The organism is Streptomyces meridianus (genome assembly GCF_023703325.1).
Taxonomy (GTDB): domain Bacteria; phylum Actinomycetota; class Actinomycetes; order Streptomycetales; family Streptomycetaceae; genus Streptomyces; species Streptomyces meridianus.
In genome coordinates this window covers 1-93883 of record NZ_JAMQGM010000046.1, presented here as the reverse complement: position 1 = coordinate 93883, position 93883 = coordinate 1, and the positions used below count along the sequence as shown (strand labels likewise).

The following is a 93883-nucleotide window of genomic DNA, read 5'->3' as shown; positions in this document are numbered from 1 at the left end:
CACTCCAGCGGACGTGACCCGGAAGCGTTTGTTGTTGCTGTGTTTCTCGCGGGTCTTGTCGGCGGCGAAGTCCAGGTTCTCGATCCCGATCGCGTGCGCTCCGGTCTGTTTCGTCCAGTGCAGCAGCCGGGTGAGGGCGTGCCGGATCTGGGCGTCGCGGTGGTCCGCGTTGCCGGACAGGTCGTAGGAGAAGCGCTTGGGGTTGCCGACCGGGTTGCCGTGCCGGTCGAGCCGGTAGGCGGCGAAGTGGTCCGCGTTCGTGTCGACGCCGACCATGCCCTGGGCACGGGCGGTCTCCAGTGGCACTGTCTTGAGGGTCGGCCTGGTCCACGATGCGGTGAGGTACCAGCGGCCACGCTGCACGTCGAGGTGGATGCGGTAGGCCACGGCACGGTTGCCGTCCACACGGTCGGCCCATTCCTGACCCCGGTGCGCGAACGCGACCCTGGAGGCGAGGACGTACCGGCCGTGCCGGGCATTGGCCAGATCGGTGAGCGGGGCCGGGAGCTTGATGGAGACTTCGCCGTCGCAGGTGATACGGATCGTCTCGTTCCCTAAGCGTTTTCCCGACTCGCCGTCGGCGGCCAGGAACCAGCGCGAGGCTTCCCACCGCCGGCGCCACTGGAGTTCGGTGAGCTGCGCGGCGGCGAGGTTGTGACGGTTCTTGAGGAGTTTACGGCCACCGCGCACGACCCGGACACGACCCGACCGCCAGTCCTCACGGGCGCGTTCCAGCCGGTCTTCCAGGCAGGCCAGGCGGCGGGACTTGTGGAACCACTCGCCCCGCGATCGGTATCCGCCCGGCGCCCGCCTGCTGCCCTTGTCCCCGATGGGGAGCGAAAGGCGGTGCCGCAGCGTGCGGATCCCGGCTTCGAGATCTCGGATGTGGGCGAGCAGGCAGCGTCGGGCCAGGCCGTACCGGTCGTGCGTGGCCTTGGTGATCGCACCCACGATACGCGAAGACGACTTCTCGGTCAGTTCCCGCTTGCGGGTCGCCCAGGCGTCGTTGCCGTGATCCTGACCGGCCTCGCAGCGGGCCTTGAGATCGGCCGACGCCAGGCGGCCCTGGTGCTCTCCGACCAGGCGCAACACCTTCTCGTCCTTGGGCGACAGGTGCTTGAGGCGGTCGCGTATCGCCACACCGGAAGGGCCGAGAGCGACGAACGGCGGGGCGATGGTGCGCAGCTGCTTGTTCTTCGGCTCAGCCATCGGCGGCAGCCGCCTCAAGGGCTTTGCGCGCCCGGTTCTTCGCCGAACGGCGGCCGTACAGGCGGGCGCAGAACGAGGTCAGCACCTCCACCATGTCCCGCACCAGGTCGTCTTCGACCTCACCGTGATCGAGGACAACAAGGCGGACCGGTCGCAGACAGGGCGGCTTCGACCAGTTCGACGTTCATGCGGCCGACGCGGTCCTTGTGCTCCACCACCACGGTGGTCACAGCCGGATCGGCCAGCAGCCGACGGGCCTTCGTGCGAGCCCCGTTCATGCCCGAAGCGACCTCGGACTCGACCCGCACCACCTTGTGACCGGCCTTCGCGGCCCAGGCCGACAGGCGGGCGGTCTGCCGCTCCAGGTCGCACTTCTGGTCATGGGAGGCGACGCGGGCATACAGACCCACACCTGCGGTCACGGACGGTGAAGCGCTCGCATCGACGTTCACCAGGATCGTGCGCGGCCCCACTCGCTCCGCAGGGACCGGCAACATGCCCTCGCGGAACCAACGGTACGCAGCACGCGGGGCAACCCCCTGCAAGCGTGCCCATTCCGTCAGGTTCATACACGAGACCATACAGAACTCGCGACACCTCAACGAAACTCATAGACACTTACCTGACAGCAGTTTCAACCCTCAGCTGCAGGTCGAGGTCCGACCCGGCGGCTCCGACGCGGGAGCTGCCGGATGGCCGAAGGGCGGGATCGCATGAGCGCACGACGTTTCGAGGAGATCGACTGGCGCCCGACGCCGCTCGGGCCGATCAGTCTCCGGCGCCGACGTGATCCTGCCTCGGGCGCGGACGTCCACGAGGTCAAGCTCGGCGACGAGTTCTTGATGTCCAGCCTGTTCACGGCCGGGGAGATCGCGCTCGCCCGGCTCGGCCTGGCCGAACTGGCGGACGGGCAACTGGACGTCGTGGTGGGTGGCTTGGGCCTGGGCTACACGGCCGAAGCGGTGCTGGCCGACAGCCGCGTGCGCTCACTCGTCGTGGTCGAAGCGCTGGCCGAGGTCATCGACTGGCATGAGCGAGGGCTGGTGCCGTTGGGCCACCGCCTGACATCCGACCCCCGGTGCCGTCTGCTCCGCGGCGACTTCTTCGCCCTGGCCGGTGACCTCACCGGCTTCGACCCCGAGACGCCCGGTCGGCGCTTTCACGCCGTCCTGCTCGACATCGACCACTCCCCGGACCATGTGCTGGATCCGCGCCACGCGTGCTTCTACGAGCCGGACGGGTTGCGCGCACTGAAGGACCGTCTGGAGCCCGGCGGCGTCTTCGCCCTGTGGTCGAACGACCCCCCGAGCGACTCCTTCCTCGCCGCGCTGGGCGAGGTCTTCGCGGATCCGGAGGCCCACGTCGTCCCGTTCGAAAACCCCCTGCAGGGCGGAACGGCCACCAACACGGTCTATGTGGGGCAGGCGCAGCACACGGCCGGCTGAAATCCGCGAGCCGCGGCGCCGACCCTCCTGCACGCGAGGTGACGGGCCTCCCGGGCTCGGCAGCGGACCTCGACGATCGCGTCGAGCAGGAGGCCGTCTGGGCTGCCGCGGCGGAGCGGACGCCGATGAGGAGGGGGAGTCCCTCGGCGAGTGCGAGGCGTACCGGCGGGCGCCGCGCTGGGCTGAGCGATGCCGCTGCCGGGCCTGGCTCTGCTCGACCTCCCCGATGGACGCGGCCGTCGGCGCCGTCCGGCCCAACTGCGAGCGAGCGGCCTGACCAGGGTGCGGCGGTGCGGGGCTTCCCGTTCCGCCGCACCCACCGCCGGTCCGGCGGCTCCGGCATCAGGCCCCCGGACGTCGCCCCAGGAAGACCGCGAACGAAGGACGGGACGGCGGCCACTGTGGCCACCGCCCCGTCCTTCGTGCAGTTCTGCGACCTCAGCGCACCGGCTGGCCCTGCGCCGACGGCAGGGTCAGGCCCAGCACCGCCGCGTACTGCGAGACTACGAGCCGGCCGATCGCCGGGTAGGCGCCGAGTGCGTCGGCCGCGGAACAGTCGGCTTCGGCGGCGGCGGCCTCCAGCAGTCCCTCGGCGACCTCCGGACCGACCAGGTGCGGGGCGAGGGCGAGCTGGGCCGAACCGGAACCGCGCAGCTGCTCGGCGGCGTTGGCGATCGAACCGTCCACGTCCAGGGCGGCGGCGAGCACCGGCACCGCGAGGCGGGCGGCCAGCAGCATCCCGGTGATGCCGGCGGCCTGCACCGCCTCGTCGCCCCCGACCGTGGCCAGCACGATGCCGTCCGCAGCAGTGGCCACGGTGAACAGCCGGGCACGGTCCGCCCGGGCCAGCCCGGCCTCGGACAGCCGGACGTGCAGCCCCTCCGCGAGCAGTGGGTGCGGGCCGAGCACGTCGGTCAGTTCAGCGGTGACCCGGCTGTCCATGACGGCCTGCCGTATCTGGCGGATCAGCGCGTTGTCCGGGCCTGCCAGCAGGGGGACGACGACCGCGACCGGACCCTCCGGATCCATGGCCTGGCCGCCTTCACCCGCACCGGCGGCCGCCTTGGCGGCGTGTTCCACAGCGGACCGGGCCAGCACGGAGGACAGCGCGGGGTACTCGGCGTCGTCGCCCTCGACGAAGCCGATCTGCGCGTCCAGTCCGGGGAGCTCCGAGCGGGCGATGCTCAGGATCTCCCCGGCGAGACTGTGCGTTGCGGCACTCGGGGTGCCGGGAACAGCGAGAACAAGCGCCGGCGCACCCTCGGGCGCCGCCAGCGGCTCGGGTCGGCGGTGCCGTCCCGATGGGCGTGGACGCGGCATTCGTACGGGCAGGCCGGACTCGGGCCCTGTGGGGGTGCTCATGGCCCGGCATGCTAATGCCTTACCTGCAGCGGCGGTTCGGGGAGGGGGTGGCTGCACGCTGTTCCTCCGCACTTGTCCCATCGGTCTCCTGGGCGCTATGGCGATCGACGCTCGGAAATGTGCAGCATGAGACCGTCGACCGGGAAGCGTAGATTGTCCGCCGCCAGGGCGCGGGCGATGCGCAGCGCCCCGTCGAGCGGGTCGCCCTCCGCCTCGGTGCACCGGGCCCGGGGAGCCTGTGCTGTCAACTCGGCCAGCAGCGGCTGCATCAGCGGCGGACCGAGGCGCAGCAGCCCGCCGGTGAAGGCCACGAAGCAGTCCCCTTCCCGGGGGCACACGGCGGTCGCGGCCTCCGCGATGTTCCGGGCGGCCTCGCTCAGGATTCTTGCAGCCACCCGATCGTGTGGAGCGCAGCGTGCGACTTCGGGGGCGAACGAGGCCAGTACGGCCGGCCGGTCGGTACGCGGATACAACTTCCCGGGGAGTTCCGCGGGCGGACCGAACTTTTCACGGACCCGTTCCAGCAGCGCGGTCGAGCCCCGTCCCCGTCCGTCGTGGGCGCGCAGCGCGGCTTCCAGACCGGCCCGCCCGATCCATGCTCCGCCACCGCAGTCGCCGAGGAGATGGCCCCAGCCGTCGGCGCGCCGCCAGATGCCGGACGGGCCGAGGTCCGTGCCGAGGGCGATCAGGCCGGTACCCGCGGCCACCACTGCGCCGGGACGCTGGCCGAGAGCACCGGCGTAGGCGGCCACCGCGTCGGCAGCGAGTGCGAGCCGCCGCACGCCGAGTTCGTCGGCCAGTGTGTCGGGCAGCCTCGCCCTCAGGTCGTCGCCGAGCGATGCCATCCCGGCTGCGCCGACGGCGGCTGCTGCGACGTGCCGGGTTCCGGCGGCCTCGAGCAACGCCCGTACCGCGGGCAGCACTTGTCCGAGCAGGTGCCCGGCATCGATACCGGACGGACCGGTCCGTACCGGCTCGGCGGAACACACGACGCCGGACGGCCGTTCCTCGCTGCCCGCGCGGGCCAGGGCGATGCGCAGGCCGGATCCGCCCGAATCGACGCCGAGGACCCACTCCGCTCCGCCCGTCACGGCATCCGCCGGGTGCCGCCGCACGATGGGGCAGCCTCCGGACCGTCCGGTCGGGGGAGGGACGGTGCCAATCGCCGGCGCGGCACGCCCGGACCGCATCCGGCGCGCCCGGGCGTTGGATGACGAGGAGGTCCGCCGTTCCCGGTGCGGTTGTCCGATGCGTACGAGCGGGACCTCATGGGCCGTCTCCCGGGGGCAGATGAACGGGGCGCCCGCAGCCTACTGGCGTCCGTATGCCTCCCGCGGTCTGCCCGCCCGCGGCTTCCGGACGCCCGTTCCGCCGGTGACGGCGACCGCGGCGGGTGGGCGCGTTCGGTGCGTCAGTAGAGTGACGCGGTGTGGCAGCACGACCGTTGAGTGAACTCGTCGAACCCGGCTGGGCCCGGGCACTGGCCCCGGTGGCCGGCCGCATCGCAGACATGGGCGGCTTCCTGCGGGCGGAGATCGCCGCGGGGCGAACCTATCTGCCCGCCGGCCAGCACGTCCTGCGCGCGTTCCAGCAGCCCTTCGACGACGTGCGGGTGCTGATCGTGGGCCAGGACCCCTATCCGACTCCGGGCATGGCCATCGGGCTCAGCTTCGCCGTCGCTCCGGAGGTGCGCCGGCTGCCCGGCAGCCTGGAGAACATCTTTCGCGAGCTGCACACGGACCTGGGTCTGCCCCGGCCGTCGAGCGGCGATCTGACTCCCTGGGCCCGTCAGGGAGTTCTGTTGCTGAACAGGGCGCTCACCACGGCACCGCGGAAGCCCGGAGCCCATCGCGGCAAGGGGTGGGAGGAAATCACGGAGCAGGCCATCCGGGCACTCGCCGCCCGCGGCAAACCGTTGGTGTCCGTGTTGTGGGGGCGCGACGCCCGGAACATGCGGCCCTTCCTCGAGGATTTTCCGGCCGTCGAGTCCGCTCATCCGTCGCCGATGTCCGCGGACCGCGGTTTCTTCGGGTCCCGGCCGTTCAGCCGCGCCAACGACCTGCTGGTCCGCCAAGGGGCGCAGCCGGTGGACTGGCAACTGCCGTAGAGCGGTTGGCGGGACGCGCCGCACCGTAGGGCACACGCCGTCACGCCGCCGCAGGGAGAGGCTGCTCCGTCCAGATCACTTTGCCGCGTGCTGCGTAACGCGTCCCCCAGTGATCCGCGAGCTGGGCGACGAGGAACAGCCCGCGGCCGCCCTCGTCCGTGCTCCGTGCCCGGCGCAGCCGCGGTGAGGTGTTGCTGCCGTCGGAGACCTCGCAGACGAGTGTCCGGTCACGCAGCAGCCGCACCTGGATGGGCTCTCCGCCGTAGCGTATGGCGTTGGTGACCAGCTCGCTGACGACCAGTTCGGTGGAGAAGCCGAGGTCCGCCAGGCCCCATTGGTCCAGCTGGTCGAGCACTGCCGCACGCACGGTGGAGACCATGGCGGGATCGCAGGGCAGATCCCAGCGGGCGATGTGCCGGGCGTCGAGGGTGTGGGTGCGGGCGACGAGCAGTGCGACGTCGTCCGTCGTGTGATCGGGCAGCAGGGAGGTCAGCACCCGGTCGCAGATCTCGTCCGGCGAACGGCCGGTGCCGGTCAGGGTGTCGCGCAGCCGCCCCAGCCCGCTGTCGACGTCGCGCCGGCGGTCCTCGACGAGACCGTCCGTGTAGAGGACCAGCTGGCTGCCCTCGGGCAACTGTACGTCCACCGTCTCGAAGGGGAATCCGCCGAGACCGAGCGGGGGACCGGGGGGAAGGTCCATCAACTCGACGGAACCGTCCGGCAGTACCAGCGCGGGGGGTGGGTGCCCGGCCCGGGCCATGGTGCAGACGCCGTCCGTCGGGTCGTAGACGGCATACAGGCAGGTGGCGCCCACGATCCCTTCTCCCTGCACGGTCTCGCCGGGCTGATCCCCGCGGCTGAGCCGTACCACCAGGTCGTCCAGTTGCGACAGCAGCTCCTCGGTGGGCAGGTCGAGGGCGGAGAAGTTGTGGACCGCCGTGCGCAGCAGTCCCATCGTGGCCGCCGCGTGGACGCCGTGGCCGACGACGTCGCCCACCACCAGGGCCACTCTGGCTCCGGACAGCGGGATGACGTCGTACCAGTCGCCGCTGACCCGGGTCTGAGCGGGCAGGTACCGGTGGGCGACGTCGACTGCGCACTGTTGGGGCAGATCGCGGGGGAGGAGACTGCGCTGGAGAGCCAGAGCCACGGTGTGCTCGCGGGTGTAGCGGCGTGCGTTGTCGATGCAGACAGCGGCGCGGCGGACCAGATCGGCCACCAGGGAGAGGTCGTCCTCCGCGAACGCCCCGCGCTCCTGCACCCGGTAGAGCGTGACGACACCGAGCACGACGCCGCGTGCCTGCAGGGGGACGCAATACATCGAGGTGATGCCCTCGTCCAGGATCTGCTCGGTCCGCTCGACGTCCTGGGCGATCCACCCGGGGGCATTGCTCAGATCCTGCTCGAGCACCGGCTCCAGGGTCGTCAGGCAGCGCGCCTGTGGAGCGTAGGGGGCGAACCGGATGTGCCGGCCGACCGGGTAGAGGTGCGAATCCGTGCGTACCCCGCTGAGGGTCACCCGGCGAAGATCGACGGGCATGCCCCGCCCGGGCGCCGGCTCGTCGCCGCGCAGCACCGACTCCGGAAGGTCCACGGCGGCGAAGTCGGCGAAGCGGGGCACCGCCGTGTCGGCGAGTTCGTGCGCCGTGCGGGGCACGTCCAGCGTGGTGCCGATGCTGATGCTGGCCTCGTACAGCAGTTCCAGACGCTGCCGGGCGAGGAGCGCGACCCGGCCGATTCCCGGCTCCCCGATGAGCAGCAGTCGCTCGTCGGATCCGGCCGTGCCACCGGAGGGCGCGGCGGCGGCCGCGGGCCGCCCGCCCTCCCCGGTGCCGGGATGTGCCGCACGCGACCGCTGCGGTGCGGCGAGGCCCTCGCCCACTCGGATGGTGAGGGCCTCGGAGGCCGATGCCGCCGGCGGAGTGACGTCGATGGAGTGTTCCCGCGGGCTGCCCTCGAGGGACGCGAGGACGGCGACCCCGCGCTCGCCCGAAGCACCGGTCACCGGTCGGCAGCGCAGGATCGCCACCCGGCCGTGCTCCAGCGGTACCCGGACGGGAGCGGCCTCGGGCGAGGCGAGCAGCTCGCCGGCCCTGGCTTGCAGAGTGACCAGGTCCCGTAGGCCGACGACTTCGTCGGTCCGCGCCGTGCCCGGCTGTGTCCGGCCCGCTGCGGCGGAGACGCCGTTCGTCCTGGCGGCGCACAGGAACGCATCCAGCAGTTCCTGCTCACGCCGGCCGGCGTCCTCGAGCAGACGCTGCTGGATGGCGGCGCCTGCCCGCTGGACCAGCGGCAGCATGCGGGAGTTCACGTCGTCCCGGAAGCAGGTGAGGTCGAGGATGCCTTCGACCTCACCGCTGAGGGGGTTGCGGATCGGGGTTCCGGCGCAGGCGAAGGCATGCAGCCGGTCGGCGAAGTGTTCGTTGCCCACGACCAGGCGTGGCCTGCGGTCCTGAAGAGTCGTGCCGATGCCGTTGGTGCCCGCCACCTGTTCGGAGAAGGGGAGGCCGGGGGCCAGGTGAACCCGGTCGAGGTGGCTGTGGAGTGCCGACGAGCCGGCGGTCCGGCGCAGAACGCGTGCCCGTGCGTCGGTGAGGATGATGCTCACCGGCTCGGCGATCAGCTGGTTGCCCAGCCAGTCGAGGACCGGAGCGGCGGCGTGCATGAGCCTGCCCTCCACGTCCACCTCCTGCTCGGGGAGGTCGGGGAGCACGCTCGTCTCCAGTCCCAGCAGCGCGCAGCGCTGCCAGGAGGCGATGATCTGGCTCCTGGCGCCGGCCCGGATGGCCTCGCCCGCCAGGACCCGCTCACGTGCGGCATCGATGCCGCGTTTCTCGTCCGGCACGACCACGGTGGACCACTCCCGGCCCGAGTGCGTGTCTCGCGCCGTTCCGCTCCTCGCTGAACGGCGCCAGACCTTGCCCAGCCCAGTGTAGAACACACTGTTCATAACACTATGTGGCTTTTTGTGCACCTCTGTGTGGTGCGGGACTCGGTGGACGACGGGGCTCCGATGCGGTGCGGACCGGTCCCCCGGCACTCCCGGGACCCTGGCGCCACCGCCTCCGCACACTCACGATGACGCGTCGCAGCCGGGGTGCTCCTGCCGACGGGCGGGAGGTTTCAGCCCACCACGGCGGCCCGGACGCAGAGGACGTCCGGAAGGTGGGACCCGATGAGCTCCCAGCTCTCCCCCTCGTCGGGGCTCGCGTACAACTCGCCGTTGCGGTTGCCGAAGTACACGCCGGCCGGATCCCCGTCGTCCACGCACAGGGCGTCCCTGAGGACCGTGCCGTAATGCCGCCCCTCCGGGAGTCCCGAGCCCAGCTCCCGCCACTTGCCGCCCGCGTCGTCGGTCCGGTAGACGCGGCATCGGTGGCCTGCCGGGACCCGGTCCGCGTCGGCCTGGATCGGGAAGAGATAGGCCGTGTCCGGACGGCGCGGGTGCGCTGCGACCGCGAAGCCGAAGTCCGAGGGCAGCGCGTCCCCGATGGAGGTCCAGGTGTCGCCGGCGTCGTCGCTGCGGTACACCCCCCAGTGGTTCTGGAGGTAGAGGCGGTCCGGGTTCACGGGGTCCTGGGCGATCTTGTGCACGCACTGCCCGAACTCGGGGTAGCGGTCGGGCAGGAAGACTGCCTGGATGCCGGTGTTGGACGGCGACCAGCTCGCACCGCCGTCGAGTGAGCGGTAGACGCCGCCCGTGGACACGGCCACCGTCACGGCGTCCGCGCTGCGCGGGTCCGTGATCACCGTGTGCACCGCCTGCCCGCCGAATCCCGCGGCCCACTGCTCCCGTGTGGGGTGGTCCCACAGAGCCCGGACGAGTTCGAAGCTCCGGCCGCCGTCCTCCGACCGGAACAGCGCGCCGGGCTGTGTGCCGGCGTAGACCACGTCGGGGGCCGCGGGCCCGGCCGGGTGCAGTTGCCAGACCCGTTCGAGCGAGGCTCCGGTCCCCGGCGGGAACTTGACCGCGGGCTGTTTCGGCTCGTGCCAGTTCGCTCCGAGGTCGTCGGAGTGGAACACCGAGGGGCCCCAGTGCGAACTGTCGGCACCTACGAGCAGCCGGGGCGTGGAGCGCCGGGTGTCGATGCCGATCGAGTAGACCGCCTGTGCGGTGAAGTGAGGTCCCTCGAACTCCCAGCCGCCGCCGCGCCGTCTGCCGACGAACAGGCCCTTGCGCGTGCCCACCGCGAGAAGTACTCCGGTCATGACTGCCACCTCCGAAACGCCGTTGTCCCAAGGAGGTGTCAGTCTGCACCCGGCCACCGACAAAGCCGTGTGCATCCTGCCCCCGGCGGGTCAGACGGCCCGCAGGTACTGGGGCGGAACGCTGACTTCTGCGCCGAGCTCGCGCGCCGCCCGCCGTGCGAAGTAGGGGTCGCGGAGCAGCTCGCGGCCGAGCAGGACGGCATCAGCCCGGCCTTCGGTGACGATCTTCTCGGCCTGCTGCGGATCGGTGATCTCGCCGACCGCCGCCACCGCCAACCCGGCTTCGCTGCGCACCCGTTCGGCGAAGGGCACCTGATAGCCGGGGCCGGTGGGAATGCGCACGCCCGGCGCCAGTCCGCCGGAGGAGACGTCGAGCAGATCCACCCCGTGGGCGTGCAGGTCCCGGGCGAAGCGGACCGTGTCGTCGGCCGTCCATCCCTCGCGGGCGTCCTGGAGGTCCTCGGAGAGCCAGTCGGTCGCCGAGATGCGGAACAGTACGGGCAGTTCCGCCGGCCACACGGCGCGGACGGCGTCCACCACCTCCAGTGCGAGCCGGGTCCGGTTCTCGAACGATCCGCCGTACTCGTCCGTGCGGTGGTTGCTGTGAGGTGACAGGAACTGGCCGATCAGGTAGCCGTGGGCACCGTGGACCTCGGCCACGTCGAACCCCGCGGCCCGGGCGCGTACGGCGGCGTCGGCGAACTGCTCGACGACCTTTCCGATCTGCTCGGTCGTCAGCTCGTCGGGCACGGGGTGCCCGTCGGCGAAGGGCAGCGGACTGGGCGCCACCGGCTGCCAGCCGTCGGCGTCCGCACCGACCGGTCCGCCGCCGAGCCAGGGCAGTCCGGTGGAGGCCTTGCGCCCGGCATGAGCGAGCTGGATGCCCGGCACCGTGCCGTGCTGCCGCAGGAAGGACGTGATGCGGCGGAACCCTTCCACCTGCCGGTTGTTCCAGATCCCGAGGTCACCGGGGCTGATCCGGCCCTCGGGGGAGACGGCCGTGGCCTCGGCCAGGATCAGGCCGGTGCCGCCCGTCGCCCGCGCGGTGTAGTGGGAGTAGTGCCAGTCGTTCGGCATGCCCACTCCGGGGCCGGTGGGCTCCGCGGAGTACTGGCACATCGGGGCCATCCAGATGCGGTTCGGGACGGTCAGCGACCGCAGGGGGTAGGGCTCGAACAGGGCGCTCACAGCGATCTCCGTTTCGCGGGCGGGGCAGGGCTTGTACGGTACACATCGTAGTACGACAGATGTCAAACTACGAGGCTTCTCGTACAATGGAACTCCCGCAGCCCGAGGAGCACCTGTGACGATCCGGACGCCGACCCGTGACCTGGACCACCCGACGCGCGACGGCATCCGGCTCGAAGGTGTTCTGCACGCACTGTCGGACCCGGTGCGGCTCCACGTCGTACGCCGTCTCGCCGACGCGGACGGGGAGCTCTCGTGCTCCGACTTCGACCTCCCGGTGAGCAAGTCCACCACCACGCACCACTTCCGCGTGCTGCGGGAGAGCGGTGTCATCAGCCAGCTCTACCGTGGTACCGCGAAGCTGAACACGTTGCGCCGATCCGACCTGGACGCGCTCTTCCCCGGATTGCTGGACAGCGTGCTCGCAGGCGCGCGCAGTGAGACGGACCGCAGCTCAGGGGCGTGAACGTGTGCCGTCCCGCCGGGTTCTCGCCGCCGGGACGCGGGCGTCCGGCCGGATACGGGCGGACGGTTCCCCGGCCCCGCCGTCGGCGCCGGCAGCGGGAGAACTCCCGTTGCACCGGCAATTTCCCGGGTGCTTCAGGCCAGCAGTGAACGCATCCGGGAGATCTCGCTCGTCTGCTGTGCGATCACGTCGTTCGCCATCTCCTCGACCAGGACGTTGTTGCCCTGGGAGAGGACGTCCGTGGCCATGGTGACGGCGCCCTGGTGATGGGTGATCATCAGCTTCAGGAAGAGCGAGTCGAACTTTGCGCCCCGCGCGTCGGACAGCGCCTCCAGCTGCCGTGGCGTCGCCATGCCCGGCATCGCCCCGTGGTCGTGTTCCTTCGGTCCGCCGCCCAGCTTCCCGTGCCTCTTGAGCCAGCCCTCCATGGCCTTGATCTCCGGCCCCTGGGCAGCGGCGATCCGGCGGGCCAGCCCCGACACCCGGTCGGACTCTGCGTGTTTCGCAGCGAGGTCCGTCATCACCAGCGCCTGGCGGTGGTGCACGATCATCATCCGCACGTAGCCGACGTCCGCCGAGTTGGGTGTGTCGTCCCCGACGGCCTTGCGTGCCTCGTCGGCCGACAGGGTACGGGCGTCCTCGCCCGGCTTGCCCGGGGCGACAACAGAGGGTCCCCCCTCGGCCGCCGAGTCGCCGGAGTCGCCGGAGCACCCGCCCAGGACCAGGGCTGCGAGTGCGGCGGCCGTCGCAACGGTGACTGCGCGGACGCGCGACCTCGTCCGGCGGTGGAACACGGTGCCTCCAGGAAGACGGCGGTGGGGGCCATCTCAACACGATCGGGGCGGAGTTGGGGAGGGGAATTCCCGAATCCGGCCCGTTGTCATCTGTTGAGATGTACATGAGAGGGGCGATACTTCGAGCGTCGACTCGACTCTCGGATCGAACATCCCACAAAGGAGGCCGTAGTGACCTCGTGGCACATCTCTCGCGTGCGGCGCAGACGCTGGGGGGTGGCAGCAGCGGCCTTCGGGCTGCTGGCGACCTTCCTGGCGGCCGGCCCGGCGGTGGCCGTACCGGAACCCGGCGGCGAACCCGGTTCGAAGCGGGTCTCGCAGGAGCAGGCCGCAGACACCCGGGCAGCCATCAAGAGCGGCGAGATACCGGGTGTTGACGAGATCGTCACCAGCGACAACGTGCGCCATCTCGTCAACATCCCGAAGGACGCGCTGAAGGGCACGAACTCGGACCTCGCCTTCCAGGGCAAGTACGCCTTCGCCGGCAACTACGACGGTTTCCGGATCTTCGACATCAGCAACCCCAAGGCGCCGAAGACCGTCAGCCAGGTGCTCTGCCCCGGATCGCAGAACGACATCTCCGTCTCCGGCGATCTGCTGTTCCTCTCCACCGACTCCTCCCGCAGCGACAACTCGTGCACCAGCACGACGCAGCCCGCGACGGAGAAGTCCTCGTGGGAGGGCATGAAGATCTTCGACATCAGTGACAAGCGGAATCCGAAGTACGTGGCCGCCGTCGAGACCGCCTGCGGCTCGCACACCCACACACTGGTCCCCGACCGGCGCGACGTCTACCTCTACGTCTCCTCGTACTCGCCCAGCGAGAGCTTCCCGGACTGCCAGCCTCCGCACGACGGCATCTCGATCATCAAGGTGCCGCGGAAGGCCCCGCAGAAGGCTGCGACGGTCGACTTCCCCGTCCTCTTCCCGGACGGAGGGAACCCGGGCGGGCCCACCAACCCGGGTGTCTCGAAGACCACCGGCTGCCACGACATCACCGCCTTCCCGAAGCTGAAGCTGGCGGCCGGCGCGTGCATGGGTGACGGGATCCTGATGGACGTGTCCCGTCCGGCAGCGCCCAAGGTGATCGACCGGGTCCAGGACAACGTCAACTTCGCCTTCTGGCACTCGGCGACGTTCAACGAGCGCGGCGACAAGGTCGTGTTCACCGACGAGCTCGGCGGCGGCGGCGCGGCCACCTGCAACGAGGAGGTCGGCCCGGACCGCGGCGCCGACGGCATCTACGACCTCGTGGGCAAGGGAGACAAGCGCAAGCTCGTCTTCCGCAGCTACTACAAGATCCCCCGGCACCAGGCCGACACCGAGAACTGCGTCGCCCACAACGGCTCGCTGATCCCCGTGAAGGGCCGCGACATCATGGTCCAGGCGTGGTACCAGGGCGGCGTGTCCATCTGGGACTTCACCGACTCCGCCAAGCCCAAGGAGATCGGCTACTTCGAGCGCGGCCCGATCTCGGCCGACACCATGGTGGGTGGCGGTTCGTGGTCCGCCTACTACTACAACGGCTACATCTACTCGAACGACCTGGTGAAGGGCTTCGACGTCCTGCGGATCGACGACCGCCGGACGGACGGCGCGAAGAAGGTCCGGATGGACGAGCTCAACGTCCAGACCCAGCCCGACTACCGTCACTGACCGAATCCGACCGTGTCCCGCCGGACGGCCCGCCGTCCGGCGGGACACCGCGTTCCCAGGCCAGTCCGAAGCGCTGGAACAGCTCCGCACGCAGCCGGTTCACCGGCATCGGCGCCCCCGGCAGCAGCACGGCGAAGACCGCGCCCATCAACAGCGCCCGCAGCAGCGGGTAGTCGGTGTCCGGGTCCGTGGAGCCCCAGCCGGCCACGGTTTCCCGCAGCAGGGTGGCGAGCCGCTGCTGTTCCGGGCACTGCACGAAACCCTCGGCCTGGAGTATCCCGGCCATGTGGGTGCGCATGAGGAGCGGATGGTCCACCGCCAGCCCGAGTACGGCGTCGATGGCCCGGGCCAGCCGCTCCTGTCCGGCGCCCGGCCCGGCGGGCACGGGCTCGCGGTGCAGCGCCGCGTCCAGTGTCAGATGCATCAGCCGGTGCACGGCCGACTGCAGAAGCTGCCGCTTCCCCGGGAAGTAGTAGGAGACCAGCCCGCGTGCCGACCCGGCCCGGTCTGCTATGTCGCCCAGCGTGGTGGCCTCGTACCCACGCTCCCTCACGAGATCTGTCGTTGCCTGCAGCAACCGCTCGCGCGAACGTCGGCGCAATTCCTCGTTGACCGCTGCGCTGCGCGGGGACATGCGGCAACTCCTGCGTTGATTGGCTCCGAGCCAGTATACTCGTGACGTCTTCGGTCGAGCCCTGGTCAAGGAGTCTCGATGAAGCAGCCACCGGTTTCGGGCGACGCGGGGGATCGTCCGAAACCGGTGGCTTTGTCGTGTCCGCTGCGGACCGGCGTCAGGCCTCGGGACGCGCAGGCCGTCTGCGGGCGGCGGACTCCCAGCGCGTGTACGCGCCCGCGGCGGGCAGAGCCAGTGCGAGTCCCAGCAGCCAGCCCGCCAGGACGTCGGACAGCCAGTGCACCCCCAGGTAGAGGCGGGTGAAGCCGACCCCCGTCACGGACACCGCCGCCAGGGTTGCCGTCAGAACCGCAGGAAGACCTCGCACGCCCTCGCGCCGGAGCAGCCACAGCAGCAGAGTGCAGGTGAGGGCCGCCGTCATCGCGTGGCCGGACGGGAACGACGCGAAGTGGGCGGTGTCGACCGGTCGCTGCCAGTCGGGCCGGGCGCGGCCCACGGCTGCCTTGATCCCCTGCTGCACCGCCGTTCCGGTCAGCGAGGCGGCGAGGATCCACGCGGCGAGGACGCGTTGCTTGCGCCACAGCAGCAGCCCGGCCGCCACCAGCAGCAGCACACGCATGGTCAGCGGATCCCAGACCCAGTCGGTCAGGACCCGGTTGGCGTGCGTCCAGCCGGGGTGGGCCAGCGCCGAGCGGTGCAGATCACGGGCCACGGACCGGTCCGCCGAGATCAGGGGCTGCCAGGACAACGTCACCATCAGCAGCAGGACGACGGCAGCCACGGCGCACGCCACCGTGGCCCACAGCACCCCCGCCCCCGGGGCGCGGTGGGGGCGGTCCGGGGCAGGGGCCGGGGGAGAGGGGGGCACGGTGCGATCCTCACGAACGGGGTGTGCCGCGAAACTACCCCAACGCACGCAGTCCAGGCGCGAAGGTCATCAGCAACGGGACGACCGGAACCAGGGCCGCGGCCGCGGTCAGTTGAAGCCTGCGCACCGGCGCCAACCGGGGAGCGGCGGAGAGCAGCCGGTCGACGCGCTGGGGCACCTGGGCCGAACCACCGGGGCAGGGGCCGAAGACGGCACGGTCCTCGTTGATTCCCACCAGGGCCAGCGCAACGGTCAGCCGTCCGAAGCGGCGGGAGGCGACGTCGTCCGCTGCCAACTCGACGAGACGGTGCATCTCCTCGCGGAACGCCGCGAACACCGGGACCTGGGGGAAGCCGGCCGCGAGCGCCCCCGAACAGTGCAGCAGCCAGTCGTGCCGGGCGCGCTCATGGCCTTGCTCGTGGGCGAGGACGGCGTCCAGCTGACGCCGGTCGAGGCGCCGAAGTGCCCCTGTGGTGATGGCCAGTCGAGGCTCCGGTCCGGTCAGCCACCAGGCCCCGGGCCGGTCGTCCTCCAGCACGACGAGGCGGTTGCCGCCCGGTGCCTCGCCCGGCATCAGCGGGGAACGGTCCAGGAGTTCCGCACGGCGCCGCCGGCGCACGGCCCGTGTTCGCACCACCTCGCGGGCGAGCATCGCAGCCGTCCACAGCCCGCCGCCGGCGAGCACCACCGCCAGGGTCCCCGACCACGGCCCGTAGGCGTGCAGCGCGTACGCCTCCACGACGCCCGTCGGCGCGTGCGCGAAGACATGGGTCTGGACCGCTTCCCAGGCTGCGGCGCCGGTCAGTGCCATGGCCAGCACGCAGCACATCAGGACGGCGGCGACAACGCACTGCCACACCCACAGGGCGAGCACGGGTTCGCGGTCCGGCCATTGCGCCCTCGCCAGCATGCGGGGTGCGACGGCCGCGGCCAGCCCACCGAGGGCCAGCAGTGCCAGCGGGAGCATCATGGCCTCAGCCTAAGAGCGGGGGCCACCCGCCGGTATCGGCCCGACGGCGAAGTGACGGAAGCCACGCACCCCGCCGTGCCCCCTGGGGCGGAGCGGACGGCTCAGAGGGCCAGCAGCATGGTGAACATGCCGATGGCCATGGACAACCGGCCGGCACGGGCCAGTTCGGGCAGCGGTCCGGCACAGCGTCCGGCGGCCCCTGCTTCCGCGGGGGCCCGTACCGCAGGGGCGGCACCGGCCGGTGCCAACAGCAGTCCGTACCGCAGGACGAGGACGGCGTAGTACGCGAGCAGCAGCCCGGTCAGCAGCGGGACGCCGCCCCCGCCGGGATGCGCGGGCCCGGTTCCGGCGTGCACCGCGCCTGGGCCCGGCATCGCGAGCGTCATGTACACCATGGACAGGCACCCCAGCAGGTGGTGCAGCCGGACGCCGCCGGTCCGTGCATGAACCAGGCCGTGCCCGGCCGCGACCGCGAACACGACCGCGAACACGGGCTGGGCCAACGGATGTTCGCGGACGGCGCCGACGGGCAGTGACATGGCCGCCATCCCGAGCCCCATCAGTGCCTCGCCCGCCGGCTGCCGGCGGCCCGTCCGAAGGCCGGCGCACAGCCGCAGCAGACAGCAGCCGCCGGTGAGACCGCCCAGAGCAACCAGGTACCAGCCGACCAGTGGCGGCGCGTGCACGGCCACCTCCCCGGTGTCGTCGGGCACCGGGATACTGCCCGCCGCGTCCGGGCCTCAGGGGAGCGCACGGGGGCAGGGAGGGGGCGCAGCAGGTCTCACGGGCGATGGCGCAGCGGGTGGTCGGCCGGGATCTCCACGACGACGATCCGCACGCCGTCGGGATCGGCGATCCACATCTCGATGAGACCCCAGGGCTCCTGTTGTGGCGGCCGTAGGATCTCCACGCCCCGCTCCGCGAGTTCCGCGTGGGCCGCCGCGCTGTCCTCGACCTGGAGCCAGAGCTGGAGCCCCGGTGCGGGGGGCTGCTCGGACCGGCCGGACACCTCGAGGAGCCCGTTGCCGAGGAAGTAGACCGTGCCCCGCGCGGGGCCGGTGCTGAACTCCCGGTGGATCGCGAGTCCGAGCGCCTCGCGGTAGAAAGCCCGGCTCCGGTCGGGGTCGGTCGGCCGCAAAAGGATCCGGCTGCTCAGTACGTGGACCATGCCGTGACCCTACGTCCCCCGGCCGCGTCGGGGCCCGCCCGGCGCGGCCGCTAGCCTGGCCCCGACCGGCATGAGAGGACCACTGCATGGACACGATTCGGGCCACCGCGACCACCCCGGGGCGGCTGACGTTCCGGGACGCCGTGGAAGAGGACGTCCCCGCCCTCGTCGCGCTCGTCGAGTCGGCCTACCGCGGTGAGGCGAGCCGGGCCGGCTGGACCACGGAGGCGGACCTGCTGGACGGCCGGCGCACCGACGCCGAAGGGGTGGGCAGCATCGTGCGGGGCGTGGCCGGGCGGTTGCTGATCGCCGAGCGGGACGGCCGGCCGGTCGCCTGCTGCCAGCTCGAGAACCGGGGCCCCCACGCCTACTTCGGCATGTTCGCGGTCCGTCCGCTGCTGCAGGGCGAGGGTCTCGGGAAGCGGGTCCTCGCTGAGGCCGAGCGGCTGGCGCGCGCCGAGTGGGAGGCGGGGGAGATGCACATGACGGTGCTCTCGGCCCGGGCCGATCTCATCGGGTGGTACGAGCGGCGCGGCTACCTCCGCACCGGGAGGACCTCGCCGTTCCCGTACGGCGACGAGAGGTTCGGCATCCCCCGGCGGGACGATCTCGAGTTCGAACTGCTGGTCAAGAAGCTGGGCTGACGTCACCGGCCGCTTCCCGGTGATGTGCAGGTGCGGCCGGGTCAGGCCGTGAACCGGCCCGTGAGCTTGATCGCCGGGAAGTCGGTCGTCGCCCCGTCCAGACCCAGGCCGCGGACCAGGCGCAGGTGGTCCTGGGTGTTGACCACCCAGCCGATGACCTTCAGATGTGCCGTGTGGGCCCGTTCCACGATCTCCAGCGTCAGCCGGCGGATGTTGAGCACCACTGACCCTGCGCCCACCGCGACCGCGCGGTCGACCACGTCGAGGCCGTAGCGGCTTGCGACGAGCGCGGTGCGCACGCCGGGGACGAGCCGGGCGATTTCGGCAACGGCCTCGTCGTGGAACGACAGCACCTCGACGCGCTCCACGAGGTTGCGGCGGTGCATGACCTCGGCCAGGACGCGCGCCGCGGTCACGTCCTTGATCTCCGCCTGGAGAGGTGCCTCGACCGCGTCGAGGACCTCCTCGAAGAGGGGGACCCGCTCCCCCTCCCCGGCGTCGAGTTCGCGCAGTTCGGCAAGGGTGAAGTCGCTGATGGCGCCCGTGCCGTCGGTCGTGCGGTCCACCTCGGCGTCGTGCATGACCACCAGGGCGCCGTCCTTGCTCAGATGCAGGTCGAGCTCGATCACGTCCAGGCCCTCGCGTTCGGCCCGGACGAAGGAACGCAGCGTGTTCTCGGGCTCGACGCCCATCGCACCGCGGTGTCCGATGGTGAGGAAAGTCAAGGCGGTCTCCTTCCCGGGGCACCGAGCCGGCCCCCGGACGACGCGATCGTCGGCAGCACACGCGTGAGCAAGCACGCAGCCTAATGGCCCCTACCCGTCCGGGCCCCGGTCACGACATGAGTCCGCGGCCCTCCTCACCCGCGAGTGGGAGCCGGCCTCGCGTGCTGACGGCAGGACCGCGGTCCGGCCGGTACGGGGTGCTCCGAGGAGTCGGAAGGACTGTCCGGACGTATCGTGGGTAGTGGTGTCCGACAGGAAGATCAGCGGCGATGCCGGGTGTTCCGCAGGACGATCTCCGGTGGCCCCGTTTGAGTGGACGAGTCTTGTCCGGCTACGGTATGAGGACGCAAAAATCTCCCGCGGAGAGTGAGTCATGACGGAAATCCTTGTGCAGAATCCGGCGGACGGCGATGTTCTGCCCGGCAAGTCGGTGGTGGACCACCCGGCCTGGCCCGTCCTCAAGGCTGCTGTGGAGGAAATCCGTCCCTGGCAGTCGAAGGACGGCTCGATCGACTTCGAGGCCGAGGGGGCGCCCGCCCGCTCCGCAGTGACGGCTGTCCTGGACCGGATCGTCTCCGCCGTCCAGGAGCTGAGCCCGCTGCTGCCCCACGACGCGGAGTACCTGCGGGCCGCAGCGGCCGACCTCCGCCGCTGGGCCGAGGCCGGATACACCACCCCCGACTTCCTCGACTCGCTCCTCGCCTTCCAGCCCGCCGCCCAGCGCCGTGACGGCCTCCAGCACCTCGTCGTCTTCCCCATGTACACGCAGAACGGCAACCCCGACCGAAACCTCGAGGCGGTCGTGCTGCGCGTGGTGTGGCCGGACTGGTTGGCCGACCTCGAGCGCACCCGGTTCGACAACCCGCTGTTCCTCGGCATCACCTTCGAGGACTTCACCGCCGGGTACGACACCAACTCCGCCGTCCTGTTCCCGGAGACCATCGCCGTGCGCGAGGCCCCGGAGCGCTTCACCTGGGGCGGGATCTTCTGCGACCGCGAGGCTGCTCGCTTCCGGCGCGTCAGCGAGGCCGCCGTCGAGACCCTCTCGCTCGACCTCCCCGGCGACATCCGCGACCTGCTCCGCGACCAGCAGCGCTGCCAGCAGGCGTTCGTGCTGTGGGACATGGTCCACGACCGCACGCACAGCCACGGCGACCTGCCGTTCGACCCGTTCATGATCAAGCAGCGCCAGCCGTTCTGGATGTACGGCCTGGAGGAGCTGCGGTGCGACCTCACCGCCTTTCGCGAGGCCGTCAAGCTCGAGGCCGAGGGGTTCGTGCAGGCCCGCGACGTCCAGTACACGGTGATCCTCGACCGGATGTTCCGCTTCCCGGTCACCGGCGACCGCGTCCGCAACTACGACGGGCTCGGCGGTCAGCTGCTCTTCGCCTACCTGCACCAGCACGACGTCGTCCGCTGGACCGACAACAAGCTCTCCATCGACTGGGAGCGCGCCCCGCAGGTGACCAACGAGCTCTGCGCCGAGATCGAGCAGCTGTACCGGGACGGCATCGACCGGCCCAAGATCGTGCACTGGTTCGCGGCCTACGACCTCGTCTCCCGGTACCTCGCCCCCCACCCGGGCTCTGTGTGGGCCAAGGGGCCGGATGCGCTCGACCTGTCGCAGCCGCCGCGCAAACTCGTGGACGATGTACTCCCGGACGAGTTCCCGCTGAGCCTGTTCTACGAGGCACTGGCCAAGAAGCTGCGGGACGTGATCGCCTCCACCAAGGGCATCACCGCCCGGAACGCCGCCTGACCGGGTCCGACGAGGAGACGACGATGACGAGCAGTACTTCCAACGGCACGGGCCGGCTCGACGGGGCGGTGGTGGCTGTCGCCGGCGCAGCCGGACCCGCCGGCCGGGCCACCCTGCTGCGCCTCGCCGAGGCCGGAGCCACGGTGGTCGCTGCGGACGCCGACCCGGTGAGGCTCGCCGAGGCCGTGGACGCGGCGCGGTACGCGCACGGCGGGGCCACGGTCACCGGGGACACGGTCGATCTGCTGGACCTCGAGGCAACGCGGCAGTGGGCCGACCGCACGGACAAGGAATTCGGACGGATCGACGGCCTCGTGCACCTGGTCGGCGGCTGGCGCGGCTCCCGGACCTTCGCGGAGACCGACCTCGCGGACTGGGAACTGCTGGAGAAGCTGCTCATCCGCACGGTCCAGCACACCTCGCTCGCCTTCCACGACGCGCTGCTGCGCAGCGGCAACGGGCGATACCTTCTGGTCAGCGCCGCCGGCGCGGGCAAGCCGACAGCGGGCAACGCCGCCTACGCCGCCGCGAAGTCGGCGGCCGAGGCCTGGACCCTCGCCCTCGGCGACTCCTTCCGGAAACTGGGGGGTGACGACGGCCCGTCCGCGGCTGCTGCGATCCTGGTCATCAAGGCGCTCGTGCACGACGCCATGCGTGCCGAACGACCGCAAGCGAAGTTCGAGGGCTTCACCGACGTCACGGACCTGGCCAAGGCCATCGTCGACGTCTGGGACCGGCCCGCCCGGGAAGTGAACGGAAACCGTCTGTGGCTGACCCCGCGACCGTGAAGACCGACGCCCGCCTGCGTCACGATCCCGACCTGCGCGGCTTCGCCAGCGACAACTACGCGGGGGTCCACCCCGAGGTCCTGGCGGCCCTCGCGCTGGCCAACGGCGGCCACCAGGTCGCCTACGGCGAGGACGACTACACCGCCGGGCTGCAGAGCGTGGTGCGCCGGCACTTCGGCCCGGAGGCGGAAGCCTTCCCGGTGTTCAACGGGACGGGCGCCAACGTCGTCGCCCTCCAGGCGCTGACCGACCGCTGGGGCGCGGTCATCTGCGCCGACTCCGCGCACATCAACGTCGACGAGTGCGGCGCCCCCGAGCGGGTCGGCGGGCTGAAGCTGCTGACCGTCCCGACCGAGGACGGCAAGCTCACTCCCGAGCTCATCGACCGGGAGGCCCACGGCTGGGACGACGAGCACCGGGCCATGCCCCAGGTCGTCTCGATCACCCAGAACACCGAGCTCGGCACGGTCTACACGCCGGACGAGATCCGGGCCGTCTGCGAGCACGCCCACGAGCGCGGCATGAAGGTGCACCTCGACGGCGCCCGCATCGCCAATGCGGCGGCCTCGCTCGACGTCCCCATGCGCAGCTTCACCAACGTCGCCGGTGTCGACGTGCTGTCCTACGGCGGGACGAAGAACGGCATGCTGTTCGGCGAGGCCGTCGTCGTCCTCGACCACGACGCGGTCCGCGCCATGAAGCACATCCGCAAGCTGTCCATGCAGCTGCCCTCCAAGATGCGCTTCGTGTCCGTCCAGCTGGAGGCCCTGCTCGCCGGGGACCTGTGGCTGCGCAACGCCCGCCACGCCAACGCCATGGCGCGCCGTCTGGAGACGGGTGCGCGCCGTGTGGAGGGCGTGGAGGTGCTCCACCCCGTCCAGGCCAACGCCGTCTTCGCCCGGCTGCCGCACGATGTGGCCGAGCGGCTGCAGAAGCAGTACCGCTTCTACTTCTGGGACGAACCGGCCGGTGTGGTGCGCTGGATGTGCTCCTTCGACACGACCGAGTCGGACGTCGACGGGTTCACCACGGCACTCGCCGAGGAGATGGACCGGCGCTGACCACCGCGGTCCGGTCGGCAGCAACGACGAAGAAGCCCGGCCGCGAGTCTGCTCGCGGCCGGGCTTCTTCGTTCCGGGTGCGGGCCCGGGCCTGCCTCAGCCCCGGTCCTTCACCTGTGCGGGCGTCGGGGCCGTACCGCCCAGATGCGCCGGGATCCACCAGGTGTCCGCCGGGCTCTTGGGCCGTACCGGGTAGGCGCGCTGTGCCGACTCCAGCAGCTCCTGCACCCGCTCGCGCAGCCGCCCGGTGATCGAGGCAACCGGCTCCGAGGCGTCCGCCGGCATGGGCTCGCCGACCCGCATCGTGATCGGGATGTGGTTGCGCCCGAGATTGCGCGGGCGGCCCTTGGTCCACAGCCGCTGCGTGCCCCACAGCGCCATCGGCAGCAGCGGGACGCCGGCCTCCTGGGCGAGGCGGGCCGCTCCGGTCTTGAAGGTCTTCAGCGTGAACGACGGCGAGATCGTGGCCTCCGGGAAGACACCGATGATCTCCCCGGACCGCAGCGCCTCCAGCGCGTGTGCATAGGCGTGCTCGCCCTGCGAGCGGTCCACCGGGATGTGCTTCATGCCGCGCATCAGCGGGCCGGAGATCTTGTGCCGGAACACGGATTCCTTGGCCATGAAACGCACCAGGCGTTTCGACGGGAGTGCCGTCAGCCCGCAGAACGCGAAGTCCAGATAGCCGATGTGATTGCTCACCAGCACCGCGCCGCCCTGCCGCGGAATGTGCTCGGAGCCCTGGATGTCGAACCGGAGGTCGAGCGCCTTGAACAGGGTGCGGACGGCACCGATCACCGGCGGGTAGACGAACTCGGCCATGGTCGGAAGACCCCTTCTGTGCCCCGGGGAGGGTTCTCCCGGCGGAAAGTTACGCAGCCGTAGGTATGCGGCCTGCGGCAGATGCTGCCTGATTGCGGGCCCTGCGGCCAGCCCGGGGGCCTCGTCGGCGGGAGATCCTCATCACGTCCGGGCATGCCCGCTGCTGCGCCGGGCCCCCGGCCCGGCGCAGCAGCCGGTACCTCTCGCAGCCGAGGCGGCGGGCCGAGATGTGTCGTGGTCGTGGCGGATCGTGGCGGACGGCGTGCCGCAGGCGGAAGTCGTCCCCGCTCGGGAATTTTCTGCGGTCCGGTGCACGCTGGAAGCCGAGACGACCGGATGTGTGGTGTGTTCGGCGGTGCTCGTGGCGGCCGGTGCTTCGGCCTGCTGCACACCCGCCACAAGGGGAGGTTGAAGGTGCGCGGACGCGACACGGGCCTCCGGCTGGACGCCGGAGAACTGGGGGCCGGACTGGGGGAGCGGGCGACTCTCGTCCAGTTCTCCAGCGCCTTCTGCCAGCCCTGCCGTGCGACCCGCCGGACCCTGGCCGAGGTGGCCGCAATGGTCGACGGCGTCACGCACGTGGAGATCGATGCCGAGGCGCACCTCGACCTGGTGCGCATCCTCGGGATCACGCGAACCCCCACCGTGCTGGTGCTCGACGCCGACGGTTGCGTCGTACGGCGGGCCTCCGGGCAACCGCGCAGGGCGGACATCATCGCGGCGCTCGGCGAGGCCGTCCGGTCCATGTGACACCACGCTGCGTGACCTTGATCCCACAACCGGGGCGGAGCTTGACGGGATCGAGCCGATGTCGTCAGGCTGACGTAATGCGCTCAGTCATCCTTCCCCACGGGCGAGTTCACATCGACCTCGTCCGCACTGCGAGTGCCTGCTGTCCGAGTCCTTGAGCACCAGCGACCCCTGCCCGGCTCCGGCACGCACCCCACCGAAGGACGACTTCATGACGGCCATGCACGACCTCGTCAGTCCCACCGCAGCCCATCCCGACCTCCTCCGCTCGGTGTTCCGCCGGCACGCGGCAGGCGTCGCTGTGATCACCGCGGGCGGTGCGCGGCCCGCCGGTTTCACCGCCACCTCGCTCAGCTCGGTCGCGGCGGAGCCGCCGCTCGTCTCGTTCGGAGTCGCCACCGGGTCGTCCAGCTGGCCCGTCATCGCGCAGAGCGGGTACGTCGGCGCACACATCCTCGGCGAACACCAGCAGGAACTCGCGGAGACCTTCGCGCGCAGGGGCGCCGACCGCTTCGCCGAGCCCACCCGCTGGAGCCGCGGTCCGCACGGTGTCCCGCTGCTCGACGGGGTGCTCGCCTGGCTGGTGTGCCGGGTCGCGGCCCGGATACCGGCAGGCGACCACCATGTCGTGATCGCCGAGGTGGTGGCGGGCAACGCCGCCGGGGAAGGCCGCCCGCTGCTCTACCACCACGGCCGTTACAACGCGCTGCGCGACGAGTCACCCGGCCCCGGGACCGGTTGATTCCGCCCCATCCCTTCGAAAACGGCTCGCAAGCGACGTATGGTGGGCAGACCGCGTCGTGTGGCCGTGCACCACGACGGGCCGGGCCGCACCGGGGCGGGAATCTGCGCTGAGCGCGACCGTCGGTGACTCACTGGAGGCCTTCGTGGCCGACCCCAAGGGCTTTCTCACCACCCCGCGACGTGAGCGCACCCGGCGCCCGGTGCGCGAGCGGGTCGAGGACTGGGACGAGATCCATGAGCAGAGCGGACTGCTGCCGCTCGTCGCCGAGCAGTCCGGACGGTGCATGGACTGCGGCATACCGTTCTGTCACAGCGAATGTCCGCTGGGCAACCTGATCCCGGACTGGAACGTCCTGGTTTCCCGGGACGACTGGCGGGCCGCCGGTGAACGGCTGCACGCGACGAACAACTTCCCCGAGTTCACCGGGCGTCTGTGCCCCGCCCCCTGCGAGACGGCGTGCGTCCTCGCCATCAATGCCGACCCGGTGACGATCAAGAACGTCGAAGTCGCCATCGCCGACCGGGCATGGGACCACGACGAGGTGAGGCCCCGGCCACCGGAACGTCTCTCCGGAAGGACGGTCGCCGTCATCGGCTCCGGCCCGGCCGGGCTCGCAGCGGCCCAGCAACTCACCCGGGCCGGACACACGGTGGCGGTCTACGAGCGTGCGGACCGAGCCGGCGGTCTGCTGCGCTACGGCATCCCCGAGTTCAAGATGGAGAAGCGCCACCTCGACCGGCGTCTGGACCAGATGCGGGCCGAGGGGACCCGGTTCCGCACCGGCGTCGACGTCGGCGCCGGCCTCGACGCCTCGAGACTTCTGGAACGCTTCGACGCCGTGATCGTTGCGACCGGTGCCACGACGGCGCGCGATCTCGCCGTTCCCGGACGCGAACTGACCGGCATTCACCAGGCCATGGAGTATCTCACCCTGGCCAACCGGGTGCAGGAGGGCGACCTCGACGCGTCACCCGTGAGCGCCCGGGGCCGCGAGGTCGCCATCGTCGGTGGGGGCGACACGGGAGCCGACTGCCTCGGAACGGTGCTGCGTCAGCACGCCGCCGGGGTCGTTCAGCTGGACATCAACCCGCAGGCGGGCGCCGAGCGGCCCGCGCACCAGCCGTGGCCCGTCCACCCGCGTATCCACCGGGTCTCCCCGGCCCACGAGGAGGCCGGGGAACTGATGCCCCCACCGCCCTCGGCGGGCCGGCAGGGCCCGTCACCGGGACACAGCGGCGACATCCGGCTGTTCTCGGCGTCCACCCTGCGCTTCGAGGGCGACGAGCACGGGCACGTCCACGCCCTCCACCTGGTCGGTGTCTCCCCGGACGACCGCCGGCCCGAGCCCGGTACCGAAGTCGTCATCCCCGCTCAACTCGTCCTGCTCGCCCTGGGGTTCTCCGGACCGGAGGCCGAGAGTCCGCTCATGGAACAGCTCGGGATGAACTTCGACGCCCGAGGCAACATTGCCCGTGACGCGGAGTTCCGCACCGGCATTCCCGGTGTCTTCGCGGCAGGCGACGCCGGGCGAGGCCAGTCGCTGATCGTCTGGGCGATCGCCGAGGGACGGGCCGCGGCCGCCTCCGTGGACCGCTACCTCACCGGTTCCACCCACCTGCCGGCCCCCGTCCGGGCCACCGACCGGCCGCTCGCGGTCTGAACCGTTCCCCGGCCCGGCCCGTCACTGCCGCTCCGGGTCCCCTGTGGCGGCGCGGACGGGGGCCCGCGACGATGGAGGTGGTGTGGACCGGAGGGTGGTGGTCATGCCCCGCAGGACGGCCGTCGCAGCGGACAGCGGCGGGCAGCGCGCCCCGGAGCAGGATCCCGCCCCGGGCGGCGGACCGGGGATCGCGGCGACCCCGGCAGGAGACCCGCTGCTCGCGGCGAAGTTCGAGATCCCGCCCGCCCCCCGCACCCTCGTGCGCCGGCGGCGGCTCGCGGACCGGCTCGACGGCTGCGCCGGGGCGCCCCTGACCCTCGTCACCGGACCGGCGGGCGCCGGCAAGACGACGCTCGTTGCGACCTGGGCGGCGACCGCGTCGTCGCCGGGGCCGGTGGTGTGGCTGACCACGGAACAGGAGGAGAACGGTCCGGGGCCGTTCTGGGCCTACGTCATCGGGGCGTTCCGCCACTGCGGCGTACCGCTGCCGGACGTTCCCCCGCCCGCCACGGGCGACGGCGTCGGACACGCCACCCTGGTGCGGCTCGCCTGGGCGCTCACGCGGCTGCCCCGGCCCGTCGTCCTCGTACTCGATGGCCTCGAACAGCTCACGGACCGCCGGATAACGGACGGTCTCGACTTCGTCCTGGGACATGCCGCGGGACGCCTGCGGCTGGTCGTCACCAGCCGGGTCGAGCCGCTGCTGCCGCTGCACCGCTACCGGACTCAGGGACTGATCGAGGAGATCCGCGGCGCCGACCTGGCCTTCACCGGCGTCGAGGCCCGCCGTCTGCTCGAACGGCACGGACTGAAACCGTCCGAACAGAGCACCACCGCTCTCGTGGAGCGCACCCAGGGGTGGGCTGCCGGCCTGCGGTTGTGCGCGCTCGCCATGCGGCGCTCCGACGATCCGGAGGGTTTCGCCCGCTCCTTCGCCGCCTCCCGGCAGGCCGTCGCCGACTACCTCCTGGCCGAAGTCCTGCGCGCGCACCCCGCGCCCACCCAGGAACTGCTGCTCCGCACCAGCATCCTGGACCGGATCACGCCGTCGCTCGCAGACGAACTGACGGGCCGCTCGGACGCGTCCCGGATTCTGACGTCCCTCGCACACGCCAACTCGCTGGTCGAGCCGACCAGGGACGGGCTCGGCTATGACTGCCACCCCCTGTTCGCCGCGGTGCTCAGGGCCCATCTGCGCATCCGGCACCCCGGCCTCGAACCGGAGCTCCACCGACGCGCCGCCCGCTGGTACGCGGAGCACGGCGGGTCGACCCGGGCCCTGCGGCACGCGGGCGCGGCCGGCGACTGGGGGCACGCGGCGGGTCTGGTTGTCGACCGGCTCGCCGTCGGCCGTCTGCTCACCGGCGGCAACGACGACCGTCTGGTCCGCCTGTTCGACGCCATGCCCGACGAATTCCCGGCCCCCGCTGCCGCGCTGGTGGCGGCCGCGTGCTCCCTGGCCCGCCACGACCGTCCGGGCTGCCGGGCCCGGTTGGCGCGGGCACAGGCGCTGTTCGACGCCGCCGCGGACCCGCCGTCCGCCGCCGCCCGGGCCGAGCACGCACTGCTGCGGCTGCTGTCCGGCGACGCGGCGCAGACCCCGGAAACGTCGGCCGCGCGGACGTCCGGTCTGCTGGACCGGGTTCCGGCTCACCTCCTGGCGGAACACCCCGAGGCCGAGTCCCTGCGGCTGCTCGGACTCGCCGTTCGTCTGCTTGGGGAGGACCGGACCGATGAGGCCGAGGCGGCCTTCCGCGACGCGGCGGCGTCGTGCACCGCACCCGTCACCGACGGCCTGCGCCGGGAGTGCCTGGCGCGGCTGGCGCTGACCGAGTCGCTCCGGGGCGACCTGCGACGGGCCGAGGAACACGCCCTCCGGGCGAACGCGGCCGACGGCGCCCACCGCACCCCGGCCCGCCGCGGTGCCGCTGCGCTGGCCATGGCCGTTCTCGCCACCGAGCGAGCCGACTTCGCCGACGCCCGCCGTCACCTCCACCCGGCTTGCGAGGAGGAGGCGGTACGGCTCGACCCCTGCCTCGCCGCCGAGAGCGCCGTCGTCCGGTCCCGGCTCGGCCTCCACGACGGCAGCCCGCAGCAGGCACTGGCCGTCCTCGACGCCGCAACCGGCGACGGCCGGGCCGGGCCGTCCCTCGAGCGGTACCCGCGGCGGACGCTCGAGCGGCTGGCGATCGCCCGCTCCGCCGCCCATCTGGCCCGCTGCGACCACGAGCAGGCGCTGTCGGCCCTCGACGTCGCGGAACCGTCCGACGGTGCCGTAGCCGTCGCGCTCGCCCGCGCCCACTGCGCGGCGGGGGACCCCGCACGGGCCCGCCGACTGCTCGCGGCAGCCGGCCGGCACGGCACCGGGCCGGCCGGTCACGTCCGTTCCCGGCTGGTCCTCGCCCGCGCCGCCCTGCTCGCCGGCGACCGCGCCGCCGCCGACGGCTGGGTCGCCCAGGCACTGGAAACGGCCCGGCCGGAACTGCTCCGCCTGCCGTTCGTCGAGGAGGGGCCCTGGCTGCGGCGGCTCCTCGAACGGCGGACGGACCTCGCCCGCTCACACGGCTGGCTCTCCCCCGAGCGGGACGGCACCGACGGTGCCGGATCCGTACCTGCCCCTGCCGAGCCGCTGACCGGACGGGAGCGCGACGTCCTGCGGTGCGCGTCCCGGATGCTGTCGACCGCGGAGATCGCCGACGAACTCGGGCTGTCCGCCAACACCGTCAAGACGCACCTGCGCAGCATCTTCCGCAAGCTGTCCGTCTCCCGGCGCGGTGAGGCGGTCAGGCGTGCCGTACGGCTCGGCGTGCTCTGAGCGGCTCGGCACCCGGATGCGCCGCCCCCGCACCCGGACTTCCCGCGGTCCGGCCCGCAGCGCCCGCCGGCCGGCACGCGTCGCCTTCTGCGGGTGAGGCGGACGTCCGCGAACGGCACCAGGGTGGATCGCGAGACGTTCCGCCGCCGACGGAAGAAGCCCGTCATGCGCTATGAGTTCCGCGTCACCGGCCGGCTCTCCCCGGCCGTGGCCGAGTCCTTCCCGGAGCTGGAACCGGTCCCGGCCGGGGAGGAGACGGTGCTGACGGGGTCCGTCACCGACGAGGCCCACCTGTACGGGCTGCTGAACCGGTTCCAGGACCTGGGCCTCCAGCTTCTCGAGCTGCGCCGGCTTCACGGCTGAGCCGTTCCGGAACGCTGGCACCCCGGGCGGGCTGGACCGGACGGGTGACACCGGCCCGGCGGGCCGGTGGCGCCTGCCCGGGCACGGGTGTCGTCCGCATCCTGCTGCCGCGCGGTGGTATCACAGCCAGATCGCCGACCGACGGCTTCCCCGGCAGGCCGGCCGGTAAGGCGCAGGCCGGACGTCCATGCGGAGGCCCGTTCATGACCCAGCCGACAGCTGCCCCTTCGGGCGGCGGGAACGGCCCGCAGGAGGCGGACCGCCTGCGGGAGATGCTGCGCAACCGGGCCTATCTGCGCGGCCTGGCCTTCTCCGCGCTGATCGGCATTCCCGTCTCCCTGATCGCCTTCTGGTTCCTGGTCCTTCTCCAGGAACTGGAGAAGGGCGTCTGGCAGGGGCTGCCGCAGGAACTGGGCCTGTCCTCGCCGCCCTGGTGGTGGTCATTGCCGGCGGCCCTGCTCTCCGGTGTGATCGTCGGCGCCGTCGTGAGCCGGCTGCCGGGCAAGGGCGGCCACGTTCCGGCCGGGGGGCTGCATGCCGGAGGTGCCTCCGCGGCGGCACTGCCCGGGGTGGTGCTCGCCGCGCTGGGCAGCCTCCCGCTGGGAGCGGTGCTCGGTCCGGAGGCCCCGCTCATCGCGCTCGGCGGTGGACTCGCCGTCCTCCTGGCGATGCTGGTCCGCGTCCGTGTGACCGAGCAGAGTTCGGCTCTGCTGGGAGCCGCGGGTTCGGCCGCGGCGATCTCAGCGCTCTTCGGCAATCCGGTCATCGGCGCGATTCTTCTGATCGAGGTGGCGGGTGTGGGCGGACCGCAACTGTTCGCCGTGCTGCTTCCGGCCCTGCTGTCCAGCGGCATCGGGGCGCTGGTGTTCACCGGATTCGGCCGGTGGACCGGTCTGAAGGCCGGAAGCCTCAGCCTGGACCTGCCGCATACACCCCCGCTCGAAGCAGGGGACGTGCTCTGGTCCGTGCTGATGGCGGCCGCGATCGGCGCGGTCCTGCACTGGGCGCCGGTCGTCGGCCGCCGGACGGCGGCCTTCGTCGCCGGCCGGCCCTTCTCCCGTACGGTTCTCTGCGCCGTCACGGCAGGCTGCTTCCCGGCGCTCTACGCCCTGAGCACCGGCCGTTCCCCCGCGGAGGCCGCACTGTCGGGGCAGGGCGCCCTCACGGAACTGGCCGGGAATCCGCAGGCCTGGAGCGCAGGTGCCCTGGTGGCCGTGCTGGCGTTCAAGACCGCCGGCTACGCGGTGTGCCTGGGCGCGCTGCGGGGCGGGCCGGTCTTTCCGTCGCTCTTCCTCGGGGCGGCCGCCGGTGTCCTGTGCGCCCCGCTGCCGGGCCTGGGCACGGTCACCGGCATGGCCGTGGGCATGGCGGCGGCGTCGGCCACGATGCTGAAGCTGCCGCTGAGCAGCGTCGTGCTGGTCACGCTGATCGTCGAGGACCGGGAGGCGCTTCCCGTCATCGTGCTCGCCGTCGTCGTCGCCTTCGTGACGACCGAGCTGATGCCCCGGACGCTGCGGGGTACCCGGGGCGCCGGAGGCACCCGGTTCACCCGTGCCGGGTGAGGCGCCGCGGCGAGGGGCTGCCGGACTCTGGTGTCCGGTAAGGACTTCGCAGACGCAGGAGGCCGATGATGGCGACGGACCAGTTCTTGGCTTACGACTACCCGGTGCTCGGCGCGTTCTGGACGGTCATGTGGATCTTCCTCTGGGTGTTGTGGGTGGTGCTGCTGTTCCGGGTGATCGCCGACGTGTTCCGCGACCACGACCTGAGCGGATGGGCGAAGGCCGCATGGCTGCTGTTCGTCCTCGTGGTGCCCTTCCTGGGCGTCCTGGTGTACGTCATCGCCCGGGGCCGGGACATGGGCAAGCGCGAGCTCCGGCACGCGCGGCAGCAGCAGGAGGCGTTCGACGCCCACATCCGCGAGACGGTCGGCTCGGGTACGCCGGGGGGAGGGGTGGACGATCTGGCCAGGCTCTCGGAACTCAAGTCCCGCGGGGAACTGACGGATCAGGAATTCCAGCAGGCCAAGGAGAAGCTCCTGCACTGAACTGCGCGGTCGCCGGCCCCGGCGTCCCCCGCGGAACGGAGGCGATTCCATGTCGACAGCATCCCGTCGTCGCGCGGCTCACCCCGGTCCCATGGCCACCGGACTGGTGACGTTCGCCGGGGTGATGCTCATCCTCGCCGGGGCGCTCGACGTCATCAGCGGGCTGATGGCCGTCGCGAAGGACGACATCTTCGTGACCACTCCGAACTACACCTTCGCGTTCGACCTCCAGAGCTGGGGATGGATCCATCTGGTTCTCGGCGCGCTGGCGGTTCTGATCGGGGTGAGCCTGTTCAAGGAGCGCTTCTGGGCACGGATCGCGGGCGTGGTCGTGGCCGGCCTGCTGTTGCTCTCGGGCTTCCTGACCATCCCGTCCTACCCCCTGTGGTCGATCGTGCTGATCGCCCTGTACGGCTTCGTCATCTGGGCGCTGTGCAGCGTCGGCGGCCGGGGCTGAGCGCACATCCACCGGCTCACGGGCCCGCGGCGACGTCCGCCGCGGGCCCGTGAGCCGGTGGATGCCGGGTGCCCGAATGGCGGGAGACGGACAGTTCTTGTGATATCCGTCTCCCGCCATTGCTGCATATCGCATCTGACCTGCGACAACGACATGATGTGGCAAGGGTTTCAGTACTTGATTACGGGGCACATGCTCGGTGTACTGACGAGTAATATTTGGACGGTGCGTGGCCGCCCCGACCGGGTTCCGCCCTATCGGACGCCTATGCTGCGTGAGGCAGCCCACTAGAGACGATGCAGTAGGAGAGTCGGCGTGAGCTTGAGGATCGTTGTCTGTGTGAAGTACGTGCCCGACGCCACCGGCGACCGGCACTTCGCCGAGGACCTGACCACCGACCGCGACGCGGTGGACGGCCTGCTGTCGGAGCTCGACGAGTACGCGGTCGAGCAGGCGCTGCAGATCGCCGACGAGGCCGACGACGCGGAGATCACGGTCCTGACCGTCGGACCGGAGGACGCGAAGGACGCCCTGCGCAAGGCGCTGTCCATGGGCGCCGACAAGGCCGTCCACGTCGAGGACGACGATCTCCACGGCACCGACGCTCTCGGGACGTCCGTGGTGCTCACCAAGGCGATCGAGCACATCGGTTACGACCTGGTCGTCTGCGGCATGGCCTCCACCGACGGCACGATGGGCGTCCTGCCGGCGATCCTCGCCGAGCGTCTCGGCGTTCCGCAGGTCACCCTGCTCTCCGAGGTCTCCGTGGAGGACGGCAAGGTCACCGGCCGCCGCGACGGCGACACCGCCACCGAGCAGCTGGAGGCGGCACTGCCGGCCGTCGTTTCCGTGACCGACCAGTCGGGCGAGGCGCGCTACCCGTCCTTCAAGGGCATCATGGCCGCGAAGAAGAAGCCGGTCGAGTCCCTGGACCTCTCCGACCTCGGCATCGAGGCGGGCGAGGTCGGCCTCGAGGGCGCCTGGACCAAGGTCGACGACGCCTCGCCGCGTCCGCCCCGTACCGCCGGCACGATCGTCAAGGACGAGGGCGAGGGCGGCAAGCAGCTGGCCGAGTTCCTTGCGGGCCAGAAGTTCGTCTGAGCCCACGCACCGACCGCCCCCAGATTCTTCGCACTCGCAGGAGAGCATTCCCATGGCTGAAGTTCTCGTCTACGTCGACCACGTGGACGGCGCCGTCCGCAAGCCGACCCTCGAACTGCTGACCCTCGCCCGCCGCGTCGGCGAGCCCGTCGCGGTGCACCTCGGCCCGGGTGCCGACAGCGCCGCCGCGGTTCTCGCCGAGCACGGCGCGGTCAAGGTCCTGACGGCTGACGCATCCGAGTTCGCCGACTACCTCGTCGTCCCGAAGGTGGACGCTCTCGAGGCCGCGTACCAGGCCGTGAGCCCGGCCGCGGTGCTCGTGCCGTCCTCCGCCGAGGGCAAGGAGATCGCCGCCCGTCTCGCGGTGCGCATCGGCTCCGGCATCATCACCGACGCGGTGGACCTGGAGTCCGGCGACGAGGGCCCGGTGGCCACGCAGTCGGTCTTCGCCGCCGCGTTCACCACCAAGTCCCGCGTCAGCAAGGGCACCCCGGTCATCACCGTGAAGCCCAACTCGGCCGCGCCCGAGGCCGCTCCGGCCGCCGGCACCGTCGAGCAGCTGTCCGTCTCCTTCGGCGAGAAGTCGACCGGCACCAAGGTCGTCTCCCGCACGCCGCGCGAGTCGACCGGCCGCCCCGAGCTGACCGAGGCCGCGATCGTGGTCTCCGGCGGCCGCGGCGTCAACGGCGCCGAGAACTTCCACGTGATCGAGGAACTGGCCGACTCGCTCGGCGCCGCCGTCGGCGCCTCCCGCGCCGCGGTCGACGCCGGCTGGTACCCGCACTCCAACCAGGTCGGCCAGACCGGCAAGTCGGTCTCGCCGCAGCTGTACATCGCCTCCGGCATCTCCGGTGCGATCCAGCACCGGGCCGGCATGCAGACGTCGAAGACGATCGTCGCGATCAACAAGGACGCCGAGGCCCCGATCTTCGACCTCGTGGACTACGGCGTGGTCGGCGACCTCTTCGAGGTCGTCCCGCAGCTCACCGAGGAGGTCAAGTCGCGCAAGGGCTGAGCCGCTTCGCAGCGTGCCCTGGACGTTCCATGCGTCCGGGGCACGTCGCGTTTCCGGCCGGCTTGCGGTGTTGACCAGCGTAAACGGGCGCCTATAGCTTCCCGGTGCATGGGTCGGTGATCTGCCGGACGGGCAGGCGCAGAGGGAGGACATCGGATGGACGAGGGCGGCACGGTCGCGACGAGCCTGGGCGACGCACTGCGCGCGGACATCGGGGCTTCCCTGGCCGGTGTGGACGCGGACCTCGCCCGCCGTTACCCGGGCGAACCCGGCACCCGTCAGCCTGTGCACACGGTGTACGTCCCCGCCGACGCCTTCGCCGGCGACACCGCCCGCATCTGGGGCGACCGGGCGCTGGCCGCCCTGGACGAGCACGCTCCCGGCGCCGCCTCCCTCGGGCAGGTCCTCGGTCTCGACGGCGAACTGGCCGAGCAGGTGCACCAGCGGGTCCGGGCCAAGCTGGAGCACGAACCGGTCGAGGACCTGCGGATCGACTTCGAGGACGGCTACGGCCTGCGCCCCGACGACGAGGAGGACGCGGCCGCGGGTCGAGCCGCCCGCCTCGTCGCCGACGCCGTCGCCGAGGGCGCCGCACCGCCCTGGGTCGGGATCCGCATGAAGTGCATGGAAGCCGCCGTGCGCGACCGCGGCATCCGCACGCTGGACGTCTTCCTCACCGCACTCATGGACTCCGGGGGACTGCCGCGCGGACTCGTCCTCACACTGCCCAAGGTGACGTACCCCGAGCAGGTGTCCGCCATGGTGCGGCTCGCCGAGGAGTTCGAGAAGGCCCACGCCCTTGTGCCGGGCCGGATCGGTTTCGAGATCCAGATCGAGACCACCCAGGCGATCCTCGGCCCGGACGGCCGGGCCACCGTCGCCCGGATGATCGACGCCGCCGAGGGCCGCGCCACCGGCCTGCACTACGGCACGTTCGACTACAGCGCCTCCTGCGGCATCAGCGCCGCGCACCAGTCGCTCGACCATCCTGCGGCCGACCACGCCAAAGCAGTCATGCAGGTCGCCGCGGCCGGCACCGGGGTCCGGCTCTCCGACGGTTCGACGAACGTGCTGCCCGTCGGGCCCCGCGCCCGGGTGCACGACGCCTGGCGCCTGCACTACGGGCTGGTCAGGCGCTCCCTGGCGCGGGCCTACTACCAGGGATGGGACATGCATCCGGCTCATCTGCCGACCCGCTACGCAGCCGTCTACGCCTTCTACCGGGAAGGACTCGAACAGGCAGCGACGCGTCTGGCCGCGTACCTGGGGCGCGTGGGAGGCGCTGTCATGGACGAGCCCGCCACCGCGAAGGCACTGAGCGGCTATCTGCTGCGCGGCATCGACTGCGGCGCCGTCGACGTCTCCGAGGTCGCCCGGTTGGCCGGGCTGACCCGGGCGGACCTCGACGACCTCGCGGGCCGGAGCAGGGCGGCCTGACCCGCGGCCCGGAGGTCCTCGGGGCGCGGTACCGGTGGTCAGCTCGGAGGCGTCTCGCCCGATCCGCGGACGATCAGCCGGGTGGGGAGCTCCAGCCGTTCCGGGGCCCGCGCGGTCCCCTCCAGCCTTCCGAACAGCAACCGGGCCGCCGCGCGCCCCAGTTCGGCGGCGTCCTGCGCGACCACGGTGACCGCCGGGGACACCACGTCGGCCAGTTCGAAGTCGTCGAACCCGACCAGCGCGACCGGCAGGCCGCGGCCCGCGAGCACACGGACCGCGGTCACCGTGATCCGGTTGTTCGCGGTGAACAGCGCCGTGACCGGGTCGGGCCCCTCGAGCAGCGCCCGCACCGCGGGTCCGACCCGGTCGGGCCCGGTCGGGCCGAGTGCCACCCACGATGCGTCCACGGCGAGCCCGGCTTCGGCCATGGCGGCGTGGTAGCCGCGCAGCCGTTCCGCGGCGGTGTGGATGCCCGGGCGGTCCCCGACGAAGGCGATGCGGCGGTGACCGTGGGCGATCAGGTGGGCGACGCCCGCCCGCGCCCCGGCGAAGTTGGCCGTGAGCACGGCGTCGGCGTCGATCCGACCGGGCGGGCGGTCCACGAACACCGTGGCGAGGCCGGCCGCCATCTCCGGTTCCAGATAGCGGTGGTCGTCGCCGGCGGGCACGACGATCAGCCCGTCCACGCGGCGGGCGCACAGCGCGAGCACCAACTCCCGCTCCCGCTCGGGGAGTGCGGCACTGGAGCCGTGGATCAGCAGAGTCCCGTGGGCCCGGGCGGTCTCCTCCACGGCCCTGCTCATCGGACCGTAGAACGGGTCCGCCAGGTCCTCCAGGACGAGTCCGATGCTCGCGGTGCGGCCCTTGCGGAGGAGCCGCGCGCTGTCGTTGCGACGGAAGCCGAGGGCAGCGATCGCCTCCTGGACCCGTTGCACCGTGTCGGCTGTGACGCCGGGTTCGCCGTTCACCACCCGCGAGACCGTCTTCAGCCCGACCTGTGCGCGGGCGGCGACGTCCTTCATGGTCGGGCGGGTCCCGTAGCGGGACTCCGGACGAGAGGGGGCTTCGGCCACGGGCACATCCTGTTCACGCGGGGCGAGCGGGCGACGGAAGAACCGAGCATAGGCCCTGGACAACGTTGTCAATTCTGAGAGACTGAACCGTCCCGCAGTTCGTCCGGAGCCGTTCGACCGCGTTTCGGCGGATGGCTCCCTCCAGGAGACCCGAGCATGAACACCCACCTCCTCGCCGCCCTCGACATCGGTGGTACCAAGATCGCCGGAGCACTGGTCGACGGCATCGGACGGCTACTGGTGCGCGCTCAGCGGCCGACGCCGGCGGACCGCCACGGCTCCGTCGTCATGGACGCGGTGCGGGCGGTGCTCGGTGAACTCGCGGAGGACCCCCGGTGGGCTCGGGTCTCGGCGGTGGGCATCGGCAGCGCGGGCCCCGTCGACGCCTCCACCGGCACCGTGAGTCCGGTCAACATCCCCGGCTGGCGCGACTATCCGCTCGTGCGGCACGTGCGGGAGGCGGTGGAGGGGCGGCCCGTGGTACTCGTCGGCGACGGTGTCGCCATGACCGCCGCCGAACACTGGCAGGGCGCGGCGCGAGGGCGCGACAACGCGCTGTGCATGGTCGTTTCCACCGGCGTCGGCGGCGGACTCGTCCTGGACGGCCGCCCGTACGCCGGTCCCACGGGCAACGCCGGCCACATCGGCCACATCAGTGTGGACCTGGACGGCGATCCGTGCCCCTGCGGCGGTCGCGGCTGCGTCGAGCGGATCGCCAGTGGTCCCAACATCGCCCGGCGCGCCCTCGAACAGGGCTGGCGCCCCCGGGACGGCGAGGAGCCGACGGCGCAGGCCGTGGCGCGTGCGGCCCGGGACGGCGACCGCGTCGCGGCAGCCTCCTTCTCCCGCGCGGCCCGGGCGCTCGCCGCCGGGATGGCGGCCACCGCGATGCTGGTCGAGATCGAGATCGCTGTGGTGGGCGGGGGCGTGGCAGGCGCCGGGGACGTGCTGTTCACCCCGTTGCGCCGGGCGCTCGCCGACTACGCCACCCTGTCGTTCGTCCGCGACCTGGCCGTCGTTCCGGCGATGACCGGCACTGATGCCGGGCTGCTCGGAGCCGCTGCCGCCGCCGCACTCGGACACAGCGGGGGCCCGGCGGTCACGGCCGGCGTCTGACCCGGCCGCAGTCCTCGGCGCGCAGCCGCGATCGTCGCGTGTTTTCGTGGCGGGGTGATGCGGGCAGTCCTCTGGGGGCGACGGAAATGGGGGGGACCGTGATCGTCTGGCTGAACGGCACGTTCGGTGCGGGCAAGACCAGTACGGCGCGCGAACTCCTGAAACTCATCCCGGACAGCAGTTGCTTCGACCCGGTCCGGGTCGCCCGGATGCTGGGGGAGGTGCTTCCGCGCGAGCGGCTGGACGAGGTCGGGGACTGCCGGGACCTGTCCTCCTGGCGTCGCCTGGTCGTCGAGACCGGCGTTGCGCTCCTCGCCGAGGCACCCGGCACGCTGGTGGTGCCGATGGAACTGTTCCGCCAGGAGCATCGTGACGAGATCTTCGGCGGGTTCGCGTCCCGGCGCATCGAGGTCCGTCATTTTCTGCTGCACGCGGGGGAAACGATCCTGCCCGACGGGACCGACGGGACCGACGGAGCGGCGGCGGGCGCCTGCGGCCGCAGGGTCACCGGGGAGAAGGACATCCGCGAGGAGTGGGCCGGACCGCCGGCCTGGCTCGCGGCGGACGCCCACCCGGTGGACACCACCTCCCGGACACCGCGCGAGACGGCCGAGCGCATCGTGCGGGCGGTGCACGACGGCGCGGGGTCCTGCGGGATCGTCCAGACCGCGGAGCCCAGGGCCGAGACCGTGGCCGCCGGTGTGCTGCTGTTCGACGACCGGGACCGCGTGCTGCTCGTGGACCCCACCTACAAGCCCGGCTGGGAGTTCCCCGGCGGTGTCGTCGAACCCGGGGAAGCGCCGTCCCGTGCCGGGATGCGCGAGGTCGCGGAGGAGACGGGCCTCGAGCTGACGGAGCCGCCCCGGCTCCTCGTCGTCGACTGGGAGCCGCCCGCGTCCAGGTCCTTCGGCGGCATGCGGCTGCTCTTCGACGGAGGCCGTCTGCCCACCGACGAGACCGCCGCTCGACTCACCCTGCCCAAGGACGAGTTGCGGGACTGGCGTTTCGTCACCGAGTCCGAGGCGGCACTCCTGTTGTCGCCGACCCGGCAAAGGCGTCTGCACTGGGCACTGCGTGCCCGAGAACGGGCGACCGTCCTCAACCTCGAGGCCGGCGTGCCCGTCGGCGGGTGAACGACGCGGACGGTCCATCGCGACGGCCTGGCGGGAAATTCACGGGACCGCAGCGGCCTCTCCGCGATCGGACGGCCCGCCGGAGAAGCAGGGAGACGGCGCACCGGAGGCGGCAGGGCGGGCATGCCCGCCCTGCCGCCTCCGTGCACGCCGTGTCAACCGGTCCGCGATACCGCGTAGTCGCCCAGGAACAGTGCCTCGGCCAGCGAGAGCCGCTCCAGTTCCTCGGGCGAGACGCTCTCGTTCACCGCGTGGATCTGCGCCTCGGGCTCGCTCAGCCCGATCAGCAGGATTTCCGCCTCCGGGTAGAGCCCGGCGAGGGTGTTGCACAGCGGTATCGATCCGCCCATGCCGGCGGTCTGCATCTCCTCGCCCGGATACGCGGCCCGCATGGCCCGGGCCATCGCCTCGTACGCGGGACTCGCGGTGTCGGCCCGGAACGCCTGCCCCTGGCCGACCTGCTCCACCGTCACCCGTGCGCCCCACGGCGCCCTCGACTCGAGGTGGGCGACGAGCAGTTCCGTCGCCTTGGCCGCGTCCGTTCCGGGCGGCACCCGCAGGCTCACCGATGCCCGGGCGGTGGCATGTACGGACGGGGTGGCGCCGACCACCGGTGGGCAGTCGATGCCGAGGACCGTGACAGCAGGACGTGCCCACACCCGGTCGGCGACGCTGCCGGAGCCGATCAGCTCCACGCCGTCCAGGATCCGGGCGTCCTTGCGGAAGTCCTGCTCCGGGTACTCCAGCCCGTCCCAGACCTCGTCCGTCACCAGCCCGTCGACAACGGTCGACCCGTCCTCGGAGCGCAGCGAGTCGAGCAGCCGGATCAGCGCGGCCAGCGCGTCCGGGGCCGCTCCGCCGAACTGGCCCGAGTGCAGGTTGCCTTCCAGGGTGTCGACCCGCACCCGGACGAGCGTCATGCCGCGCAGGGTCGCGGTGACCGTCGGCATCCCCACCCGGAAGTTCCCCGTGTCGCCGATGACGATTGCATCGGCGGCGAGCAGTTCGGGGTGCGCCTCGGCATAGCGCTCGAGCCCGCCCGTGCCCTGCTCCTCGGAGCCCTCGACGATCATCTTGACGCCGACCGGTACGCCGCCGTGCTCCTCGAGCGCGCGCAGCGCGGTCAGGTGCATGATGAGGCCGCCCTTGCAGTCCGCGGCCCCGCGGCCGTACCAGCGGCCGTCGCGCTCGGTCAGCTCGAACGGCGGGGAGGCCCAGGCGGTCTCGTCGAGCGGAGGCTGCACGTCGTAATGGGCGTAGAGCAGGACCGTCGGCGCCCCGGCCGGCCCCGGGAGGTGGCCGTACACGGACTGGGTGCCGTCCGGGGTGTCGAGCAGGGTGACGTCCTCGAACCCCTCCGCCCGCAGCGCGTCGGCGACCCAGCCGGCGGCGGCCTCGCACTCGCTCCGGGGGAACTGCGCCGGATCCGCGACCGACCGGAAGGCGACGAGTTCCGCCAGTTCCGTCCGGGCTCGGGGCAGCAGTGCGGCGACAGTGGCGGCGAGCGGCTCCCGTGCGGGTGGCGGGGTGAGCTCGGTCTCCATGGACACGCTCCTGGTGGGTGCGGTGTGGTGTCCGCGCACCGCGGACGGCCGCGAATGCACGGGTGGAATGTGCTGCCGATCCTGCCACAGCAGGGGTATGCACACGTCGGCCATGATCCGCCGGTCCCCCGCCGCGGTCCGCGCCGTAGGATGCGGGCCGAGTGCGGAGCCGTCCCCGGGTCATGCCGCGGGGACCAGGTCGAGCGGGAGCGGATCCACAGTGAGCAGCGAAGAGGCAGGCCGGACCGGCGAGTCGGGACCCGACGGCACCGTGTGGGACGTCGTCGTGATCGGAGCGGGACCCGCGGGCGCCGCCGCGGCGTACGCCGCCGCGGTGACCGGCCGCAGAGTGCTGCTGCTGGAGAAGGCCGAGCTGCCCCGGTACAAGACGTGCGGCGGCGGCATCATCGGCCCCTCCCGTGACGCCCTGCCCCCCGGCTTCGAACTCCCGCTGCGGGACCGGGTGACGGCCGTGACGTTCTCGCTCAACGGCCGGCTCGCGCGGACCCGGCGCTCCAGGAACATGCTCTTCGGCCTGATCAACCGGCCCGAGTTCGACCAGGAACTGGTCGAGTCGGCCGTGGATGCCGGCGCCCGGGTGCGCACCGGTGCCACCGTCTCGCGGGTCGAGCAGCACGGGCCGTCCGTCCCCGACCGGCGCACGGTGGCCGTGGTGCTGAACGACGGCGAGGTCGTGCTCGGCCGGGCCGTCGTCGGCGCGGACGGCAGTGCCAGCCGCATAGGAGCGCACGTCGGCGTGAAGCTGGACCAGGTCGATCTCGGTCTGGAGGCCGAGATCCCCGTTCCGCAGACCGTGGCCGAGGACTGGGCGGGCCGGGTGCTGATCGACTGGGGCCCGCTGCCCGGCAGTTACGGCTGGGTGTTCCCGAAGGGCGACACCCTGACGGTCGGGGTGATCTCGGCGCGGGGCGAGGGCGCGGGCACCAAGCGCTATCTCCACGACTTCATCGCCCGGCTCGGACTGGCCGGCTTCGAGCCCAGCATCTCCTCGGGACACCTGACCCGCTGCCGGACCGACGACTCCCCCCTCTCCCGCGGGCGCGTGCTGGTGTGCGGCGACGCGGCCGGCCTGCTGGAGCCGTTCACCCGCGAGGGGATCTCCTACGCCCTGCGCTCGGGCCGTCTCGCGGGCGAGTGGGCGGTGCGGATCGCCGAGGCCCCGGACGGGGTCGATGCCCGCCGTCAGGCGCTCAACTACGCGTTCGCCGTCAAGGCCGGACTGGGTGTCGAGATGGGTGTCGGACGGCGGATGCTGCGGCTCTTCGAACGGCGTCCGGGGCTGATCCACGCCGCGATCACCGGCTTCCGTCCCGCCTGGCACGTGTTCGCCGAGATCACTCGCGGCCAGACCACCCTGGCCGAGATCGTCCGGACCAGCATGCTGGCGCGGCGGGCGCTGACTGCTCTCGACCGGTCGTGAGCCGGGACGGGGTCACCGCCGGGCGGTGATCCGGAACACCGGGTGCAGCGGCGCGATCCGCAGGAGTTCGTCGTCCGTCGCATCCGGACCGGTGCCCTGGAACCAGCTGCTGACCTCCCAGCCCCACTTGCGCAGGTAGGCGCGCAGGATCTCGGGCTTGGAGGCGTCCTCCAGCTCCCACGCGTCGAACCGCCGGAGGGTGCGGCCCAGCCGGAGAATGCCGCCGCCGGACACCCGTAGGTTGCGCACCCACTGGCCCTCGCCGCGCACCGAGACCAGGTACTCGCGACCGCCGAGGCGCAGCGGGTTGACCGGCACCTTGCGCCACCGGCCGCTGCTGCGCCCCCGCACGGCCAGTTCCCGGGATCCCGCCACGCTGATGCCGCGGCGGGCCAGCCACGCCACGGGCCGGTGCATCATCCGGCGCTCGATGCGCCCCGGCTCGATGTAGTGGTCGGCAGTCATGCGGACCCCCTTTCGTTTCGAGAGTACGGCTGTCCTGCCCGGGGCGTGCGCCTCCGGCGGCTACTGCACACGGAGTACCCGCGACCACGCCGCACGGCTGACGCCCCGCGGGGCGGTCACGGTCTAGCGTGGCCGCATGAGCGCGGGAGAGGGGCCGGACGGGCGGCCAGCGGACGGCTTGCGTGCACCGCACGGGGCCGGGTCACCCGGCAGCCGGCCGTGGCACGGGCTCGATCGGGGAGCGGGCCTGCTGCCGCGCGGATTCCGCGGCGGCCGCACGTCCCTGCCCTGGCTGTCGTCGCTGGTGGTGGCCGTGGTGCAGCTGGCCGGGTCGCAGTTCGCCGCCGTGAACCAGCCGGACCGGATGCCGCTCGACGTCTGGGCGCGGCTGCTGCTGCTCGCCGGCCCGGCCCTGCTGCCGGTCCGGTACCGCCGTCCGCGACTCACCGTGTTCGGCACCTCCGCCGTCGCCCTGGGCTATCTCGCCGCAGGCTATCCGTACGGACCGGTGGTGCTCAGTGTGGTCGTTGCCGTGTTCGCCGCCGTCGCGTCCGGGCACCGGCTCGCGGCATGGTCCGCGGTGGGCCTGCTGTGGGCCGGCCATCTGCTGGCCGTCCAGGTCTTCCACCGGTGGCCGGCATCTGAAAGCGACGGCCACTCGCCCTGGACGCAGCAACTGGTCGTCGCCGCCTGGGTGGTGGCGGTGCTCGCGGCCTCCGAGCTCGTCCGGGTGCGCCACGAGCGGTTCGCCCGGGAGCGGGCGGAGCGCGAGCGGGCCGAGCGTCGGCGGGCCGCCGAGGAGCGGTTGCGCATCGCCCGCGAGCTGCACGACGTGCTGGCGCACAGCATCTCGTTGATCCATGTGCAGGCGGGGGTCGGACTCGCCCTTCTCGACTCGCGGCCCGAGCAGGCCCGGAGCGCTCTGACGACGATCAAGGAGGTGTCCCGGGAAGCGCTGGGCGAGGTCCGGCAGGTCCTCGACACCCTGCGCGCCACCGGCGACGCCCCGCGGTCCCCGGCACCCGGACTGGACCGGCTGCCGGAGCTCGCCGAACAGGCGGGCCGAGCCGGGCTCTCGGTGGAGGTCCGGGAGCACGGAACCCGTCACGGCCTCCCCTCCGGCGTCGACCTTGCCGCCTTCCGCATCATTCAGGAGGCGCTGACGAACATCGTCCGGCACTCCGGGGCGAGGACCGCCCGGGTCGGGCTCGACCACGGCCCGGAGGCACTGGAGATCCGGGTGGACGACGACGGCCCGGCCACTGCACCGGAGCACCTCACAGGCGGGAACGGCCTGGCCGGAATGCGAGAACGGGCGGCGGCCCTCGGCGGCGGAGTCGAGGCGGGCCCCCGGCCGGGCGGGGGCTTCCGGGTACTCGCCCGGCTTCCGCTGCGGCCGGACGCGACGGCCGCCCGTACTCCCCGTGATCGAGAGGAGGAGCAGCCGTGATCCGCGTGGTGCTCGCCGACGACCAACTGCTGGTCCGCGCCGGGTTCCGGGCCCTGCTCGACGCCCAGCCGGACATCGAGGTGATCGCCGAGGCCGGTGACGGGGAGCGGACGGTCCGGGCAGTGGCCGAGACACGCCCCGACGTCGTGCTCATGGACATCCGCATGCCCCGGCTGGACGGCCTTGCCGCCACCCAGCGGATCACCGGGGACCCCGCGCTCGGGGACGTCCGGGTCGTCATCCTGACCACCTTCGAACTCGACGAGTACGTCTTCGAGGCGATCCGCTCCGGCGCGTCCGGTTTCCTGGTCAAGGACACCGAGCCGGACGAACTGCTGCGCGCCGTCCGGGCGGTGGTCAACGGTGACGCCCTGCTCTCGCCCGGGGTCACCCGGCGGCTGATCGGGGAGTTCGCGGCCCGCTCCAAGGAGCCGGCCGCAGCGGTGACCCTTTCGGAACTCACCGAGCGGGAGCGGGAGGTCGTGGCTCTGGTGGGTCTCGGTCTGTCCAACGACGAGATCGCCCGCCGGCTCGTCGTCAGCCCGCTGACCGCCAAGACGCACGTGTCCCGCAGCATGGTGAAACTCGGGGCCCGGGACCGCGCCCAACTGGTGGTTCTCGCCTACGAGGCCGGGCTGGTCAGGCCGGGCTGGCTCGGCTGAGCGGTTGCGGCTGCGCGGGCCGGTCCGCCGGCGGGGCCGTGCGGAGCGCGGTCCTGACCGAGGCGCAGGTACGGCTGCTCGCGCACCCGGGCGACCACGGTTTTCGTCCTCTGCGAGGACCTCGTGCCCGAACCGGGGCAGCGTCTTGCGCCGTCCGGGGTCACCTGCCGGGGCCCTACGAGATCACGGGCGCCGCCCTGTTTTGTTCGGACGGAGCACAAAGCGAGAATGGAGCCGTGACCCAGACTCGGACGACACGGCTGGAGAGAGGCCGCAGCGCCCTCGGACCGGCACTGGAGCTCGTACACACCGGACGTGCCCCCACCCGCGCCGTGCTCACCGCCGAACTGGGTGTGACCCGTGCGACCGCGGGAGCCGTCGCCGCGGAGCTGGAGACCCTCGGCCTCATCCGGGTCGACTCCCGGCCCCGCTCTGCCACGGGCTCCCAGGGCAGGCCCTCGCACCGGCTCTCGATCGAGCCCCAGGGTCCGGTGGTGCTGGCCGCCCAGGTGCACGCCGACGGCTTCCGGGCCGCGCTCGTCGGACTCGGCGGGAACATCGTCGCCACCGCCCCCGGACGCATGACGGTGCCCGCGGACCCGGCACACGTGCTCGGCGAGGTCGTCCGCGCCGGCTCCGACCTGCTCCGGCAGACCGGCCGCCGGTGCCTGGGGGCCGGTCTGGCGGTCCCCTCCGCCGTGGCCGAACCCCAGGGCACCGCCCTCAACCCGCTCCACGTCGCCTGGCACGCGGGCGCGCCCGTCCGGGACATCTTCACCGAACGGGTACGGGAAGCCGCCGTGTTCGACCGGGACCGCCCGGCCCCGGCCGTCTTCGCGGGCAATGACGTCAACCTCGCCGCGCTCGCCGAGCACCGGCACGGAGCAGGGCGCGGCTCCCGGGATCTGCTCTGCGTCGCCACCGGCCACCGGGGCGTGGGCGGCGCCCTGGTCCTCGACGGGCGGCTGCACACCGGCAGCACGGGACTCGCCCTCGAGGTCGGCCATCTGACGGTCAACCCCGAAGGGCGGCCCTGCCATTGCGGGAGCCGGGGCTGTCTGGACGTCGAGGCCGACCCGTTGGCGTTCCTCACCGCCGCCGGCCGCGAAGCCGGCCCCGAGGGATCCCTCCTCCGGCAGTCCCGCGACCTGCTCCGCGACGAGTACGCAGACCCGGCCGTCCGTGCGGCCGCCCACCTGCTCATCGACCGGCTCGGCCTCGGCCTGGCCGGACTGGTCAACATCCTCAACCCGGACCGGGTGATCCTCGGCGGACTCCACCGTGAACTGCTCGGATCCGATCCCGGACGGCTGCGGGCCGTCGTGGCCGACCGGAGCCTGTGGGGACAGAGCGGCAGCGTGCCCCTGCTCCCGTGCACACTCGACCACAACAGCCTGATCGGAGCGGCCGAGCTGGCCTGGCAGCCGGTGCTCGACGACCCGCTGGAAGCACTCACGGCCTGACACGAGCCGGCGGTCACGGCCCGAGTGATCTCCCGAACCACGCCGCGTACTCCGCCGGAAGCACCCCGGGAGACGCCGGCCGTACGACGACCCGGACCTCCTGCGGCGCGAAGCTCGGTGGCGAGTGAGGAACGCAACCGAGGAGACGATCAGCATGAACACACTCGCGGACTGGCACGACGGCGGCCCCGGGCCGTGGTTCCTGTTCCTGCCCCTGCTGTGGTTTTTCGTCGTGGCGGGGATCGTCCTGCTGCTGCGGAGGTTCGGAGCCTGCGGCCGCCGGGACCGCGGCCACGGACCCCGCGGCGGCGGCCACACCGAACACTCGCCCCTGAGCGTGCTGGGGCGCCGCTTCGCCGCCGGAGAGATCGACGAGGACGAGTACTGGCGCCGACTGTCCGTGCTCGACGAGGACTTCGGCCGCAGGGCGAAGGGCGGCGAGGCCGGCTGACACGCCGACCGGGCCGGTTCAGCCCACCAGGGCCGACCGGGCCCGCGCATGCTCCGGCTGCGGGGTGCCGGAAACTTCCGCGGGAGGGGGCGACGACGCCGTCAGGACGGTCGGCCGCCGCAGCGCATAGTGGTCGGCGGCGGCGGCGGCCTGCGGATGCTCACCGGCGGCGGACAGGGTGAACCACACGACCTTGCCGCCGCCCTCCTGCGGCCGCACCCCCCAGCATTCGCTGAACGCGGCGATCAGCCGCAGCCCCCGTCCGCCGGTGTCGCCCGGTCCGGCCTCGCGCACCCCCGGCTCGCGCGGGTCATGATCACGCACGGAGACCGTCAGGCGGTCGAGGAGCAGAACGAGTTCGACCGTGCATCTCTTGTCGGGTTCGGCGTGCCGGTGCACGTTGCTCAGCAGCTCGGTCACGCCGAGCGCGGCGAAGTCGATCAACGGATCCAGGCGCCAGTGGCGCAGTTGGGCGGAGACGATGCGGCGGACCTGGCCGATCCGGGACGGCAGGGCGTGAAGCTCCACCGTGCAGTGTCTGCTGGGGTTGCTGATCACGCTGCGACTCCCTGACGTGTTCGGAAGACGAAGGACGCATGCAGCGGTGCTGACCGCGGTCGTGCCCGGCGGAGACCGAAGGTTCCCGGCGGTGGAGGCAGATGCGTGACCGCCCTGGAACCCTCGGTTAGTTCTGTCCGTCCAGAGTCGCCCCGGGAAGGGGTCCGCGCAACTTGCGTGCGGCGCGTACGGCTGCGGTGCCGCCACCGGCCGTGCGCAGCGCGTCGGTGAACCTCCGGGTGTTCGACGAGGCCGGCGGGGTGCCGCCGTTCACCTGCTCACCCAGGGTGAGCAGGTACCACGTGCCGTTGACGGCGGCGAGGGCTCGGTCACGGACTCCGAACGGGTACCGGACCGCCCGTACCGACTCGACGGGGGCGCTGTCGATCTCCGTGCCGTAGCTGGTCAGCAGTTCCAGTCGTCCGTTCCTGACCAGCACCTGCCCGGCGCGCGTCACCGACCGCAGGCGCCGCCCGATCCGTACCCCGGTCGCCGTGAACTCGGCATCGGCCATGCCCGCATCAACCCCTCCGCCCTGCACCGCGGCCGCGGCGCCGCCCATCGCTGTAGCTGCCGCCCCTGCCGGTCAGTCTGCCCATGCCGCAACCGGTTCACCGGTGGCGCTCCGCCGCCCCGGCCGGTCGTGGCGTTTCCGCGGGCGCGCTCGTGCACGCCCACGCCCCCGCGAGCGCCCACGCACCCCTGTCACCCTTTCCACCAGTCTTATGATCGACGGACCCGGCGGCCGCCGGGCGGGGGAGAACGGAAGGTGGGTTCCGTGAGCACCGCGGAGCAGGCACGGATCGGTGACGCGACGCCGACCGAGGACGTGGACCGCAGCGATCCCGAGTACCGGGCATGGCTCAAGGAGGCGGTCCGGAAAGTACAGGCCGATGCGAATCGCACGGCCGACACGCACCTTCTGCGCTTCCCGCTGCCCGAACACTGGGGGATCGACCTCTACTTGAAGGACGAGTCGACCCACCCCACGGGAAGCCTGAAACACCGGCTCGCCCGCTCGCTGTTCCTCTACGGCCTGTGCAACGGCTGGATCCGGCCCGGGAAACCGGTGATCGAGGCGTCGAGCGGATCGACCGCCGTCTCCGAGGCGTACTTCGCCAAACTGATCGGCGTGCCGTTCATCGCGGTGATGCCCCGCACGACGAGCCGGGAGAAGACCCGCCTCATCGAGTTCCACGGCGGACGGTGCCATCTGGTGGAGGATCCGCGGACGGTCTACGACGTGTCGGCATCGCTCGCCGCCGACTCCGGGGGCCACTACATGGACCAGTTCACCTACGCAGAGCGGGCCACGGACTGGCGCGGCAACAACAACATCGCCGAATCGATCTACCAGCAACTGCGGCTGGAGCGGTACCCGGAGCCCGCCTGGATCGTGGCCACAGCGGGCACCGGTGGCACCTCGGCGACCATCGCGCGCTACGTGCACTACATGCAGTACGACACCCGGGTGTGCGTCCCCGACCCGGAGAACTCCTGCTTCTTCGAAGGCTGGACGGAAGGCAACCCGCAAGCGAGCAGCGACTGCGGGTCCCGCATCGAGGGCATCGGTCGTCCCCGGATGGAGCCCAGCTTCGTTCCGGGCGCCGTCGACCGGATGATGAAGGTCCCCGACGCGGCGAGTATCGCCGCCCTGCGTGCTCTGGAGCGCGCCATCGGACGCAGGGCCGGGGGGTCCACCGGCACCGGGCTGTGGAGCGCGCTGAAGATCGTCGGCGAGATGCTCGCCGACGGCAGAACAGGCAGCGTCGTCACCCTGATCTGCGACCCCGGTGACCGCTACCTCGACAAGTACTACGCCGACGACTGGCTCGCCGGACAGGGCCTGGACATCGAACCGTACAGCGGAGTGCTCGACCACTTCCTGACGACGGGCGCCTGGCGCGACTGAACCACCGCCCCCGGCACCACTTCTGCACCGCGTGGCGAATGTGTGGACACCACGTCACGATCCGGCCTCGCACGACCGGACCCGCGCCGTCCGTCCCGCCCTGTGCCCGACCATGGCCGGGGAACGGAGCGATCGGGGGGGCGCGATGGAACCGGGAGCGAGGAACGACACGCCGAAGGCCCGACTTCCGGACACGGAACGGCCGTTGACGGACGACCCGGGGCCCGCTCTGGAACTCCTGGTCCACGGGGTCGGCGGCACCACCCCGCAGGAGATGCTGAAGGACTGCCGGACAGTGCGCGTCACCGGTGACGACATCGCCGGCATCCACCGCCGCATCGACGACACCGACGCCGAGAACCGCGCCGGCGGCCGACGGGACGGGCCTGTGCGGGAGGCCTACTGCTGGTCCAACCTGACCTCGGGCAACGGTTCCCGGGCCCTGTGGCTGATCCTGCTGCCCTTCATGGTGGTCAACCTGGTGCACTGGATGCGCCCGCCCGTCCCGGACGAGCACCTCTCACGCGCGGCCGCCCGCCGGGCAGCCCGCGCCTACGGCCTCCTGGTGAGGCTCATCGCCCTGAGCCTCACCGTCCTGCTCGTGGCCGCGGCCTGCGAAGTCGCCCTCGACCTGACGGCCTGGCAGTGCGCGGGCAGCGCCGCCTGCACCCGGGACACCTCGTGGCTGGGGTTCCTCGCCCCGGAGCGCGGCGGATGGTGGTCCCCGCCCGGACGCCGCCTGGCACTCGCGGCCGTCCTGCCCGTGGTACTGACCGGCCTGCTCTGGTGGCCGGCCCACCGCACCTGGAGCGATTACGAGTCCCAGCCGCCGCTGCGCCCCGACGCCACCAGGGCGCCCCCGGACCACGACGAGGACGGCCTGGACGAGCCGGGGTCCGGTGAGCGTCCGGCGCTGTCCCTGCCCGGCTTCTGGTACGGACGCCGGCTCGTGGCCCGGCTGCGCGCCGCGCACACCGCCACCGGATTCCTGACGGTCGCCGTCCTGCTTGCCGCGGCAGCCGCCCGCCACGACCGCGGCGCCGGAGCCGGCACGGCGCTGGACGTCACCGGCCGGATGCTGGCCGCCGCCCTGGCCGTTTCCGGGGCGGCCGTCGTCTGGGTCGTCTGCCGTCGCGGCCGCAGCGAGCGGGCGCCCGACCACCGGCTCGACCGGGCCGTCGTGCGGCTCCTGCCCGGCGCGGCCTTCGCTCTCCTGATGCTCACGGCGGTCCACACGGCCTGGGAGCGGCCCGGCTGGGTCTCGTCCGGTCCGCTCCCCGGTAACGGTGTGTTCGGTCTGATCGGCGTTGCCCAGGGCACGTTGGTGCTGGCCCTGGCCCTCGTCGCCCGCCGGTTGCAACGACGGGCCCCCGGCGGGCGCGTGGCGCTGCGCGGGCTCGCCGGACCGGCCGTCGCGGTACTCGCCTGCGCCCTCGGCGGCCTGCTGTCCGGGGGAGTGGCGCAGCGTGAGGCCGACTGGCTCGACGGGCCCTCGACACCGGGGATGGGCGACGGCGGGCCGGCCCTCGCACCTCCGACCGTGCTGGCCTGGCAGGCCGCCATGATCCCGGTGCTGCTGCTCGTCCTGGCGGCCGGAGCGCTCTGGCTCGCCCACCGGTCCGCGCAGGCCCGGCGGCGGGAGATGCCCGCCGTGCTTGCGGAGTACCCGGGAGCACGGGCCGACGCCGCACGCACCCGCCGGATCGCCGGCGCCGTCGCACGGGCCGGCCTGACCGACAGCGCACCCCGGTTCGTCGGCGCGGTCGCGGTGGCAGCCGTGCTGCTCGGTGCCGCCGCCGTGGCGGGCGCGTGGGCGACCGGAGAAGTGCCGGGACTCGCCTCGCAGGACCTGCCACGACCGGTCAACGCCGCCGCGCAGACCGCCCAGGCGCTGGGCTCCTGGCTGATGGGCCTGTGCTTCCTCGTCCTGGTCGCGTGGGGGCGCCGCGCCTACCGTGACCCCTCGGCCCGCCGGACGATCGGCATCCTCTGGGACGTCGGCACCTTCTGGCCGCGCGCCGCGCACCCGTTCGCCCCGCCCTGCTATGCCGAACGCGCGGTGCCCGACCTCAGTTGGCGCATGGCCACCTGGACCGGGAACACCGGCGGACGCCTCGTCATCTCCGGCCATTCCCAGGGCAGTGTGCTCGCCGCCGCGGCGGTCTGGCAGCTGGACGGGAGGGCCCGGGCCAGGATCGCCCTGCTGACCTACGGCTCGCCTCTCGAGCGGCTGTACGGGCGCTGGTTCCCCGCCTTCTTCGGCCCGGCGTCACTGCTCGCCCTGCACCGTGAGGTGCATTCCTGGAGGAACCTCTGGCGCCGTACCGATCCCATCGGCGGGCCGGTCCGGGTGCCCGAGGCGGACGACGCGGCGGGGACCGGCGTCGACCGCCCGCCGCTCAGGGACCCTCTCGCCTTTGAGCGGACCGTTCGCCACCCGCTCCCCGAACCGGTCCGCGGACACTCCGGTTACCAGGAGGATCCGGCCTTCGCCGAGGAACGGGCGCTCCTCCTCGGCCGGTTCCCCGGACTGCCGCCGCAGCGCGATGCCGCTGATGACGGTCCGCCGACCGGGCCGGTCACCGACGCCGGCGGTCAGGCAGGTTCGGGCAGGTCCTCGGGGTAGAGCAGGGTGAGGTCCTCGGTGGTCGGCTCGTCGAGCTTCGCCACCCGGCCGGCATGGCGCTCGACCATCGCCTCGAACGTCTGCCGGGCTGTACGGCCGTTGCCGAACCCCGGCCCCTTCGGGAGGGCGGTGAAGTACTTGAGCAGCGCCTCCTGCGCGGCGTCGCCGACCCGGTACTCGTGCTCCTGCGCCTGCTGTTCCACGATGTGCAGCAGTTCCTCGGGCGCGTAGTCGCCGAAAGTGATGGTGCGTGAGAAACGTGAGGCGACACCGGGGTTCACCGAGAGGAAGCGCTCCATCTCCGTGGTGTACCCGGCGACGATGACGACCACCTCGTCCCGGTGGTCCTCCATCAGCTTCACCAGGGTGTCGATGGCCTCCCGGCCGAAGTCGCGGCCGGAGTCCTCGGGCGAGAGCGCGTACGCCTCGTCGATGAACAGGACGCCGCCCCGGGCCCGGTCGAAGGCCTCCTGAGTTCGGATGGCGGTCGAGCCGATGTGCTCGCCGACCAGGTCGACCCGGGACACCTCGACCAGATGGCCGCGGTCCAGCACCCCGAGCGAGGCCAGTATCTCGCCGTAGAGGCGGGCCACGGTCGTCTTGCCGGTGCCGGGGGAGCCGGTGAAGACCAGGTGGCGTCGGGCGGAGGCGGCCTTCAGCCCAGCCTCCGCCCGACGGCGCCCGACCTCGATCATGTCGGTGAGCGCGCGGACTTCGCGCTTGACGCTCTCCAGGCCCACCAGGGAGTCGAGTTCGGCGAGCACGGTGGTCGAGGGCCGCGTCGGCTCGGTCCGTTCGCCGGCCGTGCCCGCGGCTGCCGGGCCTGACTGCTGCGGCACCGCGCCGAGCAGTCCGCCGGTCGCGGACGCCGTCTGCAGAGCCGGAACCGGCACCGCCGCGGAGGTGTCCGCCGGAGTGGTGCGCGTCGCGCTCTCGTCGCTCGTGCAGTCCTCGCTCACGGGACCCTCCTCGGCGAACTCGTAACCGCCGCGCGCGCAGCGCTCGGTGCGGCAACGCCTCAGCGTCGAGCGGCAGCCGTCGATGACGTGGAACCCGTAGCCTCCGCTGTTGCCGACGCGGCAGCCGTCGAAGGTCCCGCGCCCCCCGGCCGAGACGTAGAAGCCCGCCTCGGCCGGCGAACCGACCGTGCAGCGTTCGACGAGGGGGTCGGCGCCCTTGGTGACGATGACGCCGGTGGCGACCTTCTCGACCGTGCAGTCGGCAAGGGTGCCGCCGCTGCCGTGGTCGCGGAACCAGGCTCCGGTGGCGGCCTCACGGATGCGGCAGTCGTCGAGCTGGACGGTCGCCCCGTCGCTGACCGAGACGGCGGTGTTGCGCACCTGGGAGAGATCGCTGTCCACCACGTCGGCGCGCGAACCACGGTCGAGGACGAACAGCGCGTCCGGCACGTCGCGCACCCGGCAGGCTTCGAGGACGGCCGTCGCGCCGTCGCTCACCCAGACCGCCGGGTAGTCGCCGGTGCTGTCGTGGATCTCGCACTGATGGGCGTCGACGCGCGTGCCCGGGTCCCACACGGACAGACCGTTGCGTCCGAAGCGGCGCACCTTGGTGCGGGTCAGGGTGAGCACGGACCGGGAACGCAGGTCGACCGCGTTCTCGGGAAGGTCGTGCAGGTCGCAGTCGGACAGGGTCAGCACGGCGTCGGTGTCGAGGGTGACACCGTCCGAGGACGTGCGGTGCACACTGCAGTCGGTGAGATGGCCGGTGGCCCGCGAGGCGACCTGGAGGCCGGCGCCCTTGACCTCGTAGATCTCGCAATCGAAGGCCTCCAGCGAAGTGCCTTCCCCGGTCAGCGAGATGCCGGCGCCGGATGCGTGGTGGACGCGGCAGCGGTCGAGCCGCGGCTGCGCGCCGCCGCGGACCGCGATGCCTGCCTGCCCGGCCGCCAGCACTTCGCACTCCTCGAACACGCCGCCCGCACCCTCGAGGGCGCTGATGCCGAGCCCACCGGGATTGTCCACCGTGCAGCGGCGCACGGTGGGACGGGCGGTGTTCCCCCGGACCTCGATGCCGACGGCCGAACGCGTCGCCACCCGCAGCCCGGTCAGTTCGGCCGTGCCGTCCTCGACCAGAAGCGCCGGGGCGGACGAGTCCTGGCCCTCGATGCACAGGTCCTGCAGGACGGCGGAGGCCCGGACGGTCAGCGCGACGCCGTCCGGCGGGGAAATGCGGACCACTCCGCGGGAGCCCTCGGGGCCGCGCAGGGTGACGTCCTGGTCGACGACCAGGTTCTCCCGGTACGTTCCGGGAGCGATGGACAGGACGTCGCCGTCTCCCGCGGCCTCGAGGGCGGCGGCGAGGGAGGTGTACTCACCTGTGCGGCGCCGCCACCGCGATGTGCCGGTGTACGTCACCTGGACCGTGCCCTCTGGTGCCATGCTGGTGCTGATTCCCCACCTCGTGCGTTTCCACCGCGTGCGGTGTGTACTGGCGGTCCACCGTAGCGTGCGCGGCGGGGCGGAGTTGACCGTCAGCTGCCGGTGCCGGTTCTGCCCCAGTCCTGCCCCTCTTCCTCCCACTCGCGGTCCCACTGCTCGTAGCGCCGCACCATGAGGCGCCACACCACCAGCCTCCGGGCTCCCTCCACCAGGGCGCCGGCCGCCGCGCCCGCTCCGGTCCCGGCGAGGGCGGCATGGGACGCGGCGGTGGTGCTGTCCAGAGGGCGCTGGACGATCCGGCCGCGGGAGTCCGTCCAGATGCGGAAACGGTTGCCGGGGGCGTGTTCCTTGCCGACGAGCACAGTGCCGGACCTGAGCGTGCCGTCGGGTGCAGTCCATCCGGCGATGACCGGCCGGTGGGCGTCGCGCGCGGTGGAGGTCTCGGGGTCGGAGTCGACCGGAGGGTGGGGCAGGGCGCGGACGACCGTCGCCGTCACGAGGGTGCGCTGATGCTGCTGTTCGAGGACGGCGCGTGCCATGTTCTCGTGGACGAGGAGGCCCGCCATCAGCCCGCAGAGGGGGACACCGAGGGCGATGAGCACCGCGGCGCCGAGAGCGGTCCACGCCTCGGCGAGGTCGGTCGGCCGGCGCAGCGGATTACCCCGCCATCGCCGAAGTCCGGTCATGGCGTGCATGGCACACCCCCTTCACGTCCCTTACGTACCTCACCGGTCGCTGCGCATACGCGAGAACAGTGAAGATCGAGCAAAATCGTGATCTGTTGTGGTAGCTGGACTCTTCGCCGGTCCGGAACCCCTCCAACCCCGTTGGGGAGCAGGCGGGTTCAGGGCGCGGCGGGCCCGTGCTCCAGGATCTCCACCGGATCGCCCACCCGTACAGTCCCCGGACGCTCGGGGACCAGGTTCTGCCCGAAGACGAGACGGTCGTCCATGCGCCGGTGCCGGGCGAGCGTGCGCAGCGGTTCCTTGCCGCGCTCGGCCGTCCGCTGGTCCGTCGTCGTGATCACGCACCGGCCGCACGGTCCGGCGACCCGGAACGGGACGCCGCCGATGGCGATCCTGCGCCAGGTGTCCTCGGACCACGGAGCCGTGCCCTCGACGACCACGTTCGGTCGGAACCGGTCCATGGGCAGCGGACCCTCGTCCGCGTCATCGCCCTGGGCGATCAGGGAGTTGAGGGCATCCAGCGAGGATGCCGTGGTGACCAGGAGGGGGAAGGCGTCCGCGAAGCTCACGGTCGCGCCCTCCCCGCCGTGGCCGGGAGCCAGCGGCCGGGCGCGATCGGGCGCGTCCAGGTGGACCAGGCGCACGTCCGCCCCGAGGTGGTCGGAGAACCAGGCCGCCGGCTCCGGCCCGGCGAGCGCCGCGGTGACCCGGTCGTCGAAGACCGTGACCTCGGCCGTCTCGCCGGACTGCGGAAGCGGGACGTCCAGGGTCCGTCCCCCGGGACCACTGAGCCGAAGCCCGCCGCCCGGCAGAGGTTCCGCCGAGCACAACGCGAGCCTGGGGTACAGGCGTTGGGTGACGAAGCGGCCATCCCCGTCGATCAGCATCCACCTGCGGTCCCCGGCGAGCCCCCACGGCTCCACGGCCGCCTCGCCGGGTGCGTACCCCGCCAGCGACTTGACCGGATGGACATGGATCGCGCGCAGTACAGGAGTGGACATGCGGCCAGTCTGTCACCCGGGTCGGACAGGTGGGCGAGGGTGCAGGTCAGTACCCCCGGGCGGGGTGCTGGCGGCCGTACGGGTCGTCGTACACCGCCGGAGCCGGTCTGGCCGGAGGCCGGGGTGCGGCGGGGCGCATCGCCTCGTACCCGGTGCCGGCGCCGGGGTTCTGCTGGTACGGCTGCTGGGGCCCCGGGTACCCGCGGGGTGAGGCCTGCTGCGGGATGTACGGCGCCGGAGCGTAGTGCTGCTGGCCGTTACCCCCGTAGGTGTTCGCCGGCGTGTGGTGCGAAGGGCCGGAGGGCAGCGCGGGAAGAGCGGGGAGGTGGCTGCCCGAGTCGTAAGCGGCGGGCACGCGGATGGGGGCGATCTGCGGCGTCCCCCGTTCGGCGACAAGATTGTCGTAGATCGGGGTGTCCGGGAAGGGCGCGGAGTAGTAACCGCCGCCATAGGAGGAGCGGGGGGAGGTCATGCTTCATAAGTTAAGCCCACGATGTGCCGGTTGGGGAGACCGATTCGAGGGTTGTTTCCCGGTCAGTCGGGAACGGCGATTCCCCAAAGCAGGCATAGCGCCGCAAAATGCCGGCCACACGGTGTCGAAATCAGTTGAAGGCTGAGACTTCTGGCGGGTTTTGGAGGGTGAGGACAAGACAAGGGTGTTTCCGGTCCCCGGAACCCGCCGGCCGGGCCGGACGGGAAACGAACCGTCAGCCGCCCGCGCCCTCCCGGGCCGTCCCCGGCCGGGCGTACGTCCGGCCTTTCCAGGCCGCCCCCCGCCCGCGGGCGTGCTGGACCGCCGAGTCGACCGTCATGAGCAGATAGAGCAGAGCCGTGAACGGCAGGGACGGTGCGAGCAGGACGGGCTGCCGGTAGTGGCGCAGCATCGGCAGGTAGGTCACCGTCATCAGCGCCCACGCGCAGCCGCCTGCCGCCGCTGCCGCACCGTCCCCCCGCCACACGCCGGCGACCACCGCCACCGGTGGCAGCAGGTAGACGACGGCCAGCGCCGCGACCGCACCGGCGAGCACCAGCGGACTGTGCCCGAGCTGGGCGTACGCGCAGCGCGACACCATGCGCCACAACTCACCCAGCCCCGGGTACGGCCGCACGCTGCGCACCCCGTCCGCCAAGCCCAGCCGGATCCGGCCCCCGCTGCGCTTGACCGCGCGGGCCAGGGACACGTCGTCGATGACGGCCCCGCGGATGCCCCCCGGAACACCGGCCCGGGCAGCCGCCTCGTCACGCAGCAGGACACAGCCGCCCGCGGCGGCGGCCGTCCGTGAACCGGCCCGGTTGACCCGGCGGAACGGGTAGAGCTGAGCGAAGAAGTAGACGAACGCCGGGACGATCAGGCGCTCCCACGGTGTCTCCACCCGCAACCGGGCCATCAGCGAGACCAGGTCGAGATCGTCCGACTCCGCTGCGGACACCAGCGCCCGCAGGCTGCCCGGTCCGTGCTCGATGTCGGCGTCGGTCAGCAGCAGATGACGCAGGCCCGGCATCCGGGACCGGGCGACCGCGATCCCGTGGTTCACCGCCCACAGCTTCCCCGTCCACCCCGGCTCCGGTTCGCCGGGCGAACAGACGGTCAGCACCGTCCTGCCGTCACGCACCGACGGATGGGCCTCGCCGAGGGCCCGGCCCAGAGCGCCCGTGCCGTCCGTGCTCCCGTCATCCACCAGAACCACCTCGAACCGGCCCGGATAGTCCTGGGCGAGCAGCGACGGAAGGCTGACCGGCAGCAGCGCGGCCTCATCCCGGGCCGGGACGACCACGGCAACGTCCGGCCAGACTGCGGGCGGCGGACAGGCGGGCAGCCGGGTGCCGGTGAGCCAGAAGAGACCGTGGGCCGACACCAGCCAGCACCATGCCGACATCGAGGCGAGGGAGATCCAGAACAGGGGGCTCACCCCGGCAGTCTGACGGACGCCGGACCGGCCGCCCGAGAGGTGCGGCCGGTGTTTCCCGGCCCGCCTGCGCCTGCCACGATGCGGCCTCCCCGTCCGGGGGCCGACGGGGGGCGGTGGCGGGCGATCCACTAGGGTTGCCGGGTGAAGATCGCACTGCTGGACTCCGGTATCGGCCTTCTGGCGGCAGCCGCCGCGGTGCGCCGGCTGCGCCCCGACGCCGCGCTCGTTCTCACCTCGGACCCGGACGGGATGCCGTGGGGACCCCTGACATCCGAGGACATTGCCGACCGCGCCCTGGCCTGTGCCCGGGCAGCCGCGGCGCATGATCCCGACGCGCTGATCGTCGCCTGCAACACGGCCTCCGTCCATGGGCTGCCCGTGATCCGCGAGGAGTTCGAGCACGCCTTCCCCGTCGTCGGCACCGTTCCGGCCGTCAAGCCCGCCGCGGCCGGGGGCGGACCGATCGCCGTCTGGGCCACCCCGGCCACCACCGGCAGTGATTACCAGCGCGCCCTGATCCGGGATTTCGCCGACGGCGTCGAGGCCACCGAGGTGCCCTGCCCCGGGTTGGCGGACGCCGTGGAACGGGCCGACGAGGCCGCGGTCGACGCCGCGATCGAGGCCGCTGCGGCCCGCACGCCGCGCGACGTCCGCGCCGTCGTCCTCGGCTGCACCCACTACGAACTGGTCGCCGAACGCATCCGCGCCGCCGTGCAGCAGCCCGGCCTGGCCCCGCTCGTCCTGCACACCTCGGCCGGAGCCGTCGCTGCCCAGGCCCTGCGCCGGATCGGCGTGCGACCCGACCCCGGCGCGGCGATGAGCGGCGACCTCACGGTTCTCCTCAGCGGCCGGGAGGCGGGCCTGCCGGACGCCGCGCTGACGTACGCCGAAGGGCGGCTGCTGGCTTCCACGGCGCCGGCCGCACAGGGCTGACGGCGCCCGATCGGAGCATCGGGCGCCGGGTTCCTCGCACGCCGGACCCGCGCGGACCGAGCCGTGCCGACCCGGGTGCCGGAGGAAGCCGTCCCGCTCCGGACCCGTCCCCGCAAGTAGGCTCGGGGTATGAGGCACCATCCGCACGGCACGGCATCCTCCGGCGCGGGCCCGCACCGCACGGTGTGGAGCGGGCACGCCTCCAACCGCCTGCAGTGGCTGCTCGCGGCCGCAGGTGTGGCCTGTCTCGTCCTCGGCGTCCGGCTGGCCGTCGTCGCGTCCTGGACCACCGCGATCGTCCCGCTGGTCATGGCCGTCGTCGGCTGCCTCGCCGCCGGTCTGCTGGTGCTCTTCGGAACCCTCGCCTTCGTTCACGTCGTCGTGCGGATCGACCACGATGCCGTCCGGATCCGGTGCGGACACGTCGGAGTGCCGCGCCGGAACATCCCGTTCGACGACATCACCGGCGCCGAGTTCCTGCCCCGGGTGACACCGTGCCACTGGGGCGGCTGGGGGTACCGGTGGCGGCCGGAGAAGGGCACGGCCGTGGTGGTCCGGCGCGGGGAAGGGTTCCTGCTGCGCCTGCGCGGCGACCGGACGTTCACCGTCACGGTCGACGGAGCCGAGTCCGCCGTCCGCGTGATCAGGGACCGGCTGGGCATGAGCGGCCTCCCCGGCCACCAGGCCCAGGTGTAGGGCTGTCCCTCACGCCCCACCCGGCTTCGGCCGCCCGGCGCGCCCTTCTCCAGCCGCCGTTCCCGGGAGCACCGGACACCGAGCCCCGTCCGACGGCGGACGGGGCCGTTCAGAGGCACACCCCGGACGCCTTCGCGCCCGTCCTCGGTCTGGGCCGCGCCCCGCCCGGCACAGGCCGTACTCTCGCCCCATGGCCACACCCGAATTCATCCGCCGGCTGCGGGAGACCGCAGGGCACCAGCTGCTCTGGCTCCCCGGCGTCAGCGCCATCGTGTTCGATGCCGAAGGCCGCGTCCTGCTCGGCAAACGCAAGGACACCGGGCGCTGGTCCGTCATCGGCGGAATCCCGGAGCCCGGCGAACAGCCGGCCCGGACCGCGGTCCGCGAGGTTCTCGAGGAGACCGGGGTGCACTGCGTCCCGGAACGGGTCGTGCTGGTCCAGGCCCTGGACCCCTTCACCTACCCCAACGGCGACACCTGCCAGTTCATGGACGTCACCCTGCGCTGCCGGGCCGTCGGCGGCGAGGCCCGCGTCAACGACGACGAGTCCCTGGACGTGCGCTGGTTCGCCATCGACGCCCTGCCCGAGCTCGAGGAGTTCGCCCTGACGCGGATCAAGCAGGCACTCGATTCGGGGCCGACGTGGTTCGACCCCACCACTGGCCCGTGAAGTATGGCGCGTGAGCACATCGGTGGTGCCCTGACCGCTGCCTAGGGTGCCGACCATGACCGCGTCGAGCACATCAGGACAGCCCGCCCCCGCACCCGTCCCCGCGCCGCGCTCTGCCGCCGGCCTCGACCTCACCGGCCGCACCGCCCTGGTGACCGGTGCGGCCGGAGGGATCGGCAGCGCCTGCGCCCTGCGTCTGACCGCCGCCGGTGCCGAGGTCAGAGCCGTGGACCGGGACGAGGACGGGCTCGAGGACCTGATCCGGAAGGCCGGGGACCTGCCCGGGTCCCTCGTACCGCGCGTGCTCGACCTCACCGACCTCGACGCCGCCGAGGAGGCCGCCCGAGGAGTCGACGTTCTCGTCAACAACGCGGGGATCCAGCTGGTGAAGCCGGTCGAGGAGTTCCCGCCCGAGGTCTTCGGTACCGTCCTGAAGGTGATGCTCGAATCCCCGTTCCGGCTCGTGCGGGGTGCGCTTCCCCACATGTACGCACAGGGCTGGGGCCGGATCGTCAACATCTCCTCCGTCCACGGACTGCGTGCCTCGCCGTTCAAGTCGGCCTACGTGGCCGCCAAGCACGGGCTCGAGGGGCTGTCGAAGGTCGTCGCCCTGGAAGGGGCCGAGCACGGGGTCACCTCGAACTGCGTGAGCCCCGGGTACGTCCGCACGCCGCTCGTCGAGCGCCAGATCGCCGACCAGGCGGCCGCCCACGGCATCCCGGAGGAGCGGGTCGTCACCGACATCATGCTCGCGGACTCCGCCGTGAAGCGGCTGGTGGAAACGGACGAGGTCGCCGAGGCCGTGGCCTACCTCTGCACCGAGCCGGCGTCCTTCATCACCGGGGTGTCGCTGCCGCTCGATGGCGGATGGACCGCCCACTGAGCCGCGACGCGCCGGAACCGGGGCGGATGCCCCGGGGCGGGGCGGACGGCAGGGCCGGGGCCCGGGTGATCAGGGGTGGCGCGCCGGGGTCCCGTCCGGGTATCCCTGTCAGCATGTCCTCCGCCCGTCCCCGGTCCCCGGAACCCGCCGAATCCGCCTACCTCGGCCTTCTCGCCCGTGGCGCACCCGCCGAGGAGTACGAGCGGCCGGTGCTGCGGGCGCGCGCCGACGGGGCGTCCGCCGAGGAGCTGGCGATGCTCGACCGGGACAAGATGCACGCCCTGCGGGTCCGCGCCGAGCTGGAGGGCCGCCGCAGACGCGAGGCGGAGCTGTCCGCGCTCTTCGAGACCGCCCACGACCTGGCGGGCCTGCGGGACCTCGACGCGGTGCTGCACGCCATCGTGCAGCGCGCGCGGTCGCTGCTGGGCAGCGAAGTCGCCTACCTGACGCTCAACGATCCCGCCGCCGGCGACACCTACATGCGGGTCACCGACGGCTCGGTCTCCGCCCGCTTCCAGCAGTTGCGACTGGGCATGGGCGAGGGGCTGGGAGGGCTCGTCGCCCAGACGGCCCGGCCGTACGTCACCGAGAACTACTTCGACGACCCGCGCTTCCAGCACACGCGCGACATCGACTCCGGGGTCAGGGACGAAGGGCTGGTCGCGATCCTCGGGGTGCCGCTGATGCTGGGCAGCGGCGTCATCGGCGTGCTGTTCGCAGCCGACCGCCGTGCCCGCGTCTTCGAACGCGGGCAGATCGCCCTGCTCGGGTCCTTCGCCGCACATGCCGCCGTGGCCATCGACACCGCGAACCTGCTGGGCGAGACCCGCTCGGCGCTTGCGGAACTCGAGGCCGCCAACAAGATCATCCGCGACGGCAGTGCCATGATCGAGCGCGCCTCCGACGTGCACGACCGGCTCGCGGAGCTGGTGCTGCGCGGCGGCGGTGTGCAGGACGTGGCGGCCGCTGTCGGCGAGGTCCTCCAGGGGACGGTCAGGTTCTTCGAGGCCGCGGCCGTCCCGGCCGAAGCCGTCGACCGCTCCCGCGAGGACGGCCACGCCGTCCTCGAAGGCGACGACTGGGTCGCGGCCGTCTCCGCCGGCGGAGAGCTGTTCGGCGCGCTGGTCCTCGAAGGACACCCGTCCCTCGACTCCGTGGACCAGCGGACCCTGGAACGTGCCGCCATGGTGACCTCCCTGCTGCTGCTCGCCCGGCGCTCGGCCGGGGAAGCCGAGCAACGGGTGCGCGGCGAGCTTCTGGACGACCTCCTCGACGCCTCCGACCGCGACCCGCGCCTGCTGCGTGAGCGCGCCGCCCGGCTGCACGCCGACCTCGACGCCCCGAACGTGGTGCTGAGCGCGCGCGTCGAGAATCCCGTCCCCGGCAGCGCCGAACAGGAGACGGACGAACGGCAGCGACTGTGGTCCGCGGCCTCCCACCTCGCGGCGACCCGGCACGGCCTGGCGGCGGCGCGGGACGGCGGAACCGTGCTGCTGCTGCCTCTGGGGAGCGACGGCAGCGCCGCCGAGACCGCCCGGCAGGTCGCCAAGCAGCTCGGCAACGCCGTCAGCGCCCCGGTCACCGTGGGGGCCTCCGCGCCCGTCGAGGCGCCGGGAAGCCGCCCGGGAACCGTGGCCGGCGCCTACGCCGAGTCCCGGCGCTGTCTGGAGACCCTGCGGCTGCTCGGCCGCGCGGGCCAGGGGGCGGCAGCCGAGGACTTCGGCTTCCTGGGGCTGCTGCTGGCCGACAGCCGCGACGTCGGGGCCTTCGTGCACCGCACCATCGGCGCGGTCGTCGACTACGACGAACGGCGCGGCACCGAACTGGTGCGGACCCTCGACGCCTACTTCGGCTGCGGCATGAGCCCGGTCCGCACCAAGGACGCCCTGCACGTCCACGTCAACACCGTCGCCCAGCGCCTGGAGCGCATCGGCCGGCTCCTCGGCCCCGACTGGCAGACGCCGTCCAACACCCTGGAGATCCAGCTCGCGCTGCGCCTGCACGGGCTGGCGTCGGCCGTCGACCGCTGACCGCTGACCGTCGCCGGCAGGCTGCGCCCGAGCTGCCGAGCCGGGTCCGGTCCCGCAGCGCGTGCGAGAGGCCCGTTCCTCCACCTGGCAGAGGTGGAGGAACGGGCCTCTCGGAGCGCCCGCGCTCCGGGCGTCAGCTGCCCGTGGGGGCGGCCGGAGCCGAGCCGGCCGGGGAGGTGGACCCGCCCACCCCGTCCTGCGGCTCGACGGCGCTGAGATCGCGCTCGCGGGTCTCCTTCGCCACCCACACCGCCAGCAGGGTCAGCAACGCGGCCGCGATGACGTAGAGCGAGATCATGGTCGATTCGCCGGACTCCGCCAGCAGCGCCGTGGCGATCAGCGGGGCCGGGGCGCCGGCAGCGACCGACGAGAACTGGGCGCCGATCGAGGCTCCCGAGTACCGCACCCGGGTCGTGAACATCTCCGCGAAGAAGGCCGCCTGCGGGGCGTACATCGCGCCGTGGAAGAACAGCCCGACCGTCACCGCGAGGAGCAGGGCGGCGAAGCTCTCCGTGTCGACGAGCGAGAAGAACGGGAAGGCCCACAGGCCCACACCGGCGGCTCCGATCAGGTACACGGGCCGGCGGCCCAGGCGGTCGGAGAGCGCGCCCCACATCGGGATCGTGACGAAGTGAATGGCGGAGGCGATCAGCACCGCGTTGAGGGCGGACTGCTTGTCCATCCCGGCCTGCTCGACCGCGTAGACCAGCACGAAGGCGGTGATCACGTAGTAGCTGATGTTCTCGGCCATCCGGCAGCCGATGGCCACCAGCACATCGCGCCAGTGGTGACGCAGCACCGCGACCAGCGGAGCCTTCTCCACGATGTTCTGCGCCTTGCGCTCCTCGGCCCTGGCCAGCGCGGCCTTGAAGACCGGGGACTCGTCGACCGACAGCCGGATCCACAGACCGATGAGGACCAGAACACCGGAGAGCAGGAACGGCACGCGCCAGCCCCACGAGAGGAACGCCGCGTCGGACGTCGTGGCCGTGAGCACCGCGAGGACGCCGGTCGCCAGCAGTTGGCCGGCAGGAGCGCCGGTCTGCGGCCAGGACGCCCAGAACCCGCGGCGCTCGGGCTCGCCGTGCTCCGAGACGAGCAGCACCGCGCCGCCCCACTCACCGCCCAGGGCGAAGCCCTGGACCAGGCGCAGCGCGGTCAGCAGCAGGGGAGCGGCCGAGCCGACGGCGGCGTGCGTGGGGAGCAGACCGATGGCGAAGGTGGCGCCGCCCATCATCATCAGGCTCAGCACCAGCAGCTTCTTCCGGCCCAGCCGGTCGCCGTAATGGCCGAAGACGAGCGCTCCGACAGGCCGGGCCGCGAAGCCCACCGCGTAGGTCAGGAATGCCAGCAGCGTGCCGACCAGGGGGTCCGAACCGGGGAAGAAGAGCTGGTTGAAGACGATCGCGGCGGCGGCGCCGTAGAGGAAGAAGTCGTACCACTCGATCGTGGTGCCGATGAGGCTGGCGGCGACGATACGACGGATCGAACCGGGTTTTGCGGGCACGGAGGCCGGGGTAGCCATGGTCACCACTTCCGGGCGGGAGCGGGGGTCGGGCGCGGATGCGCAGCGGCCCTGGACGGTTGTTGTTCTGCTTCGTGTCGCCACACCGTAGAAACCCGGCCGTCATCCACCCATGTGGTGGGACCCCATAGTCGTCCCATCGCATGTGCCTCTTGTCACCATGTGCCTCGCCCGGGCGCAGTCCGTCGATTACCGTGGCGGAACATCGATGCACTCCACGTGAGGGGGACGGACGCATGTCGGTGGCGAACCGGTCGGCGCTGGCCGCAGCGGTCGTGGCGGGGGCGATGCTCCCGTCGTTCTACGAGGCGGTCGTGGGGGCGGTGGTGCGGCACAACGCCCGGAGGTTGCGGGACGGCGACATCGGGCCCCAGATGCGCGGATACGCCGACGATGTGCGGCTCGTCTTCCCCGGGCGCAGCTCATGGTCGGGGGAGTTCCGGGGCAAGCAGGAAGTGGGGCGGTGGCTGCAGCGGTTCGTGGACGCCGGGCTCGTCATCGACTTCGAGGACGTGCTGGTCTCCGGACCACCCTGGGCGACCCGGATCGCCCTGCGCTTCTCCGACTGGTGCGAGGACGAGTGGGGGCAGGTCGTCTACACCAACCGCGGGACGATCCACGGCCGGATGCGGTGGGGGCGGCTGACCAGCTACGAGGTGTTCGAGGACACGGTGCGCGGCGAGGAGTTCGACGCCCACCTCGCCGCGCAGGGGTGAACGCGGCCCGGAAGCCGCGCACTACCTCACCTGCCCCAGCGCAGACCCGGGGTTTGGACCGGAGCGTCCCACAGCCGCATGAGTTCGTCGTCGGCCTGGCACAGCGTGACCGAACACCCGGCCATGTCCAGCGAGGTCACGTAGTTGCCGACCAGGGTCCGCGCCGCCGTCACACCGCGCTCGCCCAGGACCCGCTGCACCTCGGCGTTGAATCCGTAGAGCTCCAGCTGCGGGGTCGCCCCCATGCCGTTGACCAGGACCAGCACCGGGCCGGTGGGTTCGAGGTCCTCCAGCACGGCGTTCACGGCGAAGTCGGCGATCTCGCGCGACGTCATCATGGCGCGCCGCTCCCGCCCGGGTTCGCCGTGGATGCCGATCCCCAGCTCCAGCTCGCCCGGCGGGAGATCGAACGTGGGGCTGCCTTTGGACGGTGTGGTGCATGCGCTGAGCGCCACACCGAAGCTCCGGGAGGATTCGTTGACCCGGCGGGCGAGCGCCTCCACCCGCTCCAGCGGCGCGCCCTCGTCGGCCGCGGCGCCCGCGATCTTCTCGACGAAGAGGGTGGCACCGGTGCCACGCCGGCCGGCCGTGTAGAGGCTGTCGGTGACCGCCACGTCGTCGTTGACCAGGACGCTGGCGACCTGGATGCCCTCGTCCTCGGCCATCTCCGCGGCCATGTTGAAGTTCAGGACGTCGCCCGTGTAGTTCTTCACGATGAACAGCACGCCCTTGCCGCTGTCCACCGCAGCGGCAGCCCTGGCCATCTGGTCGGGCACGGGTGAGGTGAAGACCGCGCCGGGGCAGGCGGCGTCGAGCATGCCGGGGCCGACGAAACCGCCGTGCAGCGGTTCGTGACCGGAGCCGCCGCCGGAGACCAGTCCGACCTTGCCGGCCACCGGGGCGTCCCGCCGGACGATCACCTGGTGCTCCACGTCGACGGTCAGGTCCGGGTGTGCGGCGGCCAGCCCGCGCAGGGCGTCCGACACCACCGTCTCGGGCACGTTGATGAGCATCTTCATGGGACCCCTCCATCGCGGGTTGTCGGATGTCCTCCGGCCCGGAACGACCAGGTCGGAGGCCTTTGTGCGGTTGTCGTTCCCGGTGCCCCCGGCGGCCCGGCGCGGGCTGCCGCGAGAGCGCCGCCGGTCCGGCCCTCGCGGCGCCTCCCGGGTTCGGAGCGCACAGGACGCTGCGCGGGAACATCCCGAGCAGACCGTCCGGCCGTGGCAGGAGCAGTCCGCTCGCAATGCCCTTCCCTGCATCTCACGGTACGGGCCCGTCCCGTAACCGGCAGCCGTGCCGTCGGAAACGAGCCCTCGTCCCGCTCGACCTCCTTTCGGCGGATGGCCCGATGGGCGCAGTGATGTCCGCGAGGCGCGCGGATCCGGGTGAGGGAAAGGGCCCTTGAAAGGGCCCTGACGGGCGGTGCGCCGCCACGGACGGCTCGCAGTGCGCGGTGCCGGGTCCGAACTGCCCCTTCCTCCCGCAGCCGTTGAGGCGTCACGGACTCGCGGCGGTCGGTCCGGGAGCGCCGGAGCCTCCCGGGCACAACCCACCGGCGCGTCCCGCGGTTTTACGCGGGCGCCGGGCGCCGGGCGCCGGGCGCGGTGCCGGTGCGGCCGCCGCTCAGAGCGGCCGGGGGACGACGGCGACCGGGCAGGTGGCGTGGTGCAGCACGGCGTGACTGACCGAACCGAGCTGCAGCCCCGGCGCATTACGGGCCCGCGCAGCCCCGACGACCAGCAGATCCGCTGCTCCCGCGGCCTTCAGGAGAGCCTTCCTGGCCGAGCCCTCGACGACCTCGCGCTCCACGACGACCTGCGGGTGACCCTCCATCGGTTCCCGCAGAGCCTCGGTCAGCAGGTCGGACGCGGCCCGTTCCTCCGTGAGCTTCGTACCCCCCGTCATCAGCGGGCTGGACCGGTCCGGATGGGCCGGAGCGCGCCAGGCCGTGACGGCGTGCAGCGGGCAGCCGCGCGCTTCGGCCTCGGCGAACGCGAAGCGCAAGGCCGACGGATCCTCGCCCTCGCTCACCCCGACGACGACGCGGTGCAGCTCGCCCTCCAGGTTCTTCCTGTCCCCACGCACCACGAACACCGGGCAGTGCGCCCGTGCGGCCACCTTGAGGCTCACCGAGCCGAGCAGCAGTGCGGCCACGGCTCCTCTGCCACGTGATCCGACGACGAGCGCCGACGCCTCGCCGTCCCGGTCCAGCAGCGCGGACACGGCGTCCTGGGGAAGCACGTCCGCACGGACCTTCAGCTCCGGGGCCCGGAGCCGGGCGCGCTCCGCCGCGGAGGCGGCGATGTGCTCGGCCAGCACCCGTTCCGACGGCCGATCCGGGTCGACGGACGGCACCGCGCTCTCGTAGCGCTCCCACAGCGACGCATGGACGACGCGCAGCGGCACGCCCGAGCGGGCCGCCTCGTCGGCGGCCCAGTCCACGGCCTGCAGGCTGCTCTCCGAACCGTCCACACCCACGACGAGGGGATGCTCCATGACTGTCACCGTCCTCCGTGCGACGTGCCGGACCTCCAAGAGCACCGTCGCACCGCGGGACCGGAGCCGCGAGTGGGCGCACGGCCTCGGCGGGGGACCGTTCGGCCCTGCCGGCGGGCGCCGGTGCCGGGCGGGGAAGCCGAAGACTCACGGGGGACCGGCTCGTCGCCGCCCCGCGTCGAGCGGTCCGGGTGAGACGTCCGGCTCACGATCGGCGGCAGGCGGACCGCCCCCACCGGTCGTACCGGCCTGCCCGGGCCCTGCTCGGTTCCGTCCGGCGCATGGCGCTGTCCGCCGTACGGCGGGGCCGGGGGCGCCGGGCCAGGAGAAATTTGTCGACAGGACCCGGATGGGACCTACGGCTGGATGTCGAGTACCTCGTGCACCGCCCGGCGCGGTGTCGCCGGGCCCGGAGCCCCGTAACCGAAGCGCAGGACCAACTGGACGTGTCCCGTTCCGGTGACCGGATCGCGCAGTGCCCAGCGCAGGTCCGGCCACTCGAGCGCCTGTGTGGCGAACGAGGCCCGCAGACCGTGGACGGTGGCCACGAGCAGGACCCGTTCCACGGCCTGGCCCGTTCGCAGCCAGTCGACGGGACGGTCACCGCTCGTGCTCAGCAGGACCAGATGGGGCGTCTCCTCGAAGTCGGCGACGTCCTGGCCCGCCAGTACGCGCCGTCCGGCGAGGTCGCGCACCGGAGCCCTGCCGCCGCGCCTGCGGGGGCCGAACGCGTAATCGGGCACGCCGTCCTCGGCGGCGCCGGCCTCGTCCCCGAAACGGGTCCAGCGTGACGTGTCGGCGTCCCGCCCGGCATCCATGAAGGTGTACGTCTCGGCGTCCCGTATCAGGGTCAGAACCGTCTCCAGGTGCTGGGCGGACACGAACTCGAGCCGCACGCCCTCCTGCCGGGCGGCGTCCCCGAGTTCGTCCCTCACCGTCCTGGGGACCTCGAGGTCCGCGAACGGGTGGCGGCTGGTGTGCCGGGACCGGATTGCCGGGTGCAGCCCCGCCAGACCGTCGTCCGGCGGACGGTCCGGAACCGGGCGCACCGTCGCCAACAGCCCGGGATCACCTGGCTCGGGCAGCAGTTCCGTGTCGGCCGCCCAGCCGGCGTGGGCCAGGGCGACACGCAGGTTCAGCAGGGCCGTACCGCAGCCGATGTGGAGGCCCCGGTCGGACGGGTCGGAGTGCGGGATACGCCGTTGAGGATCGGCGTACAGCCGGAACACGGCCTCGCCGCACGCATAGCGGAACCGCCACGGCTGCGCATTGTGCATGGAGGGCGCCATGACGGCGTCGGCGACCAGAGCGGCCACCTGGTGGCGATCGATCGACCGTACGGACATGAGAACCTCACGTCTGGCCCTTGTCCCCGATGGGGCTTCCGGTTCCACCCTCGCCCATGTCCGTCTGCCGGCGGCAGGGGCCGAAAGGACCCGGCCGGAGGGCGGCCGGGCGCGACGGGCCCGCGCGGCGCCGCCGGCGAGACCGCTGGCCCTGACGGTCCGGTTCGGGGGCCGTTGGGCCCTGTCACCGTCGTTCGCACCGGCAGCACGCTGTGGGAAAGTGCTCGCGCCCCTGGCGGAGGACGGAGGTGAACGCCGTGGAACCGGCCATCACCGTTGGACTCGACGGCTCGGAGGAGAGCCTGTCGGCGGCCCGCTGGGCGGCCCGGGAGGCCGAGCTGCGCGGGCTCCCGCTGCGCCTGATGCACGCGCGTGCCCCGTTCACGCCCGAACCCCGCGCACGCGGCACCGAGGCGGACTGGCAGGCCTGGTCCGAGCACATGCTCGAGACGGCCCGGGTGGCGGTCCGCGGTGTGGTCCCGGACCTGCCCGTCACCAGCGAACTCGTGGCGGACGAACCGAAGGGCGCCCTGCTGGAGGCCGCGGCCCGGTCCGAGATCCTCGCGATCGGTTCGCAGGGGCTGGCCCGCGCCCCCAGCTACTTCCTCGGCGACGTGGGGCTGAGCGTGATGGCGCGCGCCGACGGCCGCCTGGTTCTGGTGCGCGCGGAGCTGGAGGGCGTGGAGCGGCCCGGCACCGTCGCCGACGTGGTGGTGGGACTGAGCGTCCACCGGCCCGACGCACTGCTGGAGTTCGCCTTCGACACCGCGGCACGCCACGGGGCGAAGCTTCGTGCCGTTCAGGCGAGCAGGCTCCCGACGCACGTCTACACCCCGTGGGGTTCGGACCATGTCGTCGTGGAGGAGGCGGTGGACGACATGCGGCAGGAGCTGGCCGGGGCGTTGCGTCCCTGGCGTGAGCGCTTTCCCTCGGTGCGGGTGGAGGAGGAACTGCGGGCGGAGAGCCCCGGCCGGGCGATCGTCCGCGCGTCCGAGGGAGCGTTGCTGCTGGCCGTCGGCCGACGCAGGCACCCGGGCGCACTACGGCCCCGCATCGGCCCTGTTCTCCAGGCCGCCGTGCATCACGCCGGCTGTCCGGTCGCCGTCGTGCCCCACGACTGAGCACGCGCCGATCCGGAACCGGGAGGGCCTTGCGGTGCGGCCCGGTGGTTCCGGCTCACCATCCGCGCCGGGCCCGGGCGGTCTCGGCACGGGACCGGTAGACGATGTAGGGACGGAAGAGGTAGCCGACCGGCGCGGTGAAGGCGTGCACGAGCCGGGTGAAGGGCCAGAGCGCGAAGAGCAGCATGCCGATGAGAGCGTGAACCCGGAACGCCGGCGGCGCGGAGGCCATCGCGGCGACGTCCGGCCGCAGCACGAAGACGGACCGGAACCAGGCGGAGACGGTCTCGCGGTAGTTGTGCTCCTCGCCGACGACACCGGCACCGGAACCGGTGGCGACCAGCCCGGCGACGATCGCGGCGACCAGGACGAGATACATGGCCTTGTCGTTACGGGTGGTGGCCGTGAAGACGGGCCCGGTCGTCCGGCGCCGGTACACGAGGATCGCCGCACCCGCGAGGGTCGCGAAGCCGGCGACGGATCCGAGGAGCAGGGCCTGCACGTGATAGGCGGCCTGCCCGATGCCCACGGCGGACGTCCAGTTCTCGGGGACGAGCAGACCGATCGCGTGACCGATGACCACAACGAGGATCCCGAAGTGGAACAGGGGGCTCCCCACCCGCAGCAGTCGCGACTCGTACAACTCCGAGGAGCGGGTGGTCCAGCCGAACTGGTCGTACCGGTAGCGCCAGACGGTGCCCCCGACGAGCACGACGAGGGTGACGTACGGCAGAACCCCCCACAGGACGGTGTCGACGGTGCTCAACGGCGCGCCTCCTCCGGTGACGGAAGAGACGGCACGGTGTACGGGGCGAGCCCGACGGTCTCCTGCGGCGGCCCCGTTCGCGCCAGCGCCCGTGCGGCCGCCCGGTCGCGCGGCGACGGGCCCGGAAGCAGGGAGCAGACGGCTCTCACCACCTCCGCATGGGGCGAACCGGCCTCCTCGAGGGCCAGCCGGAGCAACTCGATGCCGGCCCGGTGCTCCTGGAGAAGGGCGAGACCGTCGGTGAGGTCGCCCATGGCGGCGTATTCGAGCACGGCCGGAAGGTAGTCGGGCAGCTCGTCACTGCCGGTCTCGAGCCCCCGGCTCCGGTAGCGGGCCTTGAGATCGGCCAGCGCCTGCCCCCGACGGCGGGTCTCCCCGTCCCTCCACCAGGTGAGGTGGAGGCAGCAGCGGCGCCTGCGGTCGAAGGTGGCCACGTAGTTCTCGGCCAGTTCGCGCGACGCGGTGTCCGCGAGGTGGTCGAGATGAGCCCGCAGCGCTGAACGGGCGGGGCCCGGCGGCAGTTCGGCAACGGCGGCGGCCACGAGGGGGACGCGCTCGTGGAACGCCTCGTCGGGATACTGCAGCAGCACCGACGCCGCCTGGCAGACCACGGCTGCCTCCTGTCCGGTGGTCACGCGCTCTCCTCGGGTCGCGTCCCCTTCGGCGGGAACAGTCCGGCGGGGCGGCCCTTGCCGTCCCAGTTGAGCAGGTTCACCCGTGCCTCCGGGTCTCCCGGACCGCCCGGGCTCGTCTGGCGGTGTCTGAGGGCGTGGAAGGTCTCCACGGACACGGGGCGGGGGCGTCCCGACGCCTCCCCGAACGGGCCACTGCCGTGCATGCCGGGTCCGCCCTCGAAGTCCAGGCTGCAGGCGGTCTCCTCCATGTGCCGGCCCTCGGCCTCGTGGGCGGTGGGGATGACGTAGCGGTCTTCGTACTTGGCCACGGCGAGCAGCCGGTAGAGGGCCGTGACGTCCTCGCCGGTCATTCCCGCTCGCGCCGCGACGGACTCGTCGGGCGGATCGCCGAGGTTGACCGCGCGCATGTAGGACCGCATCGCCGACAGCCGCTGGAGCGCACGCCGCACGGGGACCGGATCGCCGGCAGTGAACAGTTCGGCCAGGTATGCGACCGGAATCCGCAGTGTGTCGATGGCGCCGAAGAGGTTGTCCACGTCCTCGCCGTCGTGCCCGGTGCTGCTGAGCGCCTCCGTGACGGGGGAGAGCGGTGGCACGTACCAGACCATCGGCAGCGTGCGGAACTCCGGGTGCAGCGGCAGGGCGACCCGGTGGACCTTGGTTAGCGCGTAAACCGGCGAACGCCGGGCGGCGTCCAGCCAGTCCTCGGGGATGCCCTCGCGGCGGGCGGCATCGGTCACCTGTGGATCCGACGGGTCCAGCAGCAGGTCGAGTTGCGCCTCGTAGAGGTCCGTGGGGTCGGCGACGGACGCCGCTTCGCCGACCCGGTCGGCGTCGTAGAGGACGGGGCCGATGTAGCGCAGCCGGCCGACGCAGGTCTCCGAGCACACCGTGGGCAGACCGACCTCGATCCGCGGATAGCAGAAGGTGCACTTCTCCGCCTTGCCGGTGCGGTGGTTGAAGTACACCTTCTTGTACGGGCAACCGGTCACGCACATCCGCCAGCCGCGGCAGCGGTCCTGGTCGACCAGCACGATGCCGTCCTCGGAGCGCTTGTACATCGCCCCCGAGGGACAGGAGGCGACGCACGAGGGGTTGAGGCAGTGCTCGCAGATGCGCGGCAGGTAGAACATGTACGCCTGCTCGAAGGAGAACCGGACCTTCTCCTCCGCCTCGCTGCGCAGGCGCTCGATGACGGGGTCGAGCCCGGCGTTCGCGGGTCCGCCGCCCAGGTTGTCGTCCCAGTTGGCGCTCCACTCGACGCTCGTCGGCCGGCCGGAGAGCAGCGACACCGGCTGGGCGACCGGGAAGTCGTCGCCCAGCGGCGCGGTGGTGAGGGTGGAGTAGTCGTACGTCCACGGTTCGTAGTAGTCGCGGATGTTGGGCAGCACCGGGTTGGCGAAGATGGTGAGCAGCTTGCGCAACCGTCCCCCGGACTTCGGCTTCAGCCGCCCGCGCCGTCCCAGCTCCCAGCCGCCCCGCCATGTGTCCTGATCCTGGTAGCGCCGCGGGTAGCCCTGGCCCGGGCGGGTCTCGACGTTGTTGAACCAGACGTACTCGACTCCGCTGCGGTTGGTCCACGCCTGTTTGCAGGTGACCGAACAGGTGTGGCAGCCGATGCACTTGTCGAGGTTCATGACCATGGCCAGCTGGGTCATCACTTTCATCAGTACGTCACCTTCTGGGAGCGGCGGCGGATGACCGTGACCTCGTCGCGCTGGTTGCCGGTGGGCCCGAGGTAGTTGAAACCGAAGGAGAGTTGGGCGTAGCCGCCGATGAGGTGCGTCGGCTTGACGAGGACGCGGGTCAGGGAGTTGTGGATGCCGCCGCGCCGTCCGGTGGCCTCTGTCACGGGCACGTTGACGACGCGCTCCTGTGCGTGGTGGACGTACACCGTTCCGGTCGGCATGCGGTGCGAGACGATCGCGCGGAGCGCCACCACCCCGTTGCGGTTCACCGCCTCGACCCAGTCGTTGTCCCCCGCCCCGATGGCCTCGGCGTCCGCCGGACTGATCCACACCGTGGGACCGCCACGTGAGAGGGACAGCATGAGCAGGTTGTCCTGGTACTCCGAGTGGATGGACCACTTGGAGTGCGGGGTCAGATACCGCACGGTGACCTGCCGGGCGCCGTCGGGTCCGAAGGCGGGTTCGCCGAAGAGGTGTTGCATGTCCAACGGCGGCCGGTAGACGGGCAGGGTCTCGCCGAACTCGCGCATCCAGTCGTGATCGAGGAGGAAGTGCATGCGCCCGGTGAGGGTGTGCCAGGGCTTGAGCTCCTCGACGTTGGTGGTGAACGCCGCGTATCGGCGGCCGCCGGTCTCGCTGCCGGACCACTCGGGGCTGGTGATCACCGGAACCGGACGGGCCCGGGTGTCGGCGAAGGTGATCCGGCGTTCCTCGCTGCCTTCCACGAGGTGGGAGAGCCGCCGGCCGACACGGCGTTCGGCGGTGCGGAAGCCCTGAGCGGCCAGCCGGCCGTTGGTGGCGCCGGAGAGGGCGAGGACGGCCTCGGCCATCTTGGCGTCGGTGTCCAGGGCGGGGCGGCCGTCGCAGGCTCCGCCGAGCATCACTCCGTTGACGCGGGCCAGTTCGCGGACCTCCTCCTCGGGGTGGAAGGTGACGCCCTTCGTGGTCAGCCCGAGTTCCTCGACGAGTGGCCCGAGGGCGAGCAGCTTGTCGGCGACGGCGGTGTAGTCGCGTTCGACGGCGGTGAACGCGGGCATGGTCCGCCCCGGCACGGGAGCGGTCTGCCCCGTGCGCCAGTCCCGCACCGTGCCCAGCGGCTGGGCGGTCTCACCGGGCGTGTCGTGCTGGAGCGGCGTGGCCACCACGTCGCGGCGTACCCCGAGGTGCACACGGGCCAGTTCGCTGAACCGGCGGGCGATCGCGGTGAAGGCGGCGAAGTCGGTGCGGGTCTGCCACGGCGGGTCGATGGCCGGGGTGAACGCGTGCACGTACGGGTGCATGTCCGTCGAGGAGAGGTCGTACTTCTCGTACCAGGTGGCGGCGGGGAGCACGATGTCGGCGAGCAGGGTTGAGCTGGTCATCCGGAAGTCGAGAGCCAGCAGGAGGTCGAGTTTTCCCTCCGGGGCCTCGTCGCGCCATCGCACGTCGCGGGGACGGTTCTCCGGCGGCGCCTGCCCGGCGCGCAGGCCGGAGTGGGTGCCGAGAAGGTGACGCTGGAAGTACTCCGCGCCCTTGCCCGAGGAGCCCAGCAGATTCGACCGCCACAGGGTCAGGCAGCGCGGCCAGTTCTCCGGGGCGTCCGGGTCCTCGCACGCCCAGCCGAGTTCGCCCGCGGCCAGCAGCCGGGCGACGTGGGTTTCGGGTTCCTCGCCGTGCTGCGCGGCTGCGTCCGCGAGGTCCAGCGGGTTGCGGTCGAACTGGGGATACGAGGGCATCCAGCCCAGCCGGGCGGAGAGGGCGAGGGTGTCGGCGGTGTGCAGGCCGGCGAGGTCGCCGCGGGCCAGGGGCGAGGCGAGCGCGTCGGCCCGGTAGCCGTCGTAGCGCCATTGGTCGGTGTGGGTGTACCAGTACGAGGTCCCCGTCATCTGCCGCGGTGGACGCTGCCAGTCGGTGGCGGAGGCGAGGGCGGCCCAGCCGGTGACCGGGCGGCACTTCTCCTGGCCGACGTAGTGGGCCCATCCTCCGCCGTTGCGGCCCATCGAGCCCGTGAGCATGAGGAGCGCGAGAATCGCGCGGTAGGTGGTGTCGCCGTGGAACCACTGGCAGATGCCGCCCCCCATGATGATCATCGTGCGGCCCCCGGACCGTTCCGAGTTGTCGGCCATCTCACGGGCCACCCGCACCGCGGCGGCGGCGGGCACCGAGGTCAGCTGCTCCTGCCAGGCGGGGGTGCACGGCTCGGCGGGGTCGTCGTATCCGGCCGGCCAGTTGCCGGGGAGCCCCTCCCGGTGCACGCCGTACTGAGCGAGCATCAGATCGAAGACGGTTGTCACCGTCCGGCCCGCGATCCGCCGTACGGGTACGCCCCGGCGCAGCACGGCACCGGACGAGCCGGCGGTGTCGAAGCGCGGCAGCAGCACCTCCGCGTGCTCCGCCTCCTTGTCGCGCAGCAGCGTCAGCCGGGGCGCGACGTCACCGAGGTCCAGATTCCAGCGGCCCTCGCCCGAGGGGGTCCACCGGTCCCCGAGCGTGCCACCGGGCACCACCGGCCGGCCGGTACGGCCGTCGACCAGGACCGTCTTCCACAGGGCCTCCTCGGAGTCGTCCCCCAGATCGGAGGCGCGCAGGAACTTTCCCGGCACGAGTGATCCGTCGTGCGGTTCCAGGGTGACGAGGAAGGGCAGGTCGGTGAACTGCGCGACGAAGTCGACGAAGAACGGCACCCGCCGGTCGACGAAGCACTCCTTGAGGATGACGTGGCCCATGGCGAGTGCGAGAGCCCCGTCGGTGCCGGGCTGTGCGGGCAGCCACTGATCGGCGAACTTGGTGTTGTCGGCGTAGTCCGGTGAGACCACGACCACTTTCTGGCCCCGGTAGCGTGCCTCGGCCATCCAGTGGGCGTCCGGGGTTCGGGTGACGGAGACGTTGGATCCCCACATGACCAGATAGGCGGCGTTCCACCAGTCGCCGGACTCCGGTACGTCCGTCTGGTCGCCGAACACCTGGGGGGAGGCCACCGGCAGGTCGGCGTACCAGTCGTAGAAGGACGTCATGCAGCCGCCGAGCAGCTGGATGAAGCGCGAGCCGATCGCGTGCGACACCATCGACATGGCGGGGATGGGGGAGAAGCCGGCGATCCGGTCAGGACCCCATCGCCGGATGGTGTGGACGTGTGCCGCGGCCACGATCTCCACGGCCTCGTCCCAGCTCACCCGGACGTGGCCGCCCTTGCCCCGGGCCTGCTGGTAGCGCCGCCGGCGTCCGGGATCGTTGACGATGTCGGCCCAGGCCACCACCGGATCGCCCAGGCGGGCCCTCGCCTCACGGAACATCTCCACGAGGACGCCACGCGCATAGGGGAACCGCACCCGCGTCGGGGAGTAGGTGTACCAGGAGAACGCCGCGCCCCGTGGACAGCCCCGGGGCTCGTACTCCGGGGAGTCCGGCCCGACCGACGGGTAGTCGGTCTCCTGGCTCTCCCAGGTGATGATGCCGTCCTTGACGTAGACCTTCCAGGAGCAGGAACCCGTGCAGTTGACTCCGTGTGTGGAACGCACGACCTTGTCGTGACTCCATCGGTCACGGTAGAACGTGTCACCCTCGCGGCCTCCCTCCCGGAAGACGGCCCGCAGGTCGGGCGAGACCTCGGAGCGGGTGAGGAACCGGCCCGCGCGCAGGAGCGCCTCCGTTGCACGGCCGTCGTTCTTCTTCCGGACGGATCCCACCTGCCGTCACCTCATCTGTGCGGATTGACCGGCCACCCCGCGTGCCAAACTACCGTTATGTCGCGTATTTCATGTTCCGTCTCTTCGGCGTGCTTTGTCGGGATCGTCGTTCCGCCCGCCTCGCGGGGCAGGAAATGACGACCCGTCCGGTGCCGATGACGGAACACGCGCCGACGTCCGTGCGTCGGAGCCTGATGCTCACCCTGGCGACGAGCGGCTTCGCCGTCGCGTTCTGGGCCTGGGCGCTGCTGGCGCCCCTGGCTCCGACGCTGCGTCAGGACCTGGACCTGACCGCTTTCCAGCAGTCGCTCGTCGTGGCCGTGCCGGTCGTCGTGGGATCGCTGGGCCGGATCCCGGCCGGGGCCCTGACGGATCGCCTCGGCGCGCGACGGATGCTCCCGCTGGTGTGTGCGCTGACCATCCTGCCCGTGCTGTACCTCGGGCACCTGGCCGACTCGTTCGTGCAGGTACTGGTGGGCGGCTTCTTCCTGGGGCTGGGCGGAACCACGTTCGCCATCGGTGTCCCGCTGGTCAACGCGTGGTACCCGCCCGAGCGGCGCGGACTGGCCCTCGGGATCTTCGGCATCGGCACCGGCGGGACGGCGATCGCCTCCTTCACCACGGTCAGGCTTGCCGACGCCGTCGGTGAGAGTTTCCCCTTCGACCTCGTCGCGGCGGTGCTGGCGGTCTACGCGGTCACCGGAGGGCTCCTGCTGCGCGACCCGCCCGGACGCGCCGTCACCGCCGAAGGACTGGTGGCCCGGACGCGGCGGACCTTGCGGACGGCGGCGACCTGGCAGCTCGCCTTCCTCTACGCGGTGGCCTTCGGCGGGTTCGTCGCCTTCAGCGTCTACCTGCCCACCTATCTGACGTCTGCCGACGACCTCGGTCGCTCGGATGCGGCGACCCGCACCGCCGGCTTCGTCGTCCTTGCCGTGGCGATGCGTCCGTTAGGTGGATGGCTTTCCGATCGGGTGCATCCCGTGCCCGTCCTGGTGGGCACCTACGCCGTCGTCGCCGGCCTTGCGCTGCTGGCCGCGGCCGAACCGGCGCTGATGCCGGTCGGGACGATCGCGTTCCTCGGCATGGCCGCGGCGCTCGGGGCTGCCTCCGGTGCCGTGTTCGCACTGGTCGCCCGTCTGGTGGCGGCCGAACGGGTCGGCGCCGTCACCGGTGTGGTGGGCGCGGCCGGAGGGCTGGGCGGGTTCTTCCCCCCGCTGGTGATGGGCGCCGTCTCCAGCGCGACCGGCGAATTCGCCTGGGGATTCGTCCTGCTCGCGATCACCGCGGGATGCGCCGCCGTGTTCACGGCGACCGCCGTACGTCGGCGGGCCCGATAGGAGTCGGTGCTCGCGCTCGCACCGCGCATCCCCCGGGGCGGCGGCGTCCCCGGGATGCAGGCGGCACGGCACGCAGGACGTACCGGACCCGGGAGGGTCAGGCCAGGGGAGCGGGGAGGAAGTCCTCCCAGCGCTCCTCCGGCGCGATCTCCGCCGCCAGCCGCAGCAGGCGTGTCGGCTGCAAACCGAGGCCCGTGACGGCGAAGCCGCAGTCACCGCCGGCGGCCCGGTCGCGCAGTCCGTGCAGCAGGCGCAGGCCGGCGACGTCCATGAACGAGGCGCCGGCCAGGGAGAGCGTCACCTCGGTCACGGACCCCGGGAGTGCCCCTACGGCTGCCTCGATCCGGGGGCGGGTGATCAGGTCGATGTCCTCGTGGACGCTGAGAAAGGCGGCGTTTCCGCGTACTTCGGTGATACAGGTACTCATCGTGTCCCCCCTAAAGGGGTTGCGAGCCCAGAGCGGATACGGCCCGTCCAGGGCCGTCCGCGATGGAGGGACCGTCTGCCCGGGCAGGGCATGGACGGCTCCCATGACCCGGTGCCGGCCCGGCTGGGTGCCGGCAGGTTCCGGGAAAGCCTCATGCGTCCGCCCATGGTTGCACGGCGGCAAGAGTCAAGGCCAGTTCCGGTGCCGTTATCCGGTGTACCCACCCCCGGACCGGACGTGCACCACCGGCCGCCGCCGGCTTCGAGGGCAGTGCGCGCTGCTTCCTGGCGCACGGTCAGGTCCCGACGGTCCTGTCGATCACGTCGACCACGTCGTCGATGCTGCGGATCTCATCGAGCAGTTCCGGGACCACCTCCGGCGCCGGACCGCTGCCGTGGAGGGTGACCACGCCGTTGGTGACGGCGACTTCGACCGAGCCGGCGGGAAGGAGGAAATGTTCCCGGAGGATCCGGGACACGATGTCCTGGCGGATGTCGTCGTCATTGCGCACCAGCGCCCGCAGCAGGTCCCGGCGGCTCACCACGCCCACGAGGCGGCCGAGGTGGTCGGTGACAGGTAGCCGTTTCAGCCGCGAGCGGGCCGCTGTCCAGGCGGCTTCGGCCACCGGGATGCCGGGCCGGACGGTGACCGCCGGTGACGTCATCAGGGTGGCGGCGGTCTCCCCGCGGCTCTTCTCCTGCAGGCGGTGTTCCCGGCGCCGCCCGAGACGGCTGCGGCGCCCGGTGGACTCGACGGCAGCCTTCGCGAGCAGGTCCGACTCGGAGACCACGCCGACGACCTGATCCCCCTCCACCACGGGCACGGCGCTCAGGTGCTCCCGTGAAAGAGTCCGCACGATGTCGAGATAGGCCATGTCCCGGGGCACCGAGACGGCCGGCACCGTCATGACATCCCTCACCCGGGGCGCCGCCTCCGGGGACCCGGCGGGGTGTTCCGTCTCCGGCGGCGAGACTTCCTGCTCCGGTACGGATACCGCCGGCCGCGCAGGCTCGGGCGGGGCCGCGCTGGCGACCGCGCGCAGATACCGCTGGAGCGCCTCCTGGCGGTGCTCCTCGTCGGGGCGCCAGGCGCGGTGCGGCAGGGAACGACGGGCCTCCTGACCGGCGGCGTGGTGTTCGAAGTCGCTCACGGCACTCTCCGGAGAATCACGACTGGGCCCTACTCGGCCAGTTTGCACCCATTCTCGATCGGTGTCGCCGGAGCCCGGGGCCGCGGTGGCCCCCTCCGCGGCGCCGACGCGACACGGGCAGGCCGGATGGGGACACTTGAACCGGAGACCGACCATGAGGGGAGCGTCATGGTGCGATTCCCACGATTGCTGGACTTCCTGATGCGTTTCCGGCGCACGGGTGCTCCTGGCCGCGTGCCGCCCGCCGTCCCCCCCGACCGTTCCGCCGAGCTCGCGGCGGAACTCGAGCAGCCGCTCTCCCTGCTCGCCGGGGCCGAGGAACAGGCCCGGAACATCCGCGAGCGTGCGGCACACGAGGCGGGACGCCGGCGCGAGGAGGCCCGGGAGCAGGCCCGGGAGACGGTGCTGCGGGCACGGGAACACGCCGGCGTGCTCCGGGAGGAGAGCGCCGCCCGTATGCGCCGCGAGGCCGAGGACGAAGCGGCGCGGCTCGTCGAGTCCGCCGGGCACGAAGCAGCAACGGTTCGTCACCGGGCGAGCACCAGAATGCCCGCTCTCGTCGACAGGATCGCGGCAATGGCCTTGGAGGACCACGACGAAGGGGGTTCCGCGGACTCGGCGGTACCCCGTGGCGGAACGGAGGGCGCAACGCGCGTCGGGACCGGTGAGGGGAGCACACCATGAGCGCTCGGTGGGTCGCCGGTGCCACACGGGCCCGGGCCGTCGTGACCCGGTGCGCGGGAGCCGAGGAACTCCGCGAGGTCGCGTCCTCGATCTCGCTGGAGGAGGCCCTGCGTCGTCTGCGCCGCACCGCCTACCGACGTGACCTCGACCCCGCCGCATCCCTGGCCGGGGCTCAGAGGGCGGTCGCCGCGACGTTGCTGTGGCACCTGCGGGTGCTCGCCGGCTGGCAGCCGCACAGGGGCGCGGAGGCACTGCGCCTGTTCGCCGCGGGTTTCGAGATCGCCAACACCGAGGAGCACCTGCGCGCACTGTCGGGCAGCAGACCGGAGCACCTCCGTCCGCCCTACCGGCTCGGCTCACTGGCCACCGCCTGGCGTCGTCTGTCGCAGACGGCCTCACCGTCCCAACTCAGAGCGGCGCTCACGGCTTCCGCATGGGGCGACCCGGGGGGCTCGTCGCCCGCGGCCGTGGCGGTCGGGATGCGGATCAGCGCCGCCGCGCGGCTCGCAGCCGTCGTTCCCGAAGCCCTGCGCTGGGCGGCGGGCCGCGCCGCCCTGATCGCCGCACGCGAGATGTTCGTCGTCGGCCGTCGGCCGTCCCAGCCGGTGGCCGGACGCGCGGCAGACCTGCTCGGGGCAGGTGCGACCGCAGCAGACACCTTCGCGGACTTCCGGGACCGGCTGCCGGCCACCGCGCACTGGGTCGTGGCCGGGATCGTGGAACCGGCCCAGCTGTGGCAGGCGGAGGGCCGGTGGTGGGAGCGGATCGAAGCAGACGGCAGCGCCCTGCTGCGGGGGCCGGGTGTGACCTCCGCCCCCGTTGTGGGCGCCGTCGCCGTGCTCTCCGCGGACGCCTGGCGTATGCGGGGAGCCCTGGAGGAAGCGGCGCGGGGCGGCGGTTCGACGGAGTGGTCCGATGCCCCGCGCTGACATGGCTCCCGTGCGCATGCAGCGGGTGGCGGTCGTCGCTCCCCGCGAGGTGCTGCGCCAGACACTCGTACGCCTTGCCGAGGCCGGCTGCGTCGAGATCGACCATCCGGACGACCGGGGCCATGGGGGTGCACCGGGGTCGGCGGCCCATCGGCTGCGACGCTCGCACGGGGCCCGGCCCGATGCTCTCGAACAGGTGAGCGCCGCGCTCAGCGTCGGAACGCCGGACCTGGACGCTCTCGAGCGAGCCGGCCGAACCGACCTGCTGGCCGGCGAAGCAGAGCTCGAGGAGCGGATGGACAGGGCGGTCCGGCGCGGCACCTGTGTGGCACTTGCCGGATGGTGCCCGGCCTCCGAGGTCCGGTCGACCGCGCGGCGCCTCGCCGGTGCCGGGGGCGCGCTGGTGCCACTGCGCAGACCGCGGGGCGTCGAGCCGCCCACCCTCCTGGCCTCGCACGGCGCGCTGCACCGTTCGTGCGGCCCCCTGCTGCGCACTTACGGCACCGTCCCCTACGAAGACCTCGATCCGTCCCTGCCGGCAGGCATCGTCTACGTCGTCATGTTCGGCATGATGTTCGGCGACGTGGGACAGGGAGCGCTGCTGCTGCTCGCGGGTGTGGCTCTGCGACTCGGCCGCCCGCGCCGACTGCCCGCCCTGCACCCGCTCTGGCCCCTCGTGGCCGGGGCCGGGCTCGCGAGCGTGGTCGCCGGTTCCGCCTACGGCGAGTTCTTCGGCCCGACCGGGCTGTTCCCCGTTCTCTGGCTCGACCCGCTGACCGACCCCCTGCGGCTGCTCGCCTCCACCGTCGTCGTCGGTGCGGGGCTGCTGAGCCTGGCCTACGGGGCGGGCATCGTGAACCGCTGGCGTGAGGGCGGTGCCGTCAACGCCCTGTACGCGACGTCGGGGATCGCCGGTGCGGTGCTCTTCCTCGGAATCGCGGTGCTCGCCGGCGCAGCGCAGCTGGGGCAGGCAGGTTACGCGATCGCGGGCGCGGCGATCGTGTTCACGGGGCTGCTGCTGACCGTGACCGGACTCTTCGCGGCCACGGGCGGCGGGGTGGGCGGAGCCGCCCAAGCAGCGGTGCGGCTGATCGAAGGGCTGGTGCGCACCGTCTCCAACACCGTCTCCTTCGCACGGCTGGCCGCCTTCGGACTCACCCACGCCGCCCTCGGCGACATCGTGTGGCGCGGCACCACGGCCCTGGCCGACCGGGGCGGCGCCGCATGGGCGGCCGCCGTCGTGGTCCTCGTCGCGGGCAACGCCCTTGCCTTCGCCATCTCGGCCCTGGTGGCCGGGGTGCAGGCACTGCGACTGGAGTACTACGAGCTGTTCTCCAGGGTGTTCGAGGACCAGGGCCGTCCGTTCCGTCCCTGGGACCTGCCCGTTCGGCACACGGAGGTGGCGACGTGATCACCTGGCTCATCGTTCTCCCGCTCATCGCGCTGGTCTTCTACGGCACCCGGGCGCTGATGCGCCGGTCCGGGCGGGGCGTCGTGCGTTTCATGATCGCTGCCGACCTGCTTCTGCTCCTGGGCTCGATCGTCCTGATGACCGTTGTGCTCAGCGGCGGACCGGCGCAGGCGGCGACCACAGCTGCCGCCCAGGACCAGGGATCGAACACCGCCGCCCTGATCGGGGCCGCGATCTCGGTCGGGGCGTCCTCCCTGGGGGCCTCGATCGCAGTCGCGTACACCGGCGCCGCAGCCCTGGCGGCGCTCAGCGAACGTCCCGAGCTGTTCGGCCGCGCCATAGCCGTCGTCGGCCTTGCCGAGGGCATCGCCATCTACGGCCTGGTCGTCGCGGTCCTCCTGATCGGAAAGGCATGACAGTGGGAAGCGCGGCTGCCATCGGCGAACAGGTGCGCGTGGCCGGGTTCGGTCTCACCGGCGTGAAGGTGTGCGTCGCGGAGGACCCCGAAGCCGTCAGGACCGCCTGGGCGGACCTGCCGGGCTCGATCGAGCTGGTCGTCGTCACCCCGGCTGCAGCCCGGGCACTCAGCCCCGCCCAGCGGGACGGCGACCGGCCGCTCGTGGCGGTGCTGCCGTCATGAGGAACCCGCCCCCGGAGAGGGTCGCCTCCGCGCTCGAGCCGGCCCGGGCCCAGCTGCTCCGGGCCGCCCGCGCGGATGCGGAGGCCGCACTCGCCCTGGCCGACCGGGAGGCCGATGACCTGCTGCGCCGTGGAGACGAGGAGGCGGAGACGATCCTGGCCGAGGCACGCCGCGCCGGCGAGGCGGAGGGCGCCGACGCCGCCCGCGCCTCGCTGGCCCGAGCGCGCAGGACGGCCCGGGAACGCGGATTGCACGAGCGGGGGGCTGCCTATGACGAACTGCGGGCCCGTACAGTCCGGCGACTGCGGGAGCTGATGGCCGGGACCGGGAACGGAAACCCTGCCGGGATCACAATGGCGCGCCGCGCGCGCCGGCTTCTCGGGCCGGACGCCGAGGTGGCCGAGCCCCCCGGCGGAGGGCTGATCGCCAGGGCCGAGGGCAGATGCGTGGACTACTCGCCCGAGGCGCTCGCCGACCGCGCCCTGGCACGGTTCGGGGCGGAGGCCGAGACACTGTGGGCACCGTGAGCCCGGACCCCGGTGCCTCCCGTTCCGGGCCCTGCGGCGGCGACTTCCCGCTCCCGCGGATCCTGCGGGTGGCGGGCCCGCTGGTCGAGACGGAGCACCGTGGGGCAACCGCGATGAACGACCTGGTCCTGCTCGGCCGGGCCGCGGTTCCGGGAGAGGTCGTGTCCGTGAGGAACGACGTCGTCACGATCCAGGCCTACGAGTACACCGGGGGCCTCGTTCCCGGAGATCCCGCGCGGCCCCTCGGCGAACCGCTCTCGGCCCGGCTCGGTCCGGGACTGCTCGGCGGGGTCTTCGACGGGCTGTTGCGACCGTTGTCCGAAGGCGGGGAACGGCTCGGCGCCGGATCATTCGGCGGGCGATCGGCCGAGCGTGGCCGGCCGTTCACTCCGGCGGTGAGCGCGGGTGCGCGGATCGGCGAGGGTGCCGCCGTCGGCGAGGTCCGCACCGGCGGTCCGGTCCGCGCACAGGTCCTGGTCCCACCGGGACGAGGTGGTGTCGTGGAGTGGGTCGCCAAGGAAGGGGTGTATGCGCAGGACACGGCCGTGGCACGGGTCGGCGGGCACGAGGTCCGCATCACGGACAGCTGGCCGGTCCGGCGGCCCCGTCCGGTGCGCGAGCGCGTCGACGATCCGGAGCCCCTGAACACCGGGCAGCGTGCGATCGACCTGCTCTTCCCGGTCGCGCGGGGAGGGACCGTCGCGGTTCCGGGAGGGTTCGGTACGGGCAAGACCGTGCTGTTGCAGCAGATCGCCAAATGGAGCGACGCGGACGTCATCGTCTACGTGGGCTGCGGGGAGCGCGGCAACGAGATGGCCGATGTGATCTCCGACTTCGCCGAACTGGAGGACCCGCGCACCGGTGGGCGCCTCGCCGACCGGACCGTGACCGTCGCCAACACCTCGAACATGCCGATGATGGCCCGGGAGGCGAGCATCCACACGGGTGCCACCGTGGCCGAGTACTTCCGGGACATGGGGCTGCACGTCGTGCTCATAGCCGACTCCACGTCGCGCTGGGCCGAGGCGCTGCGGGAGTTCGCCTCCCGTACCGGCGCCCTTCCGGCGGAGGAGGGCTATCCGGCCGGCCTCGCCTCGGAGATCGCTGCCTTCTACGAGCGGGCCGGATCGGTGATCACGTTGGGCGGGACACGGGGCTCGGTCACCGTGATCGGCGCGGTTTCCCCACCTGGCGGGGACATGACCGAGCCGGTGACCGCCCACACCGAACGGTTCGTGCGCTGCCGGTGGTCCCTGGACCGCGACCTGGCGTACGCACGCCACTACCCGGCGATCTCCTGGGCAGGATCGTTCTCCAGGGACGCGGTGTCGGTGGGCGCCCACCGACGCGCCTCAGGAGACCCGGCGTGGGCCGAGCGGCGCTCGCGGATCGCCCTGCTGCTGGCCGAGGCGGACCGGCTGGCCGACCTTGTCGATCTGGTGGGGATCACCGCTCTGCCCGCGCAGGAGCGGATCAGCGTGCTCGCCGGCCGGCTGGTCCGGGAAGGCGTGCTCCAGCAGAGTGCGCTGTCGCCGCGCGATGCCCATTGCGGAGCGGACAGGACGGCTGCGCTGGCCGATGCGGTGCTCGCGGTCGTGGAACGCTGCCGGGCTCTCGTGGCCTCCGGCGTGCCGGTGGAGACCGTCGAGGAAGCGGATTTCGGACCGGTCCTGCGGGCCCGCGAGCAGACGGGTCCGCTCGACGCGGCGGCGGTGCCCGAACTGCGGGATGTCGTGCTGTCCGGGCTCGGGGAGCCCCGGTGAGCGCGACCGTGTGGGGGGACATCGAGTTCACGGCCGTGCGGGAGTTGCGCGGACCACTGGCCGTGGTGGACGGCGTGTCGGGCGTGGGGTGGGACGAGTTCGCGAGGATCACCCTCCCCTCCGGCGAGCGGCGGCACGGTCTGGTTCTGGAGGTGGACCGTGACCTCGTTCTGGTCCAGATCCTGGAGGACACCTGGGGAATGGATCCGGACGGGCTGCGGGTGGCGTTCGCCGGCGAGCCGTTGCACATTCCGGTCGGTTCCGGGTGGCTGGGCAGGGTCTGCAACGGCCGGGGCGACCCGATCGACGGCGGGCCACCGGTGTTCGGCAGGGCCCGGGCTCCGGTCGGGGGCACCCCCCTCAACCCCCTGCACCGGCAGCCTCCGTCCGAACCGGTGCTCACCGGAGTCGGCGCGGTCGACGCGCTGACGACCCTGGTGCGAGGACAGAAACTGCCGGTCTTCTCCGCCGCAGGTCTGCCCCATCTGGAGTTGGCCGCGCAGATCGCCGCCCAGTCGACCGCCGGCGGCGAGGCGTTCAGTGTCGTCTTCGCAGGCATGGGGCTCACCCACCCGGAAGCCGCTTTCGTCCGGGACGCACTCGACGAACGGTCCGCCGCAGGTGAACTGGTGCTGCTGCTCAACACCGCGGACGACCCCGTCATCGAACGGCTCCTGACCCCGCGTATCGCGCTCACGGTCGCGGAGGACCTCGCCTTCACCGGGGGCCGCCACGTACTCGTGGTGATGACCGACATGACCAGTTACGCCGAGGCGCTGCGCGAGGTGTCGGCCGAGCGTGGGGAGATCCCGGCCCGCCGCGCATATCCCGGCTACCTGTACAGCGACCTCGCCTCGCTCTACGAGCGGTGCGGACGGATCCGCGGACGGCCGGGATCCGTCACGGTCCTGCCCGTCCTCACCATGCCCGCGTACGACATCACCCATCCGGTTCCCGACCTGACCGGCTACATCACGGAGGGGCAGATCGTGCTGTCCCGGCGGACGCACGCGCTGGGAGTGCACCCGCCCGTGGACGCGCTTTCCTCCTTGTCCCGCCTGATGCGCAGGGGCGCCGGGCCCGGCCGCACCAGAGCAGACCATCTTCCCGTCGCGGCGCAGCTCCTGGCGAGCCTGGCCCGGGCGCGGCAGGTGCGGGAACTGGCAGATCTGGTCGGTGAGGACGCGCTGAGCCAGGCCGACCGCGGCTACCTCGCCTTCGACGAGGCATTCCTCCGTGATTTCGTCGACCAGCCCCGAGACCGCATGCGCCGGCTGGAGGACACCCTCGAGCGTGCCTGGCGGGTCCTGCTCACCCTGCCCCGCAGCCAGTTGACCATGCTGCCCGACGAACTTCTCGATGCCCGCGGCGCACGTGAGGACCCGGCCGCGGGCGGCGTCCGGGAGGCCGGCGGATGACCGCGCAGAGCCGGGTGCCGCCCGGGCGGGCCGGACGGCTGCGCCTTCGCCGGAGCCTGGACACGGCCCTGCGCGGCGCCGGCCTCCTGGAGCGCAAACTGCACATCCTGCATGCCGACCACCGGCGTCTGCTGCGCGCCGCCGAGGACGCGTCGCGGACCTGGGAGGAACGCGTGTCGGAGGCCGAGACCTGGCTGAGGCGCGCAGTGGTACTGGGCGGCGAGCGTTCCTTGGAGGCGGCGCAGGACGGCGTCGGCCCGGCCGTGGTCGCCGTGGGCCGGTCGGCCACGATGGGCGTGCGCCATCCGTCCGGGTTCTCCTGCACAGTGCCGGAGCGGGCAGCCGGCACCGCCGTCTACGGGAACACGGCACTGGTGCACGCCGAGGGTGCCTACCGCGAAGTGCTGCGTGCGGCGGGTGAGTACGCGGCTGCGCGGTCCGCGGCCCGCGCCGTCGGAGACGCGGTGCTGAGCACCCGTCGACGCGTGCGTGCCCTTCGCCGGCACTGGATTCCCCGCCTGGAGCAGGCGCTCGAGCGGGTTGACCTCGCACTGGAGCAGGCGGAGCACGAGGACGTCGTACGGCGGAGGTGGGCGGCTCCGCCGTCCGGTGGGTGACCCTGAAGCAGCGGCGGACCGATGTCCCCGGGTCCGCTCCTTCGGCGGCATCGGCCGGGGCCGGGTGCCGGTTCACCGTCCTCCCCGGCGGCCGTGCGTGCCTGCCGTATCGGCGGAGTCCGGGAGAGCGGGCGCGACGTGCACGGCCGTGACCTTGTACTCGGGGCAGGACGTGACCGTGTCCGCGTGCCCGGAGGTGAGGCGGTTGACCCCGCTCGCCGGGAAGTGGAACGCGCAGAACACCTCTCCCGGCGACACTTCGTGCCCGATCCGGGCGATGAGCCGGGCCCGGCCGTGCCGGCTCTCCACGACGACCGGCCGGCCGTCGCCCACCCCGTACCTGGCGGCGTCGTCCGGGTGCAGGTCGAGCCAGTCGGTGGATGCCAGCTCCAGGTTGCCGCTGCGCCGTGTCATGCTGCCGGAGTTGTAGTGCGCCCAGCGCCGGCCGGTCACCAGAACCAGCGGATAGTCGTCGTCCGGCTGCTCACCGGGCGGCAGATAGGGCACGGCGGCCAGATGCGCGCGTCCGTCGGGTGTGGCGAAACTCTCCCGGTACAACTTGGCCTCTCCCGGGCGGCCCGGGTCCGGGCAGGGCCACGGGACGGCCCCCTCCCGGTCCAGCCTGGTGTGGGAGACGCCCGCGAACACGGGGGCGGTCCGGCCGCACTCCTCGAGCGCGTCGGCCGGAGCGGGGCAGCCGAGGTCGGCTCCCAGCGCCCGGGCCACTGCGTGCAGGATGTCGAAGTCGCTCCGTGCGCTCCCGGGCGGGCTCAGCGCGGGCCGCACCCGCTGGAAACGGCGGTCGAAGTTGACGAACGAACCGTCCTTCTCCAGCCACGAAGCGGCCGGCAGCACCACGTCGGCACGGCGGGCGGTGCCGGACAGGAACAGTTCGTTGCAGACGACGAGCGGACAGACGTCCAGGGCCTCGGCGACCCGGTTGCTGTCGGGGTCCGTGGCGCACACGTCCTCGCCGATGATCCACAGCGCCCGCACGGTCCCCGCCCGGGCGCCCGCGAACATCTCAGGGATGCGCAGTCCCGGCCGCTCCGGGAGGGAGGCGCCCCACACTTCTTCCGCCCGTGAACGCGCGCCGGGATCCGCCACCCTGCCGTAGCCGGGCAGGAAGTCGGGCAGGGCTCCCATGTCCGACGCGCCCTGGACGTTGTTCTGGCCGCGCAGCGGAATCACCCCGCAGCCGTGGTCGGTTCCCACCGCGCCGCACAGGATCGCCAGGTTCGCCAGCGCGCGCACGCCGTCGGTTCCGTGGAGGTGCTCGGTGACGCCGAGCCCGTAGACGATGGCGGGCCGCCGCGCGCGTCCGTAGATCCGGGCGGCGGAGACCAGTTCGCCGGCCGGAACGCCGGTCAGCTCGAAGACCCGGTCCGGCCGGTAGTCCTCCAGCAGCGATGCCAGCTCCGGCAGCCCCTTCGCGCGGTGCGTCAGGAACTCCTCGTCGGCCAGGCCCTCGGCCAGCAGCACATGGGCGAGGCCGTGACAGAGGGCGACGTTCGTGCCCGGCCGCGGACGCAGATGGACGTCCGCGTGTTGCGCCAGACCCACCGCGCGCGGGTCGGCGACCACCAGCCGAGCGCCCCCGTGCAGGACGCGTTGCAGCAGGCGCGCTCCCACCACCGGATGGGCCTCGGCCGGATTGGCGCCGACCACGAGCAGGCAGTCGGCACGTTCGAGGTCGTCGAAGGAATCAGTGCCGCCGGAGTGTCCGAAGGCCGCGGTCAGCCCGGCGGCGGAGGGCGAGTGGCACAGCCGTGAGCAGTTGTCCACGTTGTTGGTGCCGATCACGACCCGGAGGAACTTCTGCACCAGATAGTTCTCCTCGTTGGTGGCACGGGCGGAGGAAATGGCCGCCACGGCGTCCGGGCCGCCTTCTGCGACCGCCTGCCGGACCCCGTCGGCGACCCGGCGCAGAGCCTCGTCCCAGCTCACCGGTTCCAGTCGGCCGTTCCGGCGCACCAGGGGTTCGGTCAGCCGCTCCGGCGAGACGAGGAAACCGTGGGCGAAGCGGCCCTTGACGCAGGCGTGGCCCCGGTTCACCGGGCCGTCGCGGGCCGGCAGCACCGCGGTGAGCTCCCCGTCCCGGGTGACGGCCTCCAGGGTGCAGCCCACGCCGCAGTAGCCGCACGTGGTCCGGGTCCGGACGGTGTCGGGCCGCGCCGCGCGGGGTGTGGCGGAGGTGAGCCCGCTCCCGGGGCCCGGCTCGGTGATCGCCCCGGTGGGGCAGGTGTCGACGCAGCCCCCGCAGGCGACGCAGTCCGACTCCGCCCAGAGCCCCCCGGTGCCGGGCGCGACGACGGTGTCCGCCCCTCTGCCGGTCAGGGTGAGCGCGAAGGTGCCCTGCACTTCGGAGCACATCCGCACGCAGCGCCCGCAGGCGATGCACAGGTCCGCGTCGAGGTGCACGAACGGGTGAGAGGTGTCGCGGCCCCGGCCGGGCGTGCCGGCCGCCGTCCCCGGCCGGATGTCCAACGAGGCGCAGAGCCGGGCCAGTTCGCTGCCGGTGCCGTCGACCGCACCGGGCGGGAGCGCGGAGACGATGATCTCCACGGCGTCGCGGCGCAGCGCGGCGATGTCCTCGCCGCCTGTCTCGACCGTGCCGCCGGCCGTCGCAGGAGTGACGCAGGCTGCGGCGACCCGGCCGTCGGCACGGACCAGGCAGGTGCGGCAGGAGCCGGACGGCGTCAGCCGGTCGTCGTGGCACAGCGTGGGCAGCCGCACCCCGGCGGCCTCGACGGCCGCCAGCAGTGACGAGCCCTCGGCCACGTCGACCGGGCGCCCGTCGACCTCGAGCCGCACCGGGCTCAACCGTCCCACCCCGCGAGCCGGACGCCGTAGGCCCGGGCCAGACTCAGCACCGCGCCGGGAATTCCGCGGCCGAACGCGCACAGACTGGCCTCGGACAGCAGCCGCAGCAGACGGCGGTACTCCGCCGTATCCCGGGCCCGCCCCGACACCAGTTCCAGGCCGCGACGCGAACCGACCCGGCAGGGCGAACATGCTCCGCAGCTCTCCGCGGCGGCGAACTCCCAGACGTGCCGCAGCACCGCCACCGGATCAAGGCGTTCGTCGAAGGCGACCAGGCCGGCGTGCCCGAGGGACGCCCCGCGCCGCGCCAGCGCCTCCTGCGCGAGGGGGACGTCGAGGGCATCCGCGGCCAGGAAACCGCCGAGCGGCCCGCCGATCTGGAGCACGGCGGCCCGTCTGCCGTCGCGCATCCCCCCGCCCAGCCCGGCGGTGATCCGCTCGACCGGCGTGCCGAGCTCGATCTCGTACGCGCCGGGCCGGGCGAACCCCTCGGAGAGGCAGACGATCTTGGTGCCGGTCTCCCGCGGGGTCCCCCGGCGGGCGTAGGCCGCACCGCCGCGGCGGACGATCCACGGCACGGCCGCCAGCGTCTCCACGTTGTTGACCACGGTCGGCGCGTCCCACAGGCCGTGCCGCGTGGGGTACGGCGGACGTGGCCGGGCGCATCCGCGGCCGCCTTCCAGGCTTGCGATGAGGGCGGTCTCCTCGCCGGTCACGTAGGACCCGGCGCCCTCGGCCACAGCCACCTCCAGGGAGGTCCCGGTGGCATGCACCGACGGCCCGAAGTGACCAGCGTCGTACGCCCGGACGACGGCCTCCCGCATGCGCGCCGCCGCCCGCGGATACTCGGACCGCACCAGGACGATCCCCCGCTCTGCCCCGCACGCGAAGCAGGCCAGCGCCAGCCCCTCCAGCACGAGTTCGGGATCCTCCTCCATCAGCAGCCGGTCGGCGTAGGATCCGGGGTCGCCCTCGTCCCCGTTGGCCACCACCACCGTCCCCGGGCCCCGGCCGGTGGCCCGCCACTTGGCGGCGACCTCGAAACCGGCACCGCCGCGGCCCCTGAGCCCCGAGGCCGCCACCTCGGCGAGCACCCGGTCGGCGGCGGCGCCGGTGACGGTCCCGGGCCAGACCTGCCAGGCGGGCCCGCCGTTCACGATCCGGCCGAGGAGGACGGGATCGCCGGTGGCGTCCGCCGCGGGGATATCCGGCGCGGCCGGGGCGCCGCCACCGGCGAGCCGGCCGGCCAGCTCGGGGCCGGTGCACGGCGTACCGCCGTCGAGCGCCGCCGGAGCGGCATAGCAGTAGCCGAGACAGCGCACGGCCTGCAATGAGGTCGCTCCGTCAGGGGTCGCGGAGTCGCAGGTGACGCCGAGACGCTCCTCGGTCTCGCGCACGTGCCGCCCGCCTGTGGCGGCGAAACAGGCCGCGGCGGTGCACAGCCGTATCCGGCGTCGCCCCGGTGGGACCGACAGGTCGGCGAAATAGCTCGCCGGCCCGAGCGCGGCCGCAGCGGGCAGCCGCCAGCGGGAGGCCACCGCCCGTGCCCGGCCTCCGGCCTCCTCCAACGGCCCCGGCCCGGACTCCTTCAGGGCCTCGATGAGCCGGGTGCCGGGGCGGCCGCGGCGCTCCGCGAGAGCCCGGAACGCATCGAAGCGGGGCTCCGAGCCGTCGGCGTTCATGCACTCATCGTGGCCCGGTCCCCTTCCGGACGCATCTGCTCGCTGCCCCCGGGTGCGCGCGAACCGGGCTCCGGCCCGGACCCTTGACAGGCTCTCCCGGTCGCCAGCAGGCTCAGTGAGTGAACCGCGCAGCAAGAGTTGCGCGAACCAGTCGAGTCGAGGTGGCGGGCACGCACGGGACGGGAGGCCGGGTGGCCCAGGTGTTCGTCGTCGCCGACGACCTCACGGGCAGCAACGCCACCGGTGCGCTCTTCGCCCGTCTCGGCCTGCGCACCGTCACCGTCAGCGATCCGGCGCAGGTGCCGCGGTACGCCGCCGAGGCGGACGTGCTCGTCGTCAACACCGGCTCCCGTCACTTCCGGCCCGCCGACGGCTACGCGGCCGTCCGCGCAGTTGCCGAACCGGCCGACGGCGTCCCCCTGGTCGTCAAGCGGGTCGACACCACCCTGCGGGGCAATCCCGGTCGCGAACTCGACGCCGTCGTCGATGCCCTGACCGCCCGGCAGCCCTCGGTCCCCGTGCGCGTCCTGGCCGTTCCGGCCTTCCCCGACGCGGGCCGCACCACCGTCGGAGGCCTCCACCTCGTGGACGGGGTACCGCTGACGCGAACCCCCGTCGCGCACGACCCGTTCGACCCGGTGCGGCACTCCCGGATCGCGGCCGTCATCGCCGAGCAGAGCGCCCTGACCACTGCAGAAATCCCGCTGGACGTCGTCGAGGACGGGCCCGACGCCGTCGTGCAGCGCCTGCGTCACCCGGCCGACGTCCTGATCTGCGACGCCACCGAGAACGCCCACCTGCGCACCATCGCGGCCGCCGCGGCCCGCACCGCCGCCGAGGACGGAATCCGGTGGATCACCCTGGACTCCGGTCCCTTCGGCGCTGCCCTCGCTGCGGAACTCGGGATCCGGCCCGCAGGCACCGCGCCCGCCCCGGTCCTCGCGATCGTGGGCAGCGCCACCGAGGCCACCCATGAGCAACTCACCCGGAGCGAAGCGGTACTCGGCGCCCGCTGGGTCACCGTCGACCCGTCGGAGCCCGCCCCCGAGCCCCGCCGCATCCTGCGCGAGGTGCGGGCGGCGGCCGACGCCGGCGCCGGCGTGGTCGGCGTGCGGGTCGCCCCGTGCGCCGTGCGGGACCCCGGCGC

Annotated in this window: 80 protein-coding genes and 3 pseudogenes; 46 read left to right on the top strand and 37 right to left on the bottom strand. The window is 72.5% G+C overall.

Features of this window, described 5'->3' with window-relative positions; genetic code table 11:
• Both M1E25_RS21170 and M1E25_RS21165 read right to left on the bottom strand, forming a co-directional pair.
• Positions 1-1209, bottom strand: a 1209-nt coding sequence (locus M1E25_RS21170) for a transposase (protein WP_251418097.1), incomplete at its 3' end; no start/stop codon positions are given.
• Positions 1202-1778, bottom strand: a pseudogene (locus tag M1E25_RS21165) (IS607 family transposase). The gene M1E25_RS21170 and the pseudogene M1E25_RS21165, both read right to left, overlap by 8 nt.
• A 144-nt stretch (positions 1779-1922) precedes the next feature.
• Between M1E25_RS21165 and M1E25_RS21160 the strand changes: the two are divergent.
• Positions 1923-2654, top strand: a complete 732-nt coding sequence (locus M1E25_RS21160; protein ID WP_251418094.1) for a polyamine aminopropyltransferase — start codon at positions 1923-1925, stop codon at positions 2652-2654.
• 438 nt (positions 2655-3092) lie between these two features.
• Here M1E25_RS21160 and M1E25_RS21155 read toward each other — a convergent pair whose 3' ends face one another.
• Both M1E25_RS21155 and M1E25_RS21150 read right to left on the bottom strand, forming a co-directional pair.
• Positions 3093-4016 carry a sirohydrochlorin chelatase family protein gene (locus tag M1E25_RS21155; RefSeq protein WP_251418091.1) on the bottom strand — a complete coding sequence of 308 codons (924 nt, stop codon included), beginning with the start codon at positions 4014-4016 and terminating at the stop codon, positions 3093-3095.
• A gap of 95 nt (positions 4017-4111) precedes the next feature.
• Complete coding sequence (locus M1E25_RS21150; protein WP_443735592.1) at positions 4112-5134, bottom strand: N-acetylglucosamine kinase; 1023 nt, start codon at positions 5132-5134, stop codon at positions 4112-4114.
• A 311-nt stretch (positions 5135-5445) separates the two neighbouring features.
• On the opposite strand from M1E25_RS21150, the gene M1E25_RS21145 reads away from it, so the two are divergent.
• Positions 5446-6123: a uracil-DNA glycosylase gene (locus M1E25_RS21145; protein WP_251418085.1), complete on the top strand. Its 678-nt coding sequence runs from the start codon at positions 5446-5448 to the stop codon at positions 6121-6123.
• 40 nt (positions 6124-6163) lie between these two features.
• Here M1E25_RS21145 and M1E25_RS21140 read toward each other — a convergent pair whose 3' ends face one another.
• The 3 genes from M1E25_RS21140 to M1E25_RS21130 all read right to left on the bottom strand — a co-directional run bounded on the left by M1E25_RS21140 (position 6164) and on the right by M1E25_RS21130 (position 11520).
• On the bottom strand, positions 6164-9064 hold the full coding sequence (locus M1E25_RS21140; RefSeq protein WP_251418082.1) for a SpoIIE family protein phosphatase: 2901 nt from the start codon (positions 9062-9064) through the stop codon (positions 6164-6166).
• Positions 9065-9246: 182 nt separating this feature from the next.
• On the bottom strand, positions 9247-10332 hold the full coding sequence (locus tag M1E25_RS21135) for a WD40/YVTN/BNR-like repeat-containing protein (RefSeq protein WP_251418080.1): 1086 nt from the start codon (positions 10330-10332) through the stop codon (positions 9247-9249).
• Between the two features lie 90 nt (positions 10333-10422).
• The gene (locus M1E25_RS21130; protein WP_251418078.1) at positions 10423-11520 is read right to left on the bottom strand and encodes an NADH:flavin oxidoreductase/NADH oxidase; all 1098 of its coding nucleotides are present in this window, start codon (positions 11518-11520) and stop codon (positions 10423-10425) included.
• A 115-nt stretch (positions 11521-11635) separates the two neighbouring features.
• Between M1E25_RS21130 and M1E25_RS21125 the strand changes: the two genes are divergently transcribed.
• Positions 11636-11986, top strand: a complete 351-nt coding sequence (locus tag M1E25_RS21125; protein ID WP_251418076.1) for an ArsR/SmtB family transcription factor — start codon at positions 11636-11638, stop codon at positions 11984-11986.
• Between the two features lie 134 nt (positions 11987-12120).
• On the opposite strand, the gene M1E25_RS21120 is transcribed toward M1E25_RS21125, so the two are convergent.
• A complete protein-coding gene (locus tag M1E25_RS21120; RefSeq protein WP_251418074.1) occupies positions 12121-12780 on the bottom strand; it encodes a DUF305 domain-containing protein in 660 nt (219 codons plus the stop codon).
• A 171-nt stretch (positions 12781-12951) separates the two neighbouring features.
• Here M1E25_RS21120 and M1E25_RS21115 point away from each other — a divergent pair, with 171 nt between their 5' ends.
• Positions 12952-14436, top strand: coding sequence for an LVIVD repeat-containing protein (locus M1E25_RS21115; RefSeq protein WP_251418072.1), 1485 nt, complete (start codon positions 12952-12954; stop codon positions 14434-14436).
• On the opposite strand, the gene M1E25_RS21110 is transcribed toward M1E25_RS21115, so the two are convergent.
• The 5 genes from M1E25_RS21110 to M1E25_RS21090 form a co-directional block, all read right to left on the bottom strand.
• A complete protein-coding gene (locus M1E25_RS21110; protein WP_251418070.1) occupies positions 14402-15070 on the bottom strand; it encodes a TetR/AcrR family transcriptional regulator in 669 nt (222 codons plus the stop codon). The two genes, M1E25_RS21115 and M1E25_RS21110, sit on opposite strands and share 35 nt — an antisense overlap.
• A gap of 157 nt (positions 15071-15227) precedes the next feature.
• On the bottom strand, positions 15228-15938 hold the full coding sequence (locus tag M1E25_RS21105) for a phosphatase PAP2 family protein (RefSeq protein ID WP_251418068.1): 711 nt from the start codon (positions 15936-15938) through the stop codon (positions 15228-15230).
• A gap of 34 nt (positions 15939-15972) precedes the next feature.
• Positions 15973-16908 carry a M56 family metallopeptidase gene (locus M1E25_RS21100; RefSeq protein WP_251418065.1) on the bottom strand — a complete coding sequence of 312 codons (936 nt, stop codon included), beginning with the start codon at positions 16906-16908 and terminating at the stop codon, positions 15973-15975.
• A gap of 101 nt (positions 16909-17009) precedes the next feature.
• A complete protein-coding gene (locus tag M1E25_RS21095; RefSeq protein WP_251418063.1) occupies positions 17010-17621 on the bottom strand; it encodes a DUF5134 domain-containing protein in 612 nt (203 codons plus the stop codon).
• Between the two features lie 68 nt (positions 17622-17689).
• Entirely contained in the window at positions 17690-18076 is a 387-nt protein-coding gene (locus M1E25_RS21090; RefSeq protein WP_251418060.1) for a VOC family protein, read from the bottom strand.
• Between the two features lie 86 nt (positions 18077-18162).
• Between M1E25_RS21090 and M1E25_RS21085 the strand changes: the two genes are divergently transcribed.
• Positions 18163-18720, top strand: a complete 558-nt coding sequence (locus tag M1E25_RS21085) for a GNAT family N-acetyltransferase (protein WP_251418058.1) — start codon at positions 18163-18165, stop codon at positions 18718-18720.
• Positions 18721-18761: 41 nt separating this feature from the next.
• On the opposite strand, the gene M1E25_RS21080 is transcribed toward M1E25_RS21085, so the two are convergent.
• Entirely contained in the window at positions 18762-19445 is a 684-nt protein-coding gene (locus M1E25_RS21080; protein WP_251418056.1) for a glycerophosphodiester phosphodiesterase, read from the bottom strand.
• Positions 19446-19818: 373 nt separating this feature from the next.
• Here M1E25_RS21080 and M1E25_RS21075 point away from each other — a divergent pair, with 373 nt between their 5' ends.
• The 3 genes from M1E25_RS21075 to M1E25_RS21065 are packed head-to-tail and all read left to right on the top strand — an operon-like array spanning position 19819 to position 23053.
• Positions 19819-21204 (top strand): DUF6421 family protein, encoded by a 1386-nt coding sequence (locus M1E25_RS21075; protein WP_251418054.1) that lies wholly within the window; start codon positions 19819-19821, stop codon positions 21202-21204.
• A gap of 23 nt (positions 21205-21227) precedes the next feature.
• Positions 21228-21992, top strand: coding sequence for an SDR family oxidoreductase (locus tag M1E25_RS21070; RefSeq protein ID WP_251418053.1), 765 nt, complete (start codon positions 21228-21230; stop codon positions 21990-21992).
• The gene (locus M1E25_RS21065) at positions 21971-23053 is read left to right on the top strand and encodes a threonine aldolase family protein (protein WP_251418051.1); all 1083 of its coding nucleotides are present in this window, start codon (positions 21971-21973) and stop codon (positions 23051-23053) included. Before M1E25_RS21070 ends, M1E25_RS21065 begins: the two co-directional genes overlap by 22 nt.
• 96 nt (positions 23054-23149) lie before the next feature.
• On the opposite strand, the gene M1E25_RS21060 is transcribed toward M1E25_RS21065, so the two are convergent.
• Positions 23150-23872, bottom strand: coding sequence for a lysophospholipid acyltransferase family protein (locus tag M1E25_RS21060; protein ID WP_251418050.1), 723 nt, complete (start codon positions 23870-23872; stop codon positions 23150-23152).
• A gap of 340 nt (positions 23873-24212) precedes the next feature.
• On the opposite strand from M1E25_RS21060, the pseudogene M1E25_RS21055 reads away from it, so the two are divergent.
• From M1E25_RS21055 to M1E25_RS21005, 11 genes and pseudogenes are all read left to right on the top strand, one after another.
• Positions 24213-24622, top strand: a pseudogene (locus tag M1E25_RS21055) (TlpA family protein disulfide reductase).
• A gap of 211 nt (positions 24623-24833) precedes the next feature.
• Entirely contained in the window at positions 24834-25364 is a 531-nt protein-coding gene (locus M1E25_RS21050; RefSeq protein WP_251418048.1) for a flavin reductase family protein, read from the top strand.
• 145 nt (positions 25365-25509) lie between these two features.
• The gene (locus M1E25_RS21045) at positions 25510-27027 is read left to right on the top strand and encodes a glutamate synthase subunit beta (protein ID WP_251418046.1); all 1518 of its coding nucleotides are present in this window, start codon (positions 25510-25512) and stop codon (positions 27025-27027) included.
• A gap of 103 nt (positions 27028-27130) precedes the next feature.
• Positions 27131-29842: a winged helix-turn-helix domain-containing protein gene (locus tag M1E25_RS21040; RefSeq protein WP_251418044.1), complete on the top strand. Its 2712-nt coding sequence runs from the start codon at positions 27131-27133 to the stop codon at positions 29840-29842.
• 165 nt (positions 29843-30007) lie between these two features.
• Positions 30008-30205, top strand: coding sequence for a DUF8691 family protein (locus tag M1E25_RS21035; protein WP_251418042.1), 198 nt, complete (start codon positions 30008-30010; stop codon positions 30203-30205).
• A 203-nt stretch (positions 30206-30408) separates the two neighbouring features.
• A complete protein-coding gene (locus M1E25_RS21030; protein WP_251418040.1) occupies positions 30409-31767 on the top strand; it encodes a chloride channel protein in 1359 nt (452 codons plus the stop codon).
• Between the two features lie 68 nt (positions 31768-31835).
• Positions 31836-32252 carry an SHOCT domain-containing protein gene (locus tag M1E25_RS21025; protein WP_251418037.1) on the top strand — a complete coding sequence of 139 codons (417 nt, stop codon included), beginning with the start codon at positions 31836-31838 and terminating at the stop codon, positions 32250-32252.
• A 49-nt stretch (positions 32253-32301) separates the two neighbouring features.
• Complete coding sequence (locus M1E25_RS21020) at positions 32302-32709, top strand: DUF7144 family membrane protein (protein WP_251418034.1); 408 nt, start codon at positions 32302-32304, stop codon at positions 32707-32709.
• A gap of 315 nt (positions 32710-33024) precedes the next feature.
• Positions 33025-33810 carry an electron transfer flavoprotein subunit beta/FixA family protein gene (locus M1E25_RS21015; RefSeq protein WP_251418032.1) on the top strand — a complete coding sequence of 262 codons (786 nt, stop codon included), beginning with the start codon at positions 33025-33027 and terminating at the stop codon, positions 33808-33810.
• Between the two features lie 52 nt (positions 33811-33862).
• Positions 33863-34825 (top strand): electron transfer flavoprotein subunit alpha/FixB family protein, encoded by a 963-nt coding sequence (locus M1E25_RS21010; RefSeq protein WP_251418030.1) that lies wholly within the window; start codon positions 33863-33865, stop codon positions 34823-34825.
• Positions 34826-34981: 156 nt separating this feature from the next.
• Positions 34982-36262 carry a DUF6986 family protein gene (locus M1E25_RS21005; protein WP_251418028.1) on the top strand — a complete coding sequence of 427 codons (1281 nt, stop codon included), beginning with the start codon at positions 34982-34984 and terminating at the stop codon, positions 36260-36262.
• 38 nt (positions 36263-36300) lie between these two features.
• On the opposite strand, the gene M1E25_RS21000 is transcribed toward M1E25_RS21005, so the two are convergent.
• A complete protein-coding gene (locus M1E25_RS21000) occupies positions 36301-37284 on the bottom strand; it encodes a LacI family DNA-binding transcriptional regulator (RefSeq protein WP_251418106.1) in 984 nt (327 codons plus the stop codon).
• Between the two features lie 207 nt (positions 37285-37491).
• On the opposite strand from M1E25_RS21000, the gene M1E25_RS20995 reads away from it, so the two are divergent.
• Both M1E25_RS20995 and M1E25_RS20990 read left to right on the top strand, forming a co-directional pair.
• Positions 37492-38451, top strand: a complete 960-nt coding sequence (locus M1E25_RS20995) for an ROK family protein (protein WP_251418026.1) — start codon at positions 37492-37494, stop codon at positions 38449-38451.
• A 98-nt stretch (positions 38452-38549) separates the two neighbouring features.
• Entirely contained in the window at positions 38550-39584 is a 1035-nt protein-coding gene (locus tag M1E25_RS20990; protein WP_308290461.1) for an NUDIX hydrolase, read from the top strand.
• Positions 39585-39739: 155 nt separating this feature from the next.
• On the opposite strand, the gene M1E25_RS20985 is transcribed toward M1E25_RS20990, so the two are convergent.
• Entirely contained in the window at positions 39740-41128 is a 1389-nt protein-coding gene (locus M1E25_RS20985) for a dipeptidase (protein WP_251418023.1), read from the bottom strand.
• A 271-nt stretch (positions 41129-41399) separates the two neighbouring features.
• Between M1E25_RS20985 and M1E25_RS20980 the strand changes: the two genes are divergently transcribed.
• Complete coding sequence (locus M1E25_RS20980) at positions 41400-42569, top strand: geranylgeranyl reductase family protein (protein WP_505016603.1); 1170 nt, start codon at positions 41400-41402, stop codon at positions 42567-42569.
• A gap of 12 nt (positions 42570-42581) precedes the next feature.
• Here the strand turns inward: M1E25_RS20980 and M1E25_RS20975 are convergent, their stop codons facing one another.
• The gene (locus M1E25_RS20975) at positions 42582-43034 is read right to left on the bottom strand and encodes a nitroreductase/quinone reductase family protein (protein WP_251418017.1); all 453 of its coding nucleotides are present in this window, start codon (positions 43032-43034) and stop codon (positions 42582-42584) included.
• 136 nt (positions 43035-43170) lie between these two features.
• Here M1E25_RS20975 and M1E25_RS20970 point away from each other — a divergent pair, with 136 nt between their 5' ends.
• From M1E25_RS20970 to M1E25_RS20955, 4 genes are all read left to right on the top strand, one after another.
• Positions 43171-44484, top strand: coding sequence for a sensor histidine kinase (locus tag M1E25_RS20970; protein ID WP_251418014.1), 1314 nt, complete (start codon positions 43171-43173; stop codon positions 44482-44484).
• Complete coding sequence (locus M1E25_RS20965; RefSeq protein ID WP_251418011.1) at positions 44481-45146, top strand: response regulator transcription factor; 666 nt, start codon at positions 44481-44483, stop codon at positions 45144-45146. The genes M1E25_RS20970 and M1E25_RS20965 overlap by 4 nt, the downstream gene beginning before the upstream one ends.
• A 236-nt stretch (positions 45147-45382) precedes the next feature.
• Positions 45383-46609: an ROK family protein gene (locus tag M1E25_RS20960; RefSeq protein ID WP_251418009.1), complete on the top strand. Its 1227-nt coding sequence runs from the start codon at positions 45383-45385 to the stop codon at positions 46607-46609.
• Between the two features lie 154 nt (positions 46610-46763).
• A complete protein-coding gene (locus M1E25_RS20955; RefSeq protein WP_251418007.1) occupies positions 46764-47060 on the top strand; it encodes an SHOCT domain-containing protein in 297 nt (98 codons plus the stop codon).
• An 18-nt stretch (positions 47061-47078) separates the two neighbouring features.
• On the opposite strand, the gene M1E25_RS20950 is transcribed toward M1E25_RS20955, so the two are convergent.
• Positions 47079-47618, bottom strand: coding sequence for an ATP-binding protein (locus tag M1E25_RS20950; protein WP_251418005.1), 540 nt, complete (start codon positions 47616-47618; stop codon positions 47079-47081).
• Between the two features lie 202 nt (positions 47619-47820).
• A pseudogene (locus tag M1E25_RS20945) lies at positions 47821-48132 on the bottom strand (hypothetical protein); the annotation flags it as partial.
• A gap of 264 nt (positions 48133-48396) precedes the next feature.
• Here M1E25_RS20945 and M1E25_RS20940 point away from each other — a divergent pair.
• Complete coding sequence (locus M1E25_RS20940) at positions 48397-49530, top strand: PLP-dependent cysteine synthase family protein (RefSeq protein WP_308290460.1); 1134 nt, start codon at positions 48397-48399, stop codon at positions 49528-49530.
• Between the two features lie 145 nt (positions 49531-49675).
• The gene (locus tag M1E25_RS20935; RefSeq protein WP_372501230.1) at positions 49676-52156 is read left to right on the top strand and encodes a hypothetical protein; all 2481 of its coding nucleotides are present in this window, start codon (positions 49676-49678) and stop codon (positions 52154-52156) included.
• Here the strand turns inward: M1E25_RS20935 and M1E25_RS20930 are convergent.
• The 5 genes from M1E25_RS20930 to M1E25_RS20910 all read right to left on the bottom strand — a co-directional run bounded on the left by M1E25_RS20930 (position 52126) and on the right by M1E25_RS20910 (position 58152).
• Positions 52126-54555 carry a right-handed parallel beta-helix repeat-containing protein gene (locus M1E25_RS20930; RefSeq protein WP_251417999.1) on the bottom strand — a complete coding sequence of 810 codons (2430 nt, stop codon included), beginning with the start codon at positions 54553-54555 and terminating at the stop codon, positions 52126-52128. The two genes, M1E25_RS20935 and M1E25_RS20930, sit on opposite strands and share 31 nt — an antisense overlap.
• Before the next feature lie 92 nt (positions 54556-54647).
• Positions 54648-55241: an Rv1733c family protein gene (locus M1E25_RS20925; RefSeq protein WP_308290459.1), complete on the bottom strand. Its 594-nt coding sequence runs from the start codon at positions 55239-55241 to the stop codon at positions 54648-54650.
• Between the two features lie 158 nt (positions 55242-55399).
• Positions 55400-56242 carry an MOSC domain-containing protein gene (locus M1E25_RS20920; RefSeq protein WP_251417994.1) on the bottom strand — a complete coding sequence of 281 codons (843 nt, stop codon included), beginning with the start codon at positions 56240-56242 and terminating at the stop codon, positions 55400-55402.
• Positions 56243-56288: 46 nt separating this feature from the next.
• Complete coding sequence (locus M1E25_RS20915) at positions 56289-56714, bottom strand: DUF6643 family protein (RefSeq protein WP_251417991.1); 426 nt, start codon at positions 56712-56714, stop codon at positions 56289-56291.
• 235 nt (positions 56715-56949) lie between these two features.
• A complete protein-coding gene (locus tag M1E25_RS20910; RefSeq protein ID WP_251417989.1) occupies positions 56950-58152 on the bottom strand; it encodes a glycosyltransferase in 1203 nt (400 codons plus the stop codon).
• Positions 58153-58293: 141 nt separating this feature from the next.
• Here M1E25_RS20910 and M1E25_RS20905 point away from each other — a divergent pair, with 141 nt between their 5' ends.
• From M1E25_RS20905 to M1E25_RS20885, 5 genes are all read left to right on the top strand, one after another.
• On the top strand, positions 58294-59085 hold the full coding sequence (locus M1E25_RS20905) for a glutamate racemase (RefSeq protein ID WP_251417987.1): 792 nt from the start codon (positions 58294-58296) through the stop codon (positions 59083-59085).
• A 129-nt stretch (positions 59086-59214) separates the two neighbouring features.
• Positions 59215-59781, top strand: a complete 567-nt coding sequence (locus M1E25_RS20900) for a hypothetical protein (RefSeq protein WP_251417985.1) — start codon at positions 59215-59217, stop codon at positions 59779-59781.
• Between the two features lie 190 nt (positions 59782-59971).
• Complete coding sequence (locus M1E25_RS20895) at positions 59972-60451, top strand: NUDIX hydrolase (protein WP_251417983.1); 480 nt, start codon at positions 59972-59974, stop codon at positions 60449-60451.
• Positions 60452-60506: 55 nt separating this feature from the next.
• Positions 60507-61334: a 3-hydroxybutyrate dehydrogenase gene (locus M1E25_RS20890; RefSeq protein ID WP_251417981.1), complete on the top strand. Its 828-nt coding sequence runs from the start codon at positions 60507-60509 to the stop codon at positions 61332-61334.
• A gap of 113 nt (positions 61335-61447) precedes the next feature.
• Positions 61448-63364 (top strand): helix-turn-helix domain-containing protein, encoded by a 1917-nt coding sequence (locus M1E25_RS20885; RefSeq protein WP_251417979.1) that lies wholly within the window; start codon positions 61448-61450, stop codon positions 63362-63364.
• A 133-nt stretch (positions 63365-63497) separates the two neighbouring features.
• Here M1E25_RS20885 and M1E25_RS20880 read toward each other — a convergent pair whose 3' ends face one another.
• Positions 63498-64889 carry an MFS transporter gene (locus tag M1E25_RS20880; protein WP_251417977.1) on the bottom strand — a complete coding sequence of 464 codons (1392 nt, stop codon included), beginning with the start codon at positions 64887-64889 and terminating at the stop codon, positions 63498-63500.
• 236 nt (positions 64890-65125) lie between these two features.
• Between M1E25_RS20880 and M1E25_RS20875 the strand changes: the two genes are divergently transcribed.
• The gene (locus M1E25_RS20875) at positions 65126-65605 is read left to right on the top strand and encodes a nuclear transport factor 2 family protein (protein WP_251417975.1); all 480 of its coding nucleotides are present in this window, start codon (positions 65126-65128) and stop codon (positions 65603-65605) included.
• A gap of 26 nt (positions 65606-65631) precedes the next feature.
• Here M1E25_RS20875 and dhaK read toward each other — a convergent pair whose 3' ends face one another.
• From dhaK to M1E25_RS20860, 3 genes are all read right to left on the bottom strand, one after another.
• A complete protein-coding gene (dhaK, locus tag M1E25_RS20870; protein WP_251417973.1) occupies positions 65632-66624 on the bottom strand; it encodes a dihydroxyacetone kinase subunit DhaK in 993 nt (330 codons plus the stop codon).
• A gap of 607 nt (positions 66625-67231) precedes the next feature.
• Entirely contained in the window at positions 67232-68104 is an 873-nt protein-coding gene (locus M1E25_RS20865; protein ID WP_251417971.1) for a universal stress protein, read from the bottom strand.
• Positions 68105-68460: 356 nt separating this feature from the next.
• Entirely contained in the window at positions 68461-69450 is a 990-nt protein-coding gene (locus M1E25_RS20860; protein WP_251417969.1) for an Acg family FMN-binding oxidoreductase, read from the bottom strand.
• A gap of 257 nt (positions 69451-69707) precedes the next feature.
• Here M1E25_RS20860 and M1E25_RS25825 point away from each other — a divergent pair, with 257 nt between their 5' ends.
• Positions 69708-70571, top strand: a complete 864-nt coding sequence (locus M1E25_RS25825) for a universal stress protein (protein WP_251417967.1) — start codon at positions 69708-69710, stop codon at positions 70569-70571.
• Between the two features lie 55 nt (positions 70572-70626).
• On the opposite strand, the gene narI is transcribed toward M1E25_RS25825, so the two are convergent.
• Genes narI through M1E25_RS20835 form a run of 4 tightly spaced genes read right to left on the bottom strand, consistent with a single transcriptional unit; the run spans position 70627 to position 77325 of the window.
• Positions 70627-71337, bottom strand: coding sequence for a respiratory nitrate reductase subunit gamma (narI, locus tag M1E25_RS20850; protein WP_251417965.1), 711 nt, complete (start codon positions 71335-71337; stop codon positions 70627-70629).
• Entirely contained in the window at positions 71334-71972 is a 639-nt protein-coding gene (gene narJ, locus M1E25_RS20845) for a nitrate reductase molybdenum cofactor assembly chaperone (RefSeq protein WP_251417963.1), read from the bottom strand. Before narJ ends, narI begins: the two co-directional genes overlap by 4 nt.
• Positions 71969-73639, bottom strand: coding sequence for a nitrate reductase subunit beta (narH, locus tag M1E25_RS20840; RefSeq protein WP_251417961.1), 1671 nt, complete (start codon positions 73637-73639; stop codon positions 71969-71971). Before narH ends, narJ begins: the two co-directional genes overlap by 4 nt.
• Complete coding sequence (locus tag M1E25_RS20835) at positions 73639-77325, bottom strand: nitrate reductase subunit alpha (protein WP_251417959.1); 3687 nt, start codon at positions 77323-77325, stop codon at positions 73639-73641. The genes narH and M1E25_RS20835 overlap by 1 nt, the downstream gene beginning before the upstream one ends.
• Before the next feature lie 134 nt (positions 77326-77459).
• On the opposite strand from M1E25_RS20835, the gene M1E25_RS20830 reads away from it, so the two are divergent.
• A complete protein-coding gene (locus M1E25_RS20830) occupies positions 77460-78665 on the top strand; it encodes an MFS transporter (RefSeq protein WP_251417957.1) in 1206 nt (401 codons plus the stop codon).
• 97 nt (positions 78666-78762) lie between these two features.
• On the opposite strand, the gene M1E25_RS20825 is transcribed toward M1E25_RS20830, so the two are convergent.
• Entirely contained in the window at positions 78763-79092 is a 330-nt protein-coding gene (locus M1E25_RS20825) for an STAS domain-containing protein (RefSeq protein ID WP_251417955.1), read from the bottom strand.
• A 295-nt stretch (positions 79093-79387) separates the two neighbouring features.
• Positions 79388-80242 carry a CBS domain-containing protein gene (locus tag M1E25_RS20820; protein ID WP_251417953.1) on the bottom strand — a complete coding sequence of 285 codons (855 nt, stop codon included), beginning with the start codon at positions 80240-80242 and terminating at the stop codon, positions 79388-79390.
• A 168-nt stretch (positions 80243-80410) separates the two neighbouring features.
• On the opposite strand from M1E25_RS20820, the gene M1E25_RS20815 reads away from it, so the two are divergent.
• From M1E25_RS20815 to M1E25_RS20775, 9 genes are read left to right on the top strand one after another with little or no spacing between them, the layout of a single operon-like run.
• Complete coding sequence (locus tag M1E25_RS20815; RefSeq protein ID WP_251417951.1) at positions 80411-80926, top strand: ATP synthase subunit B family protein; 516 nt, start codon at positions 80411-80413, stop codon at positions 80924-80926.
• Positions 80923-81855 (top strand): hypothetical protein, encoded by a 933-nt coding sequence (locus tag M1E25_RS20810; RefSeq protein WP_251417949.1) that lies wholly within the window; start codon positions 80923-80925, stop codon positions 81853-81855. The genes M1E25_RS20815 and M1E25_RS20810 overlap by 4 nt, the downstream gene beginning before the upstream one ends.
• On the top strand, positions 81842-83266 hold the full coding sequence (locus tag M1E25_RS20805) for a V-type ATPase 116kDa subunit family protein (protein WP_251417947.1): 1425 nt from the start codon (positions 81842-81844) through the stop codon (positions 83264-83266). Before M1E25_RS20810 ends, M1E25_RS20805 begins: the two co-directional genes overlap by 14 nt.
• Entirely contained in the window at positions 83263-83682 is a 420-nt protein-coding gene (locus tag M1E25_RS20800) for an ATP synthase subunit C (protein WP_251417945.1), read from the top strand. The genes M1E25_RS20805 and M1E25_RS20800 overlap by 4 nt, the downstream gene beginning before the upstream one ends.
• A complete protein-coding gene (locus M1E25_RS20795; protein ID WP_251417943.1) occupies positions 83679-83906 on the top strand; it encodes a hypothetical protein in 228 nt (75 codons plus the stop codon). Before M1E25_RS20800 ends, M1E25_RS20795 begins: the two co-directional genes overlap by 4 nt.
• Complete coding sequence (locus tag M1E25_RS20790) at positions 83903-84433, top strand: hypothetical protein (RefSeq protein WP_251417941.1); 531 nt, start codon at positions 83903-83905, stop codon at positions 84431-84433. The genes M1E25_RS20795 and M1E25_RS20790 overlap by 4 nt, the downstream gene beginning before the upstream one ends.
• Positions 84430-86196, top strand: a complete 1767-nt coding sequence (locus M1E25_RS20785) for a V-type ATP synthase subunit A (RefSeq protein WP_251417940.1) — start codon at positions 84430-84432, stop codon at positions 86194-86196. The genes M1E25_RS20790 and M1E25_RS20785 overlap by 4 nt, the downstream gene beginning before the upstream one ends.
• Positions 86193-87614, top strand: coding sequence for a V-type ATP synthase subunit B (locus tag M1E25_RS20780; RefSeq protein WP_251417938.1), 1422 nt, complete (start codon positions 86193-86195; stop codon positions 87612-87614). The genes M1E25_RS20785 and M1E25_RS20780 overlap by 4 nt, the downstream gene beginning before the upstream one ends.
• Positions 87611-88231 (top strand): V-type ATP synthase subunit D, encoded by a 621-nt coding sequence (locus tag M1E25_RS20775; RefSeq protein ID WP_251417936.1) that lies wholly within the window; start codon positions 87611-87613, stop codon positions 88229-88231. The genes M1E25_RS20780 and M1E25_RS20775 overlap by 4 nt, the downstream gene beginning before the upstream one ends.
• 72 nt (positions 88232-88303) lie before the next feature.
• Here M1E25_RS20775 and fdhF read toward each other — a convergent pair whose 3' ends face one another.
• Together fdhF and M1E25_RS20765 are read right to left on the bottom strand one after the other, a co-directional pair.
• Positions 88304-91045 carry a formate dehydrogenase subunit alpha gene (gene fdhF / locus M1E25_RS20770; RefSeq protein ID WP_251418100.1) on the bottom strand — a complete coding sequence of 914 codons (2742 nt, stop codon included), beginning with the start codon at positions 91043-91045 and terminating at the stop codon, positions 88304-88306.
• A gap of 5 nt (positions 91046-91050) precedes the next feature.
• On the bottom strand, positions 91051-92736 hold the full coding sequence (locus tag M1E25_RS20765) for an NAD(P)H-dependent oxidoreductase subunit E (protein WP_251417934.1): 1686 nt from the start codon (positions 92734-92736) through the stop codon (positions 91051-91053).
• A gap of 191 nt (positions 92737-92927) precedes the next feature.
• Between M1E25_RS20765 and M1E25_RS20760 the strand changes: the two genes are divergently transcribed.
• A partial coding sequence (locus M1E25_RS20760; RefSeq protein ID WP_251417933.1) for a four-carbon acid sugar kinase family protein occupies positions 92928-93883 on the top strand: 956 nt, incomplete at its 3' end.

Coding starts and splice junctions, on each gene's coding strand:
- M1E25_RS21160 (WP_251418094.1), top strand. CDS start 1,923: ATGAGCGCACGACGTTTCGAGGAGATCGACTGGCGCCCGACGCCGCTC.
- M1E25_RS21155 (WP_251418091.1), bottom strand. CDS start 4,016: ATGAGCACCCCCACAGGGCCCGAGTCCGGCCTGCCCGTACGAATGCCG.
- M1E25_RS21135 (WP_251418080.1), bottom strand. CDS start 10,332: ATGACCGGAGTACTTCTCGCGGTGGGCACGCGCAAGGGCCTGTTCGTC.
- M1E25_RS21110 (WP_251418070.1), bottom strand. CDS start 15,070: ATGTCCCCGCGCAGCGCAGCGGTCAACGAGGAATTGCGCCGACGTTCG.
- M1E25_RS21100 (WP_251418065.1), bottom strand. CDS start 16,908: ATGATGCTCCCGCTGGCACTGCTGGCCCTCGGTGGGCTGGCCGCGGCC.
- M1E25_RS21090 (WP_251418060.1), bottom strand. CDS start 18,076: ATGGTCCACGTACTGAGCAGCCGGATCCTTTTGCGGCCGACCGACCCC.
- M1E25_RS21085 (WP_251418058.1), top strand. CDS start 18,163: ATGGACACGATTCGGGCCACCGCGACCACCCCGGGGCGGCTGACGTTC.
- M1E25_RS21075 (WP_251418054.1), top strand. CDS start 19,819: ATGACGGAAATCCTTGTGCAGAATCCGGCGGACGGCGATGTTCTGCCC.
- M1E25_RS21070 (WP_251418053.1), top strand. CDS start 21,228: ATGACGAGCAGTACTTCCAACGGCACGGGCCGGCTCGACGGGGCGGTG.
- M1E25_RS21060 (WP_251418050.1), bottom strand. CDS start 23,872: ATGGCCGAGTTCGTCTACCCGCCGGTGATCGGTGCCGTCCGCACCCTG.
- M1E25_RS21050 (WP_251418048.1), top strand. CDS start 24,834: ATGACGGCCATGCACGACCTCGTCAGTCCCACCGCAGCCCATCCCGAC.
- M1E25_RS21040 (WP_251418044.1), top strand. CDS start 27,131: ATGCCCCGCAGGACGGCCGTCGCAGCGGACAGCGGCGGGCAGCGCGCC.
- M1E25_RS21035 (WP_251418042.1), top strand. CDS start 30,008: ATGCGCTATGAGTTCCGCGTCACCGGCCGGCTCTCCCCGGCCGTGGCC.
- M1E25_RS21030 (WP_251418040.1), top strand. CDS start 30,409: ATGACCCAGCCGACAGCTGCCCCTTCGGGCGGCGGGAACGGCCCGCAG.
- M1E25_RS21025 (WP_251418037.1), top strand. CDS start 31,836: ATGGCGACGGACCAGTTCTTGGCTTACGACTACCCGGTGCTCGGCGCG.
- M1E25_RS21020 (WP_251418034.1), top strand. CDS start 32,302: ATGTCGACAGCATCCCGTCGTCGCGCGGCTCACCCCGGTCCCATGGCC.
- M1E25_RS21010 (WP_251418030.1), top strand. CDS start 33,863: ATGGCTGAAGTTCTCGTCTACGTCGACCACGTGGACGGCGCCGTCCGC.
- M1E25_RS21005 (WP_251418028.1), top strand. CDS start 34,982: ATGGACGAGGGCGGCACGGTCGCGACGAGCCTGGGCGACGCACTGCGC.
- M1E25_RS21000 (WP_251418106.1), bottom strand. CDS start 37,284: ATGAAGGACGTCGCCGCCCGCGCACAGGTCGGGCTGAAGACGGTCTCG.
- M1E25_RS20995 (WP_251418026.1), top strand. CDS start 37,492: ATGAACACCCACCTCCTCGCCGCCCTCGACATCGGTGGTACCAAGATC.
- M1E25_RS20985 (WP_251418023.1), bottom strand. CDS start 41,128: ATGGAGACCGAGCTCACCCCGCCACCCGCACGGGAGCCGCTCGCCGCC.
- M1E25_RS20975 (WP_251418017.1), bottom strand. CDS start 43,034: ATGACTGCCGACCACTACATCGAGCCGGGGCGCATCGAGCGCCGGATG.
- M1E25_RS20970 (WP_251418014.1), top strand. CDS start 43,171: ATGAGCGCGGGAGAGGGGCCGGACGGGCGGCCAGCGGACGGCTTGCGT.
- M1E25_RS20955 (WP_251418007.1), top strand. CDS start 46,764: ATGAACACACTCGCGGACTGGCACGACGGCGGCCCCGGGCCGTGGTTC.
- M1E25_RS20935 (WP_372501230.1), top strand. CDS start 49,676: ATGGAACCGGGAGCGAGGAACGACACGCCGAAGGCCCGACTTCCGGAC.
- M1E25_RS20930 (WP_251417999.1), bottom strand. CDS start 54,555: ATGGCACCAGAGGGCACGGTCCAGGTGACGTACACCGGCACATCGCGG.
- M1E25_RS20925 (WP_308290459.1), bottom strand. CDS start 55,241: ATGACCGGACTTCGGCGATGGCGGGGTAATCCGCTGCGCCGGCCGACC.
- M1E25_RS20920 (WP_251417994.1), bottom strand. CDS start 56,242: ATGTCCACTCCTGTACTGCGCGCGATCCATGTCCATCCGGTCAAGTCG.
- M1E25_RS20915 (WP_251417991.1), bottom strand. CDS start 56,714: ATGACCTCCCCCCGCTCCTCCTATGGCGGCGGTTACTACTCCGCGCCC.
- M1E25_RS20900 (WP_251417985.1), top strand. CDS start 59,215: ATGAGGCACCATCCGCACGGCACGGCATCCTCCGGCGCGGGCCCGCAC.
- M1E25_RS20895 (WP_251417983.1), top strand. CDS start 59,972: ATGGCCACACCCGAATTCATCCGCCGGCTGCGGGAGACCGCAGGGCAC.
- M1E25_RS20890 (WP_251417981.1), top strand. CDS start 60,507: ATGACCGCGTCGAGCACATCAGGACAGCCCGCCCCCGCACCCGTCCCC.
- M1E25_RS20885 (WP_251417979.1), top strand. CDS start 61,448: ATGTCCTCCGCCCGTCCCCGGTCCCCGGAACCCGCCGAATCCGCCTAC.
- M1E25_RS20880 (WP_251417977.1), bottom strand. CDS start 64,889: ATGGCTACCCCGGCCTCCGTGCCCGCAAAACCCGGTTCGATCCGTCGT.
- M1E25_RS20875 (WP_251417975.1), top strand. CDS start 65,126: ATGTCGGTGGCGAACCGGTCGGCGCTGGCCGCAGCGGTCGTGGCGGGG.
- dhaK (WP_251417973.1), bottom strand. CDS start 66,624: ATGAAGATGCTCATCAACGTGCCCGAGACGGTGGTGTCGGACGCCCTG.
- M1E25_RS20865 (WP_251417971.1), bottom strand. CDS start 68,104: ATGGAGCATCCCCTCGTCGTGGGTGTGGACGGTTCGGAGAGCAGCCTG.
- M1E25_RS20860 (WP_251417969.1), bottom strand. CDS start 69,450: ATGTCCGTACGGTCGATCGATCGCCACCAGGTGGCCGCTCTGGTCGCC.
- narH (WP_251417961.1), bottom strand. CDS start 73,639: ATGAAAGTGATGACCCAGCTGGCCATGGTCATGAACCTCGACAAGTGC.
- M1E25_RS20830 (WP_251417957.1), top strand. CDS start 77,460: ATGACGACCCGTCCGGTGCCGATGACGGAACACGCGCCGACGTCCGTG.
- M1E25_RS20825 (WP_251417955.1), bottom strand. CDS start 79,092: ATGAGTACCTGTATCACCGAAGTACGCGGAAACGCCGCCTTTCTCAGC.
- M1E25_RS20815 (WP_251417951.1), top strand. CDS start 80,411: ATGGTGCGATTCCCACGATTGCTGGACTTCCTGATGCGTTTCCGGCGC.
- M1E25_RS20810 (WP_251417949.1), top strand. CDS start 80,923: ATGAGCGCTCGGTGGGTCGCCGGTGCCACACGGGCCCGGGCCGTCGTG.
- M1E25_RS20805 (WP_251417947.1), top strand. CDS start 81,842: ATGCCCCGCGCTGACATGGCTCCCGTGCGCATGCAGCGGGTGGCGGTC.
- M1E25_RS20795 (WP_251417943.1), top strand. CDS start 83,679: ATGACAGTGGGAAGCGCGGCTGCCATCGGCGAACAGGTGCGCGTGGCC.
- M1E25_RS20790 (WP_251417941.1), top strand. CDS start 83,903: ATGAGGAACCCGCCCCCGGAGAGGGTCGCCTCCGCGCTCGAGCCGGCC.
- M1E25_RS20775 (WP_251417936.1), top strand. CDS start 87,611: ATGACCGCGCAGAGCCGGGTGCCGCCCGGGCGGGCCGGACGGCTGCGC.
- M1E25_RS20765 (WP_251417934.1), bottom strand. CDS start 92,736: ATGAACGCCGACGGCTCGGAGCCCCGCTTCGATGCGTTCCGGGCTCTC.